The sequence below is a fragment of the Nonomuraea sediminis genome (assembly GCF_018531495.1).
Lineage (GTDB): Bacteria > Actinomycetota > Actinomycetes > Streptosporangiales > Streptosporangiaceae > Nonomuraea > Nonomuraea sediminis.
The window spans coordinates 456,359-569,962 of sequence record NZ_JAHDTI010000003.1 but is presented as its reverse complement, the minus strand read 5'-3'; the positions used below and the strand labels follow the sequence as shown (position 1 = coordinate 569,962).

109 protein-coding genes and 1 riboswitch (3 of these 110 cut by a window edge) are annotated in these 113,604 nt (G+C 71.6%); of the genes, 72 read left to right on the top strand and 37 right to left on the bottom strand.

Features of this window, described 5'->3' with window-relative positions:
* Positions 1–2: a 2-nt sliver of a sirohydrochlorin chelatase gene (locus tag KIK09_RS16765; RefSeq protein WP_308164138.1), read on the top strand. It extends 727 nt beyond the left edge of the window; only 2 of the gene's 729 nt are visible here; its start codon lies beyond the left edge, outside the window; its stop codon straddles the left edge of the window (only 2 of its three bases are visible, at positions 1–2).
* Here the strand turns inward: KIK09_RS16765 and KIK09_RS16760 are convergent.
* A protein-coding gene (locus KIK09_RS16760) for a TetR/AcrR family transcriptional regulator (protein ID WP_214320134.1) crosses the window boundary here: on the bottom strand, positions 1–507 show its 5' portion. The gene continues 45 nt to the left of window position 1, outside the view; only the first 507 of its 552 coding nucleotides appear in the window; its start codon is at positions 505–507; the stop codon falls past the left edge of the window. The two genes, KIK09_RS16765 and KIK09_RS16760, sit on opposite strands and share 47 nt — an antisense overlap.
* Positions 508–561: 54 nt before the next feature.
* Here KIK09_RS16760 and KIK09_RS16755 point away from each other — a divergent pair, with 54 nt between their 5' ends.
* Entirely contained in the window at positions 562–951 is a 390-nt protein-coding gene (locus KIK09_RS16755) for a nuclear transport factor 2 family protein (RefSeq protein ID WP_214320133.1), read from the top strand.
* A gap of 23 nt (positions 952–974) precedes the next feature.
* Here KIK09_RS16755 and KIK09_RS16750 read toward each other — a convergent pair whose 3' ends face one another.
* Positions 975–1,775, bottom strand: coding sequence for a DUF1707 SHOCT-like domain-containing protein (locus KIK09_RS16750; RefSeq protein WP_214320132.1), 801 nt, complete (start codon positions 1,773–1,775; stop codon positions 975–977).
* Between the two features lie 90 nt (positions 1,776–1,865).
* Here KIK09_RS16750 and KIK09_RS16745 point away from each other — a divergent pair, with 90 nt between their 5' ends.
* From KIK09_RS16745 to glyA, 4 genes are all read left to right on the top strand, one after another.
* On the top strand, positions 1,866–2,639 hold the full coding sequence (locus KIK09_RS16745; protein WP_214320707.1) for a TIGR03084 family metal-binding protein: 774 nt from the start codon (positions 1,866–1,868) through the stop codon (positions 2,637–2,639).
* 33 nt (positions 2,640–2,672) lie between these two features.
* On the top strand, positions 2,673–3,047 hold the full coding sequence (locus KIK09_RS16740) for a YccF domain-containing protein (protein ID WP_214320131.1): 375 nt from the start codon (positions 2,673–2,675) through the stop codon (positions 3,045–3,047).
* A gap of 60 nt (positions 3,048–3,107) precedes the next feature.
* Positions 3,108–4,052 carry a YihY/virulence factor BrkB family protein gene (locus tag KIK09_RS16735; protein ID WP_214320130.1) on the top strand — a complete coding sequence of 315 codons (945 nt, stop codon included), beginning with the start codon at positions 3,108–3,110 and terminating at the stop codon, positions 4,050–4,052.
* A gap of 14 nt (positions 4,053–4,066) precedes the next feature.
* Positions 4,067–4,151: riboswitch (ZMP/ZTP riboswitch) on the top strand.
* Between the two features lie 17 nt (positions 4,152–4,168).
* Positions 4,169–5,422, top strand: a complete 1,254-nt coding sequence (gene glyA, locus KIK09_RS16730; protein WP_214320129.1) for a serine hydroxymethyltransferase — start codon at positions 4,169–4,171, stop codon at positions 5,420–5,422.
* 631 nt (positions 5,423–6,053) lie between these two features.
* On the opposite strand, the gene KIK09_RS16725 is transcribed toward glyA, so the two are convergent.
* From KIK09_RS16725 to KIK09_RS16715, 3 genes are all read right to left on the bottom strand, one after another.
* On the bottom strand, positions 6,054–7,322 hold the full coding sequence (locus tag KIK09_RS16725) for a CHRD domain-containing protein (protein WP_214320128.1): 1,269 nt from the start codon (positions 7,320–7,322) through the stop codon (positions 6,054–6,056).
* Between the two features lie 162 nt (positions 7,323–7,484).
* Positions 7,485–8,198, bottom strand: a complete 714-nt coding sequence (locus KIK09_RS57745) for an anti-sigma factor family protein (protein WP_308164137.1) — start codon at positions 8,196–8,198, stop codon at positions 7,485–7,487.
* Complete coding sequence (locus KIK09_RS16715; protein ID WP_250573211.1) at positions 8,195–8,710, bottom strand: sigma-70 family RNA polymerase sigma factor; 516 nt, start codon at positions 8,708–8,710, stop codon at positions 8,195–8,197. The genes KIK09_RS57745 and KIK09_RS16715 overlap by 4 nt, the downstream gene beginning before the upstream one ends.
* 256 nt (positions 8,711–8,966) lie before the next feature.
* Here KIK09_RS16715 and rsgA point away from each other — a divergent pair, with 256 nt between their 5' ends.
* Positions 8,967–10,064 carry a ribosome small subunit-dependent GTPase A gene (gene rsgA / locus KIK09_RS16710; RefSeq protein ID WP_214320127.1) on the top strand — a complete coding sequence of 366 codons (1,098 nt, stop codon included), beginning with the start codon at positions 8,967–8,969 and terminating at the stop codon, positions 10,062–10,064.
* A 156-nt stretch (positions 10,065–10,220) separates the two neighbouring features.
* Positions 10,221–10,850, top strand: coding sequence for a phosphoribosyltransferase (locus tag KIK09_RS16705; RefSeq protein ID WP_214320126.1), 630 nt, complete (start codon positions 10,221–10,223; stop codon positions 10,848–10,850).
* On the opposite strand, the gene KIK09_RS16700 is transcribed toward KIK09_RS16705, so the two are convergent.
* Complete coding sequence (locus tag KIK09_RS16700) at positions 10,847–11,173, bottom strand: ATP-binding protein (RefSeq protein ID WP_372455674.1); 327 nt, start codon at positions 11,171–11,173, stop codon at positions 10,847–10,849. The genes KIK09_RS16705 and KIK09_RS16700 overlap by 4 nt on opposite strands.
* Before the next feature lie 272 nt (positions 11,174–11,445).
* On the opposite strand from KIK09_RS16700, the gene KIK09_RS16695 reads away from it, so the two are divergent.
* The 4 genes from KIK09_RS16695 to cydB (KIK09_RS16680) all read left to right on the top strand — a co-directional run bounded on the left by KIK09_RS16695 (position 11,446) and on the right by cydB (KIK09_RS16680) (position 15,113).
* Entirely contained in the window at positions 11,446–12,327 is an 882-nt protein-coding gene (locus tag KIK09_RS16695) for a Sco1979 family transcriptional regulator (protein ID WP_308164136.1), read from the top strand.
* A 115-nt stretch (positions 12,328–12,442) separates the two neighbouring features.
* Positions 12,443–12,676, top strand: a complete 234-nt coding sequence (locus KIK09_RS16690; protein ID WP_214320123.1) for a DUF397 domain-containing protein — start codon at positions 12,443–12,445, stop codon at positions 12,674–12,676.
* Positions 12,677–12,728: 52 nt separating this feature from the next.
* Positions 12,729–14,105, top strand: a complete 1,377-nt coding sequence (locus KIK09_RS16685; RefSeq protein WP_214320122.1) for a cytochrome ubiquinol oxidase subunit I — start codon at positions 12,729–12,731, stop codon at positions 14,103–14,105.
* Between the two features lie 12 nt (positions 14,106–14,117).
* Positions 14,118–15,113: a cytochrome d ubiquinol oxidase subunit II gene (gene cydB / locus KIK09_RS16680; protein WP_214320121.1), complete on the top strand. Its 996-nt coding sequence runs from the start codon at positions 14,118–14,120 to the stop codon at positions 15,111–15,113.
* 108 nt (positions 15,114–15,221) lie between these two features.
* Here the strand turns inward: cydB (KIK09_RS16680) and KIK09_RS16675 are convergent, their stop codons facing one another.
* The 4 genes from KIK09_RS16675 to KIK09_RS16660 form a co-directional block, all read right to left on the bottom strand.
* Positions 15,222–15,533 (bottom strand): WhiB family transcriptional regulator, encoded by a 312-nt coding sequence (locus tag KIK09_RS16675; protein WP_125634885.1) that lies wholly within the window; start codon positions 15,531–15,533, stop codon positions 15,222–15,224.
* A 101-nt stretch (positions 15,534–15,634) separates the two neighbouring features.
* The gene (locus KIK09_RS16670; protein ID WP_308164135.1) at positions 15,635–16,300 is read right to left on the bottom strand and encodes a sucrase ferredoxin; all 666 of its coding nucleotides are present in this window, start codon (positions 16,298–16,300) and stop codon (positions 15,635–15,637) included.
* A 290-nt stretch (positions 16,301–16,590) separates the two neighbouring features.
* Positions 16,591–18,078, bottom strand: coding sequence for a glycerol-3-phosphate dehydrogenase/oxidase (locus KIK09_RS16665; RefSeq protein ID WP_214320119.1), 1,488 nt, complete (start codon positions 18,076–18,078; stop codon positions 16,591–16,593).
* On the bottom strand, positions 18,071–18,583 hold the full coding sequence (locus KIK09_RS16660; RefSeq protein ID WP_214320118.1) for a TetR/AcrR family transcriptional regulator: 513 nt from the start codon (positions 18,581–18,583) through the stop codon (positions 18,071–18,073). Before KIK09_RS16660 ends, KIK09_RS16665 begins: the two co-directional genes overlap by 8 nt.
* A 16-nt stretch (positions 18,584–18,599) precedes the next feature.
* Here KIK09_RS16660 and KIK09_RS16655 point away from each other — a divergent pair, with 16 nt between their 5' ends.
* Both KIK09_RS16655 and KIK09_RS16650 read left to right on the top strand, forming a co-directional pair.
* Positions 18,600–20,141, top strand: coding sequence for an FAD-binding oxidoreductase (locus KIK09_RS16655; protein ID WP_214320117.1), 1,542 nt, complete (start codon positions 18,600–18,602; stop codon positions 20,139–20,141).
* A gap of 429 nt (positions 20,142–20,570) precedes the next feature.
* On the top strand, positions 20,571–21,839 hold the full coding sequence (locus KIK09_RS16650) for an MFS transporter (protein ID WP_308164134.1): 1,269 nt from the start codon (positions 20,571–20,573) through the stop codon (positions 21,837–21,839).
* 33 nt (positions 21,840–21,872) lie between these two features.
* On the opposite strand, the gene KIK09_RS16645 is transcribed toward KIK09_RS16650, so the two are convergent.
* The gene (locus KIK09_RS16645) at positions 21,873–23,444 is read right to left on the bottom strand and encodes a bifunctional 3'-5' exonuclease/DNA polymerase (protein ID WP_214320116.1); all 1,572 of its coding nucleotides are present in this window, start codon (positions 23,442–23,444) and stop codon (positions 21,873–21,875) included.
* Between the two features lie 21 nt (positions 23,445–23,465).
* The gene (locus tag KIK09_RS16640; RefSeq protein ID WP_214320115.1) at positions 23,466–24,953 is read right to left on the bottom strand and encodes a metallophosphoesterase family protein; all 1,488 of its coding nucleotides are present in this window, start codon (positions 24,951–24,953) and stop codon (positions 23,466–23,468) included.
* Positions 24,954–25,076: 123 nt separating this feature from the next.
* Between KIK09_RS16640 and KIK09_RS16635 the strand changes: the two genes are divergently transcribed.
* The gene (locus tag KIK09_RS16635) at positions 25,077–25,484 is read left to right on the top strand and encodes a hypothetical protein (RefSeq protein WP_214320114.1); all 408 of its coding nucleotides are present in this window, start codon (positions 25,077–25,079) and stop codon (positions 25,482–25,484) included.
* 14 nt (positions 25,485–25,498) lie between these two features.
* Here KIK09_RS16635 and KIK09_RS16630 read toward each other — a convergent pair whose 3' ends face one another.
* From KIK09_RS16630 to KIK09_RS59180, 5 genes are all read right to left on the bottom strand, one after another.
* Entirely contained in the window at positions 25,499–26,317 is an 819-nt protein-coding gene (locus KIK09_RS16630; protein ID WP_214320113.1) for an MOSC domain-containing protein, read from the bottom strand.
* Between the two features lie 44 nt (positions 26,318–26,361).
* Positions 26,362–28,488, bottom strand: a complete 2,127-nt coding sequence (locus KIK09_RS16625) for a serine/threonine protein kinase (protein WP_214320112.1) — start codon at positions 28,486–28,488, stop codon at positions 26,362–26,364.
* A gap of 97 nt (positions 28,489–28,585) precedes the next feature.
* Entirely contained in the window at positions 28,586–29,977 is a 1,392-nt protein-coding gene (locus KIK09_RS16620; RefSeq protein ID WP_214320111.1) for a YlbE family protein, read from the bottom strand.
* Complete coding sequence (locus tag KIK09_RS16615; RefSeq protein ID WP_214320110.1) at positions 29,974–31,290, bottom strand: AllF/FdrA family protein; 1,317 nt, start codon at positions 31,288–31,290, stop codon at positions 29,974–29,976. Before KIK09_RS16615 ends, KIK09_RS16620 begins: the two co-directional genes overlap by 4 nt.
* Positions 31,287–32,132: an oxamate carbamoyltransferase subunit AllH family protein gene (locus KIK09_RS59180; protein ID WP_214320109.1), complete on the bottom strand. Its 846-nt coding sequence runs from the start codon at positions 32,130–32,132 to the stop codon at positions 31,287–31,289. Before KIK09_RS59180 ends, KIK09_RS16615 begins: the two co-directional genes overlap by 4 nt.
* 131 nt (positions 32,133–32,263) lie before the next feature.
* On the opposite strand from KIK09_RS59180, the gene KIK09_RS16605 reads away from it, so the two are divergent.
* The 11 genes from KIK09_RS16605 (at position 32,264) to KIK09_RS59165 (ending at position 42,769) form a co-directional block, all read left to right on the top strand.
* On the top strand, positions 32,264–33,868 hold the full coding sequence (locus KIK09_RS16605) for a PucR family transcriptional regulator (protein ID WP_214320108.1): 1,605 nt from the start codon (positions 32,264–32,266) through the stop codon (positions 33,866–33,868).
* A gap of 11 nt (positions 33,869–33,879) precedes the next feature.
* Positions 33,880–34,089, top strand: coding sequence for an RNA-binding S4 domain-containing protein (locus tag KIK09_RS16600; protein ID WP_214320107.1), 210 nt, complete (start codon positions 33,880–33,882; stop codon positions 34,087–34,089).
* Positions 34,090–34,663: 574 nt separating this feature from the next.
* Entirely contained in the window at positions 34,664–36,076 is a 1,413-nt protein-coding gene (locus KIK09_RS16595) for a uracil-xanthine permease family protein (protein ID WP_214320106.1), read from the top strand.
* Positions 36,073–36,918 carry an FAD binding domain-containing protein gene (locus KIK09_RS60035; RefSeq protein ID WP_214320105.1) on the top strand — a complete coding sequence of 282 codons (846 nt, stop codon included), beginning with the start codon at positions 36,073–36,075 and terminating at the stop codon, positions 36,916–36,918. Before KIK09_RS16595 ends, KIK09_RS60035 begins: the two co-directional genes overlap by 4 nt.
* Complete coding sequence (locus tag KIK09_RS16585; protein ID WP_214320104.1) at positions 36,915–37,403, top strand: (2Fe-2S)-binding protein; 489 nt, start codon at positions 36,915–36,917, stop codon at positions 37,401–37,403. The genes KIK09_RS60035 and KIK09_RS16585 overlap by 4 nt, the downstream gene beginning before the upstream one ends.
* Complete coding sequence (gene cutA, locus KIK09_RS16580; protein ID WP_214320103.1) at positions 37,400–39,742, top strand: aerobic carbon-monoxide dehydrogenase large subunit; 2,343 nt, start codon at positions 37,400–37,402, stop codon at positions 39,740–39,742. The genes KIK09_RS16585 and cutA overlap by 4 nt, the downstream gene beginning before the upstream one ends.
* A 21-nt stretch (positions 39,743–39,763) precedes the next feature.
* Positions 39,764–40,717, top strand: coding sequence for a leucine-rich repeat domain-containing protein (locus KIK09_RS16575; RefSeq protein ID WP_214320102.1), 954 nt, complete (start codon positions 39,764–39,766; stop codon positions 40,715–40,717).
* A gap of 32 nt (positions 40,718–40,749) precedes the next feature.
* On the top strand, positions 40,750–41,151 hold the full coding sequence (locus KIK09_RS16570; protein WP_214320101.1) for a hypothetical protein: 402 nt from the start codon (positions 40,750–40,752) through the stop codon (positions 41,149–41,151).
* A 48-nt stretch (positions 41,152–41,199) separates the two neighbouring features.
* On the top strand, positions 41,200–41,805 hold the full coding sequence (locus tag KIK09_RS16565; protein ID WP_214320100.1) for a TetR/AcrR family transcriptional regulator: 606 nt from the start codon (positions 41,200–41,202) through the stop codon (positions 41,803–41,805).
* Positions 41,802–42,626, top strand: coding sequence for an NAD(P)H-binding protein (locus KIK09_RS16560; protein WP_214320099.1), 825 nt, complete (start codon positions 41,802–41,804; stop codon positions 42,624–42,626). Before KIK09_RS16565 ends, KIK09_RS16560 begins: the two co-directional genes overlap by 4 nt.
* Before the next feature lie 8 nt (positions 42,627–42,634).
* Positions 42,635–42,769 (top strand): hypothetical protein, encoded by a 135-nt coding sequence (locus KIK09_RS59165; RefSeq protein ID WP_275956151.1) that lies wholly within the window; start codon positions 42,635–42,637, stop codon positions 42,767–42,769.
* A gap of 75 nt (positions 42,770–42,844) precedes the next feature.
* On the opposite strand, the gene cydB (KIK09_RS16555) is transcribed toward KIK09_RS59165, so the two are convergent.
* From cydB (KIK09_RS16555) to KIK09_RS16545, 3 genes are all read right to left on the bottom strand, one after another.
* Positions 42,845–43,723, bottom strand: a complete 879-nt coding sequence (gene cydB, locus KIK09_RS16555) for a cytochrome d ubiquinol oxidase subunit II (RefSeq protein WP_214320098.1) — start codon at positions 43,721–43,723, stop codon at positions 42,845–42,847.
* A gap of 10 nt (positions 43,724–43,733) precedes the next feature.
* Positions 43,734–45,113 carry a cytochrome ubiquinol oxidase subunit I gene (locus tag KIK09_RS16550; protein WP_214320097.1) on the bottom strand — a complete coding sequence of 460 codons (1,380 nt, stop codon included), beginning with the start codon at positions 45,111–45,113 and terminating at the stop codon, positions 43,734–43,736.
* 946 nt (positions 45,114–46,059) lie between these two features.
* Positions 46,060–47,526, bottom strand: a complete 1,467-nt coding sequence (locus tag KIK09_RS16545) for an MFS transporter (protein WP_214320096.1) — start codon at positions 47,524–47,526, stop codon at positions 46,060–46,062.
* Between the two features lie 75 nt (positions 47,527–47,601).
* On the opposite strand from KIK09_RS16545, the gene KIK09_RS16540 reads away from it, so the two are divergent.
* Positions 47,602–48,306 carry a CGNR zinc finger domain-containing protein gene (locus tag KIK09_RS16540; RefSeq protein ID WP_214320095.1) on the top strand — a complete coding sequence of 235 codons (705 nt, stop codon included), beginning with the start codon at positions 47,602–47,604 and terminating at the stop codon, positions 48,304–48,306.
* Positions 48,307–48,331: 25 nt separating this feature from the next.
* Here the strand turns inward: KIK09_RS16540 and KIK09_RS16535 are convergent, their stop codons facing one another.
* Entirely contained in the window at positions 48,332–48,958 is a 627-nt protein-coding gene (locus KIK09_RS16535; protein WP_308164197.1) for a polysaccharide deacetylase family protein, read from the bottom strand.
* A 476-nt stretch (positions 48,959–49,434) separates the two neighbouring features.
* Here KIK09_RS16535 and KIK09_RS16530 point away from each other — a divergent pair, with 476 nt between their 5' ends.
* The 4 genes from KIK09_RS16530 to KIK09_RS16515 all read left to right on the top strand — a co-directional run bounded on the left by KIK09_RS16530 (position 49,435) and on the right by KIK09_RS16515 (position 52,585).
* Entirely contained in the window at positions 49,435–49,713 is a 279-nt protein-coding gene (locus tag KIK09_RS16530) for a hypothetical protein (RefSeq protein ID WP_214320093.1), read from the top strand.
* 333 nt (positions 49,714–50,046) lie between these two features.
* The gene (locus tag KIK09_RS16525; protein ID WP_214320092.1) at positions 50,047–50,697 is read left to right on the top strand and encodes an SRPBCC family protein; all 651 of its coding nucleotides are present in this window, start codon (positions 50,047–50,049) and stop codon (positions 50,695–50,697) included.
* Between the two features lie 240 nt (positions 50,698–50,937).
* Positions 50,938–51,834 (top strand): hypothetical protein, encoded by an 897-nt coding sequence (locus KIK09_RS16520; protein WP_214320091.1) that lies wholly within the window; start codon positions 50,938–50,940, stop codon positions 51,832–51,834.
* A gap of 82 nt (positions 51,835–51,916) precedes the next feature.
* Positions 51,917–52,585: a DsbA family oxidoreductase gene (locus KIK09_RS16515; RefSeq protein ID WP_214320704.1), complete on the top strand. Its 669-nt coding sequence runs from the start codon at positions 51,917–51,919 to the stop codon at positions 52,583–52,585.
* Here KIK09_RS16515 and KIK09_RS16510 read toward each other — a convergent pair.
* Positions 52,570–53,439, bottom strand: coding sequence for an LLM class flavin-dependent oxidoreductase (locus KIK09_RS16510; protein WP_214320090.1), 870 nt, complete (start codon positions 53,437–53,439; stop codon positions 52,570–52,572). The genes KIK09_RS16515 and KIK09_RS16510 overlap by 16 nt on opposite strands.
* A gap of 62 nt (positions 53,440–53,501) precedes the next feature.
* Here KIK09_RS16510 and KIK09_RS16505 point away from each other — a divergent pair, with 62 nt between their 5' ends.
* Positions 53,502–53,915 carry a MarR family winged helix-turn-helix transcriptional regulator gene (locus KIK09_RS16505; protein WP_214320089.1) on the top strand — a complete coding sequence of 138 codons (414 nt, stop codon included), beginning with the start codon at positions 53,502–53,504 and terminating at the stop codon, positions 53,913–53,915.
* On the opposite strand, the gene KIK09_RS16500 is transcribed toward KIK09_RS16505, so the two are convergent.
* Complete coding sequence (locus KIK09_RS16500; RefSeq protein WP_214320088.1) at positions 53,887–54,453, bottom strand: TetR/AcrR family transcriptional regulator; 567 nt, start codon at positions 54,451–54,453, stop codon at positions 53,887–53,889. The genes KIK09_RS16505 and KIK09_RS16500 overlap by 29 nt on opposite strands.
* Before the next feature lie 80 nt (positions 54,454–54,533).
* Between KIK09_RS16500 and KIK09_RS16495 the strand changes: the two genes are divergently transcribed.
* On the top strand, positions 54,534–55,661 hold the full coding sequence (locus tag KIK09_RS16495; protein WP_214320087.1) for an FAD-dependent monooxygenase: 1,128 nt from the start codon (positions 54,534–54,536) through the stop codon (positions 55,659–55,661).
* Here the strand turns inward: KIK09_RS16495 and KIK09_RS16490 are convergent.
* Positions 55,658–56,275, bottom strand: a complete 618-nt coding sequence (locus tag KIK09_RS16490; RefSeq protein WP_214320086.1) for a thymidine kinase — start codon at positions 56,273–56,275, stop codon at positions 55,658–55,660. The genes KIK09_RS16495 and KIK09_RS16490 overlap by 4 nt on opposite strands.
* Before the next feature lie 75 nt (positions 56,276–56,350).
* Between KIK09_RS16490 and KIK09_RS16485 the strand changes: the two genes are divergently transcribed.
* From KIK09_RS16485 to KIK09_RS16455, 7 genes are read left to right on the top strand one after another with little or no spacing between them, the layout of a single operon-like run.
* Positions 56,351–56,722, top strand: coding sequence for a hypothetical protein (locus tag KIK09_RS16485; RefSeq protein WP_214320085.1), 372 nt, complete (start codon positions 56,351–56,353; stop codon positions 56,720–56,722).
* 7 nt (positions 56,723–56,729) lie between these two features.
* A complete protein-coding gene (locus tag KIK09_RS16480; RefSeq protein WP_214320084.1) occupies positions 56,730–58,727 on the top strand; it encodes a hydantoinase/oxoprolinase family protein in 1,998 nt (665 codons plus the stop codon).
* On the top strand, positions 58,720–60,600 hold the full coding sequence (locus KIK09_RS16475; RefSeq protein WP_214320083.1) for a hydantoinase B/oxoprolinase family protein: 1,881 nt from the start codon (positions 58,720–58,722) through the stop codon (positions 60,598–60,600). Before KIK09_RS16480 ends, KIK09_RS16475 begins: the two co-directional genes overlap by 8 nt.
* Positions 60,597–61,499, top strand: a complete 903-nt coding sequence (locus KIK09_RS60030) for a Gfo/Idh/MocA family protein (RefSeq protein ID WP_214320082.1) — start codon at positions 60,597–60,599, stop codon at positions 61,497–61,499. The genes KIK09_RS16475 and KIK09_RS60030 overlap by 4 nt, the downstream gene beginning before the upstream one ends.
* A gap of 53 nt (positions 61,500–61,552) precedes the next feature.
* A complete protein-coding gene (locus KIK09_RS16465) occupies positions 61,553–61,849 on the top strand; it encodes a cyclase family protein (RefSeq protein ID WP_214320081.1) in 297 nt (98 codons plus the stop codon).
* Positions 61,850–61,902: 53 nt separating this feature from the next.
* Positions 61,903–62,901, top strand: a complete 999-nt coding sequence (locus tag KIK09_RS16460) for an NAD-dependent epimerase/dehydratase family protein (RefSeq protein ID WP_214320080.1) — start codon at positions 61,903–61,905, stop codon at positions 62,899–62,901.
* 37 nt (positions 62,902–62,938) lie between these two features.
* Positions 62,939–63,994, top strand: coding sequence for a dihydrodipicolinate synthase family protein (locus KIK09_RS16455; RefSeq protein ID WP_214320079.1), 1,056 nt, complete (start codon positions 62,939–62,941; stop codon positions 63,992–63,994).
* 73 nt (positions 63,995–64,067) lie between these two features.
* Here the strand turns inward: KIK09_RS16455 and KIK09_RS16450 are convergent, their stop codons facing one another.
* Positions 64,068–65,273 carry a hypothetical protein gene (locus tag KIK09_RS16450; RefSeq protein WP_308164133.1) on the bottom strand — a complete coding sequence of 402 codons (1,206 nt, stop codon included), beginning with the start codon at positions 65,271–65,273 and terminating at the stop codon, positions 64,068–64,070.
* A gap of 60 nt (positions 65,274–65,333) precedes the next feature.
* Between KIK09_RS16450 and KIK09_RS16445 the strand changes: the two genes are divergently transcribed.
* From KIK09_RS16445 to KIK09_RS16420, 6 genes are read left to right on the top strand one after another with little or no spacing between them, the layout of a single operon-like run.
* Positions 65,334–66,479 (top strand): DegT/DnrJ/EryC1/StrS family aminotransferase, encoded by a 1,146-nt coding sequence (locus KIK09_RS16445; RefSeq protein ID WP_250573208.1) that lies wholly within the window; start codon positions 65,334–65,336, stop codon positions 66,477–66,479.
* A 40-nt stretch (positions 66,480–66,519) separates the two neighbouring features.
* Entirely contained in the window at positions 66,520–67,758 is a 1,239-nt protein-coding gene (locus tag KIK09_RS16440) for an extracellular solute-binding protein (RefSeq protein WP_214320077.1), read from the top strand.
* Complete coding sequence (locus KIK09_RS16435; protein ID WP_250573207.1) at positions 67,755–68,624, top strand: carbohydrate ABC transporter permease; 870 nt, start codon at positions 67,755–67,757, stop codon at positions 68,622–68,624. The genes KIK09_RS16440 and KIK09_RS16435 overlap by 4 nt, the downstream gene beginning before the upstream one ends.
* Positions 68,621–69,484: a carbohydrate ABC transporter permease gene (locus KIK09_RS16430; RefSeq protein WP_214320076.1), complete on the top strand. Its 864-nt coding sequence runs from the start codon at positions 68,621–68,623 to the stop codon at positions 69,482–69,484. Before KIK09_RS16435 ends, KIK09_RS16430 begins: the two co-directional genes overlap by 4 nt.
* Positions 69,481–70,437: a hydroxyacid dehydrogenase gene (locus KIK09_RS16425; RefSeq protein ID WP_214320075.1), complete on the top strand. Its 957-nt coding sequence runs from the start codon at positions 69,481–69,483 to the stop codon at positions 70,435–70,437. Before KIK09_RS16430 ends, KIK09_RS16425 begins: the two co-directional genes overlap by 4 nt.
* Positions 70,438–70,448: 11 nt before the next feature.
* Positions 70,449–71,279, top strand: a complete 831-nt coding sequence (locus KIK09_RS16420; protein ID WP_214320074.1) for a dihydrodipicolinate synthase family protein — start codon at positions 70,449–70,451, stop codon at positions 71,277–71,279.
* Here KIK09_RS16420 and KIK09_RS16415 read toward each other — a convergent pair.
* Genes KIK09_RS16415 through KIK09_RS16405 form a run of 3 tightly spaced genes read right to left on the bottom strand, consistent with a single transcriptional unit; the run spans position 71,263 to position 74,658 of the window.
* Positions 71,263–73,185 carry a PQQ-binding-like beta-propeller repeat protein gene (locus KIK09_RS16415; RefSeq protein WP_214320073.1) on the bottom strand — a complete coding sequence of 641 codons (1,923 nt, stop codon included), beginning with the start codon at positions 73,183–73,185 and terminating at the stop codon, positions 71,263–71,265. The genes KIK09_RS16420 and KIK09_RS16415 overlap by 17 nt on opposite strands.
* Before the next feature lie 10 nt (positions 73,186–73,195).
* A complete protein-coding gene (locus tag KIK09_RS16410; RefSeq protein WP_214320072.1) occupies positions 73,196–73,921 on the bottom strand; it encodes an amidohydrolase family protein in 726 nt (241 codons plus the stop codon).
* Positions 73,918–74,658: an amidohydrolase family protein gene (locus KIK09_RS16405; protein WP_214320071.1), complete on the bottom strand. Its 741-nt coding sequence runs from the start codon at positions 74,656–74,658 to the stop codon at positions 73,918–73,920. The genes KIK09_RS16410 and KIK09_RS16405 overlap by 4 nt, the downstream gene beginning before the upstream one ends.
* A gap of 62 nt (positions 74,659–74,720) precedes the next feature.
* Here KIK09_RS16405 and KIK09_RS16400 point away from each other — a divergent pair, with 62 nt between their 5' ends.
* The 7 genes from KIK09_RS16400 (at position 74,721) to KIK09_RS16370 (ending at position 83,167) form a co-directional block, all read left to right on the top strand.
* Positions 74,721–76,679, top strand: a complete 1,959-nt coding sequence (locus tag KIK09_RS16400; RefSeq protein WP_308164132.1) for an outer membrane protein assembly factor BamB family protein — start codon at positions 74,721–74,723, stop codon at positions 76,677–76,679.
* A gap of 10 nt (positions 76,680–76,689) precedes the next feature.
* The gene (locus KIK09_RS57730) at positions 76,690–77,361 is read left to right on the top strand and encodes an amidohydrolase family protein (RefSeq protein ID WP_214320070.1); all 672 of its coding nucleotides are present in this window, start codon (positions 76,690–76,692) and stop codon (positions 77,359–77,361) included.
* On the top strand, positions 77,358–78,089 hold the full coding sequence (locus KIK09_RS16390; protein ID WP_214320069.1) for an amidohydrolase family protein: 732 nt from the start codon (positions 77,358–77,360) through the stop codon (positions 78,087–78,089). Before KIK09_RS57730 ends, KIK09_RS16390 begins: the two co-directional genes overlap by 4 nt.
* On the top strand, positions 78,086–79,234 hold the full coding sequence (locus tag KIK09_RS16385) for a DegT/DnrJ/EryC1/StrS family aminotransferase (protein ID WP_214320068.1): 1,149 nt from the start codon (positions 78,086–78,088) through the stop codon (positions 79,232–79,234). Before KIK09_RS16390 ends, KIK09_RS16385 begins: the two co-directional genes overlap by 4 nt.
* A gap of 44 nt (positions 79,235–79,278) precedes the next feature.
* The gene (locus tag KIK09_RS16380) at positions 79,279–79,968 is read left to right on the top strand and encodes a histidine phosphatase family protein (protein WP_214320067.1); all 690 of its coding nucleotides are present in this window, start codon (positions 79,279–79,281) and stop codon (positions 79,966–79,968) included.
* Positions 79,969–80,394: 426 nt separating this feature from the next.
* On the top strand, positions 80,395–81,552 hold the full coding sequence (locus KIK09_RS16375; protein ID WP_214320066.1) for a CaiB/BaiF CoA transferase family protein: 1,158 nt from the start codon (positions 80,395–80,397) through the stop codon (positions 81,550–81,552).
* 124 nt (positions 81,553–81,676) lie between these two features.
* Positions 81,677–83,167, top strand: a complete 1,491-nt coding sequence (locus tag KIK09_RS16370) for a carboxyl transferase domain-containing protein (RefSeq protein WP_214320700.1) — start codon at positions 81,677–81,679, stop codon at positions 83,165–83,167.
* A gap of 243 nt (positions 83,168–83,410) precedes the next feature.
* Here KIK09_RS16370 and KIK09_RS16365 read toward each other — a convergent pair whose 3' ends face one another.
* The gene (locus tag KIK09_RS16365) at positions 83,411–84,577 is read right to left on the bottom strand and encodes a pyridoxal phosphate-dependent aminotransferase (protein WP_214320065.1); all 1,167 of its coding nucleotides are present in this window, start codon (positions 84,575–84,577) and stop codon (positions 83,411–83,413) included.
* Between the two features lie 25 nt (positions 84,578–84,602).
* On the opposite strand from KIK09_RS16365, the gene KIK09_RS16360 reads away from it, so the two are divergent.
* The 7 genes from KIK09_RS16360 to KIK09_RS16330 are packed head-to-tail and all read left to right on the top strand — an operon-like array spanning position 84,603 to position 91,360.
* The gene (locus KIK09_RS16360) at positions 84,603–86,306 is read left to right on the top strand and encodes an alpha/beta hydrolase (protein WP_214320064.1); all 1,704 of its coding nucleotides are present in this window, start codon (positions 84,603–84,605) and stop codon (positions 86,304–86,306) included.
* The gene (locus tag KIK09_RS60025; protein ID WP_214320063.1) at positions 86,282–87,217 is read left to right on the top strand and encodes a DUF418 domain-containing protein; all 936 of its coding nucleotides are present in this window, start codon (positions 86,282–86,284) and stop codon (positions 87,215–87,217) included. Before KIK09_RS16360 ends, KIK09_RS60025 begins: the two co-directional genes overlap by 25 nt.
* The gene (locus KIK09_RS16350) at positions 87,177–87,971 is read left to right on the top strand and encodes a carbon-nitrogen hydrolase family protein (protein ID WP_214320062.1); all 795 of its coding nucleotides are present in this window, start codon (positions 87,177–87,179) and stop codon (positions 87,969–87,971) included. Before KIK09_RS60025 ends, KIK09_RS16350 begins: the two co-directional genes overlap by 41 nt.
* A gap of 9 nt (positions 87,972–87,980) precedes the next feature.
* A complete protein-coding gene (locus KIK09_RS16345) occupies positions 87,981–88,427 on the top strand; it encodes a hypothetical protein (protein ID WP_308164130.1) in 447 nt (148 codons plus the stop codon).
* Positions 88,424–88,819, top strand: a complete 396-nt coding sequence (locus tag KIK09_RS16340) for a UCP033725 family protein (protein ID WP_214320061.1) — start codon at positions 88,424–88,426, stop codon at positions 88,817–88,819. The genes KIK09_RS16345 and KIK09_RS16340 overlap by 4 nt, the downstream gene beginning before the upstream one ends.
* A gap of 34 nt (positions 88,820–88,853) precedes the next feature.
* Positions 88,854–89,351: a sigma-70 family RNA polymerase sigma factor gene (locus KIK09_RS16335; protein WP_214320060.1), complete on the top strand. Its 498-nt coding sequence runs from the start codon at positions 88,854–88,856 to the stop codon at positions 89,349–89,351.
* Positions 89,348–91,360, top strand: a complete 2,013-nt coding sequence (locus tag KIK09_RS16330) for a hypothetical protein (protein WP_214320059.1) — start codon at positions 89,348–89,350, stop codon at positions 91,358–91,360. Before KIK09_RS16335 ends, KIK09_RS16330 begins: the two co-directional genes overlap by 4 nt.
* Before the next feature lie 233 nt (positions 91,361–91,593).
* On the opposite strand, the gene KIK09_RS16325 is transcribed toward KIK09_RS16330, so the two are convergent.
* Positions 91,594–94,206: an ATP-binding protein gene (locus KIK09_RS16325; RefSeq protein WP_214320058.1), complete on the bottom strand. Its 2,613-nt coding sequence runs from the start codon at positions 94,204–94,206 to the stop codon at positions 91,594–91,596.
* 90 nt (positions 94,207–94,296) lie between these two features.
* Between KIK09_RS16325 and KIK09_RS16320 the strand changes: the two genes are divergently transcribed.
* The gene (locus KIK09_RS16320) at positions 94,297–95,463 is read left to right on the top strand and encodes an FAD-binding oxidoreductase (RefSeq protein ID WP_214320057.1); all 1,167 of its coding nucleotides are present in this window, start codon (positions 94,297–94,299) and stop codon (positions 95,461–95,463) included.
* Positions 95,460–95,900 carry an alpha/beta fold hydrolase gene (locus tag KIK09_RS16315; protein WP_214320056.1) on the top strand — a complete coding sequence of 147 codons (441 nt, stop codon included), beginning with the start codon at positions 95,460–95,462 and terminating at the stop codon, positions 95,898–95,900. Before KIK09_RS16320 ends, KIK09_RS16315 begins: the two co-directional genes overlap by 4 nt.
* A 425-nt stretch (positions 95,901–96,325) precedes the next feature.
* On the opposite strand, the gene KIK09_RS16310 is transcribed toward KIK09_RS16315, so the two are convergent.
* Positions 96,326–96,835 carry a winged helix-turn-helix transcriptional regulator gene (locus tag KIK09_RS16310; RefSeq protein ID WP_214320055.1) on the bottom strand — a complete coding sequence of 170 codons (510 nt, stop codon included), beginning with the start codon at positions 96,833–96,835 and terminating at the stop codon, positions 96,326–96,328.
* Positions 96,836–96,943: 108 nt separating this feature from the next.
* On the opposite strand from KIK09_RS16310, the gene KIK09_RS16305 reads away from it, so the two are divergent.
* Together KIK09_RS16305 and KIK09_RS16300 are read left to right on the top strand one after the other, a co-directional pair.
* Entirely contained in the window at positions 96,944–97,729 is a 786-nt protein-coding gene (locus KIK09_RS16305; RefSeq protein ID WP_214320054.1) for an SDR family oxidoreductase, read from the top strand.
* 25 nt (positions 97,730–97,754) lie between these two features.
* The gene (locus KIK09_RS16300; protein WP_214320053.1) at positions 97,755–98,114 is read left to right on the top strand and encodes a nuclear transport factor 2 family protein; all 360 of its coding nucleotides are present in this window, start codon (positions 97,755–97,757) and stop codon (positions 98,112–98,114) included.
* Between the two features lie 71 nt (positions 98,115–98,185).
* Here the strand turns inward: KIK09_RS16300 and KIK09_RS16295 are convergent, their stop codons facing one another.
* On the bottom strand, positions 98,186–98,689 hold the full coding sequence (locus KIK09_RS16295; RefSeq protein WP_214320052.1) for a GNAT family N-acetyltransferase: 504 nt from the start codon (positions 98,687–98,689) through the stop codon (positions 98,186–98,188).
* 390 nt (positions 98,690–99,079) lie between these two features.
* Between KIK09_RS16295 and KIK09_RS16290 the strand changes: the two genes are divergently transcribed.
* The 3 genes from KIK09_RS16290 to KIK09_RS16280 are packed head-to-tail and all read left to right on the top strand — an operon-like array spanning position 99,080 to position 100,535.
* Positions 99,080–99,424, top strand: coding sequence for an ArsR/SmtB family transcription factor (locus tag KIK09_RS16290; protein ID WP_214320051.1), 345 nt, complete (start codon positions 99,080–99,082; stop codon positions 99,422–99,424).
* The gene (locus tag KIK09_RS16285; protein WP_214320050.1) at positions 99,421–99,897 is read left to right on the top strand and encodes an SRPBCC family protein; all 477 of its coding nucleotides are present in this window, start codon (positions 99,421–99,423) and stop codon (positions 99,895–99,897) included. Before KIK09_RS16290 ends, KIK09_RS16285 begins: the two co-directional genes overlap by 4 nt.
* Positions 99,898–99,926: 29 nt before the next feature.
* A complete protein-coding gene (locus tag KIK09_RS16280) occupies positions 99,927–100,535 on the top strand; it encodes a dihydrofolate reductase family protein (RefSeq protein WP_214320049.1) in 609 nt (202 codons plus the stop codon).
* A 242-nt stretch (positions 100,536–100,777) separates the two neighbouring features.
* On the opposite strand, the gene KIK09_RS16275 is transcribed toward KIK09_RS16280, so the two are convergent.
* A complete protein-coding gene (locus KIK09_RS16275; protein ID WP_214320048.1) occupies positions 100,778–101,779 on the bottom strand; it encodes an aldo/keto reductase in 1,002 nt (333 codons plus the stop codon).
* Positions 101,780–101,853: 74 nt separating this feature from the next.
* On the opposite strand from KIK09_RS16275, the gene KIK09_RS16270 reads away from it, so the two are divergent.
* Complete coding sequence (locus KIK09_RS16270) at positions 101,854–102,393, top strand: TetR/AcrR family transcriptional regulator (RefSeq protein ID WP_214320047.1); 540 nt, start codon at positions 101,854–101,856, stop codon at positions 102,391–102,393.
* A gap of 251 nt (positions 102,394–102,644) precedes the next feature.
* On the opposite strand, the gene KIK09_RS16265 is transcribed toward KIK09_RS16270, so the two are convergent.
* The 3 genes from KIK09_RS16265 to KIK09_RS16255 are packed head-to-tail and all read right to left on the bottom strand — an operon-like array spanning position 102,645 to position 104,986.
* Positions 102,645–103,703, bottom strand: a complete 1,059-nt coding sequence (locus KIK09_RS16265) for an FUSC family protein (protein ID WP_308164129.1) — start codon at positions 103,701–103,703, stop codon at positions 102,645–102,647.
* A complete protein-coding gene (locus KIK09_RS16260) occupies positions 103,687–104,322 on the bottom strand; it encodes a TMEM175 family protein (RefSeq protein WP_214320046.1) in 636 nt (211 codons plus the stop codon). Before KIK09_RS16260 ends, KIK09_RS16265 begins: the two co-directional genes overlap by 17 nt.
* Before the next feature lie 10 nt (positions 104,323–104,332).
* Positions 104,333–104,986, bottom strand: a complete 654-nt coding sequence (locus KIK09_RS16255; protein ID WP_214320045.1) for an alpha/beta fold hydrolase — start codon at positions 104,984–104,986, stop codon at positions 104,333–104,335.
* Between the two features lie 71 nt (positions 104,987–105,057).
* On the opposite strand from KIK09_RS16255, the gene KIK09_RS16250 reads away from it, so the two are divergent.
* The 3 genes from KIK09_RS16250 to KIK09_RS59160 all read left to right on the top strand — a co-directional run bounded on the left by KIK09_RS16250 (position 105,058) and on the right by KIK09_RS59160 (position 111,877).
* Positions 105,058–105,984, top strand: a complete 927-nt coding sequence (locus tag KIK09_RS16250) for a carbamate kinase (protein ID WP_308164128.1) — start codon at positions 105,058–105,060, stop codon at positions 105,982–105,984.
* 2 nt (positions 105,985–105,986) lie between these two features.
* On the top strand, positions 105,987–107,084 hold the full coding sequence (gene bar, locus KIK09_RS16245) for a barbiturase (protein WP_214320696.1): 1,098 nt from the start codon (positions 105,987–105,989) through the stop codon (positions 107,082–107,084).
* Positions 107,085–107,356: 272 nt separating this feature from the next.
* Positions 107,357–111,877, top strand: a complete 4,521-nt coding sequence (locus tag KIK09_RS59160) for a tetratricopeptide repeat protein (RefSeq protein WP_214320044.1) — start codon at positions 107,357–107,359, stop codon at positions 111,875–111,877.
* 464 nt (positions 111,878–112,341) lie between these two features.
* Here the strand turns inward: KIK09_RS59160 and KIK09_RS16235 are convergent, their stop codons facing one another.
* Entirely contained in the window at positions 112,342–113,505 is a 1,164-nt protein-coding gene (locus tag KIK09_RS16235; RefSeq protein ID WP_214320043.1) for an MFS transporter, read from the bottom strand.
* A 56-nt stretch (positions 113,506–113,561) separates the two neighbouring features.
* On the opposite strand from KIK09_RS16235, the gene KIK09_RS16230 reads away from it, so the two are divergent.
* A protein-coding gene (locus KIK09_RS16230; RefSeq protein ID WP_214320042.1) for a DUF5937 family protein crosses the window boundary here: on the top strand, positions 113,562–113,604 show its 5' portion. Its footprint extends 917 nt past the window's final position; 43 of the gene's 960 nt are visible here — the first part of the coding sequence; the start codon lies at positions 113,562–113,564; the stop codon falls past the right edge of the window.

Genomic DNA, 113,604 nt, shown 5'->3' with positions numbered 1-113,604 from the left:
GACGTCTTCGGCGGGCGCGTCGGCCAGCGCGCTCAGCCGCAGCAGGTAGCGGTCCACGACCACGCCCGTGATGATCGCGCTGACCAGCGCCGCCCGCAGGGCCGCGTCCTCGGCGGGGATGGCCTGCTCGATCTGGTCGAGCCACCTGCGCCCCGCCTCGCGGAAGCCCTCGGAGGCCTCGGCGTGGGTCAGCATGGACCGCAGCACGGCCAGCGAGGCCACCGGCTCGCCGTCCAGCCGCTTGCGCAGCGCCTCCAGCAGCGCCTGCGCGGGATCGCCCGCCCGCAGGTCGTCGGGCGCCAGCCTGGCCGCGCGCGCGAACAGCTCGTCCTTCGAGCCGAAGTAGTGCATGACCAGGCCCGCGTTCACCCCGGCGGCCGCCGCGACGGCCCTGATCGTGGTGCGCTCGTAGCCGTGCTCGGCGAAACTCCGGCGGGCGACCTCAAGGATGCGCGCCTCGGTGTCGCGGCGCTGCTGTGCCCTGGTACGGCGGGGCGGCTCGTTCACCGGCTCATTGTACGAGCGTTGACCGAGGTCGGAATTTCATTGTACGTTCGTTCAATGAATGCACTCGAGATAGCTCAGCACTTCACCCGTCCCGGCGATCCAGGCAGGCTGCTGGAGCTGATGGCGCCCGACGGGGTGATCGAATGGCCCTACCGCCCAGAGGGCGTCCCCGGCGTGCTGCGCGGCAGGGACGAGATCGCCGCCTTCGTGGGCGAGCAGGGAGGGATCATCACCTTCCACGAGTACACCGACGTCGTCTTCCACGAGACCGCCGACCCCGAGGTGGTGATCGTCGAGTACACGGCGCACGGCACCGTCACCGCCACCGGCGCGCCGTTCACGCAGCGGCCCATCCAGGTCATCCGGGTCCGCGACGGCCGCATCGTGTCCTTCCGCGACTACGTCAACCCGCTGCCGCTGCTCGAGGTCATCGGGAAACGGTGATCGACCAGCGGGAGGGGCAGACGTCAGTAGCCGCGGCGGTCCCTGCGTTGCTGGCGGCGGGTATCGCGCAGGTCCTGCTGCATCTGGCGGCGCGAGTCGCGCCACTCCTCGTGCATCCCCCTGCGCGTCTCGCGCCAGCCCGCGTGCAGCTCGCGGCGCATGGCCTGCCAGTCGGCGCCGTGGAGCTGGTTCCACTGCTCGCGCCAGGCCGTCATCGCGCGCCGCAGCGGCTGGGCCCGCGAGTCGCCGATGATCTTGATCTCGCCCAGCATCGCGTAGGCATGGATCCTGATGACGGGCACGTTCATGCCCTGCGGCGCCTGGGCGACCTCGAGCTTGCGCTCGCCGAGCACCGCGACGCCGTCCAGGTCCACATAGACGCCGTCAGGCACGATGATCTTCACGTTGCCCAGCACCGCGATCGCCATGATGTCCACCACGTCCGTGCGGACCTCGGCCTCGCGCAGGTCGAGCACCACCTCGCCGAGCACGGCGGTGGCGCCGATCTCCTCGTCGATGCGCCAGGCGCCGCGCCGCTTGTTCTCGCCGAGCACGCCGACGAACCACTTGCGGGCCCGCTGCAGCTGCTGCTGGAAGGCGCCGGTGGGGGGTTTGGGGGCCGCGGCCGCCGTCGGACGGTTCGCCGACGGCAGGTCCTGGGTGATCAGGGCCAGCTCGGCGTGGGTCTTGGCGCTGTAGGCGGCCTCGGTCCTCTCGGTCAGCTCGCTCAGCGTCAGGCGCCCCTCCACGGAGGCTTCGCGTAATACCTCGACGACGGCCTCTCGCTCTGCGTCGGAGGCCCGCAGCTCGCCCGGGTCAGTCATAAACGCAACATATCGCGTTTTGCCGGATCCGCGGACGGCAGATCATTGTTCCATAGGCTTCGGCGACCATAAGGTGTCGGCGTGGACCTGATGGCCGAACTGGTAGCCGACCTGCGCGCGGAGACCGCGTCCCTGGAGACCCTGCTGCGGCCGCTGCGCCCCGAACAGTGGGAGACCCCCACTCCGGCCGAGGGGTGGGCGATCCGCGACCAGGTGAGCCATCTGGCGTGGTTCGACGACGCGGCGCGGACCGCCGTGACCGACCCCGACGCCTTCGCCGCGGCCGGGCTCACCTCGCCCGACGACATCGCGGCCGAGCACCGGTCGATGCCCGCCGCCGACCTGCACGCGTGGTTCACCTCGGCCAGGGCGAGCCTCGCCGACGTCCTGGCCGGCCTGGACGCCCGCACGCGCATCCCCTGGTACGGCCCGCCCATGTCGGCCGCCTCCTTCGCCACCGCCCGCCTGATGGAGACGTGGGCGCACGGCCAGGACGTGGCCGACGCGCTCGGCGTCACCAGGGAGCCCACGGCCCGGCTCAGGCACGTGGCGACGATCGGTTTCCGCGCCATGCCGTACGGCTTCGCCGTACGGAACCTGCCTGTGCCGCAGGAGCAGGTCAGGGTGGAGCTCGTGATGCCTGACGGGCAGGTGTGGAGCGCCGGGCCGCAGGACGCGGGGAACGTGGTGCGCGGGCCGATGCTGGACTTCTGCCTGCTGGTGACCCAGCGCGTGCACCTGGCCGACACCTCCCTCGAGGTCACGGGGGAGACCGCGGGCGCCTGGGCGGCCATCGCGCAGGCCTTCGCCGGGCCGCCGGGTAAGGGGCGGGCGCCAGGGAAGGATCAGGGGCATTCCGGATGACTTCCGCAGGCCGAACGGTGACATGCTGTAGTCATGCGGACAATCCTCAACGTGATCTGGCTGGTCTTCGCAGGGCTGTGGCTGGCCATCGGCTATGCCGTCGCGGGGATCATTTGCTGCATTCTGATCATCACGATCCCGTTCGGCATCGCGTCGTTCAGGATCGCGGCCTACGCGCTGTGGCCGTTCGGACGAACGGTCGTGCGTGACCAGGACGCCGGCGTGTTCTCGGCGCTCGGCAACATCATCTGGTGCGTGGTGGCGGGCATCTGGCTCGCGATCGGCCACGTCATCACCTCGATCCCGTTGTTCATCTCGATCATCGGCATCCCGCTGGGCATCGCCAACCTCAAGATGATCCCGGTGTCACTGCTCCCGCTGGGGGCACGCATCGTCGACGTCGACTAGGGCAGGGCTCTTAGGGACGTAAGCTGTCCCGAAGAGTCACTGCTAATACCGTTGGGTGCCATGACGTCCACCGATGCGCCTAGCAGGCCGAAGGCAGCCTCCAAGAGGCTCGCCTCGCTGGCACGAACCCAGCTCAGCTGGGTCCGTGACACTCGGTCGTGGGCGATCGTCCGCGCTACCACGAACGCGGGGGTCAACTACCGCGTGACGGGGCTGGCCGGCGAGGCGGCGTTCTTCGCGTTGCTGTCGCTGCCGCCGTTCGTGCTGGGGCTGATCGGGGTGCTGGCCAAGCTCGGCACCTGGCTGGGCGAGGCCACCGTACGGCAGACCGAGCAGTGGGTGCTGCACCAGTCGGGCATCCTGTTCACCCAGGAAGCCGTCAACAAGGTCGTCAAGCCGCTCATCACGGACGTCCTCAGCGACAACGCCAGCAAGGTGTCGATCATCTCGCTGGGCTTCCTGCTGTCGCTGTGGTCGGGCTCGCGGGCGCTGTACGTCTACGTGGACCTCATCTCGGTGGCCTACGGGCTGGGGGAGGAGCGCGGCATCATCAGGACCAGGCTGATGTCCTTCGGCCTGTACCTGGTGGGGCTGGTGATCGGCATCATCGTGATGCCGGTGCTGGTCATCGGGCCGACGCTGCTCAAACAGGCGATCCCGGCCAACTACCAGGTGCTGGTCGACATCCTCTACTGGCCTGTCGTGATCAGCGGCTCGGTGCTGTTCCTGACCGTGCTGTACCACGTCAGCGTGCCGGTGCGGACGAAGTGGTACCGGGAGCTGCCGGGCGCGATCCTGGCGCTGATCCTGTGGATCGTCTGCGCGGCCGTGCTCAGGGCGGTGCTGGCCGCCTGGGTGTCGCCCGTGTCGATCTACGGCTCGCTCGCCGCGCCGATCGCGTTGTTGCTGTGGCTCTACATCACCGCGCTGGCAGTGCTGATCGGAGCGATACTCAACGCCGAGGTGGACCGGCTGTGGCCGGGAGTGAGTCGCACCACTCCCTGAGGCTTCCGCTAAGGTCTAGACGTCGCGACTGGCGCATCAATGGTGGGACGGACCACCGGGAAGCGGAAGGGGCGGAGGCCGTGCGCCTGGGTCTTCGCGGAGGGGTAAGGAGCGTAATGTCTTCTCTCGAAAGCGTAGACCCGCAGATCGCCGAGCTCATCGGAGCCGAGGAACGCCGGCAGGCCGACACGGTCAAGCTGATCCCTTCGGAGAACTACGTCTCCAAGGCGGTGCTCGAGGCCACCGGCACGGTACTGACCAACAAGTACTCCGAGGGCTACGCCGGCAAGCGCTACTACGAGGGCCAGCAGGTCATCGACCCGATCGAGACCCTGGCCATCGAGCGGGCCAAGTCCCTGTTCGGCGTCAACCACGCCAACGTGCAGCCGTACTCGGGCTCGCCCGCCAACCTGGCCATCTACCTGGCCTTCATGCAGCCCGGTGACACGTTCATGGGCATGAACCTGTCCTCCGGCGGCCACCTCACCCACGGCTCGCCCGTGTCGGTGTCGGGCAAGTGGTTCAAGCCCGTCTCCTACAACGTCCGCAAGGAGACCGGCCGCGCCGACATGGACCAGGTCCGCGAGCTGGCCCTGGAGCATCGGCCCAAGGTGATCTTCTGCGGTGGCACCGCCATCCCGCGCATCATCGACTTCCCGGCCTTCGCCGAGATCGCCCGCGAGGTCGGCGCGATCCTGGCCGCCGACATCGCGCACATCGCCGGCCTGATCGCGGGCGGCGCCCACCCGTCGCCCGTCGGGTACGCCGACGTCATCTCCACCACCACGCACAAGACGCTGCGCGGCCCGCGCGGCGCCATGCTGATGGCCGACGACGACGAGAAGGCAACCCTGCTCAACAAGGCGATCTTCCCTGGCCTGCAGGGCGGCCCGCACAACCACACCACCGCCGCGATCGCGGTCGCGCTGCACGAGGCCGCCCAGCCTGAGTTCAGCACCTACGCCCACCAGGTGGTCGCCAACGCCAAGGCGCTGGCGGAGGAGCTGTCCAACCGCGGGTTCGACCTGGTCTCCGGCGGCACCGACAACCACCTGATCCTCATCGACCTGACCTCCAAGGGCGTGCCCGGCAAGCCCGCCGCCAAGGCGCTCGACCGGGCCGGCCTGGAGACGAACTACAACACCGTCCCCTTCGACCCGCGCAGGCCCTTCGACCCCTCGGGCATCCGCATCGGCACGCCGTCGGTGACCTCGCGCGGCATGAAGGAGGCGGAGATGCGCCAGATCGGCGCCTGGATGGACGAGGTCGTCACGGCCCTGTCCAAGGGCGACGCGGAGGACGTCATCACCCGCGTCCACGGCGAGGTCAGCGAGCTCACGGCCCGCTTCCCCGCCCCCGGCCTGTCCTGACCCACCAAGTACGGCAAGCCACAACGGCGCCAGGGCACACCCCCGGCGCCGTTGTCGCGTCACGGGCCCGACCGCCCGGCCCACACCCGAGGTCGGCTGCCTGATCCACACCCGAAGTCGGTCGCCTGGTCCACGCCCGGGTCGGTCGCAGGGTTTCACGTTCGGGATCGGTCGCAGGGTTCACGTCCGGGGCCTGTCGACAGGGCTCCGCGTTCGGGGTTGGTCGCAGGGTTCACGTCCGGGGTCGGTCGCCGTCCACGCCCAGGTTGGTCGCTGGGTCAACGCGCGGGGTTGTCGCCTGGTCCACGCTCGGGGTTTGTCGCCTGGTCACGCCGGGGTTTCAGGCGCCGGGTCGGCGGGGTGTGGGTCGGCGAAGGCGGCGCCCTGTGCGGCGGGGAACCGGGGCCGTGGACGTGGGGTTCCTCGCGGCGTAACGGCGCGCAACCCCGCATCACCGGAGAAGCGTCTCCCTGGACAGGGCCCGGCCGGAGTGCGGCGGGTGGGGGTGGCGGCGGCCTGCCGTACAGGAGCTGCCGACCTGCCGGACAGGAGATGAAAAGGACGCCCCGCCGCGCGGGGGGATGCGCGGCGGGGCGTCGGGGAGGCGCGGGCGGGACCGAGGCGCCCGGGCCTAGCTCAGGAACAGGTAGTCGGCCCGGTAGGGCACGGACACCTTGGCGCCGGCCTTGCAGGCGCCCGCGGGGGCGAGGCCGCCGACCGTGTTGAGCCGCAGCACCTGCGTGGCGTGCGAGAGCAGACCGGCGGGCTTGCCGGACTGCGCGGCGTCCAGGACCAGCTCGGGGATGTTCCGGTCACCGTTGGGGGTCTTGGTGACGAGCTTGCCCCGCACGGCGCTGCCGTCTGGAGCGATCCACTGCGGCGGGCCCGCGACCGGCCGCACGAAGGAGTGGTCGATGCCGCGGCGCAGCTTGGCCGAGACGCCGAACTGGGCGAAGGCGCCGTTGGTGCAGGCGTAGATCTGCGCGCCGCGCAGCACCTCGGCCGTCACCGCGGTCGGGTGGGTGAACGGTTTGCCGGACAGCTGGCCGCGCACCGCGCCGCCGTCGAACTCGGTGGTGTGCAGGTTGGTGTACCAGTTGCCGGGGTTCTTGGCGATGCGCCTGACGAGCTGCTTCGGCGCGGGCGCTTCGCCGGCGACGCCGGTCACGTTGGCGGGCAGCGTGTCGAACAGGTCGACGGCCACCGGCCCGTTCACGCCCGCCACGCCCTTGTGCAGGTGGCCGTTGGTGACCGGCGACAGGCCGTCCCAGAAGGCGGTGTAGGCGATCGAGGAGCTGAGCGGGCGCAGCCACCAGGTGGCCTTGCCGTCCTTGTCGCCGCGCTTCTTGCCGTCGTTGGCCTGCACTTCCTGCGCGCCGTCGTCGTGGGAGTTGATCGTGGCCTGGTTGCTGCCGTGCAGGACGCCGTTGAGGTCGACGGGCTTGCTCAGCCGGTGGAACTGGCCGCGGAGCGCGCCCTTGGGGTGCGCGGCGTCGTGCAGGTTGGCGTAGAAGCCGCCCGGGTCGTCGGTCAGCGCCTTGACCAGGTCGGGCGTGGCGGTGACGGTGCCGGTCACGCCGAGCACGGTCTTGGGCAGCGGCTTGGTGAAGAACTCCAACTTCACGTCGCCGTTGCTGCCCTTGGCGCCCAGGTGGATGTGTCCGGCGGTGGGCGGGTCGAGCTTGTTCCAGCGGATCGCGAACGTGACCTGGTTGCCGCTGACCTTGATCACCACGGTCGAGCGGCCGTCAGGGTCGCCCTTGACGCCCACCTCGTTGGCGCCGCGCAGGCCCGCGGCCAGGTAGACGTCGTCACCTGAGGTCGTGGTCGCCTGAGCGGCGGTGGCGGGGCCGAGCAGTCCGGTGGCCAGAACGGCGAGGGCGAGCTTGGGAATCGACATTGTTAACCCCTTGGGTGTTATCTCCGGATCAGGTACGGCAGGCAGTACGGGACCGAGGTTCCGCGGGGTTCAAGCGTTTTATGCGTAAAAATGCACATAAGTGGGGTGCGGGCATGAAGAAGCCCTCCCACCTGCGGCGGAAGGGCTTCAGATGCCGAAATTTCAGGCTTTAACGGTAAGTAGCGTCTTACCGGCCGTGGTATTGACCTCGAAATGGTCGATTTGCTGCAACGGCCACGGGCTTCCGCCGTGCATGTAGAGCGGATCGGGCGACCCCGGCACGCCGTACCCGGAAGGAGGAACCGACCAGCCGGTCATGATCTTCCGCTGGCCGGACTTGGAGACCGCCACCAGCTCGCACTCCAGCGGCCCCTTCACCCCAGCCAGCCGCAGCGCCGCGTGCGTGCCCCAGCCCTTGGACTCCAGCACCAGCCCGCCCGTCACGCCGTCCACGCCCGTGCCCTCCACCGGAGTGCCCTCGGCGTAGAACTGCTCGGCGGGACCCAGATGGCCGGAGTGCTCGCTGCCTATCGCCGTGGGAACGGACGTGTCGCCGAGCCTGCTGCCTATCGTGATGCCGCACGCCAGGAGCGTCACGGCCGCGGCCGCCGCGATCACCATCGTGCCCCTGCGGCTGCGCCTGGCCTCGGCCCTGCGCCTGCGCAGCAGGTCGAGGACGTCCTCCTCCGGCGGCGGATCCTCCTCCCGCACCGGGCCCATGCCGGTCAGGGCGTCGGCCACCCCCGACAGCTCCGCCAGCTCGGCCGCGCAGGACTCGCAGGTCGAGAGGTGCGCCTCGAAGGCCCGCCGGTCGTCCTCCTCCAGCAGCCCGAGGGCGTAGGCGCCCACATCGGTGTGCTCGACTCCTGAGCTCACGCCGTCACCCCTCTCTCCTCCAGGGCGATCCGCAGCGCGCGGACCGCGTAGTACACCCGGGACTTCACCGTGCCCACGGGGATGCCCAGGACCTCGGCCGCCTCGTTCACCGACCGATCCCGCAGGATCGTCTCGTTGAGGATCTCCCTGTGCGCGGGCGAGAGGGCCTTCAGCGCTTCTGAGACGACCACCTGGTGCAGGAGACCCTCCATCTCGTCCGGCATCGGCACGCTCTCCAGCGGGCCGTCGCCGGACTCCTTCGGCCGGGCATCCCTGCGCCGGCGCTCATCGATCACGATCCGTCTGGCCACAGTAGCGAGCCACGGCATCAGTGACGAGGCGCCGGGGTCGAGCTGATCGGTGCTGCGCCAGGCGCGGATCATGGTCTCCTGCACCACGTCCTCCGCCAGTTGCCGGTCGCCGGCCGTCAGGCGCACGACGAAGGCCAGCAGCGGCCCGTGGTACTGCCGGTACAGCGCGGACACCGCGGCTTCCTCGTGGCGCAGGCGCATGGGAACGGCTCCCTCGGGGGGACGGGTGCTCAGCCGCATCATTCCCCTTTCCCTAGGTCTCGGCAGGGAGTACGGCCCGCACCCCTCGGCGGGTTCAAAATAAGATTGCGATCTTGCAGATGGGGTGGGATAGAGTCCTGCCCAGGACATCTACCAGGGAGGTGAGGACTATGCGGGTCATTCTGTTCAGCCTGCCGTCCATCAACTCCCGGGTGCCCGTGTAGACACCCGGCTTCAACCAAGGGTGTTACCTCAGTTGTCCTACGATCTTTCGCTGCTCGGCTGGACCGAATCCCGCTCCGCCGAGCTTCCCGCTCTCACCGTGCCCGCCCGCGTGGCCCGCGTCGACCGCGGCGCCGCCGAGGTGATCGCCTCCGACGGGCAGCACCACGTCAAATACGGCGCCCGCGTACGGCGGGCCTCCGCCGACGACCCGGTCGCGCTGCCCTGCGTGGGCGACTGGGTGGCGCTGAAGACGCTGCCCGAGGGCCGCTACGAGCTCGATGCCGTGCTGCCCAGGACGTCCGCGTTCGTCCGCGGCGGCGTCGGCCGCGTCTCCAGGGGCGGCCTGTCCGGCGACGGCCAGGGCCAGGTCCTGGCCGCCAACGTGGACCTGGTCTTCGTCGCCGAGCCGTCCATGCACGCCACCGACTTCGCCGACCTCGGGCGCATCGAGCGGCTTGTCGCGCTGGCCTGGGAGTCCGACGGCACGCCCGTCGTCCTCGTCACCAAGTCCGACCTGTTCGAACAGGGCCTCGAGGACCTGCTCGACGACGTCCGCGTCGCCGCTCCCGGCGTCGACGTGCACGCGGTCTCCTCGGTCCTCGGCCAAGGGGTGGACCTCGTGCGCGGCTACCTGGCGGGCTCGCGCACCGCGGTCGTCCTCGGCCCTTCGGGGGCGGGCAAGTCCACGCTCGTCAACGCCCTGTGCTCCTCGGAGGTCATGGAGACCCAGCAGGTACGGGCCGGCGACGGCCGCGGCCGCCACACGACGGTCCACCGGGAGCTCATCCCGCTGCCGGACGGCGGGCTGGTCATCGACACGCCCGGCATCCGGCGGGTGGGCCTCTACGAGATGACGGAGGGCGTGGACCTCGTCTTCTCCGACATCGAGGAACTCGCCCAGGCCTGCCGCTTCGCCGACTGCGCCCACACCGGCGAGCCCGGCTGCGCCGTCCTGGCGGCGGTCGAATCAGGCGACCTTCCAGACAGACGCCTCGAAAGCTGGCGCAAACTCCAGCGAGAGGCGGCCTGGATGGCCACCCGAACGGACGCCCGCCTCCGCAAGGAGCAGCAAAACCGCTGGAAAATCATCCACAAGGAAATGCGCCGCTCCAACCGCAACCGCCCCTAACCCCACCCGCGCGCCCCTCATCGGCCGCGCGGGAACCCCCCTCCCACCCGAACCCCGTCAGACACCGCGTCGGCGAGACGTTCGTCCGGCGGGGTCCGCCCGCCGTACACGCTCGCGAGGGTGGGGGAAGTGGTGGGGAATGGGTAGCACCCGTGTATGGGGCACCTGTTCGCGGATCGGGCCGAGGCGGGCGCGTTGCTCGCCGAGCGGCTGCTGTTCGCGCGCGACCCGGTGATCCTGGCGCTCCCGAGGGGCGGTGTGGCCGTGGCCGTGCCGATCCTGCACCGCGTGGGCGGGCTGCTCGACGTGCTCGTGACCAGGAAGATCGGATACCCGCCCAGCCCGGAGCTGGGCGTGGGGGCGATCGCCGAGGGAGGGGAGCCGGTGTTCGACCACGATCTGCTGCGACGGCTGGGGCTGACGCCGCAGTCGGTGGACTGGGTGGTCGAGGACGAACGGCGGGAGCTGGCCCGCAGGGTCGCGGTGTACCGGGGCGGAAGGGAGCTGCCCGAGCTCACCGGGCGCGAGGTGATCGTGGTCGACGACGGGCTCGCCACGGGAGGGACGGCCAGGGCGGCGCTGCGGGCGGTGGCGGTGACCCGGCCGGGGAGGTTGACGCTCGCCGTACCGGTGGGGGCGAGACAGACCGTCGGGGCCCTGCGGGCGGAGGCCGACGAGGTGGTGGTGCTGGCGACGCCCCCGGACTTCCGCGCGGTGGGTCAGTGGTACGACCGCTTCGACCAGCTGACGGACGAGGACGTCTTGACGCTGCTGAACAAGGGCTAGACGAGGATGGCCCAGACGAGCTTGCGAGGGCCGGCGGGGGTGAGCCAGCCCCAGGCTCTCGACAGGGCCTCGACGAGGCGCAGGCCGCGGCCGAATTCGGCGAAGACGTCGGGGGAGCTGGCGATGGGGGCGGCCTTGCTGAAGTCGGTGACGACGCAGGCGTACTCGGGTCCGTGACACAGCAGCCGCAGCTGGACCGCCCCGCCTCCGTGCCGCATGGCGTTGGTGACCAGCTCCGATACCACGAGCTGCGCGTCGAACACGACGCCGTCTCCGCCCCACGAGGTGAGCGTGGTGTCCACGAACCTCCTGGCCGTGGCCACGCACGTGGGCTCGAACGAGCTGAGCTCATGGAAGGGGAAGACCGCATCGCATGAGCTCGGTCGTCCGTCCAGCAGAATGGAGGAGAGCCATCCTGGAGGAGCGGACCCGGTGGCGGCTTGCGGCCGTGCGTCGAAAGTCGTCATCCTGGCCCCCGAAGCGCGGTCTGGTGATCCAGTGCCCATCTTTACGGGGCATGCTTACGGATGCAAGACTTTTCGGAGTTTACAGATGCAAATCGCATCTGCACGTGCAGGTGATCTGGGAGCACGCAGTGAAAGCAGAGAGTGCCGAGAGTAACATCCTGGGCTACTCGCAGGGCAGCCCAACGGTGCTGCGGATACTGCTGGGCACCCAGTTGCGCCGGCTTCGCACGGAGATGGGCATCTCGCGGGAGGACGCCGGGTACGCCATCCGGGCCTCCCACGCCAAGATCTCGCGGCTGGAGCTCGGCCAGGTCAGCTTCAAGGAGCGTGACGTCGCCGACCTGCTCACCCTGTACGGCGTGCACGACCCCGCCGAGCGGGCACCTCTGCTCGAGCTGGCGCGCCAGGCCAACGCGCCCGGCTGGTGGCACAAGTACGGCGACCTGCTGCCCAGCTGGTTCGAGGTCTACATCGGCCTGGAGGGCGCCGCCTCGGTCATCCGCACCTACGAGAACCAGTTCATGCCCGGCCTGCTCCAGTCGCCGTCCTACGCCAGGGCCGTGATCAGGCTGGCTCACGAGCGCACCCCCGAGGAGGAGATCGAGCGCCGCGTCAAGCTGCGCATGACCCGGCAGGACCGTCTGGTGGGCGACCGGCCGGTCAAGCTCTGGGCGGTGATCGACGAGGCCGTCGTGCGCCGCTCGCCCGGCGGCGGGCCGGAGGTGATGCGCGAGCAGATCCGGCACCTGCTGGACATGACCGCGCGCCCGAACGTCACCGTGCAGCTCATGCCCTTCGACCGGGGCGGCCACGCGGCCGCGGGCGGGCCGTTCACCATCCTGCGCTTCCCCGAGCGGGACCTGCCGGACGTGGTCTACATGGAGCAGCTCACCAGCGCCCTGTATCTGGACAAGCCTGCCGAGTCGGAGCACTACATGCAGGTCATGGACAGGTTGAGCATTCAGGCCGAATCCCCGGCAGAGACGCGGCGGTTCCTAGAGAAGCTGTGATTCACCCCATATAGGGATTTTTGGTCATCACCTATATAGCGATCACTGCGCTCCCGTATCCTCGGCTCGCAACCACCGATGCACGTGCATCTGTAAGCGCGCAAGGAGCGTGTCCATGCATGAGTTCCGCAACGGAACGCCCGCCGGACGGCTGTCAGTGGTCTGGCGCAAGAGCAGGTGGAGCAACCCCAACGGCAACTGTGTCGAGGTGGCTCCCCTGCCGACGGGGGAGGTGGCCATGCGAAACTCCCGATTCCCCGACGGACCCGCGCTGGTCTACACGCGGGCGGAAATGACCGCTTTCGTCCTAGGTGCCAAGGATGGGGAGTTCGACGACCTGATCGCCTGATCCGGGCGTGTCATGACAATGCGTGTCTGTCGATGAACTTAGAGTCATCGACATGGACGCGTTGGATATCGCGCGCTGGCAGTTCGGGGTCACCACGGTGTACCACTTCCTGTTCGTGCCGATCACGATAGGGATGTCGCTGCTGGTGGCGATCCTGCAGACCATCTGGGTACGGACCGGCAACCCCGCCTACCGCCGGGCCACGAAGTTCTGGGGCAAGCTGTTCCTGATCAACTTCGCCATGGGCGTGGTGACGGGAATCGTGCAGGAGTTCCAGTTCGGCATGAACTGGAGCTCCTACTCCAGGTTCGTGGGAGACGTCTTCGGCGCGCCCCTGGCCATGGAGGCACTGCTCGCGTTCTTCCTGGAGTCCACGTTCCTGGGGCTGTGGATCTTCGGCTGGGACCGGCTGCCGAAGGGAGTCCACCTGGCCTGCATCTGGGCGGTGGCGATCGGTACCGCGCTGTCGGCCTACTTCATCCTGGCCGCCAACGCCTTCATGCAGTGGCCGGTCGGCTTCAAGCAGGCCAACGGCCGGGCCGAGCTCACCGACTTCGGCGCCGTGCTGACCAACAAGGTCGTGCTGTCGGCGTTCCCGCACACGATCGTGGCCTGCTGGTTGTCGGGCGGCGCCATCTTCATGGCCGTCTCGGCCTGGCACCTGGGCAGGAAGCGCGATCTGGAGGTCTTCCGCCCCTCGATGCGGATCGGCGCGGTCGCCGTGCTGGTCGGCATGGCCGGCGCGCTGCTGACCGGCGACCAGCTGGCCAAGACGATGACCCAGACCCAGCCGATGAAGATGGCCGCCGCCGAGGCGCTCTACGAGACCGCGCAGCCCGCGCCGTTCTCCCTGTTCACCATCGGCACGCTGGACGGCACCCAGCCCATCTACTCGCTGGACATCCCCGGCCTGCTGTCGTTCCTGGCCACGGGCTCCTTCGACGGCAAGGTGCAGGGCATCAACAACTTGCAGGCCGAGTACCAGCAGAGGTTCGGCCCAGGCGACTACCGCCCTTACATCCCGATCGCCTACTGGGGCTTCCGCCTCATGATTGGTTTCGGTCTGCTGACGGCGCTGGTGGCGCTTGTCCTAATCTGGGCTACCCGCCGCGGGCGGCTTCCCGAGAAGCCCTTGTTCTGGCGGGTGGCCGTCTGGTCGGTCGTGCTGCCGGTGCTCGCGCACAGCTTCGGCTGGATCTTCACCGAGATGGCCCGCCAGCCGTGGATCGTCTTCTCCCAGATGAAGACCGCCCAGGGCGTCTCGCCGTCCGTCTCGGCCGGCACGGTCCTGCTGTCGTTGATCGTCTTCACCCTGCTGTACGGCGCGCTCGCCGTCGTGGAGCTGGGCCTGATGATCAAGTACGGCAAGGCCGCCCCGCCGCCGGACGAGGCGCCCGAGGAGGGCGGCGCCATGGCCTTCGCGTACTGAGGAGGAACGGCGATGACGCTCAACAACGTGTGGTTCGTGGCGATCGCGGTGCTGTGGGTCGGCTACTTCGTGCTCGAGGGGTTCGACTTCGGCGTGGGCATGCTGCTGCCCGTCCTGGCCAGGAACGACACCGAACGCCGGGTGATGATCAACACGATCGGTCCCGTGTGGGACGGCAACGAGGTGTGGCTGATCACCGCGGGCGGCGCCACGTTCGCGGCCTTCCCCGAGTGGTACGCCTCGCTGTTCAGCGGGTTCTACCTCGCGCTGCTGCTGATCCTGGTGGCGCTGATCCTGCGCGGGGTGGCCTTCGAGTACCGGGCCAAGCGGGACTCGCAGCGCTGGCGGGCCGGGTGGGACAGGGCCATCGTGTTCGGCTCGGTCGTGCCGGCGGTGCTGTGGGGCGTGGCCTTCGGCAACATCGTCAGGGGTGTGAAGCTGAACGCCCGGCACGACTACGTGGGCACGTTCTGGGATCTGCTCAACCCGTACGCGCTGCTGGGCGGGCTGGTCACGCTGACGCTGTTCGCCACGCACGGCGCGATCTTCCTGGCGCTGAAGACCAGGGACGAGATCAGGCAGCGGGCCGTCGGGCTCGCGCTGAAGACGGGCGTGGTGGCCGCGGTGCTGGCCGTGATCTTCCTGGTGTGGACGCAGTTCCACGGCGGCGACGCCGTGACGGCGGTCCTGGCCGGGGTGGCCGCGCTGGCGTTCGTCTGCGCGCTGGTCCTGTCGTACAAGGGCCGGGAGGGCTGGGCCTTCGGGCTGTCGGCGTTCGCCATCGGCATGGCCGTGATCAGCCTGTTCGCGGTGCTTTACCCGAACGTGCTGCCCTCGACGCTCAACCCCGCCTACAGCCTCACTGTGGTCAACGCCGCCTCCACGCCCAAGACGCTGGGCATCATGACGTGGGTAGCGGTGATCTTCCTGCCGCTGGTGCTGCTGTACCAGGCGTGGACGTACTGGGTGTTCCGCCGCAGGATCGGCGTGCGCGACATTCCGGCCTGATCAAGCAGTTGTCCCGACCGGGTTCGCCGGGGCCGCGGGCATGGGATGCCAGGGCCCCAGATCATCGGGACAACTGCGTGATCACGCGGAAGAGAGCCGGGTGGAGTATCAGGCGGCGGAGATGCCGGCGCTGGCGGCGCGGCGCATACGACGGCGACGCTCGGAAGCGCGCTCGTCCTCGTTGAGACCGCCCCACGTGCCGTACTTCTCCGGACGGGACAGCGCGTAGTCAAGGCACTCGTTGCGGACCGGGCACCCGGCGCAGATCGCCTTGGCCTTCCGCTCACGTACGTCACGCTCGGGCTGCCGCTCCCCGTCGGGGCCGAAGAAGAGCACGAGGTCCTCACCCCGGCACGCGGCATCATCCTGCCAACCCCAGCTGGGGCGCGGGCGGGCGAGCTGCCGACGTACCTGAGACATGAGAAAACCACCTTCGTGAGAGGTATTTCGCTGATTGAGCCGCATTGGACGCTTTCGGCGTCACTGTTCCAACGCAGGGGTTAGCCGTGATGTTCCCGTGATCAGGTGAGAGCTGGCGTGGCGTACCGCACAGGCGTGAGCCTGTCCAGCGAAACCAGCCGGTAGGTGGTGATCGTCTCGGCGCAAGCCGTACCACACGGCGCTTGGAACGCCGATGGCTCAACCACAACCTGGAACCGGACGTCGCCGACGCGCACAATGGCTTCGGTGACGTCACCGTCCGACCTGGAGGATTCCACGGCCACCGCGCCGAGTGAGCACTCTCCCGTATGGGTTCGGGCAAAATGCTCTACGGCCTGCAATGGCTCAGGGATGCCTGCGCGTCCCCGGAAACGGTCGAGAGTGACCTCGCCCGACCGGTACGCGTTGACCGCTGCGATCGCAGCAGCCTGAGACATGCTGCCGTAGAAAATTCCGTGTGGCAAGCACACGAGGTTGGCGGCGTAGCGATCGCCGCCAACGTGTGACGTTTCCCACACTCTGTCCGGCAAAATTTCCGCCAGCTCACGAGCGAGGGGTAGTCCAATGCGGGCGCAGCACGCATTGCGCTTGGCGTGCGTGCAGACCAGAAATACCGGCTCGTCATCAAGTATGCAGGACTCCGGGACCACTCCGGCCACCAGCGCGTCCAGATCAAGATCGTCAGGACCTGCGATGACGCCCCCGGCCAGCCAGGGTTCGGGTCCGCAGCCGTAGGCCACTAGCACACGGATCCCTTGGTCCCGTGAGCGGGTGCGCCTTCCCGGGCGGCGGATCAGCTGGGGGCGGATGCCACGGTCGAGGGCCCGCCGTACGAGCTCGGAGATCTCCTCGGGGAGGGTCAGGTGCTCCAGGTGTGAGGGCCACGGGCCGGTGTGCTCGATGAGCAGCCAGAGCCGGGCGCCCACGGTCGCGCTGGCGAGCGTTGGCACCGTGCCCGAGTGGCAGCCGTCCGGATGCGCGCAGCCCCTGGCCAAGTCTCCCCCCGTCTCCCGTCAGAGAATTAGGTAAGACTAACCTAACGGGAAGGTGGCCGGCACGCCCGGCGCGCCGCGGGAAGCGCCGCCAGGCGGTCCTCGGGGACGAGGCCGATCCTGGTGCGGCGGTCGAGCAGGTCTGACTCGTCGAGCGCGCCCTCGTGCCGCACCGACCAGAGCAGGTCGCCCTCCGTCAGGCCGAGCCCCACCCCCTCGGGATGCTCCCTGACGAGCCGGAGCGCCAGGTGTGCCTCGCCGCCGTAGCGCTCGGCCAGCCGGGCGGGGACGCCGGGCCGTACGGGGCCCGCTCCGGCCAGCGGGATGCCGGAGGTGCGACTCGGGCCCGCCGGGAGGTTCGCGAACGAGACCGCCCGGTCCACCGCGTCCTCGGCCATGCGGCGGTATGTCGTGAGCTTGCCGCCGACGACCGTGATGAGCCCGTCACGGCACAGGACCGCGTGTTCGCGGGAGATGTCCGCCGTGCTCCCTTCGGCCGCCAGCAGCGGCCTGAGGCCCGCGTAGGCGCCCGCCACGGCCTCGCGGGGCACAGGAGTGCCGAGCACCGAGTTGAGGAGGTCCAGGAGCGTCCTGATGTCCGCCTCGGGAGCCTCGGGCACGTCGGGGATCGGCCCGTCGACCGGCTCGTCCGTCAGTCCCACGTACACGCGGCCGTCGGCCTGGGGGAGGACCAGGGCGAAGCGGTTGAGCGAGCCGGGGATCGGCACGTGCAGGCCGGTGCGGAGCCCGGGCAGGGAGCGCAGCACCAGGTGCGTGCCGCGCGAGGGGCGCAGCTCGACCGACGGGTCCAGCTCGCCCGCCCACACCCCGGCCGCGTTGATCACGACCTTGGCCCGGATGGCGAGCTCTCCGCCTGTCAGCTCGTCGCGGACCCGGGCGCCGCGCCCCGACAGGCTCAGCGCCCTGCAGCGCGTCAGGATCCTGGCGCCGTGCGCGGCGGCCGTCCTGGCGATGGCCACCACCAGGCGGGCGTCGTCCAGGAGGCGGCCGTCCCACGACAGCAGCCCGCCGCGCAAGCCGTACTCGCGCACGACGGGGGCGGCGGCGCGGGTGCGGGCGGCGCTCAGCCGGGACGGGCCCGGCAGCAGGCGGCGCGGTGTGCGGGCGGCGGCCCGCAGTGCGTCGCCGAGGCGGTAACCGGTCATCACCAGGGCGGCCTGCGCCCGCGAGACCTCCGGGGTCAGCGGCAGCAGGTACGGGTATGCCCTGACCAGGTGCGGCGCGGTGACGCGCAGCAGCGCGTCGCGCTCGACGGCGCTCTCGTAGGCCACCCCCACCTGGCCCTTGGCCAGGTAGCGCAGCCCGCCGTGGATCATCTTGGAGCTCCACCTGGAGGTGCCGAACGCCAGGTCGTGCGCGTCGATCGCGGCCACCGTCAGTCCCCGCGAGGCCGCGTCGAGCGCGGCGCCCGCACCGGTCGCGCCCAGGCCGACGACCAGCACGTCGACCTGTTCCTCTGCCACCTCGCGCAGCTCACGGGCGCGGCGGGCGGCGTTCAGCGAGCTATCCAAGGTATCCCTCCAGCAGGGCCGTCAGTTCGTCGTCGAGGTCGCCGAGCGTCACCGGGTCGAGCATGGTCGGCGCCGACAGCAGGAACGACTGCGCCACCAGCAGCACCGCCCTGGCCTTGCGCACGTCGCCTGTCGCGCGTTCGAGCACCGCGAGTATCGCCTCGTGGCTGGCGCCCCTGCGCTGGATCAGATACGGCAGCAACAGCTCGGGATCCGCCTCCACGATCTTGCGCCACAGCGGGTGCCCGCGCAGCGCCCTGACGCCCTCCACCACGGCCTTGACCGGGTCCTGCGAGATGTCGAGGTCCTCGATCACGTGCACCCACTCGCGCGTCATCAGGTCGCCGACCAGCGTGCGTATGTCGGGCCAGCGCCGGTAGATGGTCATCCGCGAGACGCCCGCCCTGCGCGCCACGTCGGTCAGCGTCGTGCGCCGCACGCCGTAGGCCAGGACGCAGTCTCGCGCCGCATCCAGAACATCATCATTGTGACGATTCGACGGCATGTGTCACAGTGTAGACATGCTGTGGTTGGGATGGGGCGACCCCGCGCGCGCCCGCGAACTGCCGGACCAGGTCCGCGCGCTGCTGCACGACCTGCTCGGCGTGCGCCCGCCGGCCGCGCCGCCGGTCTCTCTCGCAGAGGTACGGCTGCCGCCACCCGCGCCGGTGCCCGTGTCGCTGGCCGAGATCGTCGGCTCCGCGCACGTGCTGACCGATCACGAGAGCCGGGTGCGGCACACACGCGGCAAGTCCACGCCGGACCTGATGCGCATCCGATCCGGGGACGGGTCGGATGCGCCGGACGCCGTGGTGCTGCCGGGGACGCATGACGAGGTGGTCGCGCTGCTCTCGGCGTGCGCCTCGGCGCGCGTCGCCGTCGTCCCCTTCGGCGGGGGCACCTCCGTCGTCGGCGGGCTTTCTCCCGATAAATCGGGATATGCGGCGGTGATCGCGCTGGACCTCAGCCGGATGTCCCGGCTCGTCTCCCTGGACGCCGAGTCCCGCCTGGCCACCTTCGAACCCGGCGTCACCGGCCCCGAGGCCGAGCGCCTGCTGGCCGCCCACGGGCTCACCCTCGGCCACTTCCCCCAGTCGTTCGAGTACGCCACGCTCGGCGGCTTCGCCGCGGCCCGCTCCAGCGGCCAGGCCTCGGCCGGGTACGGGCGCTTCGACGACATGGTCGCCGGGCTCACCCTGGCCACGCCGCGCGGCACGCTGACCCTCGGCCGCGCGCCCAAGTCGGCCGCGGGCCCCGATCTGCGGCAGCTCGTCCTGGGCTCCGAGGGCGCCTTCGGCGTCATCACGTCACTGGTTCTGCGGGTACGGCGGGCGCCCGCCGAGCGCGTCTACGAGGGGTGGCGCTTCCCGTCGTTCGCCGCGGGGTCCGCCGCGCTGCGGACGCTGGCCCAGGACGGCCCGCTGCCCACGGTCCTGCGCCTGTCGGACGAGACCGAGACCATGATCGGCCTGGCCCGCCCCGACGCGATCGGCGGCGCCTCGGACAACGGCTGCCTGGTGATCGCCGGCTACGAGGGCGCCTCGGTCGCCGACCGTCGCCGCCTGGCCGCCGAGGTCCTCACCGGCTGCGGCGGCACGCCCCTGGGCGAGGAACCCGGCACGTCCTGGGAACACGGCCGCTTCTCCGCGCCCTACCTGCGCGACTCGCTCCTGTCGGTCGGCGCCACCGTGGAGACGCTGGAGACGGCCGCCTTCTGGTCCACCCTGCCCGCCCTCTACGACGCGGTCCGCCGCTCACTCACGGGCTCCCTCGGGAACCCGCTGATCATGTGCCACATCTCCCACGTCTACGAAACCGGCGCCTCCCTCTACTTCACCGTCGTCACCTCCCACGGCCTCGACACCTGGGAAACGGCCAAGCAAGCGGTCAACACCGCCATCATCGAAGCAGGCGGCACCATCACCCACCACCACGGCATCGGCCGCGACCACCGCGCCCCCTACGCCACAGAACTCGGCCCCCTGGGCGCCGAAGTCCTCCGCGCAATAAAAACCACCCTGGACCCCACCACCATCATGAACCCCGGCACCCTGATCCCCTGACCCCTCGCCTGTCACCCTGCACCCCGGTACGGCCGCCGCCCCGTACGGCGGGATGGCGAGGGGGCACGGTAGGCAGGCGGTGGCGCGGCGCCGCGGGACTCCAGGACGTGTGCGGGCGTGGCCGGGTGCGCTGACACCACGGGCGGCCCTCCCTGGCGCCGGGGTCGGCGGGAAGGTGGTCGGTGGAGGTCGGCGCGTTGTGCGGCGCGCGGGATGGCGGGGGCGCGGTAGGCGGGCCCTGGTCGCGACGTTGCAGGGCAGTCCTGGGTGCGTGCGTGTGGGCGGGTTCAGAGGCGTTGGCACCTCGTGCGGCCATCCCGGGCGCGGGGTCGGCGGTGGGGGCGTAGCTAGGTAGGGCGGGGGCTTTGCCGTACAAGATTGTGGAAGTATAAGGTCGTCCCGATTTGGGGGGTATGGGAGACTTCACGGGTGACCAGCGCCCCCACGAAACGCGAGAGCACCTCACCCGATCGGATCCGTGGGATCCAGCGCCGCACGCTGGCGGTCCTGTCGTCCGCGCAGATCGTGGGCGGGGTCGGGGTCGCGGTGGGGCTGGCGCTGAGTTCCGTCGTGGTCGACGAGCTGTCGGGCTCCACGGTGATCAGCGGATTCGCGGGGACCGCGACCGTGCTGGGCGCCGCGCTGCTCGCGTTGCCGACCGCCAAGGCCGCCGGTAGGGGCGGGCGCCGGGCGGGGCTGGCCCTGGCGTACGTGGCCGCGCTGGTCGGCTGCGCGATCTCGGTCGCCGCGATCACCATCGGCAACTGGCCGCTGCTGCTCGGCGGGCTGGTGCTGGTCGGCGGCGGCAGCGCGGGGAACCTGGCGTCCCGCTACTCGGCCACCGACCTGTCGCCGCCGGGGCACGCCGCGCGCCACCTGTCGCTGGTCGTGTGGGCCGCGACGATCGGCTCCGTGGCCGGACCGAACCTGGCCAAGCCCGCCGACCAGATCGGCATGAACCTGGGCCTGGTGGAGAAGGCGGGACCTTTCGCCTTCGCGGCCCTGGCCTTCGCGCTGGCGCTGATCGTCGTCGTGGCCGGCCTGCGTCCCGACCCGCTCAAGCTGGCCCGCCGCCTGGACGGCACCCACGCCACCGCCGCCAAGCACGAGCGCGCCGTCCGCGACGCCTGGCGTACGCTGCGGGTCACGCCGATGGCCCGCCGCGCGCTCATCATGATCGCGGTGAGCCACACGGCCATGGTGTCGGTCATGTCGATGACTCCGGTCAAACTCCACCACGACGGTTCGACCCTGGACATCATCGGCCTGGTGATCAGCCTGCACATCGCCGGCATGTACGTCATGTCGCCCGTGGTGGGCTGGCTGGCGGACAAGGCGGGCAAGGTGCCCGTGCTGATCCTGGGGATGGCGCTGCTGCTCAGCGCCGCCGTGCTCGCCGGTACGGCGGGCCACCACGTCGGGCAGGTCACCATAGCCCTCGTCATCCTGGGCCTCGGCTGGTCGTGCGGTCTGGTGGCCGGATCGGCCCTCGTCACCGAGTCGGTGCCCATCGAACGCCGCCCCGCCGTGCAGGGCCTGTCCGACCTCCTCATGAACGTCTGCGGAGCCACGGGCACCATCGTCGCGGGCGCCATCGTCGGCGGCCTCTCCTACGGCTTCCTCGGCCTGGTGGTCGGCATCATGGTCACCGCCGCCGGCCTCTGGCTCCTCATAACCTGGCGCCGCCAACCCACCTGACCCCACCACGCAGCTCCAGGGCCGTGGGGTGGGTTATTTGGCTTCGGCGTAGGTGGTTACGGGGGTGGAGTGCATGGGGAAGCGGACAGGGGTGGGGCCGAAGAGGAGGGTGGTGGCTTGGGTGGCGGCGGTGGTGATGGCGGCGATGACGGTGTCCGCCTGGGCGCGGGGGCAGTGGATCATGACCTCGTCGTGTTGGAAGAAGACGAGTTTGGCCGGGGCCGGCAGGAGGCCGCGCAGGACCGCCATGAGGACGAGGGCCCATTCGGCGGCGGTGGCCTGGACGACGAAGTTGCGGGTGAAGCGGCCCCGGTCTCTGGCGGCGCGGGCGCCCTCCGGGCCGGACACCAGGCTCTTCCAGCGTTCCGACGGCGGCGGGCAGGTGCGGCCGAGCCAGGAGCGCACCAGCCGCCCCTCCTCGCCGCTCTTGGCCGCGTCCTCCACGAACTGGTAGGCCTTGGGGAAGCGCTGCCGCATCACCGCGAGCAGCTTGGGCGCGTCGCCGCTCGTCCCGCCGTACATCGCGGACAGCATCGCGATCTTGGCGTTGTCGCGCTCGCCGCCGAAGGACTGGGCCAGCGCCGAATACAGGTCGATCTCCCCGGCGGCGCCGGCGAGCCCGGTGTCGTCCGCCATGGCGGCCAGGACCCGCGGCTCGAGCTGGGCGGCGTCGGCCACGACCAGGACCCAGCCGTCGTCGGCCACCACGACCTTCCGCATCACCTTCGGGATCTGCAGCGCCCCGCCGCCGCTGGTGGCCCAGCGGCCCGACACCACCCCGGCCACCACGTATTCGGCGCGGAAGCGGCCGTCGCGCACCCACTGGTCGGCCCAGGCCCACCCGTGGAAGCTGTAGAGGCGGGCCAGCTCCTTGTAGGCCAGCAGCGGCGCGATCGCGGGATGCTCGATCTGCTTCAGCTCCCACGACCGGGTCGTCTTGAGCGCCACCCCCGCGCCCTTGAACGCCCTGACCAGCTGCTGCACGGAGTCGGGGTTGACCGCCTGCCCGCCGAAGGCCGCCGAGATCTCGTCGGCCAGCGCCTGCAGCTTGGGCGGGCGCATGCCGTGGCGCGGGCGGGGCCCGAGCAGTTCGGTCAGCAGCGCGTCGTGCACGTCGCGGCGCCACGGCATGCCGTCGTGGCCCATCTCGGCGGCGATGAGCGCGCCCGCCGACTCGGCGGCCACCAGCAGGCGGAACCGGCCGGGGTCGGGCAGCGCCTCGATGCGCCGCAACTGGTCGCGCAGCACCTCGACCAGCTGCCCGGCGGTCAGCTCGGGCCGCTCGGGCTCGAACAGCGTGTCCTGCCTGGCCGTGTGCTCCTCCTCGTCCTCGGGCACGGGCAGCCCGTGCAGCCGGGCGTAGGCGGCCCGGGCCGAGTGCGGCTCGCCGTACCTGCCCTCGTGGCCGAGCAGGAGGTTTTCCGTGAGGGACAGGTCGTGGCAGCGGGACAGGCGCACGCCCGCGCGCAGCAGCGGCGGGTAGACGGCGCGGGCGTCGGCCCACACCCAGCGCGGCCGCTGCCGCTCGAGCTCGGCCAGGTCGCGGGCAGGCCGAGGCTCTCCTCCGACCGGGAGGAGCGTGTCCCCCGCCAGCACCACGTACACGCTCCCAAGAGTGCCAGGCGACTACGACAAAGCGATGACCACCTCGTCCTCGAGAGGTGGGTCGGTCTCCTGCTGGAGGCAGCCGGTGGCGGCGAAGCAGCGGATCGTGAGCCGTTCGGGGGTGACGGTGAGGTGGAGGAACTGCTTGAAGAACGGCGGGGTGTCCCAGTCGGACAGTTCCGACAGATACCGGTGGAAGACACTTTCGACGGGCAGGCGGAAGCGCGAGTTCCAGACGCCGCCGAGCAGGCGGGCCGCCAGCCGCATGCGCCAGGTGATCTCCACGTCCTGCGGGGCCCTGACCGGGGTGTTCCCGATCTGCTCCGCCATGATCGCGGACGCCTCGGCAGGGGTGAGGTAGAGCCACTTCATGTGCAGGCGGCGGGCGTAGAGCTGGCTGTAGAACGACAGGGAGTCGCCGCGCAGCGGGTAGCACCTGAACTCGTCCTCGTGCACCCCTGCCACGTCGACCCTGGGCGTGGTGTGGGTGGCGTGCATGAAGGCGCCCCCGCCGCCGGACACGAGGTACTGGATGAGTCGGTCGTCCACCTTGACCGGATAACGCTGGTAGTTGTGGACGTCGCCGCCGATGGCCGCCACGTAGCGGTTGGCCGGATCGCGGATGATGTCGTCGATGGTGCCGCCCCCCTCCAGCTTCGAGGGCTTGTGCACGTTGCGGGTGTAGATCGGCTTGCCGGTGACCAGCATCTTCGGCCTCGGGTCTCGCGAGGTACGGCGCAGCCACTCCGCCTGGTCGCGGTCGATGGAGCCGTCGATGCCCGTGTCGACGCCGACGATGAGCAGGCTCGGCGTCTCGATCGCCCAGTAGGGACCCGGCTGGACCGCCTGCTGCGACGGCTTGTCGCGCAGTTTCCTGGCCTGGGCCAGCCTGCCCTCGTCGATGGTCTCCGGCTTGCGCCACAGCAGCCCGCGTAACCCGGGATCCGGCGCGGGCTTGAGCGGGTGCGCGTCGCAGAAGACCCGCATGAAGCCGCCGAGCCCGTCGTACCAGTCGTGGTTGCCGGGCACCGCGTAGATGGGCGCCTCGTAGTCCTTGTAGGGGCGGAAGAACTTGTCGCCGTACTCGTTGCCCGATCCGGCCGGATAGAGCACGTCGCTGGCGATCACCGCGAAGTCGGTGTCCTCGCCCAGTTTGAGCAGCCCCGGTATGACGGCGTACTGCGAGGCGTCGCCCTCACCCGTGTCGCCCATCAGCAGGAACGAGAAGCTCTCGCCCACCTCCGGCCTGACACGGAAGTCCGGGTCGGCGCCGCGTGCCTGCTGCGAGGCCACCCACCGCCGCCGCACCTGCCCCGACGGGTCGCCGAACAGTCCTGTCAGGATCTCGTTGCGCGAGTGCCACAGCGTCCGCAGGTTGAACCAGGAGAAGCTGCGCTTGTTCGGCCTGAGCTCCTTGAACGTCCCGATCCGCTGGCACCGCCAGCCGGCGCCCTCTTCCGAGACCCGTGAGGAGACCTGCCTGCCACGCTCTGCCGCGACTTCCACCATGCCCCTATCTTTACCGCGATCTTGCTCTGGGGGCAGCGACTCATATGGTTCTGTTACTCGGAGTATCTGTGCGGTAACCTCATGCCTCAACAACCAAGCGGTTGCCTAGGCCGGGGGCTTTCTATGGCCAGGAACGGTTTCGACGACGCGGTACGGCGGGGCACTACGGGAGCCGAGGCGGTGGAGGGCTTGCTGGCGCACGCCCGGACGCAGTCCAGGCGCGGGGCGGTGAAGGCGTGCGAGCGGGCGGTGGCGCTCTGCCGTGACCTGGCGCAGGCGGATCCCGCCGCCTACGAGCCGCTGCTGGCCCGGGCGTTGCGCACCACGGCCAGGGCGCTGCTGCGGGCCCGGCGTCCAGGGGACGCGCTTGGCCGCGCGGAGGAGGCGGTCGCGCTCAGCCGTCCCCACGGCGGGGCGCCGCTGGTGGTCGCGCTCGCCTGCCTCGCCGACGTCCTCGGCGCCCTCCACCGCGACGATGAGGCCGCCGAGGCGGCGGCCGCCGCGGACAAACTCGCCCAGGAAAGCCCGTAGCCCGGCCGTAAGGGTCAGGCGAGGATGACGACGGGGTCGCCGGTGGTGAGGGCGCCGGGGGTGTCGGGGATGAGGTTGACGCCGAACCAGGTCTTGCCGTCCCAGCGGCGGTGGCGGGCCAGGGTGCGGATGGGCTCCTTGCCCTTGCGGTAGGTCTCGGGGTCGATCGTGGTGAGGACGCAGCGCGCGCACGGCTTGGTGACGCGGAACGGGACGTCCCCGATGCGCAGGCGGTGCCAGGTGTCCTCGGCCCAGGGCTCGGCGCCGTCCACGACGACGTTGGGGCGGAAACGGCGCATCGGCAGCGGCTCGGGCAGTTCCTCGCCGCGTTCCACGGCCGTCTCGGCGATCCAGTCGTTGAGCTGCGCCAGGGACGTCGTGGAGGCCAGCAGCAGCGGGTAGCCGTCGGCGAGGCTGACGCGGTCGTCGGGCTCGCTGTAGTCGGGGTTGACGGGGCGCCGGGTCGGGTCGTCCAGCCACAGCAGCCGGACGGGGGCCTCCACGAGCGCCGACAGCCAGGCGGCCGCGTCGTCGCCGCAGTCGGTGAGCTTCACCTCGGTACGCCACACGGTGACGGGCGCCATCCGGTCGGTGGGCGTGACGCGCAGCGGGTCCGCATGCGGTCCTGTGAGCGTCAGGCCGCCGTCGGGTTCCAGGCGCGGGTGGCAGGCCAGCAGGCGGGGCTCCTCGCGGGCGGTCAGCATCTCGCCCTTGGCGTCGACGATGAGGTAGCGCCGGTCTCCTGCCAGGCCCCAGGGCTCCACCTGCGCGTGCTCGACGTCGTGACCTCGGGTCGACTTGACGGGGTAGTAGTGGATGCTCGCCAGCCTCATGCCGCCGACCGTATCTCACGCCTCACGGCCGGGCGGCCGAGGGGTCAGCGGGTGGGGCGGAACGTGGACAGGAAGGTCCTGCGGGCGTCGGCCTGGTCGTCCCACTTGAGTTCCGGCAGGTCGAAGGTGATTTTGAAGGCTGCCGTGTCGTCGATGGTGACGTAGCGGGTCAGGGCGTGCATGGGGACGCCGTTGGGGAGCGTGTAGGTGTACTCCCAGTCGGTGGCCTTCCAGTCGCGGTACTTCACCGCCTGCAGCTGCACCTGGATGTAGCCGTCGACGCCGCCCGCCGCCTCCTCCTGGCCCAGTACGGCCAGCCCGCCGTCCGCCTGGGGCGTGGCGTGCACGACCTTGATCTTCATGCCCGAGTCCTTGGGCCCGGAGAAGGTGGCCTCCGAGCTGGAAGAGGCCAGCTTCCAGCCGTCGGGCACCGCCGCGGTGAACCCCGGCGGGGTGAAGGCCTTGAAGCCGCCGGGCACCGCGGCCGTCTGCTCGCCGCTCGAGCCCTGCTGGGCGGTCAGCGGAGAGGCGGTGGTCGCGGGGGACTGCGAGCCGCCCGAGGTGAGGAACGCGAACACCGCCACGGCCGCGCCCGCGACGGCCACCGCGGTCACGATCAGGCGGAGCGTGGGGCGGCCTTCGCGGATCCAGCCGCCGTCCTCGTCCGAGGGGCGGCGCCGGCCCTTCAGCGGCCGTTCAGGGATCGCGTGCGCGCCGGACTGCCCGGAACGCAGGTCGCGCGACAGGTCCCTGGAATGCTCGCGCAGGTCGTCGGGCGAGGCCAGCGGCCACGGCGCGGCCTTGGCGTCGGTGGTCAGCGGCAGGATCGGCTGCGGCCCCGACGGGCTGCCGAAGGACGGCTGCTGCCCGCCGAGCACGGCATACGGTCCGGAAGGCCCGCCGAAGCCGTCAGGCGGGGCGTCGAAGGCGTCGGGCAGGCGGCGTGCCACTTCCGTGAGACGGTGCGGGCCGTCCGGCGCCTGGTCGCGCTCAGGGGCGTCGAGGACGTCGTGCGCGGACTCGGCGGGGCCGGAGTGCACGGGCAGGGGCCCCGAGTGGCTGGCGAAGGCGTCGAAGGGCTGCTGCGGCAGCTGGTCGGTGCGGTGCGCCCCGGAAGGGCTGTCGTACGGCATCGCGTAGGCGTCCGACGGACCGGACAGCGGATCGTACGGCACGCGGACCGGCCCCGACGGCGTCTCCACGATGCGCGAGGGCATCGGCCCCGAGGGCGGATCGAGCGGCGGCAGCAGCCCGGCGGGCGTCGGATCGCCCTGGCTGGGCAGCGTGCGCGGCGGGTTCGACCCGTGCGCCCGCAGGATCTGCTCGAGCTGCTCGCCCACCTGCTCCGCCGTGAGCCGCTCGGCCGGGTCCTTGCGCAGCAGCCCGTCGATCACCGGCAGCAGCGCCCCGGCCCGCTGCGCCCCGATCGGCGGCTGCGTCAGCACGGCCCCCAGCACCGCGATCGCGTCGGGCCCCTCGTACGGCGGGTGCCCCTCGACCGCGGCGTACAGCGTCGCGCCGAACGACCACAGGTCGGCCGCGACCGTGATGGGCTGCCCCGACAGCCGCTCCGGCGGGATGTAGGCCGGCGACCCCATCAGCAGCCCGGTCTGGGTGATGGTCACGTCGCCCTCGATCGCGGCGATGCCGAAGTCGGTCAGCACCACCCGGTCGGAGGTCAGCAGCACGTTGCCGGGCTTGATGTCGCGGTGCAGGATCCCGGCGGCGTGCGCGTGCCGCAGCGCGTCCAGGACCCGGATCCCGATCTCGGCGGCCTGGACGACGGGCAGCGGGCCGCTCTGCCGTACGGCCTGCTCGAGGGACCAGGCGCGGACCAGCTCCATGACGATCCAGGGCCGGCCGTCCTCCTCGACCACGTCGTGCACGGTGACGATGCCGGGATGCGTGAGCCTGGCCGCCGAGCGCGCCTCGCGCAGCATCCGGCGGTGGGCGACCTGCTTGCCCGCGTGGTCGAGCCCGTAGGGGAGGATCAGCTCCTTGACCGCCACGTCGCGGTCGAGCAGCACGTCGTGGGCGTGCCACACCATGCCCATGCCGCCCCTGCCGACAGGCGACATGAGCCGGTAGCGCCTGCCGATCAGTCGGCCCTGGCTCTGCGACGGCGGAGGTGGAGCGTCTCCGTGGCCGCTGAGCAAGCGGTCGGCTGCCATGTCCCGCCCCTATCTTCCGCCTCAAATGTCACATTCGCGCCACGCTTCCAGATTATGAGATTCGCCACGATATAGGCAGGTTGTTGAGAAATGGAAGTTAACTGCCGGGCTGACCTGGGGTTACGGCTGCTGCAAGAGCGATCAAAGCGCTGGTGAACGCCTCGGCCGGCGGCCTGACGAGGCCCGCGCCGACCTGCCCGGTTCCGGCGACGCGTCCGGCGATGCCGGTGTTCACCACGGGCAGCAGGCCCGTCCTGGCGACCAGGGTGACGTCGATCCCGGCGGGCGTGCCGCGGAAGCCGAGCCCGGGGATCTGGTAGGCGGGATGCTCGGCCAGCGTGATCTCGTACATCGACCGGGTGGCGGCCACCGCGTCCGACACGTCGCCGCCGACGAAGCGGACGATCGCCGGTGAGGCGGCCATCGCGAACCCGCCCAGCCCCGACGTCTCGGTGATCGTCGAGTCGCCGATGTCCGGGTTGGCGTCCTCGGGGCCGTACGCGCCGAGGTAGAGCCCGTCGGGCACCCCGGCTGGCCCGGTGAACCAGCGCCCGCCCAGCCCGGAGACCTGCACGCCGAAGTCGGTGCCGTTGCGGGCCATGGCCACGACCATGGTCGAGCCGGGGATGTCGCGCGCGGCGTCGGTGGCGGCCTTGGCGGCGGCCATGCCCATGTTGAGGAAGAAGTGGTCGTTGCCGCCGATGAAGCGCAGCACCTCGGCGGCCTCGGAACACGTCTCGGCCAGGGCGGGCGCCAGCTCCCGCAACAGCAGCGAGGTGGCGGCCCTGTTGCGGTTGTGCAGCTCGTCGCCCATCTGCAGCGCCTGGGCGATCATCGCCCGCAGGTCGAGCGGGCCGGTCGACTCCAGCGCGACCGCCAGCGCGGGACCCAGCACGCGGTCCATCCAGCGCAGCCGGTCCAGCACCTCAGGGCCGTAGGCGCCGTACCGCAGCACCTTGCCCAGGCCCTCGTTGAGCGAGCAGTAGGCGGTGCCGCCGTGCTCGGCGTCGCGCACCTCGAACATCCACATCGACGGGCTCACCACGCCCGCCATCGGCCCCACGGCGGCGTGCTCGTGGCACGGCTCCCACCGCACCTGGCCGGCGGCCAGCTTGGTCTCGGCGTCCTGCTCGTCGCCCGCCAGCCCTTCGAGCAGCATCGCCCCGATCAGCGCGCCGCGCAGCGGGCCGGAGGCGCGCTCCCAGGTGATCGGCGGGCCCGCGTGCAGGAACGTGCCCGCGGGCAGGATCTCGGCGGCCCGCCGTACTCCCACCAGGAAGGGACGGGCGGAGGTCAGCTTCTCCACGGCCACCTCGTTGGCGGCCTCGCGGCGCGGGTCGGCGAGCAGCGTGGCCAGCGCGTCCTCGGTGCCGGTCAGCGGCGGATGCCAGGTCACCGGCGTGGTGGGCACGGCCTGCGCCCGCAGCGACTCCTCCAGCAGGCCGGCGCCGACGGTGATCACCCGGGGCGGGCCGGACAGCAGGCTCACAGCAGGCTCCCCGTGTATCTTGCCGCCTGGGCGTTGGAGGTGAAGACGGACGCGCCCGCCTCGCGCAGCGCGGCCGCCTGCCGGTGCAGGTCCTGCGGGTCGCCCTCGGTGCCGACCAGCGCGACCACGACCGTGGCGGGGCAGCGGCGGATGGCGTGCACCAGCCACGAGGCCGGGTCGGGATCGGCGCCGTGGCCGAGCACCACGTCCATGAGCACCACGTCGCCGGGGTCCACCTTGGCCATCGCCTCCACGCGCAGCATCGGGTCGATCATCGGGTGGGCACGGCCGCGGGTGTAGGCGTCGTCGCCGTAGTCCACGAACTCGCCGCGCCCGGCGATCGCCGCGGCCTCCGCGCACAGCGTGCCGCCGGAGTAGATCCCGCGGATCGTGCCCGTCACCGGCCTTCCCGACCAGCCGGGCCAGGCCGGCCATTCGGGCACGGACCTGCCGAGCGCCCGCAGCGCCGCCTCCGCCGCCTCGGTCAGATCGATCTCGCCGATGATCGCGCTCACGACCTGCTTCTTGGGAGTCTCGGGTACGGCTCCCGCCGCCTTGGAGACCAGCACGATCAGCCGGGTGGCCGGATCCTCGTCGAGCAGGCGCAGCGCCCTGGCCGTCGAGCGGCCGCCCACCTCGGGGGTGAGGTCCCTGCCGCCCACGCCGAGCACGTGGCTGGTGCCGACACCCGCCAGGTCGAGCAGCGAGGTGATCTGCTGCGCGCCCGTGCCCGAGGCGGCCACCAGGCCCACGGGACCCGGCCTGACGACGTTGGCGAACCCGAGCCCGGCCCCCGCGATGATCGCGGTGCCGCAGTCGGGACCCATGACTAGCACGCCCTGCTCGTCGGCCCGCCGCTTGAGCGCCACCTCCTGCTCCACGGGCACGCCGTCGCTGAACACCATCACGTCCAGGCCCGCCTCGATCGCGTCCATGGCCTCGCAGAAGGCGTGCTCTCCCGGCACGGACACCAGCACCAGGTTCCCGCCGCCCGCGCGGACGGCCGAGCGGGTGGTCAGCGGCGGCTGTTCGGCCGCCTGGGCGGACGGGCTCGACAGCGCCCCCAGCTGGCGGTCGAGCTCGTCCGCCGCGGCGTCCACGTCCTGCCCGCGGATGGCCACCAGCAGGTCGCCGGGCTCCGCGGCAGGAAGGTCGAACCCCAGATCGCGTGCCACGCCCTGGTTGAGCTCGGTCGCCATCGCCACCGTGGCCACCTCGACGCCCGGCAGCTCCGACAGCGCCCGGCTGACCCGCATCAACGCCACCGAGTCGTGGTAGACCCCGCGCCGCACCAGCACCAGGTCGCGGGTCACGTGCCGCCCCCCGCGCCCATGCCGACGACGGCGGACAGGCCGATGGCGATGCCCTGGGTGAGGTCGGCCCCCGAGGTGTGCCCGAGGGCGTGCAGGCGCAGCAGGGCGGGGTCGAGAGGCAGGCCGTCGGCCACGGCGCGCAGCACGTCGGTGACCTCGGGGCTGGCCTCGCCGCGCGCCGCGCAGTGCAACAGGGTCGCCGAGATGGGCGTCGTCCGGGTGCGCGCGTCGTAGGTGACGGTGGCGGCCAGCCATCCGGCCAGCCACACCGCCCGCTCGACCCCGGCCGCGCCTCCCAGGTGCCGCAGCGTCACCAGGAGACCGGCCAGGACGTCGTCGCCGCTGGGCGTCAATCCCGGGCCCAGCCCGACGAGCCGCTCGGCGGCGCTCACCGCGCCGAGCAGCCACCCGGACGCGCAGCTCTCGGCCAGCAGCGCCACCGTGGAGTTCCCCGCCAGGCCCGCGCCGTGCGGCACCACCCGGGGCAGCGCCTCGGCCAGCCGTACGAGATCGACGGGGCCGAGCGGCGGCGCGGGATCCCACCAGCGTCGCGCGCGCAGGCTCAGGTGGCCCAGCTCGACCGAGCCGTCGCCCACCGCGGCTTCGTCACCCACCGTGACGTGCGGCAGCTCCGCCGCCAGCAGCACCGAGTTGGGCAGGCGGGTGGCGGCCCCGGTGATGATCGCGATCACCGACGGCTCAAGATCGGTCCTGACCTCGAGATACACCCCGGCAGGGAAGGCCGCGAGCACCCGCGCGGGGCGGCGCGGTGCCTCCAGCACCGGGCGTACGGCTGTGCTTGCGGCGCCCGTCACGTGCCTGGTGCGCGTACCGACGGTCACAGGAGCTCCCTTCCGATCCTGGACCTGACCGTAGAACGCGCGTTCAACCCCTCGTACGGAGAAATTTGCCAACAGCCAGCGGGAAGGTTGGCTCTTCCTGACAGACCGCTTCTGGGGTCACAATCACCACTATGGAGCCCCCTGTCCGTCTTGCCAGTACAGGAACGATCATCCACGGCGTGTCCGTGGGGGAGGTTCTGGGCGTGTCGACCCTGGCAGAGGCCCGTCTGATCGCGGGGGAGAGCGGGCTCGGTCGCATCGTGCAGCGCCTCAACGTGATGGAGGTGCCCGACATCCTGGCGTGGGTGAAGCCGCACGAACTGCTGCTCACCACCGGCTACCCGCTGCGCAACACCCCGCAGTCGCTGGGCCGGCTGGTCGCCGACCTGGACGACAGGGGACTGGCTGCGCTGGCCATCAAGCTCGGCCGCTACGTCGACGAACTGCCCGAGGAGATGGTGGAGCAGGCCGACAGGCTCGGCTTCCCGCTCATCCTGCTGCCCAACGACGTCGGCTTCGACGACATCCTCAACCAGGTGCTCACCGACATCCTCAACCGCCAGGCCGCCGACCTGCTGCGGGCCGAGGAGGCGCACCGCGCGCTGGTGCAGGTCGTGCTGGCCGGCGGCGGGCTGAACGAGGTGACCGCCGAGGTGGCCGGGTTACTCGACGTGGCCGTCGCCGCCGTCGACGGCTCCGGCCGGATGCTGGCCGCCGCCGGGCCGCCCGACCACCTGGCCGCGCTGCGCGAGTCGATCTCCCACGAGGGCCCGCCCGCCCCCGCCGCCGCGGCGGGCCGCGGCCAGTCCTACGCCGCCGTCCCCGTCGTCGCCGGCGGCCACCACCACGGCCGCATCGTCGCCTACAGCCCGCAGGGCAACATCCGCGACAGCGACATCGGCATCCTGGAGCGCGCCGCCACGGTCGCGGCCCTCGTCGTGACCAGGCAGGAGGCGGTCAACGCCGTCGAGTCCAAGTACCGCGCCGACTTCCTGCGTGACGTCCTGACCGGCAGGGCCGGTACGGCGGAGCGGATCACCACCCGGGCCCGCGCCTTCGGCTGGGACCTGGAACGCCCGGTCACGGTCCTGGTGGCCGAGCTCGACCCCGACGGCGACGAGCGGACCGCGCAGGACCGGCTGATCACCTCCTGGACCGCCGCGATGCGCCGCCACGACCCGCGCGGCGCCGTGGCAGGCTTCTCGCACGAGGTCGTGGCCGTGATCCACGCCGCGGTGGACGCGGCCCGCGTGGCCAAGGACGCCGCCTCGGCCTTCGCCGACATGCTGCCCGCCACGTTCTCCACCGGCTCCTCGCGGCCCTGCCCCGGCGCGGACTCGCTGCCCGAGGCCTACGCCCAGGCTCTCAAGGCGGCCAGGGTGGGCCGCCAGCTGCACGGGCGCGGCGCCGTCGCCCACTTCGACCAGCTCGGCGTCTACCGGCTGCTGTCGCTGGTCAACGACACCGGCGAGCTGCACGCCTTCGTACGGGAGACGCTCGGGCCGCTGGCCTCCGACGACGACGCCGAGAACGCCGACCTGCGCCGCACGCTGCAAGTACTGCTGGAGACGAACCTCAACGTGGCCGAGACGGCGCGGCGGCTGCACTTCCACTACAACACGCTGCGCTACCGGATCGGGAAGCTGGAACGGCTGCTCGGCAACTTCACCGACGACCCCCACCTGCGGCTCAACCTGACGCTGGCGCTGCACGTACTGCGCATGCGAGGCATCTAGGCTGGGGGCTTGTGGACCTGGAATTCGACCTCGACACCGACTACATCCCGCTGTGCGACCTGCTGAAGTACTGCGGCGTCACCGAGACCGGCGGCATGGCCAAGCAGCTCATCGCCGAGGGGATGGTGCTGGTCGACGGGGAGGTGGAGCTCCGCAAGACGCGCAAGGTGCGTTCGGGGGCTCTTGTCTCGGGCGAGGGTTTCTCGATCAGGGTCCACTGACCTGTTTCTCTTTGTACGGCGGGCCGCCCCTGCGCCACCCGCCGTACTTCGGCTGGGCTCTGTCCAGGGGGACGCTTCTGCGGTGATGCGGGGTCGCGCGCCGTTACGACGCACGGGATCCGCGTCCCTGGGTTCCGGTCGCGCGCCGTACAGGGCGCCGACTTCGCCGTACACCGTCCCACCGACCCGGCGCCTGGAAGCGCTCGCCGCAGGGAGAACGCCCGCCGTACGGAGTGCTCACCGTAGGGAGGGACGCCCGCTGTACGGAGTGCTCGCCGTGGGGAAACGCCCGTCTTACGGAGTGCTCGCCGTGGGGAGGGACGCTCGCGGTACGGGGTGATCGTCGTGGGGTGGGGTTGGCGTGTGGGAGGCGTCGGGTAGAGGTTTCGGGGGGTGGGGAAGACTCGCCGGGAGGGAGTTGGGGGGAAAGGCGGTGCGCGGCGAGAAGCCACCTCTACCATGGGGAAGAACTGGCAGATCATGCCGATGTAACCGATAGCGATCTGGCCTAATGTGCCCGCAACGGCCTGCGGGGTGGCCACCGAACCGACGGCCCAAGTGCAAAGGGGCTCTCATGGTTTTGGGTTGGACCAAACACGGCGACGGCAAGCATCTGGCCCCGGGAGAGGTGGTCAGGCCCGACGAACGGCTGACATGGCCGAGGATGATCGGGTTCGGGGCGCAGCACGTGATCGCGATGTTCGGCGCCACGTTCGTGTTCCCGCTGGTGATGGGGCTCGATCCGAACGTGGCCGTGATGATGTCCGGCGTGGCCACGATCATGTTCCTGCTGATCGTGAACGGCAAGATCCCCAGCTACCTGGGCACCAGCGCCTCGTTCGTGGGCGGCGTGTTCGCGATCAGGGCGGCCTTCGGCGGCCACACGCCCGCCGCCAGCGCGATCGTGACGGGGGCGATCCTGGTCGCCGGGCTCGTCCTGGCGCTGGCCGGCGTGGCGATCCACTTCCTCGGCGTGCAGATCATCCACAAGATCTTCCCGCCGGTCGTGACCGGCGCGGTGGTCATGCTGATCGGGTTCGGGCTGGCGTTCGTGGTGGCGGACGTCTACTGGCCGCAGGACCAGTGGATAGCGCTGATCACGATGATCGTCACGTTCGCGGTCGTCGTCATGTTCAAAGGTTTCATCGGCCGCATCGGCATCCTGATCGGGCTCGTCGTCGGCTTCGTCCTGTCGTGGCTGCTCGACAAGACGGCCGGTCCGATCAGCTCCGTGCTGCCCGGCCAGAACCTGCGCGACGCGGCCGGCGCGCTCTGCCAGAACGAGGGCACCTACTGCGTCGCCACCGCGTTCCAGCACGACCGGGTGAGCTTCGCCAACGTGGCCAAGGCCCCGTGGATCGGCATCCCCGACTTCCACGCGCCCGACATCAAGGCCTCGGCCGTCCTGCTGGTGCTGCCCGCGGTGATCGCGCTGATCGCCGAGAACATCGGCCACGTCAAGGCCGTCGGCGAGATGACCGGCACCGACGTCGACCCGTACGTGGGCCGGGCGGTCATGGCCGACGGCATGGCCACCGTGGTCACCAGCGCCGTGGGCGGCTCCCCGACCACCACCTACGCCGAGAACATCGGCGTCATGGCCGCCACGAAGGTCTACTCGACGGCCGCCTACTACATCGCCGGCGTGATCGCGATCCTGTTCGGCCTGTGCCCGAAGTTCGGCGCCCTGGTCGCCGCCACGCCGGGCGGCGTGCTCGGCGGCGTCACCGTCATCCTCTACGGCATGATCGGCCTGCTCGGCGCCAAGATCTGGGTCGAGAACCGGGTCGACTTCGCCGATCCGGTGAACATGGTTCCGATCGGAGCGGGCATCATCCTGGCTGTCGGACCGGTGAAGCACGTCATCACCGGTGATTTCAGCCTGGAGGGCATCGCGTTCGGCACGATCGTGGTGGTGGCCGGCTACCACCTGCTGCGGTGGCTGTCCGGACGTCCGGCCGCACCAGTGGGGAGCGAAACAGGGTGAAGCCACCGCCCTTTGAGCACCACGCACCGGAGGACCTCGGCGAGGCCCTCGACGTGCTGGCCGAGGTGGGCTCGCACGGCAAGGTGCTCGCGGGCGGGCAGAGCCTGATCCCGATGCTCAACATGCGCCTGGCGGCCCCCGCTCACCTGGTGGACATCAACAGGATCGAGTCGCTGGCCGTGGTCGAGACGGCCCCCGAGGGCGTGACGGTCGGCGCGCTGGCCCGCCACGCGCAGGTGGAGCGGGCCGGCGTCCCGCCGCTGCTGCGGCAGGCGCTGCGGCTGGTGGCCCACCCGGTGATCCGCAACCGCGGCACGGTCGTGGGCAGCCTGGTGCACGCCGACCCGGCCGCCGAGCTGCCCGCCGTCCTGGCCGTCCTGGGAGGGTCGGTACGGCTGGCGCGGCGCGGCGGCGACGGGCCCGAGTTCGTGGACGTGCCCGCGTCCCGGTTCTTCGTCGGGCCGATGGAGTCGTCGATCGAGCCGAGGGAGCTGGCCGTGTCGGCGTTCTTCCCTGCGCTGCCCGAGCGGTCCGGCACCGCGTTCCTGGAGGTGGCGCGGCGGCACGGCGACTACGCGCTGGCCGGGGTGTGCGCGGTGGTGACCCTGGACGAGGACCTGCGGGTGGAGTCGGCCAGGGTCGGGTGCGTGGGCGTCGGGCCCGTGCCCGTGCTGGTCGACGTCACCGAGACGCGCGGCGACTGGGGTGCGGCGGCGCGAGCCGTACGGGAGGCGATCGATCCGGAGACCGACATCCACGCCAGCGCCGGATACCGGCGGCACCTGGCCGGGATCCTGGCCGAGCGGGCTCTCACGGACGCGAGCAGGGAGGCTGCGGCATGAGCGGCGCGAGCGAGCGGGACGTCACGCTGGTCGTCAACGGCGTGACCCGGCGCGTGCGGGTGCCCGTGCGCCGGCTGCTGTCCGACTGCCTGCGCCACGACCTCGGGCTGACCGGCACGCACGTCGGCTGCGAGCACGGCGTGTGCGGCTGCTGCACCGTGCTGCTGGACGGCGAGCCGGTGCGCTCGTGCCTGACGTTCGCGGTGACGGTGGACGGGCAGTCGATCACCACGGTCGAGGGCCTGGCCCGCGACGGCGAGCTCTCGCCCGTGCAGCGCGCCTTCGCCGAGTGCCACGGACTGCAGTGCGGCTTCTGCACGCCCGGCTTCCTCTGCACGGTGACCGCGTTCCTGCGCGACAACCCCGCGCCCACCGAGGAGGAGGTCCTGGAGGGCATCTCCGGCAACCTGTGCCGCTGCACCGGCTACCAGAACATCACCAAGGCCGTCCGCAGGGCCGCCGAGCTCATCGCGGAGGAATCGTGACCACCCGGCTGTTCGGGGAGCCCGTCCAGCGGCGGGAGGATCCGCGGCTGCTCACCGGGCAGGGCCGGTACGTCGACGACCTGGGGCCCGGCGCCGTGGCCGCGGCCTTCGTCAGGTCGCCGCACGCGCACGCCCTGATCCGGGACATCGACGTCTCCCGGGCCCTGGACGTGGACGGGCTCATCGCGATTTACACCTGGGAGGACCTGCCGGATCGCCTGGCACGCCCGCTGCCGCTGCTGATCCCGCACCCCGCGCTCACCCACGGCCGCACCGCCTACCCGCTGGCCAGGCAGATCGTCCGCCACGTGGGCGAGCCCGTGGTGATGGTCGTGGCCGCAGACCGCTACCTGGCCGAGGACGCCTGCGCCCTGATCGAGGTGGACTATGAGCCGCTCAAGGCGGTCGTCGGCCTGGAGGAGGCCGTGCAGGGCGCCCAACTGGTGCACGAGGACGTGCCCGGCAACGTCGGCGCCAACCTGGTGCAGGAAGTCGGCAACGCCAGGGAGAGCATCGAGACCTCGCCGCACACGCTGGCCTTCCGGCTCGACATCGAGCGCAGCGCCAGCATGCCGCTGGAGGGCCGCGGCGTCTACGCCCGCTGGGACGGCACCGACCTGCGCGTCTACTCCAGCACCCAGACCTCGACCAGCGTCAGGATGGCCGTCGCCGCCGCGCTCGAGCTGCCCCTCACCAACGTCGAGGTCATCGCCCCCGACGTGGGCGGCGGCTTCGGCGTGAAGATCGTGCACCCATGGCCGGAGGAGGTGCTGGTCCCGTGGGCGGCCATGGTGCTGGGCCGCGAGGTGAAATGGACCGAGGACCGGCGCGAGCACTTCGTCTCCAGCGCCCACGAGCGCGCCCAGGTGCAGTACGTGCGGGTCGGCTTCGACGACGACGGGCGCGTCCTCGGGCTCGAGGTGACGTTCCTGCACGACCACGGCGCCTACACGCCGTACGGGATCATCGTGCCGATCATCACGTCCACGCAGCTGCTCGGGCCGTACAAGATCGGCTCCTACCGGGTCGAGTTCTCCTCCGTCTACACCAACACCGTGCAGGTGACGCCGTACCGGGGCGCGGGGCGCCCGCAGGGCGTCTTCTGCATGGAACGGACCATGGACAAGATCGCCGCATATCTCGGGAAAGATCGCACCGACGTACGCGCCGCCAACCTGATCCAGTCGAACGAGTTCCCTTACGACCAAGGCATGATTTTTCAGGACGGAAGGCCGCTTATTTATGACAGCGGCGATTATCCGGAAATGTTGCGAATGATCAAGGAATTGATCGGCTGGGAGTCCTTCGAGAAACGGCCCAACCTCGGCATCGGCATCGGCTGCTACGTCGAGGGCACCGGCGTCGGCCCCTACGAGGGCGGCCACGTCCAGATCACCTCCGACGGCCGCGTGCACGTCTCGACCGGGCTCACCTCGCAGGGCCAGGGCCACCAGACCGTCTTCGCCCAGATCGCGGCCACCGAGCTGGGCGTCCCCATCGAGCAGGTGTCGGTGGTGACCGGCGACACGCGCCGCTTCGGGTACGCCGTCGGCACCTTCGCCTCCCGCGCCGCGGTGATGAGCGGCAACGCCATCGCGCTGGCCTGCCGTAAGGTCCGCGAGAAGGCGCTGAGGATCGCGGCCGACGCGCTCGAGGCGGACCCGGCCGACCTGGAGATCATCGACGGGCTCGTGCACGTCGTGGGCACGCCGCAGGTCTCGATCCCGCTGTCCACGGTCGCCGTGCTGGCCAACCCGCTGCGGTACGCCTTCGACGACGAGGCGGCCAAGGCCACCCAGTTCTCCGGCACGTCCTCACCCGACAAGCCGCCGGTGGCCGAGGGGGAGGAGCCTGGCCTGGAGGGGCGCGACTACTACTCGCCGATCCGCTCCACCTTCGCCTCCGGAATGCACGCCGCCATCGTCGAGACCGATCCCGACACGGCCGAGATCCGGGTGCTGCGCTACGCCGTGGTGCACGACTGCGGGCGCCTGATCAACCCGGCCATCGTCGAGGGCCAGATCCACGGCGGCGTCGCGCAGGGCATCGCCGGCGCCCTGTACGAGAAGATGGTCTACGACGGGCACGGGCAGCTGCTCAACGCCTCGTTCATGGACTTCCTGATGCCCTACGCCACCGAGATCCCGAAGGTGGAGACCGCGCACCTGGAGACGCCGTCGCCGCTCAACCCGCTCGGCATCAAGGGCGCGGGGGAGGCGGGCGTCATCCCGGTCTCGGCGGTGATCGCCTCCGCGGTCGAGGACGCCGAGGGCTTCCCCGTCGACCGCATGCCGATCTCCCCGTCGGACCTGTTCGACCTGCGGGCCCAGCGCCCCTAGGGCTCTGGGAGGATACGCGGCATGGATCTTGCATGGCGCGGACTGACCGAAATGCCCGCGGAGGTGGGCGAGCCCGACGTCCTGCGGCTGGACGGCAACCGGCTGACGCGGGTGCCGAGCCTGGCCCACCTGGGCTCGCTGCGGGAGCTGCACCTGGACGGCAACCGGCTGCGGGAGCTGCCGGAGTGCCCGCCGGGACTGCGGGTCCTGTTCGCCTACGGCAACGCGATCGAGACCCTGCCCGAACGGCTCCCGCCGGGCCTGCGCCACCTGGCCGTCGGCGGCAACCCCCTGTCCGGCGTGCCGAAGACGCTGTGGGAGCTGCGCGAGCTGGAGAGCCTGAACCTCGCCGAGTGCGGGCTGACCGCCCTGCCGCCGGGGATCGGCGCGCTCGGGCGGCTGCGCATGCTCGACCTCGGCCACAACCGGCTGCCCGCCATCCCCGCCGAGCTGGGCGACCTGGACCTGACCGAGTACCTCTACCTGAGCGACAACGGCTTCACCGAGGTGCCCGCCGCGCTGGGCAGGCTGCGGCGCCTGCCGTACCTCAACCTGACGGACAACCGCCTCACCACGCTCCCGGACGCGCTCGGCGACCTGGAGTCGCTGGTCGAGCTGCGCCTCTACAACAACCTCCTGACGAGCCTGCCCGGCACGATCGGACGGCTGGCCAAGCTCAGGGAGCTCCACCTGCAGGGCAACCGGCTCACGGCCCTGCCCGCCTCGATCGCGGGACTCGGCGAGCTGCGGCAGCTCGACCTCAGGAACAACCACCTCGGCCAGGTCCCCGTCGAGATCGGTGAGCTGACCCGGCTCAGGCACCTCGACCTGCGCAACAACCGTCTCAGGACGCTGCCCGACACGCTCGGCGACCTGCCCGCCCTGGAGAAGCTCGACCTGCGCTGGAACAAGCTCGACCACGAGCCCGCCTGCCTGGACCGGCTGCGTGAACGCGGGTGCGTCATCCTGCGCTGAACCCGGGCTCGCGAGGGTGCGTATCTCGGCACATGACGACATTTCGGCGCCTGGTGGTGTGCGTGATGGCCGTGGGGCTGAGCGCCGCCTGCTCCTCCGGCGGCGCGCGCCTGGCCGCCGCCCAGAAACCGGCCAAGCCGCTCTCGGTCGAGCAGCTCGCCGCCAAGGTCGGCTGCACGCCGCGCATCCAGGTCAACGCCACCGACATGCGGCAGGCCTACTGCAAGACGGTCGACGGGGAGTTCTTCCTGACGACCTTCTCCACCCAGGCCGGCAAGGACGCCTGGATGGACACCGCGCCCGAGTACAACCCCCACCTCGTCGGCTACCTGTGGACCGCGCTGTCCAGCCGGCAGGTCCTCGAACTGCTCAAGGAGCGGCTCGGCGGCGACCTCCACCTGAAGGACCACAGGACCATGAAGACCATCAATTGATTGGATGACATTTGTCATTCAATTGATTGATGAAGTACGGTCGCCCTCATGGCAGCACGGAGGGCTCCGGAGGAACGCGGCGTCGCGGCCGCCCGGACGCGCGAGCGGATCATGGAGGCCGCGGTCGCCGAGTTCGGCGCCAAGGGCTACGCGGGCGCTCGCACGGCGGGCATCGCGGCCAGGGCCGGCGTCAACCAGCAGCTGATCGCCTACTACTTCGGCGGCAAGCAGGGACTGCTCGACGCGCTGCGCGAGCGCTGGCAGGAGACCGAGGACACCATCGAGGGTCCCCTCGACGAGGCGATCGGCAAGGCGCTGGACGCCACGCTCGAGCGGCCCGACTGGGCCAGGCTGCTGGTGTGGCAGGCACTCGGCGACTGCCCGTTCGCCGACGAGGCCGACGGTGAGCGCTTCGCGCGGTCCCAGCGCTCGCGGCTGGCCGAGGCGGTGGAGGGCATGCGCCGCCGCCAGCGCGACGGCGAGGTCTCCGAGGAGCTTGATCCCGCGTTCGCGCTGCTCGTGACGTACGCGCTGGTGCTGGCGCCGATCACGATGCCGCAGTTCGTCCAGGGGATGCTCGGGCTGGACCCGATGTCGCCGGAGTACCGCGGCCGCTGCCGGGAAGAGCTGGTCAAGCTGTTGGGAGGAGCATGATGGTCGCGGTCGTCTTCGGAGCAAGGGGCAGCGTGGGCCGCCACGTCGCCGCGGGCCTGGCCGAGGCCGGGGTACGGTTCCGCGTCACCAGCAGGGAGTCTGCCGCCGGGTTCGTCGTGGCGGACCTGGAGCGGCCGGAGACGCTGCCCGCCGCGCTGGAGGGCGCGGACCGGGCCTTCATTTACGCCAAGCCCGAGGGCATCGACGGGTTCGTGGCCGCGGCCAGGGACGCGGGGCTGCGGCACGTGGTGCTGCTGTCCTCGGGCGCGGTGGTCAATCCCGGCGCGGACCGCGATCCCATCGCGATCAGCCACCGGAGGGTCGAGACCGCGCTCGAGGAGTCGGGGCTGGAGTGGACATTCATCCGGCCCGGCATGTTCGCCACGAACACGCTGTGGTGGTGGGCCCGCTCGATCAGGGAGGAGGGCCGCGTCCGCATGCCGTACCCGGAAGCGCAGACGGCGCCCATCCACGAGAAGGACATGGCCGCCCTGGCCGTCACCGCCCTGACCCGGCCGGGGCACGCCGGGCAGGCCTACACGGTCTACGGGCCCGAGTCCCTGACGCAGCGCGAGCTGGTCAAGCACATCGGGAACGCCATCGGCCGCGACATCCGCGTCGAGGAGCTCACGCCCGAGGAGGCTCGGGTGGAGCTGGGCAGGACCATGCCGCCGCTCGGGGTCGAGACCATGATGCGCGTGTGGGCGTCCGGCGTCGGCGTTCCCGCCCGCACCTCCACGACCGTCCCCGACCTGACCGGCCGCCCCGCTCACACCTTCGCCCAGTGGGCCCACGACCACGCCTCCGACTTCTCCTCATAAGGCTGGTCATGCGGCGGCTTCTCTCGATCGCTGCTGTACGGCAAGCCGCCGCCACCGGCCGCCCGCCGCACTTCGGCGCAGGGCCCGCGACCGGCGCTTCCGGCGAGTCGGTGCCGCTTGCCCACCGTCACGACCCTTCGTGATGCGGGCATCCCGGTATCGCTTGTTTCGGGTTCCGTACGGCATAACGGCGGCCCGCCGTACAGGTCCGGCTGCGGTCAGGCCGGGACGGTCACCCGCTTGCGGAACACCCAGTAGGTCCAGCCCTGGTAGGCCAGCACGAACGGCAGCGCGATCAGGCCGATCCAGGTCAGCATCCGCATCGTGTACGGGCCCGAGGCCGCCTCCGCCAGCGTCAGCCCAGGCATCGGCGCCCCGCGCAGCTCCATGAAGACCGACGCCGAGGCCAGCGCGATCGCGGCGGCCGTGGCGGCGAACGCCCAGCCCTCGCGCCGCAGCCAGTTCAGCACCGCCGCAGCGGCCAAGGAGGCCATGGCGATCAGCGCGGGGACGGTGCCCAGCTGTGAGAGCGCCACCACGCCAAGCGGGATCGCGAACGCCCCCGCGATCAGCGCCGCGATCCTGGCGCGGGCACGCACCGGGCCCGTCGTCCGCAGCGCCAGGAACGCCCCGCCGTGCAGCACGCAGACGGCCAGCGTGAACGCGCCGCCGACCATGGCCGCCAGGGCCGAGCCGTACAGCAGCTGGGCGAACAGGGCGCCCCACAGGAAGGCCGGCAGGGCGCTGCCGAGCACGATGCCCAGATCGCACCAGAACGGGTTGTCCACCTTGCCGCGCCACTCCAGGCCCACGCCGCGCACGATCAGCCCGACCAGGATCAGCACCATCGGCAGGTAGAAGGTGCTGAACAGGCCCGAGTACCAGGCGGGGAACGCGGCGAACATGGCGCCCACCGCGGTGATCAGCCAGACCTCGTTGCCGTCCCAGACCGGGCCGATGGTCTCCAGGCTCTGCCGGTGCTCGCGCGGCCCGCGGCTGATGAAGGGCGCCAGCAGCCCGACGCCGAAGTCGAAGCCCTCGAGCACGAAGTAGCCGGTCCAGAGGAAGGCGATGATGACGAACCACAGGTTGATCATGTTGGTGTCCTCAGTACATCAGCGACGGTTCGAGCTTCTCTGCCTGCGGCGCGAGCTCGGGCTCCTCGGGGCCCTTGCGCACGTGCTTGGTGATCAGTACGGCTTCCGCCACGGCGAGCCCGCCGTACAGGAGCGTGAAGATCGTCAGTGAGGTGGCCACCTCGGCGAGCGAGACGCCGGGGGAGACGCTGGAGGCGGTCAGCAGCTCGCCGGCGACCGTCCATGGCTGGCGGCCGATCTCGCTGAGCAGCCACCCGGCGATGACCGCCAGCAGTGGCAGCGGCAGGGCGAGCAGCATGAGCTTCGACAGCCACGCGGGCACCTCCCGCTTCCTGCGGGTCAGCCAGAGCCCCAGCACCGACAGCCCGACGGTCGACAGGCCGAAGACGATCATCAGGCGGAACGACCAGAACACCACGGGCTGGTTCGGCCGGTAGTCGCCGGGGCCGAACTGCTTCTCGAAGCGCTGCTGCAGGTCCTCGGTGCCCGCGACGGTGGCGCCGGGGTCGTGGGCGGCCAGGAAGCTGAGCAGCTTCGGGATCTCGATCCCCGGCGCCACCGAGAACGGCGCGCCCGCGGTGTCGCGCTCCAGGCCCTCGGCGGCGGCCAGCTTCATCGGCTGCTGGGTGTGCAGCAGTTGGGCCGAGCTGTCGCCGGTGAACGCGACGACGGCCCCTGCCAGCGCCGTCATCACCAGCGCGGCCCGCGCCGCGCTCCGCCACCCCTGGAACGCGGCGGCCTTGGTCTGACCGCGCTCCTTCCGAGCCTTGGTCCTCAGCAGCCAGTAGCCGCTGATGGCCAGCACGAACCCGCCCGCCACGATGAACGCCGACGCGATCACGTGCGGCACCTGGGCCAGCGCGGTCGAGTTCGTCAGCACCGCCCACAGGTCGGTCATCCTGGCCCTGCCGTTCTCCACGGTGTAGCCGACCGGGTGCTTCATCCACGCGTTGGCCGCCAGGATGAAGTACGCCGACAGGTTGGAGCCGAGGGCGGCGGCCCAGATCGTGGCCAGGTGGACCCGCTTCGGCAGCCGGTCCCAGCCGAAGATCCACAGCCCCAGGAAGGTGGACTCGAGGAAGAACGCCAGCAGGGCCTCCATCGCCAGCGGCGCTCCGAACACGTCGCCGACGAAGGTGGAGTACTCACTCCAGTTCATCCCGAACTGGAACTCCTGCACGATCCCGGTCACCACGCCCATCGCGAAGTTGATCAGGAACAGCTTCCCGAAGAACTTCGTCAGCCGCAGGTACTGCTCCTTGCCCGTGCGGTGCCAGGCCGTCTGCAGCCCGGCCACGAAGATGCCCAGCCCGATCGTCAGCGGCACGAACAAGAAGTGGTAGACGGTGGTCACCCCGAACTGCCACCGTGCGAGATCAAGTGCGTCCATAGTCCCCTCACCGGACCGTTGCTCTACAGCTCGTAGAGCATCTACGTAAAGTAGTACTACAGGTCGTAGAGCAACGCGATGCGATCTTCGTCACAAGCGCTCTCCTCGGTGATTCCAGGGTCCCGAACCCTGACGTTCCGGGCGTCCCCCGGCGGGTTGACTCGCCTCTACCTCTCTGGGCGGACGAGCACACCGTCGATCAGCCGCCCTCAGTGGTACGGCCCGCCCTCCCCGGCCGCGACGCCGTCGCACGGCGTCGTGCTGGTCAACGGGGCTCCGTGGCGTGGCCCGCGTTCGAGGCGGAGCCCGCGCGGTACCGGCTACGGCCGCTCGACGCCTTCAACGCGCGGCGCTACGGGCCGGCGCTTCGGCCTGCCGTGCATGCAGACCGGGTTGGCGTTCCGGCTTGCCGTACACGCGGATCGGGTCGGTGCTTCGGCTTGCCGTACACGCGGATCGGGTCGGCGCTTCGGCCTGCCGTACACGTGGATCGGGTCGAACGGCGGCTGCTCGAGCGCCCGGTGACGCCCGCCGGGATCCAGATCTCGGCGGGGGAGCGTCGTCGTCAGCTTCCCGGGGTGCGGTCGGGTGGCGAGGTCGCCATGCGTAACACGCTGGGCGGCGGGCGGGGATGCGCTTCAGGGCCACGCACAGGGCGGCCGACACAGCCCAGGTGACGCGCTTCAAGAGCACGCGCGGGTCGGCCGACAGGCCAGGTGACGCGCTTCAGGGGCGCGCGCGGGTTGGCCGGCGGCCCTGGTGAGCCGCTTCAGGGGCGCGCGCGGGTCGGACGACGACCCTGGTGACGCGCTTCAAGGCAAGCGCAGGGTGGCCGGCAGGTTCCCGGGTCCCCATGCGGCTGGCCAGGGTCGAGCGGCTTGATCCGGCCCGTGCCGTGGGCGCGAGGGAGCGGCGGTTCGGCCGCACGGCTCCGGCAGGTGGCTGATCAACGGCCTGCCGCACGTGGCCGATCGGGTCGACGCCGCGCCGCGGCTGGGCGAGGACGCGGCGATGATGGCGACCTTCGCCACCACCTGAGCAGCGCGATCCCGGCCGCGATGGCCACCAGCGCGCACACACCCGGCCAGCCCAGATGCGTGTAGGCCTGCACGCCCAGCCACGACCCCGCGCTGCCGCCGGCGAACGAGCACGTCATGTAGGCCGTGTTCAGCCTGCCGCGCGCCTCGGGGCGGAGCGCGAAGATCCGCGCCTGGTTGGCCACCTGGCCCGACTGCATCGCCACGTCGAGCAGCAGCATCCCCGCCCCCAGGCCCACCAGTCCAGTCGCGCCGCCTCGCGCGCCGATCAGCAGGACGGCCGCCGCCGCCACGGCGCCGAGGAGGCACACCAGGTTCACGCGGTCGGGTCCACCCCGATCCACCCACCTGCCGGCCATCGGCGCCGACACCATGCTGCCCGCGCCCACCAGCGCGATCAGCCCCACGGCCTGCGCGCCAAGCCCGTAGACGGGCCCGGTGACCAGGAGCGCCAGACTCGTCCACGCGGCACTGAACCCGCCGAACATCATCGCCTGGTAGAGACACGACCTACGCAACTCCGGCTCGTCCAGCAACAGCCGAACGGGCTCAACCAGCAACCGCGGATGCCACCTCTGTCCACCCGAGACGGGCGACCGTGGGCGTCGCCCCTGTTCGGGTTCGGTGTGCGATTGGGGGTGTCGCCCCTGTTCGGGTTCGGTGTGCGATTGGGGGTGTCGCCCCTGTTCGGGTTCGGTGTGCGATTGGGGGTGTCGCCCCTGTTCGGGTTGGGCGTGCGATTGGGGGTGTCGCCCCTGTTCGGGTTCGGCGTGCGACCGGGGGTGTCGCCCCTGTTCGGGTTCGGCGGGTGATCGGGGGTGTCGGTCCTGTTCGGGCTTGGCTCGTTGGTGGGGGAGGGCGGCGCGCAGGACGGCGGCGAGGGTGAGGGCCATCGCGGCGGCCACCCAGTAGGGGGCGCGCCAGCCGAGCCACTCGCCGAGCGTGCCGCCGAACGTCCTGGCCAGGAGTATGCCGCCGATCAGGCCGCTGAGCAGCGTCCCGGTGACGGCGCCGCGGCGTTCGTCACCCGCGAGCCCGGCGGCCACCGGGATGATGATCTGCGGCACCACGGTCGTCACGCCGACCGCCGCGCTGGCCGCCACCAGCATCGGCAGCCCCGGCGCGAACCCCGCCACCAGCAACCCCGCCCCGGTGAGCACCAGCAAGGTCACGATCAGCCGCCGGTGCGGCACCCGGTCGCCGAGCGGTACGAGCAGGAACAGCCCGGCCGCGTAACCCAACTGGGCGGCGGTCACCACCAGCGCCGCGCCGTCAGGGGGCAGTCCGAGCCCCGCGGCGATCAGCGGGCTGACGGCCTGCGGGAAGTAGATGTTGGCCACGGCCACCCCACAGGCGATCGCCAGGATCAGAATCACGCTTCCCCCTCGGAACCGGTTTGACTGGTTCGGGACGGTACCAGTTAAACCGGTTCCCGGGGTAGGGTGTGGACCATGGAATTCCGCGAAGGGGCGGGCCGCCTGAGCCTGGACTTCATCCGCACGCTGCGCCGCCGCGGCCTAGCCGGCGAGGTGGAGGAGCTGCCCGATGTCAGGGCCCTCGCCGCGTGGACCCACCAGTTCTCCCCAGGCCCCCTGACCCCCACCGCAGACGCTTCCGGCGAGGGAAGGCCCGCCGTGCGGGACGTCAGTGGGGGTGAGCCCGTTGTGCGGGATGGCGGTGGGGGTGAGCCCGTTGTGCGGGGTAACGCGGCGGGAAGGTCCGTCGTGCGGGGTGGTGCAGGGGCTGCTGGGTGGAGCTCCGGTGTGCGGGTGGAGGAGGCGTGGGAACTGCGTGAGGCGGTGAACGCGCTGGTGCGAGCGGCGCGGGACGGGCGTGCGGCGGGTCAGGGCGAGCGGGACGTGGTGAACCGGGCGGCTGCGCGACCGGCGCCGGCGCCGTGGCTCGGGGGTGACGGGCGGCTGCGGTGGGCGGCCGAGGATCCCGTCGCGGCGATGCTGGCCCTGGTGGCGCGGGACGCGCTGGAGTTGGTCACTTCGCCGGCGATCGAGCGGGTGCGGGCGTGTGCGGGGGAGGGCTGCGCCGCCCTGTTCCTCGACGGGTCACGGCCGGGCACCCGCCGGTGGTGCTCCATGGACACCTGCGGCAACCGCGCCAAGAAGCAGACCCTACGATCGAAGGCCACCGGCGCCTCCTAGACCATGGCGCGCAGGCCTACAGGTTCTAGGGCATGGCGTGCAGGTAGGCCTGGAGGTTGCCCAGTTCGAAGCCGCGGCGGTGGATCTTGTCGACCAGGATGCGGAAGTCTCCGGCCAGGTGTGGGCGGAAGTGGATGAGGAGGACATCTCCCGGCCGCAGTCGCTTGTCCGGTACCTGGTAGGCGATCTTGCCGCCGGGCTGGACCGTGGCCGTCCAGAGGAGCACCTTCTTGATCCCGCAGGTGGCGGCGGCACGCAGCGTGTCGGTGTTGTAGTTGCCGAACGGCGGCCTGAAAAGCGTGGGCCTGACCCCGATCTCCTTCCTGATGACCTGCGCGGAGCCGCAGATCTCCCGCCGTTGCGCGTCGTACCCGAGCAGCCGCAGGTTGGGATGGGTAAGCGTGTGGTCCTCGATCGGCGCGCCCGCATCACGCAATTGCCGGAAATATCCCCACTTACCGGCGCCCACGTACCGCCCCACGCCCCCGGCGGGATCCGGCTTCCCCCTGGCCTCCACGGCGTCGCGCATCGCGAACACGGTGATCGGGATCCGCTCCTCGCGCACCTGCCTGACGAAGCCGGGATCCTGCTCCCACCCGTCGTCGATGGTCAGGAAGACCACCTTCCGCTTGGTCGGGATCGAGCTGATCACCGGCAACGGCCCACTGCCCGACTGAACACGCCCGACCTCCCCGGGCCGTGGCCGTACCCCGGGTGGCCCCTGTACGGCAGGCCGCGACGCCGAGGCCGTGGGCGCCCCGGATTCCGTCTCCTCCACAGCAGGCGGACTCTGTGCCCGCCCGGCCGTACACCCCGTGACCAGCACAACCACAACACCCGCCACACCCGCCAGGCGTGGCCCCCCATTTCGCCCCCGGAACATGGCGCACATCATGCCAGCCACAAAACGCACCCGCGCGCCCCTTTGGGACAGATCACCCTGCCTCCAGCACCGGCACGCAGCCATCGCTTCCGCCGCGTCAGCACCCTCCACCCGATACGGCTCGCCTCACGTTTCCCACGGCCTGTCTCGCCTTTCCCCTCAAGATCACGGGGTGTCGGTGTTCACTCTCCCCACGCTGCTGCCGCCCTCTGCAGCGGGTACGGCTGGCTGGAGGGTCGCCCGGCGTGGTGCTGGTGGAGGTGAACGGGCTCGGCACGCTGCCGCTGGTCACGATCGGGCTCGACAGCGCGCTGCCCGGGCGGCTGGTGCCGTTCGTGCTGATCGGCATAGGGACAGGGCTGCCGACCGGGGTGCTCGACGGCTTGGCGATCGGCCCGGTCGGCCCTAGCGGGCAGGGACCGCGGTCGGCGGGTGCAACACCGCCAGGCCCCTGGGCATCGGCATCGGGGAGAGCCCAACTGGCCGGGGTGCACGACGGCCGCGATAGGCACGGGCGGCCCTAGCAGGCGGGGACCGCGGTCGGTGTGTGCAGCACGGCCAGGCGCTGGCATCGGCATCGGCGAGGGCCTAACCGACCGGGGTGCTCGACGGCCTGACGATCGGCGCGGGCGGCGTGGGCGGGCTGGGATTGCGGGCGGCGGGTGCAGCACGGCCAGGACCTGGGCATCGGCATCGGGGAGGGCCTAACCGACCGGGGTGCACGACGGCCTGGCGATCGGCGCGGGCGGGTGGGGATTGCGGTTGGTGGGTGCCGGGTGGCCGGGTCCTGGTAGTTGTGGTGGGCGCGTGTGTTGTGATCCTGTCGTCGGGGCGAGGATTTGCCTACAGTGGCGGGTGTGAAGGTCGCAGGCAGTGCCGTGATCGGCATCGACAGAGAGCGCGTGTGGTCCGCGCTGCAGGATCCGGCGGTGCTGGTGCGCACCATCCCGGGTTGCGAGCGTCTGGAGGAGACCGGTGCCGACACCTACCGGATGACGGTCAACGCGGGGGTCGCCTCGGTGAAGGGCGTCTATCAGGGCGAGGTCGCGCTGGCCGACCAGCACCAGCCCGAGAGCTTCGTGCTCAAGGCCCGCGGCCAGGGCGCGCCGGGCACAGTGGACGCCACCATCCTGGTACGGCTGGCCGAGGAGGAAGGCCGCACCAGGGTCGACTACGACGCCGACGCCGTGGTGGGCGGGATGATCGGCGGCGTGGGGCAGCGGATGCTCGGCTCGGTGGCCCGCCGTACCGCGGACGAGTTCTTCGCGGCCGTCGAGCAGGCGCTGCTGTCGGGCGCCCCCGACGGCGCTGTGGCGGCGCAGTCCGCTCAGGTCGCGGGGGTCGAGCCGGGCGGAGCGCAGGCTCGTCCGGTGTACGAGCGGCCGCTCAAGGAGCAGGCGCAGACCAGGCCGTGGGTGATGCTGGCGGCGTTCGGGATGGGTGCGGGCATCGCTATCACCGGCGTCGCGGTCGGCTGGCTCCTCGGCCGCGCGGGCCGCCGCTCCTGACGGCCCGGATCCGGCTGGCGGCGGCTTGACCGGTGTGGCGGCCGGGGGCGATCTGAGCGGCGTGATGTCCGGGGCCGGGGCCCGAGTGGGATCTGCCGGGGGTGGCGATCGGAATGGGCTGGGGCGAGGCGGCCCGGCCGGGGCCGGGGTGGCTCGGATGGTGTGGTGGTCGGGATCGGGCGTGGGGGTGGGTGGCGTGAGCTCTGGAGGAAAAGGATCTCCGGGCGTAGCGTGGCGAGTATGCGGCAGGCACACGCTGAAGACGCGCGCACCGAGGCCCGGCGGGTCGTGCGCAACCTGCTGGGCGAAGAGCACCCGACCGCCGGCACGCTGATCGCGGACGCGCGGCCGGTGCTGGGTGACGCTCGTACCGACCGGTGTCTCGCGCTCGCGCTGGGCGCCTCGCTCACCAGGCGCTCCGCCGAGCTGTCCGCCGTCGCCGCGCTCCTGGTCGGCACGCGCGACCTGGGCCAGGAGTGGTGGGGAAGGGCCAGAGGCGGCAAGCTGCCCGCCCCCGACGAGGTGCTGGAGACGGCCGTCGCCATCGAGCCGTGGACCGATCTGACGGCGCTGGAGATGCTGGCCGCCTGGATCGCCGACGACACCGCCGACGAGCTGTGGGGCCCGGCCGTGGCCGGGGTCGACCTGAACTCCTGGCAGGCCGAGGACCGCTTCGAGCTGCCGCCGGGCGTCAAGCCCGGCCAGCGGCTGGTCGTGCACTTCGACGCGGGCGGCCGCCTGGACGCCGTGGTCACCCGCCGCCCCGACGACGACCTGGGCTCGAACCTGGACTTCCACTCGCTGCGTTATTCCAGGCCCGCCGAGGCGCAGTGGAGCTGGGGCGTGGCCGCCGGGCTCGGGCCGCACCCGCTGCCGGGAGAGGACCCCGACCCGTACGCGCGCGAGGTCGACAGCACGGCCGTCGGCATCCTGCGGGCCTGGGGGCTGCGCCACGGCGCCACTCACGAGCAGCTGGGCGAGCGGTGGAAGAACGTGGGCGACGTGGTGGCCGCCATCGAGCGGGTCGACTGGATGTGGCGCAGCGCCGAGTGGTTCGGCTGGTGGCGGGGTGCCTCCGCGCTCGTGGACGACTCCGGCTACCTGCCCTACCGCCTGGAGGAGCTCGCGTCGGGGTAGCGGACGACTTCGGCCCGCCTGGAGGAGTTGGCGTCTGGGTTGCGCCGGAATTGTTCGCGTCCCGAAGCGGTTGTGCTTGTCCGTGAAAGTCGAGATCTTTTCGGACGTAGCCTGTCCTTGGTGCTATATCGGTCACGCTCGATTCGCCCGCGCCGCCGAGGCGTTCAGGGCCAAGGGCGGCCAGATCGAGGTGACGATGCGCCCCTTCCAGCTCAACCCCGCCGCCACCTCCGACGGTGAGCCGCTGCTGACCCACCTGGAGCGCAAGTTCGGCGCGAACGCGGCTCAGATGAGCGCCCGCGTCTCCGCCGCGGCCGAGCCCGACGGGCTGGAGATGCACTTCGACACCGCCGTCAGCGCCAACACCTTCGAAGCCCATCGCCTCATCGCCCTGGCCACCGAGCAGGGCAAGGGTGAGGAGATGGCCCAGCGGCTGTTCAAGGCGTACTTCACCGACGCCCTCAACGTCGGTGACCCCGAGGTGCTGGCCAAGCTGGCCGCCGACGTGGGCGTCGAGGACACCGGCGAGGGTGCGGCCGAGGTGCGCGAGCAGCTCGACAGGGCCGGGCAGCTGGGGATCTCCGGCGTGCCGCTGTTCCTGTTCGAGGGCAAGTACGCCGTCTCGGGCGCCCAGCCGCTGGAGGCCTTCGAGGCCGCCATCGACGAGGTGGCCGAGCGCACGGGTCAGACCCCGATCGTCAGCCTGGCCGCCCCCGCCGACGGCTGCGAGGACGGCTACTGCGCCGTCTGAAGCGGTTCGATGATCTCCTCGGCCACCCACCGGGCCACGTGGTCCGGTGCGGGCCGCAGGATGTTCAGCACGAAGTGGCTGAACCCGATCGCCACCAGGTCGCCGATCGTGCGCCGGGTGGCGGCCGGGTCGGCGTAGTCCACGAACAGCTGGGTCGAGCGCACGACCGAGCGCCCGGTCGCGGCGCACCGCTCGTCCAGCGCCTTGCTCCGGTCGGCCAGGAAGTCGAGCGTGTTGTGCGGCGGCCCGGGCACGTTCCACACGTCGGCGTGCTCGGCCACCACCCCGAGCGTCCTGTCGCCCCAGCCGCCGATCAGCAGCGGCGGCGCGGTCGCCGGCTTGGGCCGGAGGACGGCGTCCCGCAGCTGGTAGTGGCGCCCGTCGAAGTCGAAGTGGTCCTCGCGCCACAGCCTCCGGATGATCTCGCACGACTCGGCGAGCCTGGCCACCCCCTCACCCGGTGACACGAGCGGCAGGCCGTACGCGCCGAACTCGCGCGGCCCGAGCGTGTCGCCCTGCTGTCGCGTCGCGCCCGCGCCCAGCCCCAGCACCAGCCGCCCGTGCGAGATCTCGTCGACCGTCGCGGCCATCTTCGCCAGTACGGCGGGCGGCCTGGTCATGTTGCCCGTCACCATCAGCCCGAGCCGCAGCCGCCGGGTGCGCGCGGCCAGCGCGGACAGCATCGTCCAGCCCTCGTGGATGGGCGTCTCGACCGGCCCGCGCAGCGGCAGGAAGTGGTCCCACAGCCAGGCGTGCTCGATGGCGGGGATGCCGTCGGCCTCCTGCCAGATCTCCGCGAGCTCGTCGAACGTCGTGTCGACGGGCACGGTCTTGATGCCAAAGCTCAGCTTCATCGAAAGTCAGCTCCACAAATCGTCAGTGCCACTGATGATTACCCTAGTGCGAGAATCGGAACGTGTCGAGTCGTCTGGGATACCTGCTCAAGCACGCACAGCTCCGCCTGACGGAGCTGACGGGCCCCGCCCTGGCGCCCTACAGGATCGACGGGCGGGAACTGGCCGTGCTGGCCGTCTTCGACGTGGCGGAGCCGATCTCGCAGCAGGAGGCGGCCACGCGCCTGGGCATCGACCGCACCACGATGGTCGCGATGGTCGACACCCTGGAGGGCAAGGGCCTGGTGACCCGGCGCCCCGACCCGGCCGACCGGCGCAGGAACCTCGTCGAGCTGACGGTCAAGGGGCGTGAGACGCACCGCGACGGCGGCCTCGCGGTGGAGCGGGCGGAGCGCGAGTTCCTCGCCGAGGTCGCGGACGAGGACGCCAGGCTGTTCAGGGACGTGCTCAGTCGCCTGGTTCGAGCGGCGCGGTGAGGTGTGACTGGATCGCCCGGCCCACGGCGGCGGCGATCACGGCGGGATCCATGGAGGCCAGCGGCTCGATCCCGAGCAGGTAGCGGACGTAGGCGACGCCCAGAGTCTGGCTGAGTACCAGCGCGGCCCGCGGCTCGATGTCGGGGTCGTCGGGGAAGGCGGCGCGCAGCGCGGGCACGATCTGCGTGCCGAAGATCTCCTGGACGCGCTGCGCCGATTCGGGATGGGTGGGTGCCGTCCGCAGCAGGATGGCCTCTGCGGCGTTCTCGCCCGCCTCCCAGCGGTCCAGGAAGGCCTTGGCGTAGCGGTGGGCCGCCTGGTCGGGCGGCAGGTCGGGCACTGCGAGGTCGATGGCGGAGGCCGCCGCGTACAGCTCGGCCTTGCTGCCGAAGTAGCGGATCACCATGGACGGGTCGATCCCGGCGTCCGCGGCGATGGCCCGGATCGTGGCCCGCTCGTAGCCCTCAACGGCGAAGCGGCCCTGCGCGGCGGCCAGGATGGCGGCTCTGGTCTGGGCGGATCGCTCGGTGAAGGCCATGCCAACAAGTGTAGGCCAACAGCCGTGGGCCGTGTTAGCGTTTGCCCACAACTGTTGGCAAACACGGATTGGCATCAGTCATGCTCCCCTCGGAAACCTCCGTCCTCATCGTCGGAGCCGGTCCCGTCGGCCTCACCCTGGCCGCCTCCCTCACCGCGCAGGGCGTCGACGCGGTGCTCGTCGACAAGCTGGCCGAAGGTCTGAACACCTCGCGCGCCGCGGTCGTCCACGCCCGCACCCTCGAGGTCCTGCGCGAGGTCGGCATCGCCGACGAGCTGGTCGAGCGGGGCATCGTGGTGCCCCGCTTCACCATCCGCGACCACGACAAGGTCCTGCTCACCGTCGACTTCGGCGAGCTGCCCACCGACTACCCGTTCACGCTGCTCGTCCCGCAGGACGTCACCGAGGAACTGCTGCTGAAGCGGCTTGAGGAGGTCGGCGGCCACGTGCACAGGCCGCTCGAGCTGGCAGGCGTCGAGACCGACGAGTCCGGCGTGACCGCGACCATGGCCACCGGCGAGACGATCCGCGCGCGCTACGTGGTCGGCGCCGACGGCATGCACAGCACGCTGCGCGAGCACACCGGGATCGGCTTCACCGGCGACACCTACGCGCAGTCGTTCGTGCTCGCCGACATGCACCTGGACCAGGACTTCGGCGCCGAGGTCAGGCTCCACCTGACCGCCGAGGGCGTGCTGGTGCTCGCGCCGCTGCCCGGCGGGCGGCACCGGCTGGTCGCCACCGTGGAGGAGGCGCCGCACGAGCCGGGCCTGGAGTACGTCCAGTCCCTGCTGGACGAGTACGTCACCGTGAAGGACGTGGTGTGGAGCTCACGCTTCCGCGTCCACCACCGACTGGCCGACCACTACCGCGCCGGTCGGCTCTTCCTGGCGGGCGACGCGGCCCACGTGCACAGCCCGGCCGGCGGGCAGGGCATGAACACCGGCATCCAGGACGCGGTCAACCTCGCGGGGAAGCTGGTCGCCGTCCTGGAGAAGGGCGCCCCCGACAGCGTGCTCGACGAGTACGAGGCCGAGCGGCGGCCGGTGGCCGAGGAAGTGGTGGCCTTCACCCACCGCATCACCCGCATCGCCACCGTGGGCAACTCGCCGCTGCGCGGCATCCGCAACGCGGCCCTGCGCACGCTCGACTTCATCCCCGCCGTCCACAGGAAGATGGCGCTCACGCTCTCCGAGCTGGAGAACTAGGCGGCAGCCGTACCCTCGCCCAGGTCGCCCGAGCGGTGGTGGCGGCGGCACAGCACCTGGTAGCGCACGGGCGCGGCGTCGGTGTCGCCGATCACCACCTGCTCGCCCTCGCGCGCCATCACGCCGCCCACCACCCGGGCGTTGAGCAGCCCGGGCCGTCCGCACCAGCACAGCACCTCGACCTGGAGCCGGCACACCTCGTCGGCCAGCTCGAACAGCCGCCGCGCCGCGGGGAACATCACCGAACGGAAGTCGGAGGCCAGCCCGAAGGCGTAGACGTCGACGCCGTGCTCGTCGACCAGGTCGGCCAGTTGCTCGATCTGCTCCACGGAGTAGAAGCAGGCCTCGTCACAGATCAGGTAGTCGATCCCGGCGTGCGAGGTGACCAGCTCCACCAGGTCGAGCCCGTCGTGCACCTCGACGGCCTCCTGGCCCAGGCCGATCCGGCTGGTGACCTGCGGGCCGCCGGAACGGTCGTGCTTGGTCAGCACCAGCCCGCGCCTGCCCCGGCGCCCATGGTTGTAGTTCATCTGCAGGGCCAGGGTGGACTTCCCGCAATCCATGGGGCCGAAGTAGAACTTCAGTACGGCATCGCGTCGAGACAGATCGGTCACGGGGTGCCACCCTAGCGGCTTGGCTCAATCCATGACCTCGTGGGAGATTTCTCTCCTGACGCATCAGGAGGAACTGTGGTCACCGACAAACCGCAAGCATTGGAAGCGATGATGACACCGGACGATGTGACGGCCGCCCAGGCCGACGCCGCCAGGTGGCGCTACGGCTTCCTCGTCGTGGTGACCGGGATCGTGGCCGTCCTGGTCGCCTTCGGTGCTGCGGTCTTCGCCACCAGGGAGTTCGCGGCGCTGTTCGCCGGCGTGGCCGGGGTGGTCGGCACGATCATCGGGGCATATTTCGGCGTGCAGGCTGGTCAGTCGGGTAAGGCAAAGGTGGAGGCCGAACTGGCCAAGGCCCAGGAACTGGTAGTTCGGCTGGCGGCATACGTGGGGACCGAGAACGCGCCGCGGGTCATCGACGAAGTGCTCGGCCGCCGTCGAAGCTGAGGAATCCATGCAGAGCGTCCGTATCGGGGTCGACACCGGGGGCACCTTCACCGACGTGGTGGCGGTGGACGAGCAGACCGGTGAGATCGTCACGACCAAGACACCCTCCACCCCGGCCAACCCGGCCGACGGGTTCATCGCGGGCATCCAGAAGCTGGGGGAGCTCGACGTAAGCTCGGTCGTGCACGGCACCACCGTGGCCACCAACCAACTGCTCGAGGACCGGATCGCGAACCTGGGGTTCATCACCACCGAGGGGTTCGAGTTCGTCCTGGAGATCGCCCGGCAGAGCGTCCCCGACAGCTACGGCAACTCCTACTTCTGGGTCAAACCGCCCAGGATCGTTCCAGTGCACCTGGTCAGGACCGTCGGGGGACGGCTCGACCACCTGGGCAACGAGGTCAGGCCGTTCTCGATCGAGCAGGCCGTCGAGGTGGCCCGCTGGTTCAGGGCCCGCGGGATCACCGCGATCGGCGTGTGCTTCCTGCACTCCTACGCCAACCCCGAGCACGAGCGGCGGATGCGGGAGGTGCTGGCCGCCGAGCATCCCGAGGCCGTGGTCTCGCTGTCCAGCGACGTGCTGCGCGAGTACCGCGAGTACGAGAGGTCGGTCACGACGCTCGTCGATGCCGCCGTCAAGCCCACCATGCGGCGATATATCGCCAATTTGTCGGGCAGGTTGGGCATGCCGTTCGCGGTCATGAAGTCCAACGGCGGCGTGCTGTCGGCCCGTGAGGTCGTCAACCAGCCCATCTCCACCGTGCTGTCGGGCCCCGCGGCCGGGGCGCTCGGCGCGGCGCTGATCGCCTCCACCGCCGGCCACGGCTCGGTGATCACCCTGGACGGCGGCGGCACCTCCACCGACGTGGCGGTGGTCCTGGACGGCGAGCCCTCCCTGACCACCGAGGGCAGCGTCGGCCGCTACCCGTGCAAGATCCCGATGATCGACATCGTGACGGTCGGCGCCGGGGGCGGCTCGATCGCCTCGATCTCGCCCGAGGGCACGCTGAAGGTCGGGCCGCGCTCGGCGGGCGCCGACCCGGGACCGCTCTGCTACGGCCGCGGCGGCACCGAGGTGACCGTCACCGACGCGCACGTGTTCCTGGGACGCATCCCGCCGCACCTGCTCGGCGGCGAGATCCCGCTCCACGCCGACGCCGCCCGCGCCGGGATCGAGGCGCTGGCCGACAAGCTGGGACTCAGCCCCGAGCGCACCGCCACCGGCATCCTGGAGATCAGCGCGTTCAACCAGAGCAACGCCATCCGCCAGCTGACCGTCAAGCGCGGCCTGGACGTGCGCGACTTCCCGCTGGTCACCTTCGGCGGCTCGGGGCCTCTGCTGGCCTGCCGCCTCATCGACATCCTCGGCCTGCCCGCGGTCCTGGTGCCGCGCCAGCCCGGGAACGTTTCAGCGTTCGGCCTGCTGACCGTGGACGTCAAGAACGACTACGTGCGCACCCACGTCACCCGCGACCCGGCGCCGGACACGGCGGCCAGGATCCTGGGCGAGCTGGAGGCCGAGGCGGCCGAGGCGCTGGACAGGGAGGGCTTCGACGAGCCGGTCTTCGCCCGCAGCGCCGACCTGCGCTACTACGGCCAGGCCTACGAGGTGCGCGTCGCGGCTCCTGCAGGACCCGTCGACGATGACTGGCTCGCCGAGGTGGCCGGCCGCTTCCACGACGCGCACGAGAAGCTGTACGGCTACGCCTACCGCGACGACCCGCGCCACGCGGTCGAATGGGTCAACCTGCGCGTGTCCGGCATCGGCCCGATCACCCGCCCGGCGATCCACCGCTTCACGGCCACCGCGGGGGAGCCGACGGAGCGGACGGTCCACTTCGAGGAGTCCGTGACAGCCCCGGTCCACCAGCGCGACACGCTCGCCCCCGGCACCGTGGTCGAGGGCCCGGCGGTCATCGAGGAGTACGGCTCCACCACTCCCCTCCACCCCGGCTTCACCGCGACGGTGGACGAATACGGAAATCTGGAGATCCGCCGTGGCTGATCCCATCCTGATCGAGATCGTCGAGGGCACCCTGGCCTCCGTGGAGAAGGAGGTCGAGACCGCCATCGCCCGCACGGCGCGGTCACCGATGATCCGCGACGCGCACGACTTCAGGGCCGGCATCCACGACGTCAAGCTGCGCAAGCTGACGGGCCGCTCCTACAGCGCGCTGGTCCAGCCGGTCGTCCGCGACTTCCCGATCGAGACGATGAAGCCGGGCGACGTCTACTTCCACAACGACGTCTACCTGTCGGAAGGCGGCATCGGCCACCTGCCCGACCTGTGCGTCACCGTCCCCGTCTTCCACGGCGGCGAGGTCGTCGCGTTCGTGCAGGCCTTCGGCCACCACGACGACATCGGCGGCGCCGTACCGGGGAGCATGCCCTCGCACGCCCGCAGCGTCTACGAGGAGGGCCTGATGGTCCCCCCGATCAAGCTGTGGGACCAGGGCGTGCCCAACGAGGCGGCGCTGCGCATCATGACGCGCAACTCCCGGATGCCCGACTCGCTGGCCGGCGACCTCGACGCCGAGTGCTCGGCCTGCCTCATGGGCGCCCGCCGTCTGGGCGAGCTGTTCGACAGGTACGGCAAGCAGAACGTCGAAGCCTGCTTCGACGCCATCATCGACAAGACCACCGAGACGTTCCGGCGGGAACTGCTGGCCAAGATCCCCGAGGGGACCTACGTCTGGGAGGACTACGCCGAGCACGACGGCGTGGACGAGCCCCGGCTGCACGCCCAGCGCATCACGCTCACCGTCGACCACTCGGAGAGCAGGAGCTCGCGACGAGAGAGCGACGAAGGAGCCAACGAGGAGCGAAGCGGGCTCGACCATGAACACGCGCCCGCGCCGCTCACGATCGACTTCACCGGCACCTCGCCGCAGGCCAAGGGGCCGATCAACCACGCGGGCGACTACGCCGACGGGGTGTTCCTGAAGAAGTGGCTGGCGCCCGTCCTGCGCAACCTGGCCGACACCCCGGAGCGGATGGCCGAGCTGGACGTCAACGAGGGGGTCGTCCCCCTCATCGAGATGCGCTTCCCCGGCAAGGGGACGCTGCTGACCCCGGTCTTCCCCGCGCCCACGAACGCCCGCACGTTCGTCATCCTGCGCCTGCTCGGCGTGCTCGCCGGGGTGCTGGCCAAGGCCACCGGCGGCCGCATGCCCGCCGACCAGGAGACCATCCGCTACACCGGCGTCTACGGCGCCGACGGCGAGGGCCACCCGTACCTCATGCGCGAGGTGCTCGGCGGCGGGTCGGGCGGGCGCTGGTACGCCGATGGGGAGGACACCATCCACGTGGTGCCCGACTCGCGCAACATCCCGGTGGAGTTCGCCGAGGCCCGCTGGCCGTTCCGGGTGGAGCGGCTGGCGCTGGCCACCGACTCCGGCGGGCCCGGCATGTTCCGCGGCGGGCTCGGCTACGACAAGCACATCAGGATGCTGCGCGACGCGTCCTACATGTCCATCGCCGACCGGTCGATCCTGTCGTGCTGGGGCGTGAACGGCGGGCTTGCCGGGCGGCCGTTCCGGGTGGAGATCGCGGGCAAGGAGATGGAGGGCCTGGTCGACGACCACCCGGTGCAGGCGGGCGAGGTCATCCGCATCCGCACCACCGGCGGGGGCGGCTGGGGCTCGCCGTACGACAGGGATCCGCGTGCGGTGGCGGCGGACGTGCGCGACGGCAAGGTGTCGATCGCGGGCGCGCTCGGCGACTACGGCGTGGTGCTCGACGGCGACCGCATCGACGAGGAGGGCACCGCCGAGCTGCGCGCCCGGCTGCGGCCCTCGACCGGGCGCTTCTTCGACCGCGGGCCCGGCTATCCGAAGCTGGCGGGCGGGCGGACGCACGCCGAGGTGGACGAGCTGTGAGGATCGCGCTGGCCGGGCTGGCCACGAGCCACCCGTACACCGACGCGCACACTCTCTCCAAGCACGGCGAGCTGGCCGTCTGGGAACCCGACCAGGAGCGCCTGAGGCGCTTCACCGACGAGCATCCCGGCGCTCATGTTGCCCCGTCGCTCGAGGCCCTGATGCAGTCAGGGCCCGACGGCGTGGTGCTCACCGTGCCGAACCCGCGGGCGCCCGCCGCGCTGGCGCGCGTGCTCGAGACGGGCGCGCCCGTCTTCATGAACAAGCCGGCCGCCGCCTCGCGCGAGCAGCTCGACGCGCTCGACCGGCTGCCCATCGGCGACCGGGTGATGTCGGCCTCGGTGCTGCGCTTCGCGCCGTCGTTCGCAGGCGTCACCGTGGACCCGGCCGAGGTGCTGGCGGTGCGGGCCACGGTCCGCCACGACGTGGGCATGTGGGCGAACGGCTACAACGCCTGGCAGGACACGCCGGGCCAGGGCGGCGGCACCATGGTCACGATGGGCGTCCACGGCGTGGAGCTGCTGGTCGCGCTGCTCGGCCCCGACGTACGGCTGGCCGGGGCGGCCGGCGCGGTCCGCCACTACGAGGGCCTGCGCTCGGAGGACACCGGGGTGATGGCGCTGCGGTGGGGGAGCGGCATCACCGGCACGGTCGAGATCCTCGGCGTCTCCGAACAGGAGCGCTACACCGTCACCGTGCACACCCGCGCGGGCGACCGCGAGATCGTCATCGAGGCCGGTGACGACCCGCTGAAGGGCCTGGGTTACGAGGGCACGATCGAGGCGTTCCTCGCGATGGTCGCGGGCGCCCCCAGCCCGGTGCCCTGGGAGCAGACCAGGGCGATCCTGGAGATCCTTGTCAGCGCCCGCGAAGCAGCGCCGGCTCCGGGAACCGCCTGACCGACCGCAGCCCGCCCTCGTGATCCACAGTGTCGTCGAGCTCGTGGATCACGTTGCGACAGGACCGCCGCCGGCTTCTTGACGTCGTGTCGCGCGCGGGCACCTGTTTCCTCATCGGCCAGGGCGCCAAGATCCTCGGTACCGACGCCGTCGGCGGGGACCGGCCCATCCCCGCGCTGCCCGAGGCCTTTATCGCGCAGCGCGGGGACCGGCCCATCTCCGCGCTGCGTGAAGCCTTCATCGCGCAGCAGCTCGACAACCTCGCCGCGCTCCCGCCGACCGGCTTCTTCCCGCTCAGGCTGATCGGTGCCACCGCGGCCCCCGCCCGGGTCGTCGCCTTCCTGCATTGACACCTCGGCTCTTTGATGGTTACGGTCTGGACCGTAAATGAGAGGAGCTGAGATTGCGCACGCTGGAAGAACTCGAGGAGCGCCTGGCCCGGCCGAGCGAGGCACTCGTCCACGACCTGGCCGAGCTCGATGGCGACATCATGATCCTGGGCGCAGGGGGCAAGCTCGGCCCCAGCCTGGTGCGGCTGGCGCTCAACGCGGTGCGGGGCTCGCGCCGGGTGATCGCGGTCTCCCGCTTCTCCGAGCCCGGCCTGGCCGAGGCGCTGGAGGGTGACGGCGCCGCGGTCGTGGCCGCCGACGTCGCCGACGTCGAATCGCTGCCGGACGCCGAGAACGTCGTCTTCCTGGTCGGCGCCAAGTTCGGCACGTCGGGGCGCGAGTCGACCGCCTGGTTCACCAACACCTACCTGCCCGGCCGGGTCGCCGAGCGCTTCCGCGGCAGCCGCATCGCCGCGCTGTCGACCGGCAACGTCTACCCGCTCGTGCCCGTGACCTCCGGCGGCGCCACCGAGGACACCCTCGTCGGCCCCGTCGGCGACTACGCGATGAGCTGCCTGGGCCGCGAGCGGGTCATGACGCACTTCTCCGAGACCCACGGCACGCCGCTGGCGCTCATCCGCCTCAACTACGCCGTCGAACTCCGGTACGGCGTGCTGGTCGACCTGGCGCAGAAGGTGCTCGCCGGCGAGCCCGTCGACCTGTCCACGGGCCACGTCAACGTGGTCTGGCAGGGGTACGCCAACGAGGTCACCCTGCGGTCCCTGCGGCACGCCGCGGCCCCGCCGTACGTGCTCAACCTGACGGGGCCCGAGCTGCTGTCGGTACGGCAGGCCGCGACGGACCTGGGGCGGGCGCTCGGCAAGGAGCCCGTCTTCACCGGCGAGGAGGCGGCCACGGCGCTGCTGTCCAACGCGGGGCGCTGCCATCGGACCTTCGGATACCCGTCGATGACGCCCGCCGAGCTGATCGAGCACGTGGCGGCGTGGGTGTCCGCGGGCGGGCGGCTGCTCGGCAAGCCGACCAAGTTCGAACGCCGCGACGGGCGTTTCTGATTCTGTTGCGAAATTTCTGAGAAAGAGGGGGCATATCGTGCTTCGCGCGGCGCCCGAGGCGCAGACGTCCGTGCGTGACCTGTTCAGGCGCGGTCTGGTGATTCCGGCGCACCCGCTGGCGCTGACCGCCTCCAGGAAGCTGGACGAGCGGCGGCAGCGGGCGCTGACCCGCTACTACGTGGAGGCGGGCGCGGGCGGGCTGGCCGTGGGGGTGCACACCACGCAGTTCGCCATCCACGGGACCCCGCTGCTCGCGCCTGTGCTCGAACTGGCGGCGGTGACCTCGCGGGAGTTCTCGCGCGACGTCGTCCTGGTGGCGGGGGCGACCGGGCCTACGGCGCAGGCGGTCGCGGAGGCGGAGTCGGCGCGGTCGCTCGGGTACCACATGGTGCTGCTGAGTCCCCATGCCGAGCTTTCCGAGGACGAGCTGATCGACCGGGCGCGGGCCGTGGGGGAGGTGCTGCCGGTCATCGGCTTCTACCTGCAACCGGCGGTAGGCGGCCGCCCCCTGTCGCGAAATTTCTGGACACGGCTGGCGGAGATCGAGGCGGTCGTCGGGATCAAGGTCGCCCCCTTCGACCGCTACCGGACGCTGGACGTGCTGCACGGCGTGGTCCGTGCCGGCCGTGCCGGTGAGGTCGCCCTCTACACCGGCAACGACGACCACATCCTGACGGACCTCATCACGCCCCACTCCGTGGTCGTGGACGGCCGCACGGTCGAGGTCGAGTTCGTCGGTGGCCTCCTCGGCCAGTGGGCGGTCTGGGTGCGCCGCGCCGTCGACCTCCTCGAGGAGGCCCGCCGCGCCCGCGCGGGCGACCCCGACGCGGCCCGCCGCCTCCTCACGCTCGACGGCCACCTCACGGACGCCAACGCCGCCATCTTCGACTCGGCCAACGCCTTCCACGGCTGCATCCCCGGCATCCACGAGATCCTGCGCCGCCAGGGCCTCCTGGAGGGCCGCTGGTGCCTGGACCCCGCAGAAGACCTTTCCCCCGGCCAACTGGCCGAGATCGACCGCATCTGGCAGGCCTACCCCCACCTCCGGGACGACGACTTCGTAACCTCCGGCCTGACCCGCTGGCTCTCCTAGCCCCATGCACGGACTGGGTACGCGACGTGATGCGCGGCTTGGGCGGAGTGGGGTTGGGAGGCAGGGTGTGGGGCTAGAGGGTGAGGCGGTAGAGGGTGAGGGGGCGGCCGCTGGAGCCGCTGGTGAGGTTGCCGGTGCGTTCCGCGAGGCCGGCGAGCTCCAGCCGGTGCAGCATGCGGCGCGCCGTACGCTGCTGGACGGCCAGGCGGTCGGCGATCTCGCGGGTCGTCAGGGGCTCGTCGCCGACGGCGGCGCGGGCCTCGAGGAGCTTCTCCAGCGTGGGCACGGAAAGGCCGACCCGGCGGGCCAGGACCGTGAGGTTCTGCGCGGCCGCGGGCGGCGCGGAGACCGACTCCAGGACGATGTCCGTGTCCGCCCGCAGCGACAGCACGGCCGCCACGTCCCCGATGCGCCGCGCCCGCGCCAGCGCCCGGCGGGCCAGGCTCTCCGCCTCGGCGGCGCTGCGCCCGAGCCCGAAGCCCACCCGCACGTGCGGGTTGTGACCCGCCAGCCGTCCCAGCATGGGCAGTCCGGTGAAGCCGCCGGTGGAGTCGTACAGGGGCCCGCGGGTGGTGACGAGCAGGTGGGTGCCGCCGCGGAAGGCCGCGAGGGTGCCGCCGAGCGCGGTGGCCTCGCGCAGCAGCCCCTCCTCGGAGTCCACCTCGATCAGCCCGAGCGCGATCTGCGCGTCCTCCTGCGCCTGCCCCTCGGCCGTCAGCAGCAACTGCCGCAGCGCCACCCGCACCGAGTGCACCGACGGCACCAGCCGCATGACCTGCATCTCGTCGCGCAGCGCCTCGTGCACCGAGCTGAGGCAGGTGATCACCGGATGGGCGGGCCCGCGGCGGTGGAAGGCGACGGCCTTGTCGGAGGTCATCCCGGCCCGGTAGGGCAGCGTGCGCAGGTGGTCGGCGGGCAGCCCCGCCTCGGCGAACGTGGTCCCGACGTCCGCGGCCGACAGCGTGTCGATCGACAGCCGGGTGACGTCGTGTCCGGAGTGCTGCATCCGTACCAGCGCGCTGAGCAGCGTCGCGCCGGAGTAGTCGACGAAGGAGGCCGGCCGGGTCAGCGCCTCGGCGTCGCGTGCCAGCATGTACGGCACGATGCCGGTGAACAGCCAGCCCTCCACGGCCTGCGCGTGCGCCTCGACGATGGCCGGGGCCTGCGACTCGTGGTCGTAGTCGAGCCGCAGCGTGCTCACGCCGGGCTGCTCCTCGCAGGTGGCGGCCACGTCGTCGACCAGATCGTGCGGCCCGACGACCCCGATGACGATACCCACCCAGCCTCCCTAATACGGTCAAGACCGAAAGGTTAACTCGTGATCCCGAAATTCCCAAGCATGGCCGAACCCGACGGCCGAACCCTCGGGGACGAGGAGGTCGCCGCGGCGGAGCGGGTGATCCGTTCCGGCATGCTGAGCTCGGTCTGGGGGACCGAGGCCCGCGCGCTCGAGGGCGAGGTCGCCGCCATGTACGGCGTTCGCCACGCGATCTCCTGCAGCTCCGGCACGGCCGCGCTCCACCTGGCGGTCGTCGCGGCGGCGCCTGACCCGGGGGACGAGATCATCACCACGCCGATCACGGACTTCGGGACCGTGGCCCCCATCTTGGCGCAGAACGCGGTCCCTGTCTTCGCCGACGTCGACCCCGCCGACGGCAATCTCGATCCCGAGGCCGTCGAGAGGCTGATCGGCCCCAGGACGAAAGCGATCACGGCCGTCCACCTCTTCGGCGCCCCCGCGAAGGCCGGCGCGCTGAGAGAACTCGCCGACGAGCACGGCCTGACCCTCGTCGAGGACTGCGCCCAGGCCTGGCTCACCGAGCTGCCGGGCGGCGGCTACGCGGGCACGGCGGGCCACGTCGGCACGCTCAGCCTGCAGCAGTGGAAGCACATCACCTGCGGCGACGGCGGCCTGACCATCACCGACGACGACGCGATGGCCAGGGCCATGCGCCTGTTCGCCGACAAGGGCTGGGACCGCGCCGCGGGCCGCTCGCACGCCGGTCTGGGCCTCAACTACCGCATGACCGAGCTGCAGGCCGCCGTCGCCCGCGCCCAGCTGGCCAAGCTGCCCGGCGTGGTCGCCTCCCGCCGCGGCACCGCCGTACAGCTCGTGGAGGCGCTCAAGGGGCTCGACGGAGTACGGCTGCCGCGGCCCGACGGGCACGCGTGGTGGCTGTTCCCGCTCGTGCTGCCCGGCGGCGGCGCGCCCGGGGTGGCGGCCGAGCTGCGGCAGGCCGGAATCCCCGCGCGGGCCGGTTACCTGAACGAGCCGCTGAACCGCGCGCCGATCTGGGACGGTCCGATATACGGCCGTTCGCGCTACCCGCTGACAGGCCCGATGGCGGCCTGCCCGCAGGCCGAGCGGATGGTGGCGGAAACGCTGCTGGTCATCGACTGGAACGAGCACTACACCGCCGAGCACGTCGAGGCTGTCGTTACGGTCCTGTATCAGGCATTGACCCCTCCTCCATCCGCTCGCTAGGTTTCGGTCTAGACCGGTATTAAACGGAAAGGAAGAGCCGATGAGGAAGATCCTCGCGGCCGCCCTGCTGTTAGCACTGGCAGGTTGCGGATCCAGTGGTTCTGGCGATGCGAGCGGCAAGAAAACCGTGACCATGTGGATGTACCCGGTCATCGACGACCAGGCCAAGAGCAAGGCGTTCTGGACCAAGGTCGAGAAGGACTTCGAGGCCAAGAACCCCACCGTCGACATCAAGATCGACCTGCAGCCCTGGGAGGGCAGGCAGGAGAAGGTCACCACGTCGCTGGCCTCGAAGAAGGGCTTCGACATCGTCCTGCTCGGCCCTGACCAGATCCCGCAGTACGCCAAGCAGGGCTCGCTCGCCCCGGTCGACGACGTGGTGGCGCAGGACAAGGCCGCTTTCCGTCCCGGCGCGCTGACCGCGCTGACGACCGACGGCAAGCTGTACGGCGTGCCGATCTACCAGACGGTCACCGCCCCGATCTTCAACAAGAAGGCCTTCGCCGAGGCCGGCATCACCAAGCTTCCCGAGACCTACGACGAGGTGAAGGCGGACGCGCCGAAGCTGGCCGCCAAGAAGATCGCCATCCTGATGTACCCGGGAGGCCCGGAGACGACGCTGAACCTCAGCTTCTACCCGGTCCTGTGGTCCAACGGCGGCTCGGTCTTCGCCCCCGACGGCAAGAGCGTGGCCTTCAACGGCCCCGAAGGCGTGCAGTCGCTGCAGTACCTGCTCGACCTGAAGGCCGCGGGCGGGCTGCCGGAGAACGCGGCCACGCTGACCAAGACCGAGGGCGGCCCGCTGGAGCAGGGCAAGGCCGGCATCCTGAACGCGGCGGCCAACATCGACGCCGTCAAGCTGGGCGCCGCCATCGGCGCCGAGAACGTGGCCGTGGGCCTGCCGTTCAAGGGCGCCAAGCAGGTGACCTTCGGCATCCCCGGCGGCCTGCTGCTGGCCAAGCACTCCGAGAACGCCGACGCGGCCAAGAAGTTTATCCAGTACGTCGCCTCCGCCCCGGTGGCCACGGACCTGGCCAAGGAGTCCGGCTACTTCCCCGCCCGCACCGACGCTCAGGTGGACGACTCGAGCCCCACGCTCAAGGAGTTCGCCAAGTCGCTGGAGTACGCCTACCCCGGTGACGCCCACCCGGCCGCCCGCCAGGTGATGGCGCTGCTGGTGCCGGAGATCCAGGCCGCGCTGCAGGGCAAGAAGACGGCCAAGCAGGCGCTCGACGACGCGGCCAAGGCCGCCAACGCCGTGGTGGCCGGCGGCGGATGATGCGTCACCGCCTGCGGGACCCGATCACCGGCCTGCTGTTCGTGCTGCCGATGCTGGTCCTGTTCGTGATCTTCAGGTTCGTGCCCGCCCTCGGGGCGGCGGGCATGAGCCTCACGGACTACAAGATCAGCGGCGAGTGGACGTTCACCGGTGTCGGCAACTACGCCAAGCTGCTTGACGACCCGATCTTCCTGAGCAGCCTGCGGGTGACGCTGGTGTACGTGGCGATCTACGTCCCGCTCACCGTGGTGATCGCGTTGGGCACGGCGCTGCTGCTGAACGCGGTGGTGTTCCTGCGCGGGCTGTTCCGGGGCATGCTGTTCCTGCCGTACGTGACCAGCTTCGTGTTCGCCGGGGTGCTCTGGAAGTGGGTCTACGACTTCGACGGGCTGATCAACGGGCTGCTGGCCCATCTCGATCTCGGGCCCGTCGGGTTCCTCGATGACGCCTCGCTGGTGCTGCCGTCGCTGGCGCTGGTGCAGACGTGGAAGGGCTTCGGTTACTCGATGCTGATCCTGCTGGCCGGGCTGAAGTCCATCCCGCCGTCCTACCTGGAGGCGGCCCGGGTGGACGGGGCCAACGCCTGGCAGCGCTTCCGCTCGATCACGCTGCCGCTGCTGCGGCCGGCGCTGTTCTTCGTGCTGGTCATCGAGACGATCGGGGCCTTCCAGACCTTCGACTCGATCTACGTGATGACCGGGGGAGGGCCGTCCAGGGCCAGCTACAACCTCGTGTACGCGCTGTACGACCAGGGTTTCAAGTTCTTCGACCTGGGCTACGCCGCCACGATCGGTATCGTGCTGTTCCTGCTGGTGTTCGTGGTGTCGATGATCCAGCGCCGCTTCCTGGATCGGAGCACGTCATGACGCTCACCGCCACCCGGCCGGTCACGCGGGTGGCGCCAGGGCGGTCGGGGGCCCGCCGTACCGGACGGCGCTGGCCGCTGACCGTGCTGCTCGGGCTGGTGTCGATGCTGACGGTCAGCCCGTTCCTGGTGATGCTGGTGCTGGCGCTGTCGCCGCCGCGCAAGCCGACCGTGCCGCGCCAGTGGCCCGAGCAGCTGACGTTCGACAACTTCGCGCAGACGCTGTCGGCGGCCGGGTTCCTCGGCTGGACGGTGAACTCGCTGATCTACGCCGGGGTCTCGGTGGTGATCATCCTGCTCACCGCGTCGATGGCGGGGTACGCCTTCGCCAAGAAGCGCTTCCCCGGGCGGGACGCGCTCATGTGGGCGTTCCTGGCGACCGTGATGGTGCCCTTCCAGGCCCTGCTCATCCCGATGTTCGTGCTCGTGTCGGACCTGGACGGCGTCGACACGTTCTGGGGGATGATCGTGCCGACGCTGGCCAACTCGCAGGCGGTCTTCCTGATGCGGCAGTTCATCAGGGACCTGCCGGACGAGCTGTTCGAGGCGGCCAAGGTCGACGGCGCCTCCGAATGGCGCATCTACTGGCAGATCGTGATCCCGCTGACCAAGCCGATCCTGGCCACGCTTGGCGTGTTCGTGTTCCTGTGGCACTGGAACGACTTCCTGTGGCCGCTGGTGATCGCGCAGAGCGACGAGCTGCGGACGCTCACGGTGGGGCTGACCACGCTGAAGGGCGACGAGCACCCGCTGTCGCTGGTGATGGCCTCGGCGGCCATCTCGGTCGTGCCGTGCCTGCTGGTGTTCGCGCTGCTGCAGCGCTACCTGGTCAACAGCATCGCGATGACGGGACTGAAATGATCGCCGTGGACCTGTCTCCCGAGCTGCGGGAGATGTTCATGCCGGCGCCGCTCTGGGCGCGGCTGGAGTCCCTCGACGAGGTCGTCTCCGGGCTGCGCGACGCGGAGGTGCTGGTCACCGGGTGGGGCGCGCCCCGGCTCGACGCGGCGCTGCTGGCGGAGCTGCCCCGGCTGCGGCTGGTCGCCCACACCGGGGCCGCCGTCGGCTTCCTGGTCTCCGACGAGCTGTTCGCCAGAGGGATCAAGGTCACCCAGACGGGCGCCGCGATGGCGCCCGCCGTCGCCGAGGCCGCGCTGACGTTCACGCTGTCGCTGCTGCACCAGACGCACCGCTTCTCGTGGGGCCTGCACGGCGGCGGCGACTGGCACGAACTGATCGCGGCCGCCCGGCCGCGCGTCGAGCTGCGCGGCTGCGTCGTCGGCGTGGTCGGCGCCTCCCGCACCGGCCGCGCCTACCTGGAGCTGCTGCGCGCGCTCGGCGCCGTCCCGCTGCTGTCGGACCCGCTCATCTCCCACGGCGAGGCCGAAGCGCTCGGCGCCTCCCTCGTCCCGCTCGACGAGCTGCTGACACGCAGCCAGGTCGTGGCCCTGCACGCGCCCGCGATCCCCGCCACCCGGCACCTGCTCGGCCGCCGGGAGCTGGCGCTCATGGCCGACGGCGCCGCCCTGGTCAACACGGCCCGCTCGTGGCTCGTCGACTCCGCGGCGCTGCTCGACGAGCTCACCTCCGGGCGGCTCGACGCGGCGCTCGACGTCTTCGACGAGGAGCCGCTGCCCCCTGACAGCCCGCTGCGCGGCCTGCCCAACGTGCTGCTCACCCCGCACCAGGCCGCCGGGACCATGCAGGCCCGCCAACGCCAGGGCGAGCTCGTGGTCGAGGAGATCGCCCGCTTCCTGCGGGGCGAACCCCTGCGGCACGAGATCACCAAGGACGCCCTTCGCTGGACCGCGTAGGGTGTTGCCCCATGGACTCGCGCGCTGAACATCTGCGTGACTCGCTGCGCGGCGCCCTGATCGCCGCCGCGGCCACCCCCATGACGGCCTCGGGTGAGGTGTCCATGGACGTGGCCTCCCGCTACTACGCGGGCCTGCTGGCTGACGGCGCCGACGCGCTGGCCGTGCTGGCCCACACGGGCCGCGGGCCGTACCTGGCGCCGGACGTGCGGGCCGGGCTGATCGAGCGCGCGGTGGCACTCGGAGCGCCCGTCCTGGTCGGCGTGGACGGCCCTGGCCAGGCCCGCGTCGCCAAGGACCTCGGCGCACACGGCGTCCTGGTCTTCCCCTTCGGCGACCGCCTGTCCGTGCACGAGGCGATCTGGCGGGGGGCGCGGATGCCCATGATCGCCTTCGACCTCTACACCCGGCCGTGCCCGCCGGACGTGCTCCGCGAGCTGGCGGCGCATCCCGGCGTGGCGGGCGTCAAGGCGGCGCTGCTGTCGGACGCGATGGCCTGCCAGCAGACCATCGCGATCACCCGGGCGGCGGGCCGGCTGGCGATCACCGGCGAGGACCGCATGTTCGCCGCCTCCCTGCTGTGGGGGTGCGAGGCCGCCCTGGTCGGCCTGGCGGCCGCGCACGTCCCCGTCACGGCCGACGTCATGCGCGCCTACGCCGGAGGCGACCTGCGCGCCTTCGAGAAGGCGGCGGCCCGGCTCGACGCCCTGGCCGCCACCACGTTCATCGAACCCATGGAGGGCTACGTCCAGCGGATGCTCACGCTGGCCGCGCAGGAGGGCCGCATCCCGGCGACCCACGCCCACGACCCGCACTGCCCGCCGCTCACCCAGCCGGGTTGATGGCGACGCGGACGAGGTTGCGCGCCTTCACCGCGTACAGCGCCCGGCGCGACGGGTCGAGGGCGAGCTTGGGCTCGCCGCCGAACCACTGCCCCGCCAGGCCCGCGGCGATCGTCTCGGCGGTGAAGGTCTCGAGGTCGAGCCGGTAGATCCTGTCGCCGTCGCCGCAGTACGCCACCCGGCCGACGACGAAGATCTCGCCGCCCTTGGCGCCCACCTTGAGCATCCTGGTCACCTGCCGCCGTACCGGGTCGAACTCGAAGACGTCGCCGGTGCTTGCCATGCCGTACAGGAGGGTGTGGCCGAGGCTGAGCGAGGAGATATGGCGGGCGCCGGGGACGGGCTCGACCTGCCACAGGAGCTTCCGCGCGACCAGGTCGAAGGCCGCCAGGCGGGCGGTCGTGGTGACCGGGGGCAGGCCGAGGCCCTCCTGGATGAGGGTGCCCAGGTAGGCGGTGCCGTGGCGGGTGACGACCGTGTAGACCGTCTGGCGTTCGACGGCCGGGCGGTAGGTGTCGTAGGCGCCGCGGCGCGGCGAGTAGAGCGACAGCGCGCCGTTGATGTGGCCGGGCTCCGGCTGGGTGGGCATCACGATCAGGCCGGTCCTGGCGTCGTAGGCCAGGTCGCGCGGGCGGTCCTGCTCGTTGCCCGTCCGCTTGACGAGCTCGGCGTCGGGGTCGCCCGGCCGGTGGGAGTAGAGGGCGGCCTGGGTGTAGACGCCCAGGTACGTCACGCCCTTTACGGTGATCATGGTCTTGGGCTCGCCGCCGATCGGCAGGCGGGTGACCTTCCCCGTGGCCAGGTCGTGGATGTCGGCGCCGCTCTTGCCGCCCACGTAGACGCGCTCGCCGTCGGAGTGCACCGACATCGGCTCCTCCGGCGTCGCCTTGAAGCCGCGCTGCACCAGGTTGCGGTACTCCAGCGTGCCGTCGTAGACGAACACCCCGTTGTCCTGCAGTCCGTACACCTTCCCGCCGTGCTCGAGCAGCCTGACCGTGGCCGCCTCGGGGAAGGGCACGCCGACCGCCTCGAGCCCGCCGCCATCCAGCCGGCAGCGGTACAGCGTCCCGCTCGGCCGCCCGGCGAAGTACACCCAGTCGCCCGTGATCAGCACAGAGACGATGTACTTCTCGCCCGCCGCGCTCGCCTTGACCACCTTGTACGCCGAGGGGTCCGCCTTGGGGAAGACGATCAGCTCGGCGAGGGAGTTCATGCCGCCCGCCACGTGCGTGTCCGACACCGACATGCTCGACACCCAGTCGCGGGTGGCCAGCTCGGCGGGCAGCAGGTCGCGCTTGTCGCCGGTGGCCCGGTCGATCGCGATCAGGTGCGCGTGCGTGCCGATCCCCGCGTAGACGTACTTCTCGTCGGCCTGTACGGCCCGCACGTACGCCTCGCCGGGCGCGGGCTGCCCCAGGTCACGCGTGGTCCCGGTGGCCGGGTCGTACTCCACCAGCCGCCCCGGCTCCGAGGTGCCCAGGTAGACCTTGCCGTCGGGCGCGGCGGCCATCGACCAGACGAAGTGGTCGGGCAGCGAGGCCAGCCTGGTGACGGTGCCCGCCACGGTGTCGATCCTGTAGAGGTCGGACGGCGCGTGCGTGCCCACGTAGACGTCGGTGCCGTGCTTGCACATCGCCCAGATGCCGATCCCGGTGGGGATGTCGAAGTGCCTGGTGACCCGGTCGGCGGTCAGGTCGTAGGCGCCGACGACGTTCGGTGACAGGCCGCGCGACCCGGCGTAGAGCACGTCGCCGACGAACTCGCCGTTGCCCAGCGGGCTCGCCACGCTGGCGGGCCCCAGGTCGGTGATCGTGCCCTCGGTCTCGGCGTGCGCGGTCTCGGGGAGCACGGCGACGGCGGCGCTGGTAGCGGCGGCTAACTGCAGGAACCGGCGGCGAGGGATCATGCGGGTTCTCCTAACCCAGGGGGATGTCGAACAGCTCGGCGGCGTTGCGCCAGGCGATGAGCTCGGCGGTCTCCCGGTCGAGCCGCGCCGCGGCCACCGCGCCGAAGGCGGAGGCCGGGTCGATCAGCGTGGAATCGGTGCCGAACAGCAGCCGCCGCGGGTCCACCCCGGCCACCACCTCGGCGATCCGCCCGGCGGGCGCGTGCGAGTAGCACGGCTCCAGATACAGCCGGTCGCAGGCGGAGGCCGCCTCGATCGCGTACCTGTGCCCGTCGGCCCCCATGTGCCCGGCGATGACCCGCAGCCCCGGCGTGTCCAGGCACACCTGCGCCAGGTCGAGCACCGACGCGCCCCACGTGTGCACCAGCGCAGGGCACCCCGCCTCGGCCACCAGCGCCAGCGTCTCGCGCAGCCGCGGGATCGGCGACCCCGTGTAGTCAGTGTGGATCTTGACGCCGAGGAAGAGCCCGGTGGGCAGCAGTTCGCGCAGGTCCCGCTCGCCCTCGGCCAGGCGGCGCGGATTGATCGTGACGTATCCGAACAGCCGGGTCGATTCGGTCGTCGCGAGGAAATTGGCCAGCGCCCGGTTCCCGGCCGGGGCGTCGTAGATGACCGCCTCGGTGGCCGACACGATCGCCATGTCGATCCCGTAGCGGTCCATCGCCGCCAGGCTCAGCCCCGCCACGTCCATCGTGAAGAACCACGGCCCCCAGTGGGCGTGCACGTCGATGATCACAGCAGCCTCCGCGCGTTCCCGCCCGCCACCGCGGCGATCTGGGCGGCGTCGAGCCCGCTGGTGGCCAGCCGCAGCAGCGGCACGACGGGCTCGCTGTACGGCGTGCGGGAGCCGTACAGCATCCGATCGGCGCCCAGCGTGGCGGCGACCGTCTCCAGCGCGTCCGGCGAGTTGAGCAGCCGGGTCGAGGTGTGGAAGCCGGGCTCGTCGGCGGCGGCGACCAGGAAGTCGCCCAGGTGGTAGAAGTGCGTGTCGAGGAAGACGACGCGGCCGCCCCACCCGGCGAACGGCTGCCAGAAGCGGCGCACGTCGCCCCCGGTCAGCACGGTCAGCCCCGCCTCGGCCGCCTCGCGCGCCACGTGCCGCACCGACGGGAAGCCCGCCTCCACGCCCTGCTCGTCGGGGAAGAGCCTGATGGCGCGCACCCCCGCCCCGGCCAGCCGTTCCAGCTCCCTGACGGACCCGAGCGGGTCGCGCAGGTCCAGGGCGCCGGCGGGGACGACGTCCGGCTGTGCGTCCGACAGCGCCAGGACCTCGTCGTTGCCTGAGCGCATGTCGAACAGCGCGCCCCGCAGCGAGGCCACCGCGGCCGCGCGGATCCGGTGCTCGGCGAGGATCTTCATGAACGGGCCCGGCGGAGCGTCGCGGTCGGGATAGGCGCCCGCGAGCACGTCGACGTCCAGAGTCACCTCAAGATCGCCGATCAGCGGGTTCGCGTCGAACGTTGACGGGATCACGCTCGAAAGATTACGGTCTGGGCCTAAATTGAGCAAGAGTGGACACCCCCGGAGGTGCGCCCGTGGTGAGACCCAGGCTGACGGCCTTAGCCGCACTGATCATCGTCCTGGCAGGAGCCAGGCCCGCCCATGCCGCAGAACCCCGATCCTGCGACACCCCCGCCGTCCAGAAGTACGGCGAGGCCTCCGTCACCGGGGCGATCGTGGGAGCCACCGTGGAGGCCGGCCACGCCTACGTGGTCACCCGCGGCCTCAAGCCCCCCGTCGTCGCCGACATCGACCTGGCCACCGACAAGGTGGTCAGGAACACCCGCCTGCCCGACGACCCCATCGAGGGCGCATGGGCCACCGCCATGTCAGGTGGCAAGCTCTACATCGGCACCTACCCCTCGCCCGACCTGTACAGCTACGACCCGAAGACCGGCGCGGTCGAGCACCTGCGCTCGCTGGGCAAGTACGGCGGCTTCGTCTGGAGCCTGGCCGCCGCCCCCGACGGCACCCTTTACGCGGGCACGTATCCCGACGGCCGGGTCTGGGAGTACGTCCCCTCCACCGGCGCGGTCAGGAACCTCGGCGTGCTCGCCTCCGGCGAGCGCTACGTCAGGTCCGTGGCCGCCGACGACACCACCGTCTACGCGGGCCTGCTCGACAAGGGCAAGCTCATCGCCATCGACCGCAGGACCGGCGCCAAGCGCGAGCTCGCCCAGGGCCCCACCGGCATCGGCGTCGTCCAGGACTTCGGCGACCGGGTGCTGGCAGGCAGCGGCGACACCCTCATCGACGTGCGCAAGGACGGCACCGACGCCAAGCGCGCCCAGCTCGCGGGCAGCGTCGACATGCTCACCGTCACCCCCGGCGGCGCCGTCTACGCCACCAGCCGCCCCGACGGCGCGGTCTACCGCTACGAGAACGGCACGCTGACCAAGGTCGCCGACCCGCCCTCGCCCGAGGACGAGACCCGCAGGATGGCGCTGATCGACCAGAACACCCTGGCCGGCTTCTCCGGCAGCGGCGGCATGTGGCGCCTGGACCTGGCCACCGGCCGCTCCGTCTTCACCGACCTCATCGAGGCAGGCCTGCAGAGCGGCTCGGAACGGCCGCAGAGCATGCTGCTGGTCAACAACCGCGCCCTGTACGTCGGCGGCCACTTCGCCATGACGGTCCGCGACCTGCGCACCGGCGACAAGCGCCGCTTCCGGGTCCCGGGTGAGCCCAAGGACCTGGTCCGGCACGGCGACAAGATCTACGCCGCCATGTACCCCAGCGGCCAGATCATCTCCATCGACGTCCACACCGACCAGGTGGAGAGCCTCGGCTACCTCGGCCACGGCCAGCAGCGCCCGTGGGACATCGAGTACGACGAGCGCACCGGCAAGCTCGTCGTGGCCAGCGCGCCCCTGGGCGCCAAGCTCGACGGCGCCCTGTCGGTGATCGATCCGCAGTCCCACCAGATCGACGTCTACGAGGGCGTCATCTCCGGCGAGAGCCTGATGAGCCTCAGCGTCGGCGACGGCGGCGTCGTCTACCTGGGCGGCGACGTCCGGGGCGGCGGAGGCACCCCACCGGTCAAGACCTCGGCCACGGTGGCGGCCTTCGACCTGAACACCCGCCAGATGCTCTGGCAGACCGACCCCAAGCCCGGCTACCAGACCTTCCAGGACATCAAGGTGCACGACGGGCTGCTCTACGGCGTCTACAAGCGCAACTCGGGCGCCTGGATCGCCCTCGACCTGGCCACCAGGCAGGTGGTCCACGAGGGCACGCTGTCCGGGTACGGCGAGCTGACCGTCCACCGCGGCCGCGTCTTCGCCCAGACCTTCTTCGGCGGCGGCAACGCCTACGAGCTGGGCACCGAGGCCAAGCTGCTGGCCACCGGCCTGGGCGACGAGTGGTACACCAACCCGCAGCTGCACTTCGAGCCCGGCTCGTGGCGGGCGTGGACGCTGGTCGGCCGCGACCTGGCGCAGGTGCGCCTGGATCCCGGCTGCCCGCCCTTGACCGTCACTCAGGAAGCGGGTTAGGTTTCGGTCTGTGCCGAAATCTCTGGCGGTCATCGACGCCAACCGGTTGACCGGCCCCGTGCCGTTCGACGACCTGCCGGTGGACCCTCGCCCCGAGATGGACCGGCTCGGCATCCAGGCCGCCTGCGTGACCCACACGCTCAGCCTCTACTCCGACCCTCGGGCCGGCAACGAGGCCCTGCGGAAGCTCGACGACCCTCGGCTGATCCCGGTGCCCGTGGTGGTGCCGGGGGAGGTCGAGGAGCCGGGCGCGGGGATGGTCAGGCTCTGTCCCCGCACGCACGGCTTCTCGCTGTCGGGGCCGATCGCCTCGCGATGGCTGGCGGACCAGGAACGCACGGTCGCCGTCGAGCTCGACGAGACCACCCCGGCCGAGTTGCTCGCGCTGGCGCTGGGCTCGCCCCGGCTGCGAATCCTGCTGCTGAACCCCGGCTACCGGCGGCTGCGCGCGGTGGCCGAGCTGATGGCCGAGGCGCCCAACGTGTGGCTGGAGATCGGCACGGTCAACACCCAGCGCGGCGTGGAGTGGCTCGCCTCCCGCTTCGGCGCGCGGCGGCTGGTGTTCGGCACGGGGGCGCCGGTGCTCGACGACTGCGGGCCCCGCTTCCTGCTCGACCACCTCGAACTCGACCGGGACGAGCTCGCGCTCGTCGCCGCGGGGACGCTGAAGGACCTGCTGTGATCCTCGACGCGCACGGCCACCTCGGCACCTGGCCCGACTTCCTCATCCCCGACCCGTCGGCCGAGGGCATGGTCTCGCTGATGGACAGGCTCGAGGTGGACGCGATCGGTATCAGCCACCTGCTGGCCGTCGGTCCCGACGCGGACGCGGGCAACCAGTTGGCTTTCGAGGCGGCCGCCCGGTATCCCGGCCGTTTCGGCGTGTGGGAGGTCTACAACCCCCACCACCGTAATGAGCTGCGGCTGACGGGCTGGGGCGTGAAGCTCCACCCGGACGTGCACCGGTGCCGCCTCGACGACCCGCGCTACGAGCCCGTCTGGGAGCTCGGGCTGCCGGTGTTGGCACACGGGCAGACCGACTCGCCGTGGAGCGACCCGACCCAGTTCGCCGCCGTCGCCGCCCGGCACCCGCACGTGCCGCTGTTGCTGGGGCACAGCGGCCTGTGGCCGTACGGCTTCGCCGCCGCGGCCCGCGCGGTGGCCGGGCACCCGAACGTGTACCTGGAGACCTGCGGCTCGCGCATGACCGGCCGCTGGATCGCCCGCCTGGCCGAACTCGTGGGCGCCGGGCGCATCGTCCACGGCTCGGACGCCTGCTTCCTCGACCTGCGCGTCGGCCTCGGCCGCGCCGTCCTCGCCCCCATGCCCGACGCCGACCGCGCCCTCGTCCTCGGCGGCAACCTGGCCCGTATCCTCGGCGACCGACTCAACGGAGGCCCGCACCCATGACGCTCGCACTGGACGGCGGTGCCCCGGTCCGCGCCAAGCCCTGGCCCTCCTGGCCGCCGCCGCTCGACCCCGCGCAGCGGGCGCTGGTCACCGAGGTGCTGGAGAGCGGCCGCTGGGGCGCCTCCCAGGGCGGCGAGGTGGGCTCCCGGTTCGTGACCGCGCTGGCGGGCATGGCGGGCGTGCCGTACGGCGTGGGCGTGGCCAACGCGACGCTCGGGCTGTTCGCCGCGCTGCGCGGGCTGGGCGTGGGGCCGGGCGACGAGGTGATCGTGCCCGCCTACACGTTCGTGGCCTCGGCCGCCTCGGTGATCCTTGCGGGCGCCACCCCGGTGATCGTGGACGTCGACCCGTCCGACCTGCACCTGGCGGCCGGCGCGGTCGAGGCCGCCGTCACCGGGCGCACCGCCGCGATCATGCCCGTGCACCTGGCGGGCAGCCCCGCCGACCTGGACGCGCTGGCGGCGGTGGCCGTACGGCATGGCCTGCGGATCGTGGAGGACGCGGCGCAGGCGCACGGCGCGACCTACCGCGGGCGGCCGGTGGGCGGGCTCGGGGACGCCGGGGTGTTCAGCTTCCAGTCGAGCAAGGCGATGACCGCGGGGGAGGGCGGCGCCGTCGTCTGCCGCGACGAATCCGCCTACGAGGCGATCTGGTCGGTGTGCAACCTGGGCAGGACCCGGGGCGGCCGCTGGTACGACCACCCTGAGCTGGGGTGGAACCTGCGCATGACCGAGCTCCAGGCCGCGTTGCTGCTGCCGTGGCTGGACCGGCTCGAGGCCGAGATCGAGCGGCGGGAGGCCTTCTGCGCCGCGCTCGACCTGGACGGGCTGCCCGTCAGCGCCGTCCCGCGGCCGCCGGGCACCACCCGCGACTCGCGCCACCTGCTGATGCTCCGCCTCGACCCCGGCGTCGACAAGCAGCGCGTGCTGACCGCCATGGCCGCGGAAGGCGTCCCGCTCAGCGCCGGCTACCCGCCGCTCGGCGCGCTGCCCGCCCTCGCCGAGCAGGGCCTGACGCGGGCGGGGGAGTGTCCCGCCGCCGAGCAGGCCGCGCGGAGCGTCGTGTGGCTCACCCAGCCGATGCTCATGGCCGACCCCGTCGAGGCGGTCGACGTCACCGCGGCCTTCCGCAAGGTGCTCGGCTAGAAATCTACAATGTAAAGGCGCCTGGTTGGTGGCAGGATGTCCGCATGACGGGTCCGGTGAGAATCATGGCGGCACGGCACGGCCAGAGCGAGGCCAACCTCGCCTATCAGCAGGCCGCAGGCGCGCCCCTGGTCTACGAACGCGGCGACCACGAGGTCACGCTGACCGACCTCGGCCGCCGCCAGGCCGCCGCGCTCGGCCGCAGGCTCGCCACGCTGCCCGCGGGGGAGGCGCCCGAGCTCGTGTGGTGCTCGCCGTACCTGCGGGCCCACGACACCTGGGCCGTCGCGCAGCGTTCCTGGGGCGGGCCCGAGCTGGCCGTCACGGTCGACGAACGGCTCAGGGACCGGGAGTGGGGCTCGCTCGGGCCCTACAACCACGCCGCGATCGAACTGCACTTTCCCGAGGAGTCGGCCCGGCACCGCGCGGAGGGGGAGTACGGCTACCGGCCGCCGGGCGGCGAGTCGTTCGGGGACGTGGCCGAGCGGCTGCGCCACTTCACGGCCGACCTGCACGAGGCGGCGGCCGGGCGGCGCGTCCTGATCGTCGCCCACGACGCGGTCGTCCTCGTGCTGCGCCACGTGCTGGCGCGCACGCCCGACGCGGACCTGCCCGCCCTGGCCGCCCACACGCCGATCCGCAACGCCTCCCTGTCCACCTGGCACGCCCGCGACGGCCACCTCCACCTGACCACCTTCAACGACACCTCCCACCTGAGTGGGCTCTCTTCTTAGTCTTCTTCTTGGTTTCAGGGCACTTCTTCCTGCTTCGTTACGGCCAGCCCGGGTAACGCCGCCGTCCGCACCGGGTGCTTGCCCGTGCCCGGCGGCACGCAAGGGTGGACTCCCGCGGCGCCGTTACAACGCCCGACCCGCAGGCACGGTCGCGCCGCCCGTTCGCCGCGCGCAGCAGGCAGTGCGGGCACGGTCGCGCTGGCCGTTCACGGGGCCGTGGTGCCCGCCTGTCGAGGCGCCGTTGCGGTGGGTAAGTGTCGCCGACTCGCCGGAAGCGCCGGTTGCGGGCCCTCAGCCGGAGTGCGGGCGGCGGTCGGTGGCGGTGGCTCGCCGTACAGGATGCTCGTGAAGCAGGCCAGCCAATGAAGGGGAGTGGCGGAGCTGAGAGAATGGTCGTTCGCCCGGAACTCAAGCAGGGGGTCGATCTTGCTCGGACCGCTTGACGACATCGTCGTGCTCGATCTGTCCAGGGCCCTGGCAGGCCCGCACGCCGCGCAGCTGCTCGGCGACCTTGGCGCCAAGGTGATCAAGGTGGAACACCCGGACGGAGGTGACGAGTCGCGGGGCTGGGGGCCGCCCTTCGTCGGGCCGGATCACGATATTTCGACGTACTTCTTGGCGGCGAACCGCAACAAGGAGTCCATCGCCGTCGACCTGAAGTCCGAGGACGGCAAGCGGCTCATCGAGCGCCTGGTCAGGCAGTGCGACGTGCTGATCGAGAACTTCCGTACGGGCGTGCTCGACCGGCTCGGCTTCCCCGTCGAGCGCCTGCACGAGCTCAACCCCGGCCTGGTGGTGCTGTCGATCACCGGGTTCGGCCACGACGGGCCCGAGGGCGGGCGTCCGGGCTACGACCAGATCGCGCAGGGCGAGGCGGGCCTGATGTCGCTGACGGGTCCGGGACCTGACGAGCCGTACCGGGTGGGGGCGTCGATCGCGGACCTGCTCGCCGGCATTCACGGGGCCTACGGCGTGGCCGCGGCGCTCTACGAGCGGCAGCGGACCGGCAGGGGCCGCGTGGTGCGCACGTCGCTGCTGGCGGCGATCACCGGCGTGCACTCCTACCACGGCACTGCCTGGACGGTCGGCGGCCAGGTGCCCAGGGCGAACGGCAACCACCACGCCTCGATCGCCCCCTACGGCGCCTTCCACGCCGCCGACGGGATGCTGCAGATCGCGGTGGCCAACGACGCGCAGTGGAAGAAGGTCGCCGCTCTACTGGACATTGATCCCAACATGGCGAAATATGCGACGAATAGGGAAAGATTCGCGCATCGGGATGAGCTGATCGCCGACATGGAGAAGGCCCTGGCCGCCCACGACCGGGCGTACTGGCTGGCCAGGCTGAACGAGGCGGGCGTGCCCGCCGGGGCCATCCGCTCGATCGACGAGGTTTACGCCTGGGAGCAGACGCTCTCCCAGGGGCTGCTGGTCGAGGTGGACCATCCCGTGCTCGGCAGGATCCGGCTGCCGGGACCGGTGCTGCGCTTCGACGGGCTCGGCCCGGTGGAGCACGTCGCGCCGCCCTCGCTCGGCCAGGACGGCGACGCGGTGCTCGCCTGGCTCGAAGAGCGCGAGCGATGATCGGGATTTCGCGGCACCGGTTCGGCTCGGCGTGCGTCAACATTGCATCACCGGATGACAGGCGCAGCGAACCTGCCATGGCCGAACACGGCCCGGTGGGGGAGCGACCGATGAGCAGGGAGACATAGTGAGCCGTCCGGACGCGCGCACGCTGATCGAAACGGTCCTGGACAAGGGATCGTGGAAATCGTGGGACGCGCCGCCCGCCGACCCGGCGGGACCGGGCACCTCCTATGCCGACGAGCTGGTCGCCGCGCGCGCCAAGTCGGGCTACGACGAGTCCGTGATCACCGGCGAGGGTTCGCTGGGCGGGCGCCGGGTGGCGGTGGTGGTCTCGGAGTTCACGTTCATGGCGGGGTCGATCGGGGTGGCGGCGGCCGAGCGGATCACGGCCGCCGTCGAGCGGGCCACCAGGGAACGGCTTCCGCTGTTCGCGGCCCCGGCCTCCGGCGGGACGCGGATGCAGGAGGGCGCGCTGGCCTTCGTCCAGATGGTCAAGGTCACGGCGGCGGTCCAGGCGCATCGGGCGGCGGGCCTGCCGTACGTGGTCTATCTGCGGCATCCGACGACGGGCGGGGTGTTCGCGTCGTGGGGGTCGCTGGGGCACGTGACGGCGGCGGAGCCGGGGGCGTTGATCGGGTTCCTGGGGCCGCGGGTGTTCGAGTCGCTGCACGGCTATCCGTTCCCCGAGGGCGTGCAGGTGGCGGAGAATCTCTACCGGCACGGGCTGGTGGACGCGGTCGTGTCCGCCGACGACGCGCGCGCGGTGGCGATCCGGGCGCTGAGCGTGCTCTGCGCCGAGAAATCCGGGCTCTCGCGGGGCGTCCCGCCCGAGGAGGACCTGCGCCCGGTCGAGGCGTGGGAGGCGATCACCCGCTCCCGCCGCGACGACCGGCCCGGCGTGCGGACGCTGCTGAAGTTCGCCGCCTCCGACGTGACGCCGCTCAACGGCAGCGGCGAGGGCGAGAACGAGCCGGGACTGCTCCTCGCCCTGGCCCGCTTCGGTACGGCTCCCGCCGTCGTGCTCGGCCAGGACCGCCGCAGGCAGCGGGCCAACTCCCCCCTCGGCCCCGCCGGGCTGCGCGTGGCGCGCCGCGGCATGCGCCTGGCCGCGGAGCTCGGCCTGCCCCTGGTCACGGTCGTCGACACGGCGGGTGCCGCCCTGTCCAAGGCCGCGGAGGAGGGCGGCCTGGCCGCCGAGATCGCCCGCTGCATGGCCGACCTCGTCGCGCTCGACGCCCCCACGGTCTGCCTGCTGCTCGGCGAGGGCGCCGGGGGTGCCGCCCTGGCCTTCCTCCCTGCCGACCGCGTCCTGTGCGCCCAGCACGCCTGGCTCTCGCCCCTCCCGCCGGAGGGCGCCTCGGCCATCCTCTACCGCTCGGTCGACTTCGCCCCCGAGATCGCCCAGGTCCAGGGCGTCCGCGCCACGGACCTCCGGCGCGACGGCATCGTCGACCGCGTCATCCCCGAACTCCCGGACGCGGCCTACGAGCCGGAGGCCTTCTGCGCCCGGGTGGGCCAAGCCCTCGAACACGAACTGATCGGCCTCCTGGCCGAGCCCCCCTCAACCCGCGCCACCACCCGCCAATCCCGCTACCGCACCCTGGGCACCTGACAGGTCTGATTGCTCCTGGGATCGAATCGTCGGTCACGAGCCGGGGTCGGCGAGGAGGGGACGGCCGTCGTCCGGCGCCTTGGACGGCGGGGCAGCGGGACCGTGGGGACCGTGGTGCCTGCCTGCCGAAGCGCCGTGACGGCGGGCGACCATCCCCGACTCGCCGGAAGCGCCGGGCGCGGGCCCTCAGCCGGAGTACGGCGGGCGGCCGGTGGCGGCGGCCCGCCGTACAAAAGAGGAGCACTACGCGGACAGATGCTTCAGCCTGGTGACGGCCTCGTCGATCACCTCGTCCTTCTTGCAGAAGGCGAAGCGGACGAAGTGGGCGCCCCGGTCGGGGTGGTCGTAGAAGACCTGGGTGGGGATGGCGACGACGCCGGCGAGCGACGGCAGGCGGCGGGTGAGTTCGAGGCCGTCGGTGAAGCCGAGCGGGCGGATGTCGGTCTGCACGAAGTAGGTGCCCGAGGGCTTGAGGACGTCGAAGCCCGCCGCCGACAGGCCTTCCATGAGGCGGTCGCGCTTGTCCTGCAGGCCGGCGCGCAGGGCCGACACCCAGTCCAGCTCGTGCCGCAACCCGTAGGCGACCGCGAGCTGCCAGGGCGCGCCGGCGGTGAAGGTGAGGAACTGCTTGACCGTCGCCACGGCCCTGACCAGCGGCCGGGGCGCGCAGACCCAGCCGGTCTTCCAGCCGGTGACCGAGAACGTCTTGCCCGCCGAGGAGATCATCACGGTGCGTTCGCGCATGCCGGGGAAGGTGGCCAGCGGGACGTGCTCGACGCCGTCGTAGGCCAGGTGCTCGTAGACCTCGTCGGTGATGGCCGTCAGCCCGTGCTCCTGGCACAGATCGGCGATGACCTGGAGCTCGGCGCGGGTGAACACGGTGCCCGTCGGGTTGTGCGGCGAGTTGACCAGGATGGCCCGCGTCCTGGGCGTGACGGCGGCGCGCAGCTCGTCCGGGTCGAAGGTGAAGCGCCCCTCCACCGGCCGCAGCGTCACCGCCACCAGGCGGGCCTGCGCCAGCGCGATGGAGGCGGCGTAGGAGTCGTAGTACGGCTCGAACGCGATGACCTCGTCGCCCGCCTCGCACAGCGCCAGCACGGAAGCGGCGATGGCCTCGGTGGCCCCCACCGTGACCAGCACCTCGCCGTCTGGGTCGTAGTCCAAGCCGTAGTGGGCGGAACGGTGCTCCGAGACCGCGTGCCGCAGTTCCGGCACGCCGGGCCCCGGCGGATACTGGTTGGCGCCCGATCGGATCGCCTCCACCGCGCAGTCGAGCATCGCCGCGGGCCCGTCGGTGTCCGGGAACCCCTGGCCGAGATTGATGGATCCGGTCTGGACGGCCAGCGCGCTCATCTCTTGGAAGATCGTCGTGCCGAACGCGCGCATCCTGGAAACAAGAGGCTCAGTCACGGCCCCAGACTATTAGTCTCGACCTGTGATCATCAGGCTCCTGTTAGCCCTCGCCCTGACCGTCCCGGCCGTCCCCGCCGAGACGGAGGCGCGCTCCTGCCCCGTGGCCGTCCCGGCGAACACGACGTGCGGGTTCCTGGTCGTGCCCGAGCGCAGGGACGCGCCTGGTAGGACCACGAAGGTCGGCTACGCGGTGCACCGCTCGACCGCCAAGGACAGGAAGCCCGATCCCGTCGTCTACATGAGCGGCGGCCCCGCCTCGGCCTCGATCCAGCTGACCACGTTCATGAGCCAGATGTTCCCCGACCGCGACGTGGTGACGATCGAGCAGCGCGGCTCGAAGTACTCCGACCCGGTGCTGTCCTGCCCCGAGACGGCCGAGGCCATGCTGCGCGGCACGGACGTGGGCGCGGCGGCCGCCACGTGCCGCGAGCGGCTGGCCCGGCAGGGCGTGGACCTGCGCGGCTACAACACCAAGGAGATCGCGGCCGACGTGGTGGCGCTGCGCCAGGCGCTCGGCTACCCGCAGTGGAACCTGTTCGGCGTCAGCTACTCCACCCGGGTGATGCTGGACGTGGCCGCCGCCGACCCCAAGGGCGTGCGGTCGGTCGTGCTCGACTCGTTCCTGCCGGAGCGCGTGAACTGGTACGACGATGCCGAGGGGAACTTCCGCGACGTCCTGACCAGGCTCGGGGTCAGGGACCGCTTCGACGCGGTGGTGGCCAGGCTCAACGCCCACCCCGCGCAGGTGCCGACCGTCGACCCGCTCGTGGACAAGCCTTACACGGCCAGGATGACCGGCGACATGGTGGCCACGATCCTGTCGGAGGGCATGCACGACAGCGACATGAGCGCGGTCGCGCCCGCGCTGATCGACGCGCTCGCCGACGGGCACGACGAGCTGCTGCGCCCGCTGGCCGACGCGGTGGGGCAGAGCCTGGTATCGCACGAGTTCGGGCTGTATCACGCGGTCCAGTGTCAGGACGAGGTGCCGTTCAACAGCGTCACCGCCAGGTCGCGGCTGTTCACGGTCAACGGCGACAGGGCGGTGTGCGCGGCCTGGAAGCTGCCCAGGTCGGCGCCCGTCAACGCGACGACCACGGCGCCTGTCCTGGTGGTGGGTGGCCAGGATGATCCCACAACCCCGGCGAGGACGGCCAAGCCCGCCACCGAGGCACTGCCCAACGGCCGCTTCATCGAGTTCGCGAACACCAGCCACGCGGTCTTCCTGGTCAACCAGTGCGCCAGGCGACGGATCGCCCTGTTCGTGGACAGCCCGGACATCGCCGAGGGCGCGAAAGGCGTGTGCGATCCGGCGACCTCGGCCGCGTTCCCGCGAGTGACGTCCGCCGACGTGCACGCCAGCGGCGCGCCGTACCAGATCTCGCTGATGCCGTGGCTGGGTGCGCCGTTCGCGCTGTTCGCGCTGGTGTCGCTGTTCCAGCTGGTGGTCGGCGGGCTCAGGGGCCGCGCGCTGACCGCTTTCTCCGGCCTGGCGGGCGTCGCCTTCACCGGCCTGGTCGCGCAGAGCGTCTACTCGATGATCAGCGAGAACCAGACCGCCCTGGCCGTCGGCCTGCCCGCCGCGGTCACGTACTACGGCTACCTGGCCGCCGCCTCCGCCGTGCTGGCGGCGGTCGCGCTGCTGCGTGAGAGACGCTGGCCCCAGATCACGGCCGTCGTGGTCGCGGCAGGATTCCTGGTGTGGTGGTACGCCTGGGCGATGTGAGGCGCATCGGCGAGCTCGACGCGCTCCGCGGGGTCGCGGTGTGCGGGATCATGCTGGTCAACACCTGGCAGCACGCGCCGCACACGCCGCGCACCGGCGTCGACTGGACCGTCGACACGCTGTTACAGAGCCGCTTCTACCCGATCTTCTCGCTGCTGTTCGGCATCGGCTTCGTGCTGTTCCAGGACAGGGCCGGCCGCTGGGTGCTGCTGCGGCGGCTGCTTTGGCTGCTGTGCTTCGGGCTGGTCCAGCACACCTTCTACGAGGGCGAGGTGCTCAGCGACTACGCCCTGTACGGCGCGGCCGTGCTGCTGCCCGCCTCCTTCCTCGAAGGCGGGATCCCCGTGCTGCTCCTGGGCGTGGCCGCGCTGGCCTGGTCGGTGCTCGAGGGAGGCGGCGCGCTGGAGATCCCCGGCCTGTTCCTCATCGGGATGGCGCTGATGCGGCTGCGGCCGCCGCGGTGGCTGCTCACGCCCGTGTCGGTGGTGGCGGCCGCCGCCTCGGCGATGCTGACGGTGTTCTGGCTCGTCAGCCGCGACTGGGCCTACTACAGCACCGCCGCCCTGGCCGGGGCCGCCGCCTACGCCGGCCTGTTCGTGGTGCTCGTCGGCAGGTCCGCGCCGCTGGAGGCGCTGGGCAGGATGGCGCTCACCAACTACGTCACCGGCACCCTGGTGATCTTCCTCACCGGGCCTTGGGAGCGCCAGGACTCGACGCGCCTGACCGTGGTGGGGATCGCGCTGGTCACCGTACTGGCCCAGCTCGCCGCCAGCCGGTGGTGGCTCGGCAGGTTCAGGTACGGCCCACTCGAGTGGGTTTGGCGGTGCCTGACCTGGTTTCGATGGGTGCCGAATCGGTTAAGGTCTGGCCGTGACGACAATCGCCCTCTGCCAGATCCCGGTGTCCCCTGACCCGGCCGCCAACCTCAAGCGGGTGCGCGAGGCGCTGGCCAGGGCCGAAGGGGCCGACCTGGCCATCTTCCCCGAAGCCACCCTCACCCGGTACGGCAGGCACATGCTCGACGTGGCCGAGCCGCTCGACGGGCCGTTCGTCACCGGCGTGGCCGAGGCCGCCCGCGCGCACGGGCTGGCCGTGATCGCCGGCGTGTTCGAGCCCGGCGAGGGCGGGCGCGTGCACAACACGGCGGTCGCGCTGGACGCGGACGGCGAGGTGCGGGCCGCCTACCGGAAGATCCACCTGTTCGACGCGTTCAACTCCAAGGAGTCCGAGCTGGTCGTACCCGGCAGCGAACCCGCCGTGGTGGAGCTGGCCGGGCTCAGGATCGGGCTGATCACCTGCTACGACGTGCGCTTCCCCGAACTGGCCAGGGAACTGGTCGACCGGGGCGCCGAGCTGTTCGCGGTGATCGCCAACTGGGGTTCAGGGCCGCTGAAGGAGGACCACTGGGTGACCCTGGTCAGGGCCCGCGCGCTGGAGAACACCATGTGGACGGCCGCCGTCGGCCAGGCGCCCAACCCGGCCGAGTCCAAGGACGGTTTCGGTGTCGGCCGCAGCATGCTGGTCGACCCGCTCGGCGTGGTCCGCGCCGACCTCGGCACCCCGCCGGGCGTCCAGCTCGTCGAAGTCGATCAGGAGACCGTGGCGGCGGCCAGGAAGACCCTGCCCTGCCTTGAACATCGAGTACTCGGGGTCAAGCGACCGTAAAGTGGAACAGTGAGCGGAACGCAGATGCAGAAGGTGGTACCGCCGCGTCTGCTCGTGCCCTATCTGTCGGGCAAGCGCACGGTCATCTCCGGCTACGTCTACCGCGTGCAGGACTGCGCGCGGCTGACCACACCCCGGCAGCTCTTCCACGCCCTCGACCTGTCCTTCGACGGGTCCGAGCTGACCGCCGGCGTGCCGGAGCTGTACCTCATGCGGTGGTACGCGCGCGACGTCGACAGCTACGCCGTGCCGTACGGGCCGCACATGGGCGGCGACTGGAGCGACGCGCCGCCGTTCGCCGGCAACGGGTTCACCACCTCGCGCGAGCACGTGGTGCCGCAGTTCCACACCACGCCGATGCCGATCCCCGCCGGGGCGACGATCGTGCACCTGCGCGGCGAGCAGGAGCGGGCCTTCGCCGAGTACGACGGGCTGACCTGGCGGCCCGCCGCATGAGTGAAGAGATCACCCCGGTCGCTTCGGGGTTCGTCGCCCGGTTCGGTGAGCTGACGCTGCCGGCCGCGCTCGGCCCGGAGAACGACCAGGTCGTGCTGTTCAGCGAGGAGGAGCTGGACGGCTTCGAGGCGGTCTCCGGCTACTGGCGGCGCACCGTGCGCCGCGCGCAACTGGAGTGGCTGGTGCTGATCCGCACCGTGGCGGCCTTCGGCGGCGAGCCGTGCATCGTCCTCGACGAGGACGAGGACGGCCTGCACATCGCCTACACCGGCCACAGCGGCATGAAGGCGGAGGCGCTCGGCTACTGGATGGTCGACCACGGCGCCTACGAGGTCGTCGTGCCGCGCGAGGAGGTCTTCTCCATCCGCGTCGAACGAATTCCCGTCCCGTAGTCAACCGACGCCGTCTCCGCGTGTCTTTTAGAGCGTGATCGACTCCCCTAGCGTGGAGCAGCCGACCTTCGCCGCGCTGTTCGCCGCCCAGTACCAGTCACTGGTACGGCTGGCGGGGCTGCTCGGCGCCGACGACCCTGAGGACATCGCCCAGGAGGCGTTCGCCAGGCTCACCACCCGCAGCCTGCGCGACGACGGCGCCGCCCTGGGCTACCTGCGCGCCACGGTCTGCAACCTCACCCGCAACCGGCTGCGCCACCTCAGGCTCGTCCGGCTGCGCCGCCCCGACCCGCCGGAACACGCACGCAGCAGCGAGCACGCCGTCCTCGTGGCGGAGGAGCACCGCGAACTGCTCGCCGCGCTCGACCGGCTGCCGCGCCGCCAGCGCGAGGCGCTGGTGCTGCGCTACTGGCTGGACCTGTCAGAACGCGAGATCGCCCAGGCCATGGGCGTCTCGTCCGGCTCGGTCAAGACGCACGCCAGCCGCGGCCTGGCCGCGCTCGGCAAGGCACTGAAGGAGGAGGACGCGTGAACACCCTGGAACAGCGGCTCAAGGCCGCACTCGACGCGCGCGCCCAGACCTTCGACACCTCGCCGCGCGCCTGGCTGGACGTCCAGCGCCGCATCCGGCCGCCGCGGGGGCGCGGCCGGTGGCTGCTGGCGATCGCCTCCGTGATCGCCATCGCGCTCGTCGTTCCTGTCCTGGTCAACGGGGGCCTGGGCAGGAAGACCGCGGGCGACACCGACGAGCTGTACCAAAAGCTCATGCAGGGGCTGACCCTCGCCGGCGAGCAGGTGCTGGTGGACAACCCGGCCGAGGGCAGGCCGCTGCGGCTGTGGATGGCCCGCACCAAGCTCGGCGACCCGGAGTTCTGCACGATGGTCGAACAGGCCAAGGACGAGCCGTACGGCACGTGCTACCCGCCGATATGGCGGCTGGAGCGCAGCGGCTGGTACGAGGGCACCACCCGCACCGACACCTCTCCCAGCTACGTCGACTACGGCCTGGCCAGCACGGACGTGGCCAAGGTGACCGCCGTCACCGACGACGGCCGCCGCATCGACGGCACCGTGCACGCCTTCCCCGACGCGCCCTGGTCCATCTGGACCGTCACCCTCAACGCGAGCGACCAGGTCAAGACGGTGGAGTTCGTCGACGACAAGGGCCGGCAGGGCATGAGTATCGCGCCCACCATGTTGCGGCACGAGAGCCGCCGTGGCCGTCCGACCGGGATGCCGCTCGCGCTTCCCGGCGGCCTGGTCATGCAGCCCTACGACTACGACGTCGAGGGCGAGCGGCTGTTCCTGTTCCGCCAGGGCAAGGAGCTGGGATTTACGGAGCTGGACAAGCAGTCGCTCTTCAAGGACATGGATGACCACAAGGACACACCGCTGCAGCTGCATATCGACCAAGACGTGGCCTGGGGTGTGGCCAAGCAGGGGACCGCCAGGGTCGAGATCACCTTCGGCACAGGCACGCCCCTGACACTCCAGGCCAGGCCGGACCCGTGGAACCTGGGCCTGGCCATCTTCACGGGACCCGCCTACTTCACCTCGCCCCCGGACTGGTCCCAGGGCGTACGGCAGGCCGGCTACGATGCCGACGGCAAGCTGCTGTGGCGCAAGGACATACCCGCCCGTCCCGAACAGAAAGACGACGAGCTGTACGGCGCGCCGATCGGAGAGGTCATCACCGTGCCCGGCACCGACGACTTCCCCAAGGGACCGGTCAAGCTCTGGTTCACCACCTCCAAGATGGAGAAGGGCCAGGTCCTGTGCGCCAGCGGCGGCAATGTGGGCACGGGCTGCTCACCGTTCAAATCCGAGCACGGTATGCGCTCGGGTCCCGGCTGGCGTGAGGGCTACCTGCCGCTGCCCGGCAGCCGTCTGTTCTACGGCCCCGCGGCCGACGACCTGGAGTCCGTCGATGCCGTCACCGAGGACGGCCGCCGCATCCCCGCCACCATCACGCGCGGCAAGGACACCCCCAGCGCCCTCTGGTACGTGCGCACCGCCATGAACGAGCGCATCGGCGCCTTCGCCTTCAAGCACAAGGGCAGGCAACTGGAGGACATGTGGCAGGAGGGCATGGCCTGGTGCTGGGACGACAAGCGCCCCATCACCGCGGGCCAGCCGCTGCGGGACGGTCTCGTCGCCAACCTCTTTGACGGGCCCTGCCTGAAGTTCCAGCGCGACGGCAAGGACCAGCCCCGCGCCTTCCAGGCCATCCCCGGCGGCAAGCTCAGCGGCCTCCTCGCCCGCGACGAGCGCCCGCTCGGGTGGGGGTACGAGAAGGACGTCTGGTACGGCTTCGCGCTCGCGGGCACCACCCGCCTCACGGTCACCCTCCCCGGCGGCGGCCAGGCCACGGCCGACGCCGTCCCTGACCCGTGGGGTCACGGGGTGGCGCTGTTCTCCGGGAAGATCCCCGAGAAGGTGGGCAAGCAGGGGATGTTCTGGCGCGGCATGCAGTTCACCGGTTACGGGGCCGACGGCTCGGTCCTGTGGACCTACCGCCCCCAGGAGGACGACTTCTTCTAGCCGGCGGCGTGGGCGAGGTGGAGGAGGAGCTCGGAGAGCTCCTCCTCCACCCGCACGGCCCGCAGCCGCATGGCGTCGGCGAAGGCCGTGTACGGCGAGCCAGGCGACCGCGGTGCCCGGAGAACGAAGCGCCGTGACGGCGGGCAAGCGGCGACGACTCGCCGGAAGCGCCGGGCTGAGGCCCTCAGCCGAAGTGCGGCGGGCGGCCGGTGGCGGGGGCTCGCCGTACAGGATCAGAGAGCAAGAGTGGCGCTGTGTTCGAAGGTGGCGCCGATGCGGGACCAGAGGGCGGCGGAGGCTTCCGCGAGGGCCGGGTCGCCGGTGAGGCGGGCGCGGGCGCGGAGGAGGCAGGCGGCGGCCCAGTCGTTGTCGTGGGCGGCGTCCGCGGCCGCCTCCAGGCGGGCGGGCGCGTCGGCGAGGCCCGCGGCGACGGCGAGTTCGGCGCCGGCCGCGCGGGCGTAACGGTCGAACCGGCCGGGGACGAAGTCGGCGAAGGCGCCCTCCACCAGGGCGGCGGCGTCCTCGTGGCGGCCCGTGTGCACCGCCAGGCGGGCGTCGACGAAGGCCAGGAAGGGGCCGAGCTCGCGCGAGGTCGCCGACGCGCCGAGCGCCGTGGCGCGGTCCCGCCACAGCCGCGACTGCTCCTCCTCGTCCCGCAGCCCCTGCGCCAGGCTGAGCGCCGCCAGCGAGAACGACAGCCAGTTGCCCGGCCGGCTGCCCGCCCGCTCCCGCGACTCCCACATCGCGCCGGAGTGGCCCAGCGCCTCCTCGAACTGCCCCGCAAGCACCAGCGGCGGGATGAACTTGGTCAGCGCGATCGCCAGGTGGCTGCCGATGAGGTCGTCGGCCATGACCATGCGCGCCACCGCCAGAGCCTCGCCGATGTCGCCGACCGCGACGGCGTAGGAGGAGGCAGCGTGGTAGGTGTCGACGATCTCGATGGCGGCGCGCGGGTCGTTCCTGTCCAGCTCGGGCAGCAGGTCCAGGCGCTCCCTGGCCAGGGCGTGCGCCTCGCGCAGGCGGCCGTTCCTGGCGGCGGTCGACAGCTGCGCGTCCAGCGCCCCGCTGATCAGCACCGGATCGCCGGTGGCACGCGCGGCCTCGAGCGCGGCCCCCGCCCGCGCGGTGTCGCGGCAGGCCGCGGTCCACGCGGCCGCCGCGGCCAGGTAGGCGGCGACCGCCGGGTCGTGCGGGCCGGCCGCCTCGTGGGCCTGCTTCTCCAGTACGGCGAGCCGATCCGGCCCCGCCGGGTTGTCGAACCCGAACCCCGGATGCCGGGTCGCCACGATCACGGCCTGGGCCAGCGCGCTCGCCCTGGCGTTCCCTTCGGCCCTGTCGGCGGAGTCAAGCAGCAGCTCGAACGCCTTCCCCGCCGCGGCCGTGGCCACGGCGATGTCGGCCGCGCTCCGCAGATCCCCGGCCGCCTCGGCCGGGTCGGGGGCCAGCGCGGCGGCCTGCAGGAACCGCTCGCGCGCCTCCTTCAGGAACCGCCGCGCATACGCCAGCCGCCCCAGCCCCCGCGCCAGCCGGTGCGCCGTCGCCGATGGTTCGGGGGCGGCGAGGGTGAGGGCGGCGCGCAGGTCGTCGACCACGGCGTCGAAGTCGTCACGCCACTCCCCGCCGAGCCGGTCACGCAGCGCGCAAGCCGTGTCCGCGGCCCACCGCAGATACCGCGCCCGCGTCTCCGCCCGCTCGCCGCCGTCCTCGTCGGCGAGCCGATCCAGGGCGAAGGCCCGGACCGTCTCCAGCAGGCGCCACCGGCTCCCCGCGCGCACCACCAGGCTCTTCCCGGTCAGCCGGGCCAGAACGTCGACCGCCGCGAGCCGGTCACCGCCCGCCGCCACCGCGGTCACCGCGTCGAGGTCGAACCCGCCCACGAAGACCGACAGCCGCCTGAACAGCGCCCGCTCCTCCGCGTCGAGCAGGTCGTAACTCCACCCGAGCACCGCCCCGAGCGACCGGTGCCGCTCGGCGGCGCCGCGGCCGCCCGACAGCAGCCGCAGCGAGTCGTCCAGCGCCGCGAGCAGCCCGTCCGCCCCGAGCGTCCCGCTGCGCGCCGCGGCCAGCTCGATCGCCAGCGGGACCCCGTCGAGCCGCGCGCAGATCTCCCCGATCACCGAGGCCGGCGCCTCGAACCCGGGATCGGCGTCCTGAGCCCGGTCCAGGAACAGCCGTTCCGCATCGGAAGCCAGGGGGAGCGGCGTCACAGGGACGATGCGTTCGCCGGGGATGCCCAGGCGTTCCCTGGAGGTGGCCAGGATCCTGACGCCGGGGCAGTCCGACAGCAGCCGGTCGGCGAAGGCGGCCACCGCGTCGAGCACGTGCTCGCAGTTGTCCAGCACCACCAGGGTGCGGCGTTTGCCGAGCCGCTCCGCGATGGCGTCCTCGAGCGGCTGCTCCGACCGCTCCGCCACCCCGAACGCCGCCGCCACCGCCTGCGCCACGAACCCGTCCCTGACCGGCACCAGCTCCACGAACGCCCCGCCGTACGGCAGGGCGGAGGCCACCACGGAGGCCAGCCGGGTCTTGCCGACCCCGCCGGGACCGAGCAGCGTCACCAGGCGCGACCCTTCGAAGGCCGCGAGCACCGCCTCCCGCTCGCCGTCGCGCCCCACGAACGACGTGCGCGCCGCCGGGATCCCGCGAACCGCGCCCGACGGCTCGGCGGCCGCGGCCAGCTCGGCCAGCGCCCTGCGGTCAGGCACGCCGTACTTGCGCAGCAGCGAGGAGACGTGGCTCTCCACCGTGCGCACGGAAATGTGCAATCGGCCGGCGATCTGCGCGTTCGTCAGGTGCGCGCCCAGCGCCTCCAGCACCTCCGCCTCGCGATCCGACACCTCAGCCACGCAGAACAACCTACCTATCCGGGACGGTTCCGTAGTGCATCCGTGGTGACCACGGATGGCACGCGGGCCCGCTTTCGCGAGGGTTGAGGCATGACACAGCACATCGTGGAAAGAACCGGAACCCTGCTGCCGGGCGAGCCCGGCTACGACGAGGCACGCCAGGCGCTGCACGCCGGCCTCGACCCGCACCCCGCGCTGATCGTGCCGGCCAGGAGCGCGGCCGACGTGCGGTCGGCGGTGCTGGCGGCCCGCGAGCGCGGCGTACGGCTGGCCGTCCAGGCCACCGGGCACGGCACCCACGTGCCGGCCGACGGTTGCGTGCTGCTGAAGACCACCGAGATGGACCAGGTGGAGATCGACCTGCTTCGCGGGGTGGCCAAGGTGGGGCCCGGCGCCCGCTGGGGCCAGGTGATCGACGCGGCCCGGCCGTACGGGCTGGCGCCGCTCGCGGGCTCCTCCCGCGACGTGGGCGTGACCGGCTACACCCTGGGCGGCGGCCTGGGCTGGCTGGGCAGGTTGCACGGCTTCGCGGCCGACAGCGTGGTGAGCGCCGAGATCGTCACCGCCGACGGCGACCTGGTCACGGCCAGTCGTGACAGCCACCCCGAGCTGTTCTGGGCGCTGCGCGGCGGCGGCGGCAACTTCGGCGTGGTCACCCGGCTGGAGTTCCGGCTCTACCCGGTGAGCCGGGTGTGGGCGGGCATCGTGGAGTTCCCCGCCTCGCGCAAGGCCGACCTGCTCGAGCGCTACCTGGACTACGCCTGGTCCGCGCCCGACCACGTCAGCACCGCGCTGATGCTCACCCCCGAGTCGGCGGCCGTCAAGGTCATGGCCGCCGGGGACCCCTCCTCGCTGGCGCCGCTCGGCGTGCTCGACGGGCTGAAGGAGATGGCCTTCGCCGGGGCCGCCATGGGCGGCACGCCCGCCAGACACCTGGCGCTGTTCGACCAGCTCGGCGATCTGGACGTCTGGCTGGCCGCCGGCGAGCAGGCCAGGGTCGAGATCCGCCACTGGGGCGGCGCCCTGTCGGCGACCGGCCCCGACGCCGGCCCGATCGGCCACCGGAGCACCACGTTCTCCGCGATCGTGGACACCGCGCTGCCCGGCCTGCCCAAGGGCGGCGCGTTCCTGAACTTCCTCGCCGACACCACCAGGACGCCCGAGGCCTACTCCGCCGCCGACTACGCCCGCCTGGCCGAGGTCAAGCGCGCCTACGACCCCGCCCACCTGTTCAGCGTCGGCCACACGATCAGATGAACCGCGTCCTGTCCGCCGACGGCACCCCGATCGCCTACGAGCGCACCGGCTCCGGGCCCGTGGTCGTCCTGGTCGGCGATCGCGAACCCGCCGCACTGCTGGCCCCGCACTTCACGGTCTACACCTACGACCGCCGCGGCTGCGGGGCCAGCGGCGACACCGCCCCCTACCACGTCAAACGCGAGATCGAGGACCTGGAGGCCCTCATCTCCGAGGCCGGCGGCACGGCAGCCGTCTACGGTCACGCCACCGGAGCCGTCCTGGCCCTCGAAGCGGCCCGCGTCCTGCCGGGCATCACCCGCCTCGCCCTCCACCACGACCGCCTCCTCGCCGCCCTCCTCACCACCCGCTGGACCGACGTCACAGTTCCCACGCTGGTCGTCGACACGCCCGCCGAACTACACGCCTTCCTCGACCACGCGCCCTCCGGCCGCTAGCTCTCGCCTTCGTCGACCACGCGCCCTCCGGCCGCTAGCTCTCGCATGGCCGGTACGGCAAGCCACCGCCACCGGCCGCCCGCCGCACTTCGCCTGAGGACCCGCGCCCGGCGCTCCCGGCGAGTCGATGCCCCTGGCCCGCCGCCACGACGCGTCGGCAAGCAGGCACCACGGTCTCCCCGGCTCGCCGCACAGGGCGCCGACCTTCGCCGTACACCATCCCGCCGCCCCGCCGCGCAGGAGCTCGGACGCGGCCTCCCGAGATCACCACCCGCCGTGCTCTCGCGTCGCCGCCCCGGCGCCTCAAGCCCCTCCCGGATGCCCGCCCTGGCCTGCCGTACATGGCGCCGGGCTCCGCCGTGCGTCGTCTCGCCGCCCCGGCGCCTGGGAACGCGGCTGTGGTCTCCCGCGATCACGGGCGGGACTTACGCCTCTTCCGCGGGAACGGCCGGCCGTGCCGCGTAGCGGCTGCGCATCGCGTCGCTGGCTGCGGGGCCCGCGGTGAAGACGTAGGCGACGCTGTCGTCGAGTCGGCGGCCGGTTTTGGCGTCGACGACGACGGGATCGACTTCCTCGCCGCTGTGCGCGTCGACGAGGATCATGCTGCGCTCCGTCGGCGTGAGGCGGGAGTTGCCCCACGCGGCCAGGGCGACGATCACCGGGCGCAGGGAGAGCCCGAGTTCGGTGAGTACGTACTCGTGCCGGACGGGGCTGGTCCGGTAGGGCCGGCGCTCCAGCAGGCCGTCCGCGACCAGGGTCTTCAGCCGGGTGGTGAGCATGCTGGAGGAGATGCCCAGGCTCTCCTGGAACTGGTCGAAGCGGGTGTAGCCGTCGAAGGCATCGTGGAGGATCAGCAGTGTCCACCACTCGCCAACGTGTTCCACCGTCGTGGACAGCGGGCACTCCCGGTCCTCCAGCCTGATCCGGCTTGCCACGGCGACCATCCCTTCAGTTACTGCTAAAATCAAAGTGAGTAGCTTCTATTTTAGCAGTCAAGCCGGGGGCGGCGCCTCGTATACCCGCGCCCGGGAACGGAGCACAACGTGGCCAGATCCATCAGCGAATCCCTCGAAGGCCGACGCGCTCTGGTCACCGGCGGCACCAAGGGCACCGGAGCCGCGATCGCCCGACGGCTCGCCGAGGCCGGCGCGACCGTGCTGGTCACCGCCCGCAGCCGCCCCGACGACGTCGATGAGAAGACGTTCATCACCGCCGACCTGTCCACCGCTCAGGGCGCCGCTCACGTCGCCTCCGAGGTGGAAGCCCGCGTGGGAGGCGTCGACATCCTGGTCAACACCCTTGGCGGCTCCGAGGCACCGGCAGGAGGATTCGCCGCGCTCGGCGAGGACGACTGGGCAAGGGAGCTGAACACGAACCTGCTGGCCGCCGTCCGCCTGGACCGCGCACTCCTACCGCACATGATCGCCACGGGCAAGGGCGCGATCGTGCACGTCACCTCGATCCAGCGCCGCATGCCGCTGTGGAACGGCACCCTGGCCTACGCCGCCGCCAAGGCCGCCCTGACCACCTACAGCAAGGGCCTGGCCAACCAGGTCGCCCCGCACGGCGTCCGCGTCAACACCGTCTCGCCCGGCTTCGTCCAGACCTCGGCCGCCGACAACCTCGTCGCCCGGATCGCCCTCGACGCCGGCATCAGCCAGGAAGCGGCGCTGGGCCGGCTCATGGACTCCCTGGGAGGCATCCCGCTCGGCCGTCCCAACCGGCCCGAGGAGGTCGCCGAGCTCGTCGCCTTCCTCGTTTCCGACCGCGCCTCGGCCATCGTCGGCGCCGAACACGTCATCGACGGCGGCACCACCCCCACCGTCTGAAGCCGCCACCACCATCAGGAGCGTCATGCACGACAACCAGCCCCGGACCATCACCCCGGACGACCTGCCTGAGGTGATCACCCGCTACCTCACAGCGCACCGCGCCCACGACACCGCCACCGCGGTCACGACGTTCACCGACGACGCCACAGTGATCGACGATGGCAACACCTACCAGGGCAGCGCCGCGATTGAGCGGTGGCTGGACCGATCCGCCACCGAATTCACCTACACCATCCGCCTCACGAACGCTCAGGAGACCGACACGGCCCACTACATCGCCACACACCACCTCGAAGGCAACTTCCCCGGCGGCGCCATCGATCTCCGCTATCGGTTCACGCTGCGCGACGACGTCATCGAACACCTCGTCATCGAACCCTGAGCCCGCTCCCACACCACCTGTTCCCGCCCATGAGAGAGACTTCCTGCCGCGACGCCGGATGGCTGGGAAGCCTAGTCGTCAGGGTCACGGAGACCAACGGCATCGTGTTGCCAGAATGGCTGGGAGTAGACGAACGTCCCGGTCATCCATGGCTCGTATCCGGGAAACTTGATCACCTGGAACGCCGCGTCAGGTATGCGCAGGGACGGTTTACGAAACCCGTGGACGCTGCCTGGCTGGAAGCCGAAGCGCTGGTAGTAGCCAGGGTCGCCTTCGAGGAAGGCGAGGGGAACCGAGCGCTCGGCGAGCAGTTCCAGGCCGCGCCGGACCAGGGCCGATCCGACGCCTTGCTGCTGATACTCGGGTGCCACGGCCAGCGGGCTGAGAACCTGCACCTGGACCAGCCGCCGTGGCGCGTCGAGCAGGCTGGGGGTGAACATGATGTGGCCGATGACCCGTCCGGCGTTCTCGGCCACCAGCGAGATGCCCGTGTCAGGTGTGATCGTGCCGCGCAGGGTATCCACGAGTTCGCCCACGACGGCTCCGTGGTCACCGAACGCCTGCAGATGCACCATCCGCACGGATTCTCGGTCGCCCGGTTGCTCACCGCGAAGATTCATTTTCCGGACAGTAGAGCACCGGTCCGTGGCGAGCACCTGAATTTCGGGACGACGGCGTCGGGGACCGTGAGGGGCAGTCCACGGGCCTGTCACGGACCAGTAGCGCTATGGGGTCAAATCTCGCACGAACATGCATCTGCCTCACCAAGGTGTGGCCCGTGCTCGCCCGTAGGTGGGGCCGGCTCATGTCCGTGGAATCAGCTCGGGTTCGGGTTCGATGGCGTCGGCCGACCATGCGTTTGAGCTTGGCGCGCAGCCACGGTCCCCATGGCTCGCCGTACCGGGTGTCGCAGGTTTTGGGATGTGGTTTACAGCGGGCGACAGGTGAGGCTAACCTGCAACCAAATGGTTGTAGAAGAGCTGGGCGACGAGGTGGTGGATCGGCTGTTCCATGCGTTGGCCGATGCCACCCGGCGGGACATCCTGCGGAAGTGCCTGGGGGGTGAGTTGTCCGTGTCGCGGCTGGCCGAGGGGTATCCGATGAGTTTCGCCGCGGTGCAGAAGCACGTGGCGGTGCTGGAGCGGGCCGGACTGGTCAGCAAGCAGCGCCGCGGCCGGGAGCAGCTCGTCAGCACGGACCTCGCCGCTCTGCGGCGGGCGCGGCAGGCCCTCGACGAGTACGAGGCGATCTGGCGCGGGCGGGTCGACCGGATGGCGCACCTGCTCGACGACGAACTGGGGCCCGGGTGACTGTCACACGCGTCGACAAGGACTTCGACAACCTGACCCTCACGCTGGTCGCCGAGTTCGACGCGCCGGTCGAGCGGGTGTGGTGGCTGTGGGCCGACCCGCGGCGGCTGGAGCGCTGGTGGGGGCCGCCGAGTCACCCGGCGACCGTGCTCGAGCACGACCTGAGCCCCGGCGGGACGGTCACCTACTTCATGACCGGGCCCGACGGTGACAGGTCGCACGGGTGGTGGCGGGTCACGTCGGTGGAGCCGCCGGGGTCGCTGGAGTTCACCGACGGCTTCGCGGATCAGCACGGGCGGCCGACGTCCGGGATGACCACCCGGGTGCGGGTGCGGCTCGTCGCGCACGGCGGTGGCACCCGCATGGAGGTGCGCTCCGTCTTCAGCTCGCTCGAGCACATGGAGACCGTCGTGCGCTGGGGTGCGCCGGAGGCGTTCGCCCAGGCCGTCGGCCAGATGGACGCCCTGCTCTGACGAACGAGGAATCAGATCTAGGAGTGAACATGGCAAGCAAGCTCGTGGTCGGCACCTTTCTGTCGCTTGACGGCATCATGCAGGGTCCCGGCGGGCCCGGCGAGGACGACTCCAACGGCTTCCCGCACGGCGGCTGGCTGCCCCCGCACGTGGACGAGGGCTTCAACCAGATCATGGGCGACATGCTCGACCGCGCCGGCGGGATGCTGCTCGGGCGCAGGTCCTACGACATCCTGTCCTCGTTCTGGCCCGACGTGCCCGACGAGGAGGGCGGCGCCAAGATCAACAGCATGCCCAAGTACGTCACCACCAGGTCGCCCATGACCGCCACCTGGCGCAACACCGAGGTGCTCGTGGGCGAGGCGGCCAAGACGGTCGCCGAGCTCAAGCAGCGCACCGACGGCGAGATCCTCGTCCAGGGCAGCAGCGACCTGCTGCGGTCGCTCCAGCAGGCCGAGCTGGTCGACGAGTACCGCCTGCTGATCTTCCCCGTGGTGCTCGGCGAGGGCAAGCGCCTGTTCGCCGAGGGAACCACGCCCGCGGGCCTCAAGCTCACCGCCTCCACCATCACCGACGCCGGCGTCGCCTTCCTCACCTACGAGTGGACGGGCAAGCCGCTCTACGGCTCCGTCATCTAGCCTGACTCGCTCGGCTCGATCTCGTACGGCGGGCCGCCCCACCGGCCGCCCGCCGTACGTCGGCTGAGGACCCCAGCCCGGCGCTTCCGGCGAGTCGGTGACGCTGCCCCGCCGCCACGACTCCGCCCTGAGCCGGGCACCCGGGAGCCTGCCGCACCAAATCCCCGGACCTCGGGCCTTCCCTACCGAAGGCGCCGGGCACCCGGGGCCTGCCGTACCGAAGAGCCTGGGTGTGGCCGGGGTCAGCGGGCGAGGTGGAAGAGGCTGCCGTCCTGCGGGGTGAGGTTGAGGTCGGAGAGCTGGGTGAGGCGGTCGGCGACCTCGGGCGGAAGGGTGAGGTCCAGGCCCGCGAGGTTCGACCGGAGCTGGTCCACGGATCGGGGGCCGAGGAGTACCGAGGTCACGCCGGGGCGCCGGGCCACCCATGCCAGCGCCACGTGTCCCGGCTCGGCCCCGAGTTCGGACGCCACCCGGGTCACCTCGGCGGCGATGGCCAGGTTGCGGTCGGTGAGGAGCATCTCCGCCCAGCGCCGCGCGCCGGGCATCGACGAGCCGAGCAGGCGGCCCATCCGGCTGTCGGGGTCGGGGGCCCTGCCGGGGGTGTAGCGGCCGGCGAGGATGCCGCCGCCGAGGGTGCCGTAGACGACCGTGCCCAGGCCGTGCCGCTCGCAGACCGGCAGGACCTCGGTCTCGATCACCCGGGCCAGCAGCGAGTACTGCGGCTGCAGGCTGACGAACGGCGTCGCCGCCGCCCACTGGGACTCCACGATCTGGGCGGCGGTGAAGTTGGAGCAGCCCAGGTAGCGCACCTTCCCCGCCCGGACGAAGCCGTCCAGGGTGGCCATCGTCTCCTCGATCGGCGTCGCCGGGTCCCACTGGTGGCACTGGTAGAGGTCGACGTAGTCGGTGTCCAGGCGGCGCAGGCTGGCGTCCAACGCTCGGGTCAGGTGGCGGCGCGACAATCCCCTGGCCTCGCCGTCCACGGGCATCGCGCCCTTGGTCGCCAGCACCACCCGCTCGCGCCGGCCCTTGAGCAGGCGGCCGAGGATCTCCTCGGTCTCGCCTCGGTGGTAGAGGTCGGCGGTGTCGACGAAGTTGCCACCGGCCTCGAGGAAGGCGTCGAGGACGCGCCCGGCCTCCGCCTCGTCCGCCGCGGCCAGGCCGTACGTGGTGCCGAAGTTCATCGTGCCCAGGCAGGCCCGGGAGACGCGCAGCCCGGAACGGCCCAAGGTCGTGTGTTCCACCAGAATCTCCTAGAATCGGAACCGATGTTCCGGAACATACGGAACACGCGTTCCGCTTGTCAATGGAGAGACCTATGCGAGCTGACGCCCAGCGCAACCGCGCCCGGGTGCTGGAGGCGGCCGAGACCGTGCTGGCGCGCGACGGGCTGTCGGCGTCGATGCGCGCGGTCGCGGAGCTGGCAGGGGTCGGGGTGGGCACGATCTACCGGCAGTTCCCCACCAAGGAGGCCCTCTACCAGGCGATCCTGGTCGACCGCCTGCACCGCCTGGCCGCCAGAGCCGACGAACTGGCCGCCGCGCCTGACGCGGGCACCGCCTTCTTCGACTTCTTCACCCAGGTCGTGGAGGACGCCACCACCAAGAAGGTCTTCGCGGACGCCCTGGCCGGCTCGGGCCTAGACCCCAAGGCCGGTGCGCCCGACCTACGCGGCCGCATCCGAACCATCCTCGTCAACGCCCAAACCCAGGGCACGATCCGCCCCGACGCCCAGCTCCCCGAAGTCCTCGGCCTCCTCAGCGCCGCCTGCCTCGCCGCCCAGCACAACAACTGGGACGAACCCCTCCGCACCCGCACCCTCTCCATCCTCTTCGACGGCCTCCGATCCACCCCCTGAAACCCCCGACCCTGTACGGCCGCTCCTGGGCGCCGGGGCGGTGGGATGGCGTACGGCGAAGGTCGGCGTCTGTACGGCGGGCCAGGGGGACCGTGGTGCCTGCTTGCCGAAGCGCCGTGACGGCGGGCAAGGAGCGCCGACTCGCCGGGAGCGCCGGGCGCGGGTCCTCGGCCGGAGTGCGGCGGGCGGCCGGGGGCGGCGGCTTGCCGTACAGGACTCAGCAAGTACAGGACTCGCAAGTATGAGAAGTGTCAGGGAGCGGCGGGCGGGAGGGCGGCGGTGGCGTCCGGGTGGGGGAGGCCGGTGGCTTCGAGGAGGTCGACGGCGATGGAGCGGAGCTGGGCGGTGATGACGTCGGTGGAGAAGCCGTGCCGCTCCGGCCGCGCCCGCCCCGCGACCGCGAGCAGCGCCTGACGGGCCAGCACAGGCTCGCGCCCGGCGCCGAGCTCGAGCTGCAGGAGCAGCGCCGCCTCCGAGATCTCGCGCAGCGACGTGGCGAGCCAGGCGGGCCGCGGCGCGGGCTCGCCGAGGGCGGCAATCGTGCGGCGGACGAGGACGCGGGCGTTGCGCAGCGCGTGGTCGATGGGCGTGGCGGCCGTCTCGTAGCGGGCCAGGCGGGCCCGCCGGTGCCAGTGGAGCGGCGAGATCGTGGCGATCTCGCGGCTGGTCCGCAGCGCCTGGGTGAACTCCTCGATCGCCGACTGGGTGCCGCGCGCCTCCTCCAGTGCCTCGGCGGCCAGATCGACGTCGTGCTTGTCGATGGCCTCGGCGGCGCGTTCGAGCGCGGTGGACAGCGCGTCGAGTACTTCGGACGCGTGCTTGGCGGCGATGGTGAACGGGCTGGCGGGCAGCAGCGCGACCATGGCGACGCCGATGACGCCGCCGGTGAGCGCGTCGGCCATGCGGTCGAGCCCGCCGGTGCCGGTGGAGGGCAGCAGCGTGGCCACCAGCACGGCCGACGAGCCGGCCTGGGCGACGAACAGGGCGCCGCTGTTGAGCAGCACTGCCGCGGACATGGCCAGCGCCACGATCAGCGCCAGCTGCCAGGGCCCGGACCCGATCCACGACACGAGCAGGTCGCCGACGCCGACGCCGAGGCTGACCCCGACGACGAGCTCCGCCACGCGGCGCAGCCGCTGGCCGAGCCCGACGCCGACGCAGATCAGCACCGAGATCGGGGCGAAGAACGGCCGCGGGTGGCCGAGCACGTTCAGCGCGACGAGCCAGGCCAGCGCCGCACCGACCGCGCACTGCCCGATCGAGGGCGCCATGAGCCAGAACCGGCTCAGCCGTTCACGAAACCCTTGCACGCCGCCGCACCAGGGCGATCACGAGGGTGACGACGGGCGTGATCCACCACAGCGTGATCGCGATGTCGGGCTTGCCGAGCAGGGCCGTGGCGGCGCTGAGCGCCCACCACAGGCCGATGCCCCAGGTGACGGCGGCCCAGGTGACCAGGCGCCTGGCGTCGGCGTCGGCGTTGTGGAGCTTCTGGGTGACGGTGAGCGTGAACAGCAGGGCGAGGCAGATCATGATCACGGCCTCGGTGCCGGAGAACATGGCGACCGCGATGGGCGCCGACCTGGGGATGGCACCGGCCTCGCCGAACAGGTGGGTGGTGTAGGGGAGGAAGGCGGCGAACAGCAGCAGCGGGACGTGCACCGCGAGCGTCGCCTGGGAGACCTCGCGTAACTGGTCGAGCAGCGTGTGGTGGGCGCGCCAGGCGAACCACAGCATGACGAAGGCCAGCGCGAAGGCGAAGAAGGCGCCGCTCTGCTCGCTCAGGAACCTGCCGAGGTCCTCCAGGTCCTTCTCGGACGGGCGGGGGATCTCCAGGGCCAGCAGCGTGATCGCGATCGCCAGGACCGCGTCGGTGAACATGCTCACGCGTTCGGGGGTCAGACCGGGATGCGGCTTGGCGTCAGTCACTCGGCAGATGTTAAGGGAGAAAACGGTCAACGGCCGCCACGAAGTCGGCCCGGGCGTTCTCGTGGACCAGGTGTCCGGCGTCGATCGTGACCAGCTCCGCCCCGGGGATCAGCTCGGCCAGCGGCTCGGACCTGACGTGGCTGGACGGGCCGCCGGACACGATCAGCGTGGGCGCGGTGATGCCGCCGAGCGCGCCGGCCAGGGCGGGATCCGGGCTGATGAACTGCTTCTCGGTCTCGTGCACCATCCGCCAGTCGAACCCGGTCGAGTCGTCCTCCTCGATCGGCGCCCGCCCGGTCAGCGGCAGCGGCGGCGCCGGGTCCTCGAGCACCAGGCGCTCGACCAGCTCGGGATGCCGGGCGGCCAGCACGTAGGCGACGACGCCGCCCAGCGAGTGGCCGACCACGACGGCCCGCCGTCCGGCCAGGAGCGCGGCGATGTCGTCGGCCATGTCCGTGAGCGCGTAGGAGCCGGGGTGGTCGCTGGCGCCGTGGCCGCGCAGGTCCGGGACAAGCACGTGGTGGCGGCGGGCGAAGTGCTGGGTGATGCCGTTCCAGTTGTTGTGGTCGGCCGTCCTGCCGTGCAGGAGGACCAGCAGCGGATCCGCCTCGGAGCCCTCTTCCCGATAGACGAGCTTGATCCCGTTGGTTGTGGCTTCACGCATCACACGGCGAGCCTATGTTAGGCAGACATTGCCCATGAAGCCCGGATCTGTCGGTCAGTAGCGTTCTGAGCGTGGCTGAACGGGTACTGATCGCCCTCGGCGGAAACGCGATGACCGCGCCCGACGGCAGCGCCGCCCCCGGCGACCAGCGGGCGGCCGTCGAGGAGGCCATGGGGCACGTGCGCGCCCTGCTCGGCCAGGGGCACCAGGTGATCCTCACCCACGGCAACGGGCCCCAGGTCGGCAACCTGCTGCTGAAGAACCAGCTGGCCGCCGCGGTGGTGCCGCCGGTGCCGCTCGACTGGTGCGGCGCGCAGACGCAGGCCACCATCGGCACGCTGATCATGAACGCGCTCGGCCCCGGCGTGGCCACCGTGGTCACCAGGACCCTCGTCGACCCGGCCGACCCCGGGTTCGCCGAACCGACCAAGCCCATCGGCCGCTACTTCTCCGGGGACGAGGCCCGCAGGTTCCAGGCGCTCGGCCAGAGCTGGCGCCGCTTCGAGCGCGGCTGGCGCAGGGTGGTCGCCTCGCCGCACCCGCTGGAGATCCTCGAGGCCGACGCGGTGCGGGTGCTCATGGAGGCCGGCTACACGGTGGTGGCCGCCGGCGGCGGGGGAGTTCCCGTCGTACGGCAGGCCGACGGCACCTTGGCCGGGATCGAGGCGGTCATCGACAAGGACCTCGCCGCGGCGCTGCTGGCCCGGTCCGTGGGCGCCACGGTGCTGCTCATCGCCACCGACGTGCCCAACGCCGTGATCGGGTACGGCGGACCCGATCCCCGGCCGATCGGCCGGATTTCCGCCGGTGAACTGCGTGTTCTTCACGCGGCTGGGTATTTCGCCGGGGGCAGCATGGGTCCCAAGGTGGAGGCGGCGCTGCGGTTCGTCGACGAAGGCGGCAGCCGGGCGGTGATCACCTCGCTGGCAGGAATCGAGCGAGCCATGTCCCTGGAGACGGGGACACAGGTAGAACCCGACAGGGCAGGAGTCACGTGAGCATGGCGGATCCCATAGAAATAAGGAAAGTCCCGATCGAGAGCGTCACCGACGCCTCCGGCCTGGAAAGGCTGATCGACGACGGGGTGATCGAGGCCCGCCGGGTGCTGGCCGTGGTCGGCAAGACCGAGGGCAACGGCGGGGTGAACGACTACACCAGGATCCTGGCCGACCAGGCCTTCCGCGGGGTCCTGGCGGCCAAGGGGCATCCGGCGCCGGAGAGCGTGCCGCTGGTGTGGTCCGGCGGCACCGACGGCGTGCTCAGCCCGCACGCCACCGTCTTCGCCACCGTCGACCCGGCCAAGGCGCCGGCCTCCGACGAGCCGCGCGTGTCGGTGGGCGTGGCGATGAGCGACGTGATCCTGCCGGAGGACATCGGCCGGGTGGCGATGGTGGAGAAGGTCGCGGCCGGGGTCCGCGAGGCCATGAAGATCGCCGGGATCGACGACCCGCGCGACGTGCACTACGTGCAGACCAAGACGCCGCTGCTCACGCTGGCCACCATCACCGACGCCAAGAACCGTGGCAAGGACACCGCCATCGAGGAGACGGGCCCGTCGATGGACCTGTCGAACGCCACCACGGCCCTCGGCATCGCGGTCGCCCTCGGCGAGATCGACATGCCCGGCGCCGACCAGATCTTCCACGACCTGTCCCTCTACAGCAGCGTCGCGTCCTGTTCGTCAGGCGTGGAGCTGGACAGGGCGCAGATCGTCCTGGTCGGCAACGTCCGCGGCATCGGCGGCCGCTACCGCATCGGCCACAGCGTCATGAAGGACGCCCTGGACGCCGACGGCATCTGGGAGGCGATCCGCGACTCGGGCATCCCGCTGCCCGACCGGCCCCACCCCTCCGACCTGGGCGACCGGCTCGTCAACGTCTTCATGAAGTGCGAGGCCGACCCCTCGGGCAGGGTGCGCGGGCGGCGCAACATCATGCTCGACGACTCCGACGTGCACTGGCACAGGCAGATCAAGGCCACGGTCGGCGGTGTCGCGGCCTCGGTCACGGGCGACCCGGCGGTCTTCGTCTCGGTCGCCGCCGTCCACCAGGGCCCCTCCGGCGGCGGCCCCGTCGCCGCCATCGCCGACCACGGGTGATTCCGGACAAGATCGAGCGCCTCGTACGGCGGGCCGCCCTATCGGCCGCCCGCCGTACTCCGGCTGAGGACCCCAGCCCGGCGCTTCCGGCGAGTCGGTGACGGTCGCCCGCCGCAACGGCGCGCGGTATCGGTCTGGGTGGATTCCTGGCAACCGGCCTGGGTGGTCTCCCGGAAACCCGCCGGGTGATCTCCGGAACGCGGGGAATCCGGGACGGGAAAGCCTATGGTGTAGGGCGTACCCGCCATGCCTTGATCGCGAGAAGGGTGTGCATGAGCCCGTCCGGCACCGAGATCGCGGCCCGCGTCGACGACCTGCGCAGGCGCTACGAGTTCGACGAGGCCACCACTCTGCTGGCCGAGCATCCGGACCTGGCCGAGGACGTGGACGTCCTGGTCGCCGGGGGCCGCCTGCGGCTGGCGACGCGCCGTGAGGACGAGGCCCTGGCCGCCTTCACCGAGGCGGCGGGCCGGGCGCCCGACCGGGAGGAGCCCGCCGCCTGGACGGTGGCAGCGCTGGCCCGCGCCCGCAGCTTCGACGAGGCCGTCCAGGCAGGGGAGCGCGCGCTGGAGCGGCTGCCGGACTCGCCGCTGATCCGGGTGGCGATGGGCCGCGCCCTGCGCGACGGCAGCCGGCCCGCGGCGGCGCTGGAGTACTTCGAGCAGGCCCACCGGATCGCCCCTGACCACCGGATCGCCCACCAGTGGCTCGCCCACGGCCTGGTGGACGTGAACCGCTTCGACGAGGCGGAGGCCTGCGCCCGGGACCTGGCCGCCCGCCACCGAGGGGAACCGCTGGCCCACGCGACGCTCGGCTGGGTGCTCGACGACTGCCACGACGGCCCGGGCGCGATCCAGGCCTACGAGGCGGCCAGGGCACTGGGCGCTCTCGACCCCCGATGGGCCGTCGACATGATGGGCGTCCTGCGGTTACGCGGCCACTACGACGAGGCCGAAAGGTTCGTCGAGCAGGGGCTGGCGGCCTTCCCCCGGCATCCGACGATCATGATCGAGTGGGCGTGGCTGCTCAGCAGCCTCGACCTGGACGACGAGGCCGCCGAGTGGGCGCGGCGCGCGCTGGCCGTGGACGAGGCCTACCCGCGCGCCCTGATCTCCCTGATCAACCTGCTCCGTTACGCGCGTCGTCCCGAGGAGGCGCTCGAGGCCGCGGAAGCCGCCAAGCGACTGGCGCCGCGAGACCCCTGGATCTGGCGGGCCGTCGCCGACCTGCTGTCCGGGAGGGAGGAATACGACCAGGCGCTGGCCGCCGTCGACCACGCCCTGTCACTGGACGAGCGGGATCCCGACACGCTGAGCACCCGCGTCGAGCTCCTGGCCGAGGCCGGGCGTGTGGAGGAGGCGGTCGAGTTCGCGGGGAAGGCGCTCGAGACCAGCCCGGACTGGACCTACCTCCACCGGGCCGCCGCCACGGCGCTCCAGCATGCGGGACGCAGCGAGGACGCGCTCCAGCTACTGGAGCGGGCGCAGGTCCTCGATCCGCGCAGCCCCACCCTGGCCGCCAGGCGCATCCAGCTGTTGCAGAGGATGTCGCGCCACGACGAGGCGCACGAGCTGGCCCGGCGCTTCACCGGGTCGCCCGAGGTGCACATGGCGCTGGCCGAGCTGCTGTCCGCGCAGGACAGGGACTCCGAGGCGGCCGAGCAGGCGGAGCGGGCGCTGTCACTGGACGGACGCCACCTGGACGCGCTGCGCAGGCGCATCGACTTCCTCCGCTACGAGGAGCGGACGGACGAGGCGGTGCGCGCGGCCGACGTGGCGGTCGAGCTCCGTCCCGGCAGTATGGACATCCTGCTGACGGCCGCCAGCGCCTACGAAGAGGCAGGACGCACACTCCAGGCGCTTGAGCAGGTGGACAGGGTCCTGTCGCTCGAACCCGGCCAGCCCGCGGCGTTGCTGCGGCGCCCCCGCCTGCTCGGAGCCCAGGGCCGGCACGAGGAGGCGCTGGAAGCGGCCGAGCGGACGCTGCGGGAGCTCGACGGCGACGCGAACCTCTGTGTCGAGATGGCCAACCTCTGCGCCCCGCGATCGTCCGGCGAGGCCCTCAGGTGGCTGGAGCGTGCGCTGGCCACGGACCCGGAGCACTCGTGGGCGCTGCGGCGGCGCATGGACGTGCTGGCCGACGCCGGCCGCTTCGAGGAGGCGCACCGCGCCGCCGACATCGCGCTCGAACGGCGGCCCGAGGACGCGGCGATCAGACTGCGGTTCGGCCACCTGCTGAAGAGCGAGGACCGCCTCGACGAGGCGCTGGCCGAGATCGACGCCGCCCTGTCGATGGACGAGGACTTCGAATGGGCCTGGTGGGACCGCATCACCGTGCTCCGCGACCTGCACCGCCTGCGGGAGGCGGAGGAGACGTTCGCCCAGGCCGTCGAGAAGTGGCCCCGGTCCGCCGACCTCCTGCTCTGCGGCGCGTGGCTGATGAGCCGCCAGGACCGCGACAAGGAGGCCGCCGACCTGGCCGCACGCGCGCTCGAGCTCGATGAGTCCAGCGACTGGGCGGTGCGCAGCCTCATCGAGTTCCTCACCTACATCAACCGCTACGACGAGGCGGACCGGCTGGCCGAGCAGGCACTGGAGCGCCACCCTCACGAGCCGTCCGTCTACATGACCGTGGCCAACCTGCACGAGGGCAGAGGCGACCCGGCCAAGGCGATGGAGGTCCTGGACCGGGCTCTGTCCATCAACCCCAACCACGAATGGGCACTCCGCCGCAAGATCGACTTTCTCGTGGCCATGCGCCGCTACGACGAGGCCGAGACCGTCGCCGCCACGGCCCTCGGGGTGCATCCGCGTTCGATCGAGGTGCTTACCTCGGTCGCCGCGCTGCTCGAGTCGCAGGGGCGCGAGGACGAGGCCCTGGCCCGCCTGGACGAGGCGCGGGCGATAGCGCCCCGCCACGCATGGCTCCTGGGCAGCAGGATCGACCTGCTGCGCCACAGCGGACGCATGGACGAGGCCAGGCAGGCGGTGGCGGAGGCGCTCGCGATCCATCCGGACGAGCCCGGCCTGCACGTCTGCGCGGGGTGGCTCGCCTACGACTCGCAGGACCTGCGCGGGGCGCTGGCGTGCTTCGAACGCGCCGTCGGATGCTGGCACTCCTACACCGACGGCATCGAGGGGCAGAGCTTCACCCTCAGGACGCTGCGCCGCTTCGACGAGGCCGAGCGCATCCTCAGGACCGCGCTGCACCGCAACCCGGAGAAGATCGACCTCTGGACCGAGCTCGGCCGCGTCCACGACAGCCGGCTCCAGTTCGACGACGCGCTGGCCTGCTACGACCAGGCCCTCGGGATGATCACGCAGGACCCGGCGGCCACCATCGCCCGCGCGGCCACGCTCCGCTCGCTGCGCCGCTGGCCCGACGCCCAGCACGTGCTCGACCGCGCGCGGGCCGTGCACCCCGCCAACTGGGACCTCCAGGCGGAACAGGGCTGGCTCTACCACGACCAGCGGCTGCTGGCCGAGGCCGAGCAGGCCTTCACCCGCCTGCTCAGGCAGGCCGCCAACGGCCGCGAGCGGGCCGCCGCCCGCTACAGCCTCGGCTGGGTCCGCTACGCGGGAGGCCGTTACGTCGAGGCCGCCGACGACTTCCGCGCCGCGCTCACGCAGGGGCCGCACGACTCCGCGCACCGGCTCGCCCTCGCCTGGGCGCTCGTCGGCCAGGCCAGGGACGACACCTACCAGGAGGCCAGGCAGATCGCCCACGACGTGCTCGACCGGTATCCGGAGCCCTCGGCCCACCTGTGCCTGGGGGTGATCGCCTTCCGGCAGGGCGCGCTGGCCTCGGCCGAGGCCCACCTGAAGAAGACCATCGAGATCGACCCGCGCGGCAGCCACACCGACCTGGGCGCCCTCTACGTCCAGATGGGCCGCTACGACGAGGCCGAGGAGCACCTGCAGCGCGCCGTGGCCCAGGACTGGTACGACGTGGCCGCGCACGTCGAGCTCGGCTCCCTCTACCTGATCAGGGGAGGCGACGCCGAGCAGCAGTTCCGCAACGCGCTGGCCGTCGACCCCGCCTCGGGCCCGGCCGCCATCGGCTACGCGCAGGCGCTGGCCGCCGCGGGGGAGAAGGCCGAGGCCGAGGAGACGCTGCGCCGTACCCTGCTCAGGCAGGACGTGGACCAGCGCTGGCGCATCCACCTGGCGCTGGCCAGGCTGCTCGTGCAGCGCGGCGACGACCAGCAGAACGCCGACCTGCACGCCGACGCCTACGCCCAGGCGCAGCTGGCGATCGGGACGGCGCCGGAGACCCAGGCCGACCCGCACTATGTGGCGGGCGTGGCTCACCACAGGATGGGCTCGCTGCTGGCCGGCGCGGGCGGCCGCCTCGGCTACCGGCGGCGGGCCATGCGCCACCTGCGCGCCTGCCTCAAACGCGACCTGCTCCACGTGGACGCCCAGCGCAGCCTGCACCTGCTCGAACGCGAGATGCGCGCCGCCACCCCGGCGGCCTGGGGCGGTTACGCGGTGGCGAGCATCTCCCTGACGCTGCTGGCCGCCCTGTGGATCGCCTTCCTGCTCACCGACAAGGTGACGGTGGTCCTGCTGTCGGCGATGACGCCCGTCCTGCTCGGGCTGTTCCTGCTGTCGGCCCTGCTGCCAGGCCTGGTCCGTTTCAAACTCCCCGGCCTCCAGGCCGAACTCCAGGCGGGCAACTCCGCCATCTCCCTGGGCCCCACGGGCGAGGTCATGTTCGCCCCCGGCCGCCTCAGCGTCGTCACCGGCCCCACCGGCCTCCTCCCCCGCCGCGAACAAAGCCCCACCCGGTAATGGGACCACTAATGCGAAGATCATCACCTTGTACGGCAGGCCGTCCCACCGGCCGCCCACCGCACTTCGGCTGAGGGCCCCAGCCCGGCGCTTCCGGCGAGTCGGTGCCACTCCCCGCCGCCACGGCGCCAGGAACCGGCCCGAGCGGCCCCCGAACCCTGGCCCCGGCCCACGGGGTACACCGGCGCACGGACGGTCCCCGGACCCTTGGCCACGCCGGCTACGGGCGCCCGCTTCCAGGCGCCGGGTCGACGCCCTGGGCAACCTGGGACCTGTCGTGCCCGGGTGACGCAGCGCCCTGGACGGCGGGCGATCGGGGGCCGGGGTGCCACGATCACGCAGCGCCGTGACGGCGGGGAAGCGGCCCCGACTCGCCGTAAGCGCCGGTCGCGGGCCCCAAACCGAAGTGCGGCGGGCGGCCGGTGGCGGCTGCTCGCCGTACAGGAGAAGGCTCCCGTAAAAGGTCATGAGGAGATGAGGGCGGCGCGGCGGGCGAAGGTGGGGAGGAGGGCCAGGGAGAGGGCCAGGCAGGCCAGCCCGAGCGCCGCGCACGACCACCACAGCAGTCCCGAGCCGTACAGCAGGGCGCCGAGCGCGGGCGCGGCGAAGCGGGAGACCGCGGCGGCCCAGCCGTACAGCGCCTGGTAGGTCCCGTGCGAGCCCTCAGGCGTGAGGTCGGCGATGACGACGGCCTCGACGGCGGCCATGCCCAGTTCCCCGGCCGACCAGATCAGCACGGTGACCACGTACTGCCAGGCCTGGTCCGCCACCCCGGTGAGCGCGAGCCCCGCCCCGATCACCGCGATGGAGATCCCCAGCACAGGCAGGCGGCGGTAGCGGGACAGCCAGGCCACCGCCACCGGCTGGAACAGCACGACGATGCCCGCGTTGAGCGTGATGAGCAGCCCGAACAGCGAGGCGGGCAGCCCGTCGGCGGCCAGCGCGAGCGGCAGACCGTACTTGACCTGTCCGTAGATGGTGAGCCCGACCAGGATGATCAGCACGGACCCCACCAGCGCCGGGTCGCGCAGCGCGACCGCGTACCCGGCCCTGCGCTCCCGCGGGGCGGGGGGAGCGGCGGGCACCCCGAAGGCCACGATCAGCGCGAACAGCACGCTGGAGCCGGCGTCGAGCGCCACCAGCACCCAGTAGCCGTGCGCGAGCAGCAGCCCGGCCGCCGCGCCCGAGATCGCCGCGCCCACGTTGATCGCCCAGTGCATGAGCCCGAACGCCTTGGCCCGCTGCGGCGCCGGCGTGGTCTCGGCGACCATCGCCGAGGCGGCGGGCCGGTAGACGTCGCCGACCAGCCCGAGCGCGACCGCGCCCGTCACCAGCCACACCAGGTCGCCGGCCAGGCCGATCAGCACGAGGCAGGCCGCGGTGGCCAGCAGCCCGCCGACCAGAGTGGCCTTGCGGCCGAACCGGTCGGCGAGGTAGCCGCCGAGGGGCTGGCCGCCGAGCCCGCCCAGCCCGTAGGCCGACATGACGCCGGCGATCTCGGCGGCGGAGAAGCCCTTGGCGCCCAGGTAGAAGACGAGGAACGGCAGCACGACCGCGCCGAAGCGGTTGACCAGCTGGCCGGAGAACAGCAGCCAGAAGACCCGGGGAAGTCCGTTGAAGAGCGTCATGCCGGAAAAGGTGCTCCAATGGGCGGGTCCCGGGCGATGGATTCGGTTGGAGCCGAATGATGCTGACGCTGACGTTCTCGGCCTACGACCTGTCGTCGA

Bases quoted from the DNA above. Each gene is read 5' to 3' on its own strand.
- KIK09_RS16640 (WP_214320115.1), bottom strand. From the start codon at position 24,953: ATGGTGGAAGTCGCGGCAGAGCGTGGCAGGCAGGTCTCCTCACGGGTC.
- KIK09_RS16570 (WP_214320101.1), top strand. From the start codon at position 40,750: ATGACGACATTTCGGCGCCTGGTGGTGTGCGTGATGGCCGTGGGGCTG.
- KIK09_RS16340 (WP_214320061.1), top strand. From the start codon at position 88,424: ATGAGTGAAGAGATCACCCCGGTCGCTTCGGGGTTCGTCGCCCGGTTC.
- KIK09_RS16255 (WP_214320045.1), bottom strand. From the start codon at position 104,986: ATGCGTGAAGCCACAACCAACGGGATCAAGCTCGTCTATCGGGAAGAG.
- KIK09_RS16385 (WP_214320068.1), top strand. From the start codon at position 78,086: ATGACGCTCGCACTGGACGGCGGTGCCCCGGTCCGCGCCAAGCCCTGG.
- cydB (WP_214320098.1), bottom strand. From the start codon at position 43,723: ATGATCAACCTGTGGTTCGTCATCATCGCCTTCCTCTGGACCGGCTAC.
- KIK09_RS16445 (WP_250573208.1), top strand. From the start codon at position 65,334: ATGGCCGAACCCGACGGCCGAACCCTCGGGGACGAGGAGGTCGCCGCG.
- glyA (WP_214320129.1), top strand. From the start codon at position 4,169: ATGTCTTCTCTCGAAAGCGTAGACCCGCAGATCGCCGAGCTCATCGGA.
- KIK09_RS16540 (WP_214320095.1), top strand. From the start codon at position 47,602: ATGGAATTCCGCGAAGGGGCGGGCCGCCTGAGCCTGGACTTCATCCGC.
- KIK09_RS16740 (WP_214320131.1), top strand. From the start codon at position 2,673: ATGCGGACAATCCTCAACGTGATCTGGCTGGTCTTCGCAGGGCTGTGG.
- KIK09_RS16755 (WP_214320133.1), top strand. From the start codon at position 562: ATGAATGCACTCGAGATAGCTCAGCACTTCACCCGTCCCGGCGATCCA.
- KIK09_RS16480 (WP_214320084.1), top strand. From the start codon at position 56,730: ATGCAGAGCGTCCGTATCGGGGTCGACACCGGGGGCACCTTCACCGAC.
- KIK09_RS59165 (WP_275956151.1), top strand. From the start codon at position 42,635: ATGCGGCGGCTTCTCTCGATCGCTGCTGTACGGCAAGCCGCCGCCACC.
- KIK09_RS16630 (WP_214320113.1), bottom strand. From the start codon at position 26,317: ATGAGGCTGGCGAGCATCCACTACTACCCCGTCAAGTCGACCCGAGGT.
- KIK09_RS16380 (WP_214320067.1), top strand. From the start codon at position 79,279: ATGACGGGTCCGGTGAGAATCATGGCGGCACGGCACGGCCAGAGCGAG.
- KIK09_RS16300 (WP_214320053.1), top strand. From the start codon at position 97,755: ATGCACGACAACCAGCCCCGGACCATCACCCCGGACGACCTGCCTGAG.
- KIK09_RS16625 (WP_214320112.1), bottom strand. From the start codon at position 28,488: ATGGCAGCCGACCGCTTGCTCAGCGGCCACGGAGACGCTCCACCTCCG.
- KIK09_RS16520 (WP_214320091.1), top strand. From the start codon at position 50,938: ATGCGGCAGGCACACGCTGAAGACGCGCGCACCGAGGCCCGGCGGGTC.
- KIK09_RS59160 (WP_214320044.1), top strand. From the start codon at position 107,357: ATGAGCCCGTCCGGCACCGAGATCGCGGCCCGCGTCGACGACCTGCGC.
- KIK09_RS16295 (WP_214320052.1), bottom strand. From the start codon at position 98,689: ATGGTGCATCTGCAGGCGTTCGGTGACCACGGAGCCGTCGTGGGCGAA.
- KIK09_RS16575 (WP_214320102.1), top strand. From the start codon at position 39,764: ATGGATCTTGCATGGCGCGGACTGACCGAAATGCCCGCGGAGGTGGGC.
- KIK09_RS16425 (WP_214320075.1), top strand. From the start codon at position 69,481: ATGATCGCCGTGGACCTGTCTCCCGAGCTGCGGGAGATGTTCATGCCG.
- KIK09_RS16415 (WP_214320073.1), bottom strand. From the start codon at position 73,185: ATGATCCCTCGCCGCCGGTTCCTGCAGTTAGCCGCCGCTACCAGCGCC.
- KIK09_RS16320 (WP_214320057.1), top strand. From the start codon at position 94,297: ATGACACAGCACATCGTGGAAAGAACCGGAACCCTGCTGCCGGGCGAG.
- KIK09_RS16560 (WP_214320099.1), top strand. From the start codon at position 41,802: ATGATGGTCGCGGTCGTCTTCGGAGCAAGGGGCAGCGTGGGCCGCCAC.
- KIK09_RS16750 (WP_214320132.1), bottom strand. From the start codon at position 1,775: ATGACTGACCCGGGCGAGCTGCGGGCCTCCGACGCAGAGCGAGAGGCC.
- KIK09_RS16745 (WP_214320707.1), top strand. From the start codon at position 1,866: ATGGCCGAACTGGTAGCCGACCTGCGCGCGGAGACCGCGTCCCTGGAG.
- KIK09_RS16660 (WP_214320118.1), bottom strand. From the start codon at position 18,583: ATGCCGTCGAATCGTCACAATGATGATGTTCTGGATGCGGCGCGAGAC.
- KIK09_RS16430 (WP_214320076.1), top strand. From the start codon at position 68,621: ATGACGCTCACCGCCACCCGGCCGGTCACGCGGGTGGCGCCAGGGCGG.
- KIK09_RS16595 (WP_214320106.1), top strand. From the start codon at position 34,664: ATGGTTTTGGGTTGGACCAAACACGGCGACGGCAAGCATCTGGCCCCG.
- KIK09_RS16635 (WP_214320114.1), top strand. From the start codon at position 25,077: ATGGCCAGGAACGGTTTCGACGACGCGGTACGGCGGGGCACTACGGGA.
- bar (WP_214320696.1), top strand. From the start codon at position 105,987: ATGGCGGATCCCATAGAAATAAGGAAAGTCCCGATCGAGAGCGTCACC.
- KIK09_RS16280 (WP_214320049.1), top strand. From the start codon at position 99,927: ATGGCAAGCAAGCTCGTGGTCGGCACCTTTCTGTCGCTTGACGGCATC.
- KIK09_RS16715 (WP_250573211.1), bottom strand. From the start codon at position 8,710: ATGCGCCTGCGCCACGAGGAAGCCGCGGTGTCCGCGCTGTACCGGCAG.
- KIK09_RS16685 (WP_214320122.1), top strand. From the start codon at position 12,729: ATGGACGCGTTGGATATCGCGCGCTGGCAGTTCGGGGTCACCACGGTG.
- KIK09_RS16315 (WP_214320056.1), top strand. From the start codon at position 95,460: ATGAACCGCGTCCTGTCCGCCGACGGCACCCCGATCGCCTACGAGCGC.
- KIK09_RS16565 (WP_214320100.1), top strand. From the start codon at position 41,200: ATGGCAGCACGGAGGGCTCCGGAGGAACGCGGCGTCGCGGCCGCCCGG.
- KIK09_RS16510 (WP_214320090.1), bottom strand. From the start codon at position 53,439: ATGAAGCTGAGCTTTGGCATCAAGACCGTGCCCGTCGACACGACGTTC.
- KIK09_RS16435 (WP_250573207.1), top strand. From the start codon at position 67,755: ATGATGCGTCACCGCCTGCGGGACCCGATCACCGGCCTGCTGTTCGTG.
- KIK09_RS16440 (WP_214320077.1), top strand. From the start codon at position 66,520: ATGAGGAAGATCCTCGCGGCCGCCCTGCTGTTAGCACTGGCAGGTTGC.
- KIK09_RS16675 (WP_125634885.1), bottom strand. From the start codon at position 15,533: ATGTCTCAGGTACGTCGGCAGCTCGCCCGCCCGCGCCCCAGCTGGGGT.
- KIK09_RS16705 (WP_214320126.1), top strand. From the start codon at position 10,221: ATGGGGCACCTGTTCGCGGATCGGGCCGAGGCGGGCGCGTTGCTCGCC.
- KIK09_RS16605 (WP_214320108.1), top strand. From the start codon at position 32,264: ATGGAGCCCCCTGTCCGTCTTGCCAGTACAGGAACGATCATCCACGGC.
- KIK09_RS16725 (WP_214320128.1), bottom strand. From the start codon at position 7,322: ATGTCGATTCCCAAGCTCGCCCTCGCCGTTCTGGCCACCGGACTGCTC.
- KIK09_RS16550 (WP_214320097.1), bottom strand. From the start codon at position 45,113: ATGGACGCACTTGATCTCGCACGGTGGCAGTTCGGGGTGACCACCGTC.
- KIK09_RS16495 (WP_214320087.1), top strand. From the start codon at position 54,534: ATGCTCCCCTCGGAAACCTCCGTCCTCATCGTCGGAGCCGGTCCCGTC.
- KIK09_RS16290 (WP_214320051.1), top strand. From the start codon at position 99,080: ATGGTTGTAGAAGAGCTGGGCGACGAGGTGGTGGATCGGCTGTTCCAT.
- KIK09_RS16585 (WP_214320104.1), top strand. From the start codon at position 36,915: ATGAGCGGCGCGAGCGAGCGGGACGTCACGCTGGTCGTCAACGGCGTG.
- KIK09_RS16655 (WP_214320117.1), top strand. From the start codon at position 18,600: ATGCTGTGGTTGGGATGGGGCGACCCCGCGCGCGCCCGCGAACTGCCG.
- KIK09_RS16235 (WP_214320043.1), bottom strand. From the start codon at position 113,505: ATGACGCTCTTCAACGGACTTCCCCGGGTCTTCTGGCTGCTGTTCTCC.
- KIK09_RS16500 (WP_214320088.1), bottom strand. From the start codon at position 54,453: ATGGCCTTCACCGAGCGATCCGCCCAGACCAGAGCCGCCATCCTGGCC.
- KIK09_RS16270 (WP_214320047.1), top strand. From the start codon at position 101,854: ATGCGAGCTGACGCCCAGCGCAACCGCGCCCGGGTGCTGGAGGCGGCC.
- KIK09_RS16690 (WP_214320123.1), top strand. From the start codon at position 12,443: ATGCATGAGTTCCGCAACGGAACGCCCGCCGGACGGCTGTCAGTGGTC.
- KIK09_RS16735 (WP_214320130.1), top strand. From the start codon at position 3,108: ATGACGTCCACCGATGCGCCTAGCAGGCCGAAGGCAGCCTCCAAGAGG.
- cydB (WP_214320121.1), top strand. From the start codon at position 14,118: ATGACGCTCAACAACGTGTGGTTCGTGGCGATCGCGGTGCTGTGGGTC.
- KIK09_RS16420 (WP_214320074.1), top strand. From the start codon at position 70,449: ATGGACTCGCGCGCTGAACATCTGCGTGACTCGCTGCGCGGCGCCCTG.